Genomic DNA, 115,343 nt, shown 5'->3' on the forward strand with positions numbered 1-115,343 from the left:
GCCACCGCAAGTCAAACGCTTGCCTGATATCCTCACCCCAACCGAAGTGGCCATCGTCATCAGTCTCACCCGTCAGCTACGCTATCAGGTGTTTTTTCTCACCTTGTACAGTATGGGCTTGCGTCTTGGGGAAGCCATTTCACTGCGTGTAGGGGATGTCGATTCAGCCTTAATGCAAGTGCATATTCGTGACGCCAAAGGCGGCAAAGACAGACTGGTGCCGCTGCCTAATCGCACCTTGTTGGCATTGCGATATTACTGGCAAACCCATCGTCATCCCCAGAGCCTGTTTCCGGGGAAGGACGGTAAACCAGACTCACTCATGGATAAAGGCGGCATTCAGCGGGCGTTAAAGCGGGTGATTGCTGAGTGCAACATTCATAAAGCCATCAGCCCCCATAACCTGCGCCACAGCTATGCCACTCACCTACTGGAGCAAGGACTGGACTTGCGCTCGGTACAAAGCCTACTGGGCCATAACAGCCTCAATACGACTGCCCGCTATACCCGACTGACCCACATCACCCGCCAACACACGGCCAAGGCCATCAACCAGCTCACCGATTGTCTGGCGTTAACCTGGGAGTGTGGCGTATGACCTTCATCGATATCTTACGTGACCACCTTGAGGCGTTTAATCAAAGGTATGGACCAAGACTCACCCCCGAGATGCATGATGCCATTCACGCCATGCTCTGCTGCCGCGCCCAACCCGAACGAACCAGTCAGTGGGCGTGTCAACATTGCCCTCATACCGCAGACTTTCCCCTGTCCTGTGGTCATCGCAGTTGCCATCAGTGTCAACACAACACCACCATGGACTGGCTGGCAAAGCAACAGGCTAAATTATTGCCCGTTGATTATTTTATGGTGACATTCACCATACCTTATGAGCTGCGTGTTATTGCCAAAACATATACAGAGCCAGTCTATCAAGCCATGTTCACCGTGGCGGCCAGCGTATTAAAAGACTTTGCTAAGCACTGCAAGCAACTGGGAGGTGAGATTGGGTTCACCGGCGTACTACACACCCACAACCGACGCCGGGACTACCACCCACATATTCACTTCATCATCCCGGCCGGGAGTTTTCATCAGGGCAAACAACAGTGGCAAAAGCATAAAGGTCAGTACCTGTTCAATGCCTTTAATCTGGCGACCTTATGGCGCGCACGCTTGCTGGCATATTTAACACGCCAACCCAATATCACCCTGCCCGCCGTAGTGCCTAAAAAGTGGGTGGTAGATTGCCGCCATATTGGCAAAGGCCTGCCCGCGCTGAAGTATCTGTCACGTTATCTATACCGGGGTGTCTTGCCCGATAGCAGTATCGTCAATGTCACGGATGACCATGTCAGCTTCGCCTATCACAATAGCCAAACCGACCGCCGTGAAATACGGACCTTACCCACACTCAAATTCCTGTGGTTGATATTGCAGCATGTGTTACCCAAAGGACTGCGACGGGTGAGAGATTATGGACTGATGCGGGGATGCTGCTGCACACTCCGACGACAGATACAGCTGGTGTTGGCCGTTGCGGGCGCCGTATTCCCCATCATGCCTGAGCCTAAGCGAGCCGCTGCAATACGGGTTTGTCCCTGTTGCCAACAACCAATGCAGTTTATGAGCGTTCATCTTCGCAGGCGACCGACGAGCCAGGCCGTCACCCTCTGAGGTGACACAGATGGTTAGTGCCGAGAGTCACCGCAACACAAAGTGAAAAAAGGAGGCTGGCAATAGATTGATATAGCTTGATTTATTTAGCTGGCGGTTTGGCTAACGGCATTGCACGTCTTTTTAAAAGTGACAGAGTTGCCTGAACATCCACACCAGCATGAGTGCTCACACCGCTATTTACTATATAAAGGTATCACTTCTCAACCCCGGGCTTGTTCAACACCCGGGATAAGGACGCGGCTGCGCGCGGCCTATCCTTATTTGTTAGTTGCCGACTACTACAATGCTGCACTTATAACCGCCAACTTCGCTCTCTAAAATATCACTGTTGTATATAGTGTATTTGCCAGGAGCCGTAAATATTTTTTCATTGTAGCCATTAGCCTCCCAGCGGAAACCAGTTGTTTCGGGGGTTAAGTTGAATACATTTCTTGATTTAAGCTCAGCAGGTGACATTAAACTATTCATTGCTTTTGGGGCGCTACCGACAACCAAAAATAACCACGTACCATCTGACTCCCGAAATATAGCTAACTCCTCAAATGAATTTTCGCCAAGAGAAATGGAAACACTATCTTCCAGTGTTATTTCACTCGGAGCACAGTTAAATTGTTTAGGTGATTCTACCCAGACTGTTTCATGTGCCTCACTTTCTTCTGACGCTACTGAAGCAAGTGGAATCAATAAAAGTAGAAATATTCTTAACATTGTCCTAGGCAACTAACATTAATATATTGCGACCTTGCAAAGTACTACAACCTTGCAAGCTTGGTCTACCGTGGTTAATGTCCGGGTTCATTAAACGACTTCATATCTTATTCATGTCAGAGGCAACTTGGGGGCAAATATGAGTTAAGGAAATACACCTAAACTCAGGCTGCCGACATCAACCCTGCTTGCCCGCCATATGCACCAGAAACAGAATAAAGCCGCCAAACAACAGCATGCCTACGATCACCATAATGGTGAGAGTTTTTGAACGCTTCATCGATTTGGCCAGAGCAGGATCAGCCCCATCCACTGACCCCAACAGGGCCAATAAAAAATCCAACACGGTAACACTCCTTGTTATTGTTCCGGGCTCACTATCAACCATAGCCTTGGCTGATTGCGTCTTTGCGATAGAATACAGTCAATTAAGTTTGCATTGGAGTCAAAGTATGTGGAAACAAAAGGAAATTCGCCTGAAGGCCAGAAGTCGGGGATTTCATCTGGTAACAGACGAAGTACTGGCTCAATTGCCGGAGCTGAAAAGCTATAATGTGGGCCTGATGAATGTGCTGATAAAACACACTTCGGCGTCGCTGACAGTGAATGAAAATGCGGATCCCAGTGTCAGAGTAGACTTTGAGTCCCACTTTAACCGCATGGTGCCTGAGGATGCTCCTCACTATACCCACATCTACGAAGGCAGCGACGATATGCCGGCGCACCTGAAAGCCAGTTTATTGGGCCCTTCCCTGACCCTGCCCATTACTAATGGACGCTTGAATCTGGGCACCTGGCAAGGCATCTATCTGTGCGAACACAGGGATCATGGCGGCAGCCGCAGCCTGGTGATTACCTTGCAGGGAGAATAGCTCCTGTTTGAGCACAGACCAACGACAAAAAGGCCACACAGGTAAACTATGCGGCCTTTTGATATTTCAACAAGAAAATCTGGCTTATTCAGCAATACGCTCTATACGGGCCAGATAGAAACCGTCAAAACCTGAGTTTGCCGGCGTGATGGTTTCATCATCCAGCAGACGGAAGTTAGGGTGAGATGCCAGGAACTTGTCCACCTGCTCACGGTTTTCCTGCGGTATGATAGAGCATGTTGCGTATACCATCAGACCACCCACTTTTACCATACGGCTGTAGCTGTCGATAATATGGCTTTGCAGATCCATCAGCACCTGCAGACGCTCAGGTGTATCACGCCACTTGGTATCCGGGTTGCGCTTAAGAACACCTAAACCTGAGCAGGGTACATCCAGCAGCAAACGGTCAGCCGTCAGCTTCAGGCGCTTAATGGTCTTGCTGGAGGCGATAATTCTGGTTTCCACATTGTGGGCACCGGCGCGGCGGGCACGCTCTTTAAGGTTGTCCAGTTTCCACTGCTCAACGTCCATGGCCAGCAATCTGCCTTTACCCTGCATTTGTGCTGCCAGGTGCAATGTTTTACCACCTGCGCCTGCGCAGGCATCAATCACCCGCATACCCGGCTTGGCATCCAGTGCTGCAGCTACCAGCTGAGAGCCGGCATCCTGCTGCTCAAACCAACCATCTTTAAAGGCCTGGGTACGAAACAGAGCTGAATTTGATTCTACTTTCAGAGCTGTCGGCACGTTGTCGACTTCACTGGTCTGCACACCCTCTTTACTCAAACGTTTCGCCAGTGCATCGCGGTCACACTTAAGCTCATTCACCCTCAGGTAGCGAGCAGGAGCCTGCCACATGGCTTCACGCTCAGCGGCCCAACTGTCACCAAGCTGCTGCTCACCCAGATCATTGAGCCACTGCGGACAACCATCCCACAATGCCGGGTCAGATTTGGCCTGCTCGATACGACTCTCCAGCGTTTTATCTTCCAATACTTCGCAGTAACGGAATTTAGGGGCATCCAGCTTGTGGAATCTGTGCCATACATTCAACAGCAAGGTGCCCTTTTGCGCGACCTGCTCTGGGGTCATGTTGGCCAGGAAACAGTACAAATTCAGGCGACGCATAATGTCACCCGCCACCTGAGTGATCTCGGCCTGTGCCTGAGGTGCCATTTTCAGGCCGGAGAATGCCAGGGAATAAGCACGGTCCAGAGGACGGTTATCACACAGGGCACTGGTCAGTACCTGGATAACCAGGTCAGCCGCAGACGCGGACAGAGAGGATTTCAACATATCAAATACCAGTTGGTATGGTCCGGGAAGAGAAAACCGGGGGATCATAGGGGCTGAGGCGACGGTTAGCAACCAGCCAGCAATAAAAAAGCCGGGGTGCTGACCTGATTGGTTCAGGTTATGCCCCGGCCTTATCGACAGTTAAGCAGTATCAGTCCTGATCGTCGGCGTCGAAATACCAATAGCCTTGCGAGATCCAGCCGGTCATCAGCTCAATCACCTGATCGTTATCCAGCCATGGGCGCAGTTGCTCCCACTCTAGCTGTGGACAGTTACACAGCAGCGGAATCAAACCTGCACACTCACCAGGCACTTTGATTGCCTCGCCATTAAGGTAAAACGTGCCTTTGCGGTAATTATGCTCAAAGTAATGACAGCGCAATCCGCCCAAACGGCTCAACGGCTCGCTTTGGAGTTGGTCCAGCCACTCATCGGCAGACACGTCCCAGGCTTCTTCAAACAGATCCAGCGAGCATTTGGAGTTGGTCAGCATACGGCCGGCAAAATCACTGATGCAATCATCAGTCAGGGCACTCAGCAGTTGCTCGCGAATACGGGCCAGATCACTGTTGTCTATGCATCCTGGGGTATTTGTCACTGTGCGGTCAGGATCTTCAATCTGCGCCTTACCCATCTCATTATCAATCAGATAATCGGCAAATGCGCTGAACATATCCCTGGCGGATGCGGTTCTGAAGCCAACCGAAAAGCTCATGGACGCTTCCAGAGTCACGCCATCGTGAGGAAAACCCGGTGGCAGATACAGGATGTCGCCCGGCTCAAGCTCTACATCGATAATAGGCTCGAACGGATCTGTGTGCAGCAGGGCTTCGTGAGCTGCAAATTCGCGGTGTTCACCCTTATCACCGACTCGCCAACGACGACGACCCGAGCCCTGACAGATGAATACATCATACAGGTCGATATGTGGACCGACTCCGCCGCCCGGTACCGCGAAGCTCACCATCACATCGTCGAAACGCCAGCGCGGGATAAAATCAAATTGGCGGGCCAGTTTTTCCGCTTCAGGAACCCAATTATTCAGCGCCTGAACGACCAGTGTCCAGCCCTCTTCCCCCAAGTGATCGTAGGACTCAAATGGGCCAAAGGCGGCCTGCCACTTTTCGCCTTCACGCCAAATAAGACGTGACTCGACTTCCTCTTCCATCGCCATACCGGCCATTTCATCCGGCGTCAGCAGATCCTTGAAGTTTTTGAAACCCTGGCGGATAACCACTGGCTTCTTCTGCCAGTATTCAGCCAGAAATTGCTCTGGGGTCAGATTATTCAAATTCAGTTGCATCAAAGTCGCCCTGTTGCGTTAACGGCATTACGTGCGCCAACGGCATTGAAAGCACGCCAGTGGCAGGAAAAAAGGGCACGCATGCTAACAGGAAGTGCAACCAAACAATGTGAGCAAGATCACGGCGACTTTGATTACATTGTTTGCCGGGTATAAAAAATGCGCAGCCAAGCTGCGCATTTTCACTTAACTCATATATCCCCTAGGAACCATGCTTGGCCAGCAGAACATCAGGGTCATAATCTTCTTCCGGATCAGGTTCTTCCAAACGGACAAACTCACTCTTATCCATGGAGAACTCCATGTAAAACGTGTGATTGTCTTCTGTCATAAAGGCCATGCGACTCATCACAGGGTTATCCAGATTGGCATCAATAGAGATGTTAAGCGCCTTATTGATGGTCAACATCTTGGGCTGGCTTTGATTAATGGAGGTTTGCAGCTCGCGGGACACTTTAAAGATAAAGTCGCCGATAATCTGATTGGTCAGTTCCCCCATGACATTACTGACGTCATCTGAGGTGTGGGTGAACGACAACTCGCTTTCCTTGAAGTTCATGTTCAGCATGTACTTTCGATATATCTCCACCGCGGCTTCGCCACTGAAGTTCAGCAACACCAGTCCCGAAAAACCACCATCGAATACTGAAAAACAACCAATATCCGGCTTGAGCTTGGTCTGACTGATACGTCGCACCATACCCGAGTGTCTGATTGTTGAATCTGTCGTATTGGACAGCACTTCAGACACGCTGCGACAAAGGGTCAGTAATATATCATCTGAAGTCACCACTTCCGGTGAGGCTATTGCATTCATGATTCCATCCATCTGCTGTAAAAGGAGTTACCTATCAATAAAGCGTAGTCGCAAAAAAATGAATTCAGCAGCTAATTTTTCATAATATGCAAATTAAAGTGCCACAGGGTTAACATTTTTAACCCATTAAGATTAACAACTTGAGTCAATTCATTAAGATGGGTTTTCTTATGTCATGAAGGGAACTCATATCCATGTTGCTACTGAGACAGCTCACGATTCTGCAACGCCTTATTCTGATGTTGGTACTCGCCGCCATAGGTACCTTTGTGTTCGCCTCTTTCTCTATTCTTGAGCAGCGTAGCAATCTGCAGCATCAACAAAACAAACAGATCCGCGAGCAGTTGGATACCGGGGTGAGCCTGCTCACTGCGCTGGCATCAAGCGGGATCGCACCAAAGACCTTAATTGATGGTTTGAAATATGGGCAGAGTGGCAGCTTTGTTCTGCTCGCTCCAAATGGCAATCGCCTTGGCGGAACCGATGCTCTGAGCAGCACGGTAAGCCCATCCCAGTGGCAAAAACTGGCAGCCTCAGCACAGTCAAACGGCTATGCAGAAACTCAGGTTGAGGTCAGCTTTCAAGGCAAAACCGACACTCTGATTATTGGTGCCAAACCTGCCGCCAATCATGTATTGGCCACCTGGGGGCTGGAAAGTGAAATTAATGAGACCATGATTTCTCTGGCAGTAAACTATCTCATCATTATGTTGATTATCTCCCTCCCTATCTTTGGGTTCTTTCTGGTCCTGAATCGCTCCATCAGCCAGCCATTGGGACAAGCCATTGCTGCAATGGAGAATATCGCAAGGGGCGATGCAGACTTAACTCAACGTCTGGATACCTCAGGCCGGGATGAGGTAGCCCAGCTCAGTCAGGCTTTCAATGAGTTCGTCTCCAACCTTGGTCAAACCATAAGTCAGCTACAGCCCCTGGGGAGTAACCTGGACCAGGAGTCCGGCCGCCTGCAGCAGGCCGTTCAGGATGCCAACCACAGTGCAGAACATGTTCACCGGGAAACCTCTGCTGTGGCGGTTGCCGTCAAGCAGATGCTGGCCACTACACAGGAGATGGCAGCCAATACCCAGCATGCAGCAGACTCAGCAGCCAGTGTCAGAGTACAGGCGGATACCAGCCTGGAGATGATGAGTCACACCACTCAAAAGATCAGGGTGCTTGGGCAGGAACTCAGCCAAAGCCGCACAGTAACAGAGTCACTGGAGCACGCCAGTAATCGTATCGGGGATATTCTGAACGTTATTCAGGGCATCTCTGAGCAAACCAACCTGCTGGCTTTAAATGCAGCCATTGAGGCGGCCAGAGCCGGCGCTCAGGGACGGGGCTTTGCTGTAGTCGCAGACGAAGTTCGGGCTCTGGCCAACCGGACTCAATCCTCCACCGAACAGATCCAACTTATTATTAAGGAGATCCAGCAGGGTGTGACTGCGGTGCTGACCAGCAACCAAACGACACAGGAGCAATCAAAACAGCTGCAGCAGCAGGCCGACAATGTCGCCGAGGCAATGGAAGCAATCCTTGCCTTGGTTAACCAGATAAGTGATATGAACACTCAGCTTGCCAGTGCCACTGAAGAACAGTCACTGGTCACCGCAGAAATCAGCCGTAACGTCAGTAATATCAGTGAACTGACCGAGGTGTCGCTGCAGGCCAATCAAAGTAACGCCAAGGCATCGAGCGCGCTGCAAATCATGAGTGAGCAGATAACCAAAGGCCTGGGCCACTTTAAAGCCTGAATACGGGCCCGGCATTGCCGGGCCTTCTCTTCCCCTTCCCTTCAAGGATTCTTTTTTGCCCTGCCTATGCCGCTATACGCAAATTGATATTGTGTTAAGCTTGAGGTGACTTTCATTTCACCGAGAGAGGGAGCCCAGGTGAGACTGACACTAGCTGTTCACGCGCAACTTTATACCATTCACAGCTTCAGTCCGGATACGGAGATTCCGGCGTCGATTTTTTCTCAACCTATGTTCTTTATTGGCAAAACCCGGGAAGAGCTTTCTGTGGTCGTGCCATCAGATCTTGCTCTGGAGAGTCTTGAGCAGGAGGACGACTGGCGCTGCCTTGAAATTCTTGGGCCACTGGGATTCTCCATGACAGGTATTCTTTCGCGTATCTCCTCCACGCTGGCAGAAGCCAACATCAGTATTTTTGCCATCTCTACCTTTGATACTGACTACATCCTGGTAAAAAAAGACACACTTGAAGCCGCCAAGGCTGCGCTTAAACAAAAGCAGTATCAGGTTATTGATTATTAGTAGGCACCTCCATGACCGCAGTCCATCGCCAATCTTTGATCATTAAAGCCAGGCACGGCATCCATACCCGCCCCGGCGCCCTTTTTGTTAAAGCGGCGAAAGGGTTTGAAGCCGATATCCGGCTGGCGTGCGACGGCAAAGAAGCCAATGGTAAAAGCCTGTTTAAACTGCAAACCCTGCCCCTGAGCTGCGGCGCGCAGGTAGAGATTATTGCGTCGGGTCAGGATGCACATCAGGCAGTAGAAGCTCTGGCAACACTGCTAAGTGAGTTGGAATAACAATATGGGCCGCATTGCTCAGGGAACCGGAGTATCTGCAGGTATCGCCTTTGGCACCGCTCTGGTGTTACCGCCACCATCCGATATTGATGCCAATCAGCGAATCAAACCAGCCGACGTTGCCAATCAGCAATCGGCCTTTGATTCAGCTTGCCAATCCCTTATTTCTCAATTAACGCCACTGCTGGAGCAGTTTGAAGAAAGCTCCCCACAGGGGCAGCTGATTGAAGCAGAGCTCATGCTGCTTGAAGATGAAGAGTTCACTGAGGCGGTTCATCAGGCTATTTCCACCCTCAGGCTGCCCGCTCACCTGGCGGTAGACAGCATTGTGCAGCAGCATGCCGATGAGCTGGAAGCACTGGAAGATGAATACCTTGCCGCCAGAGCCAAAGATATTTTGAGCCTGGGGCAACGCCTTGTGAGGCAACTGTGTGGTGAGCAACTTCCGGATCTCAATACATTAGAGCGCGACACCATATTGATCGCCAGGGATATGACTCCGGCAGAGTTTGCCGCACTGCCGATGAAGTCCATTAAAGGGCTGGTGCTGATTGAAGGCGGACTGACAAGCCACACAGCCATTCTGGCCAGAGCCGCTGGCATACCAGCCCTGCTTAGCTGCCGCATTGAACCGGGAGAAGTGAGTTCCGGGGACAGTGTTATCCTCAATGCCAACGAGCAAACCCTGCATATTTCCCCATCAGCCAATACCATTTCAAAACTGAAAAAGTCTCTGGCTCAGTTTCAGGCGAGGCAGGATGCGCTGGCGGAGCTGATAGACCGAGAGTGTGTGACCCGGGATGGTACTCCTGTGCCTCTGTTGGCCAATGTCGGTTGTAAAGCCGATATCGATCAGCTGTTGGCTCTTAACGGCGCAGGCGTTGGTTTGTTGCGGACCGAGCTGATGCTGCTGAATGCCGAGCAGTTACCTGATGAAGAGGAGCAGTACAAAGCCTACCTGGATTGTTTACGGCAGTTGGACGGCAAACCGTTTACCATCAGAACCATGGATATTGGCGCAGACAAAGTACTGGCAGCTCTTAAGTTACCTAAAGAGCCCAATCCGGCGCTGGGCCTCAGGGGAATAAGGTACAGCTATACCCACCCGGATCTGTTCCGCAGTCAGCTCAGAGCACTGCTCAGAGTCGCCAACCATGGTCCAGTCAGGCTGATGTTCCCCATGATAAACCAGGTAGAAGAGTTGGACTGGGTGCTGACCGAGCTGGAATCGTGTCGGCAATTACTATTGCAAAATGAACAAGGCTATGGAGAGATCGCCTTGGGGATTGTCGTCGAAACTCCGGCGGCGGCCCTGAATCTGGAAAGCATGTTACCTGAGCTTGATTTTATCAGCATAGGGACCAACGACCTGACCCAATACACCATGGCTGCAGACCGTATGCAGCCAGAAATTACCCGCGCCTTCCCGACCCTGTCACCTCCCCTGCTAAGGTTAATCAAGCACTGTATCGATGCTGCACATCAATACGGACTGCCTGTATCTATGTGCGGAGAACTGGCAGGAAAGCCTCAAGCCACGGCGTTACTGCTGGGATTGGGACTGGATGAGTTCAGCCTGAGCCCCAGCGGACTGCTGGAAGTCAAAGCAAAGGTTCTTGAAACCGATATGGAAGCCGCTGGCCTCATTGCTGAAAAAGCGCTCAAATGTCGACGTTTGGATGAACTGAAGGCCTGCATTGCCCCTGTCAATTCCCCCTCTGATTGAGTATCCTGTCGTTTGGTTAAATTAAGGATAGCAGGCAAGAGGTTATGGGATTCTTAAGCCGAATCAGACGTATGGTTTCAGGCCAGCCCCCGGTTGAAGGCGGGGTAGATATTCTGGCGCCCGTCAGTGGTCAGTTGGTGTCACTGGAGAATGTACCGGACAAGGTATTCGCTGAAAAAATTGTCGGCGACGGTATAGCCATTGAACCCAGCGGAAAGCAACTGTGCGCCCCTATCTCAGGCACTCTGGCCAAAATTTTTGAAAACAATCACGCCTTCAGCATTGAAAGCCCCCATGGCATCGAACTCTTTGTTCACTTTGGTGTGGGAACAGTAGAGCTGGGCGGAAAAGGCTTTACCCGCCTGAAAGAGGAAGGCTCCCAGGTTGAAGCCGGTGAGCCGGTTATCGAGCTTGACCTGAAATCAATCAAACAGGAAATTCCCTGCGTGCTGACCCCTGTAGTGGTTGCCAATATGGAAGATATTGCCTCCATGACCCAGAAAACAGGCAGCGTCACCGCAGGTAAAGACACCATTTTCACCGTCACCATGCAATAAACACTGCATCGTGTGCGCCCCAAGACGAGAATAACAGGAGTAAACAGTGACCCTTTACGGCATTAAAAACTGCGATACCGTCAAGAAAGCCCGCAAATGGCTGGAAACCAACGAGCACAATGTTCCATTTCATGATTTCCGGGAACAGGGTCTGGACGAAATCGATCTGACCGCATGGGTAAAAAGCTTGGGCTGGGAAGCGGTCCTGAACAAACGCTCCACCAGTTTTCGCGCTCTGGATGATGCCGACAAGCAAAACATTGATGAAGCCAAGGCGATACAACTGATGATGGCCAACCCTACTCTGATCAAACGTCCTGTGCTGGCAGCCAACGGCAAAGTCATGGTGGGTTTCAAAGACGCTGATTATCAAGCCTGGTTTGCCTGATGAGCAGAGAAGTTACCGATATCGCGATAGATTTAATCGCCCGCCCTTCAGTCACACCCGAGGATGCCGGCTGCCAGAAAATGATGGCTGACTACCTGGCACCTTTGGGGTTTGATATTGAGTCTATGGTGTTTGAAGACACCACCAATATGTGGGCCCGAAAAGGCAGCGAAAGCCCGCTGTTCTGCTTTGCCGGCCATACTGATGTTGTTCCGGCAGGTGACCTGAATCAGTGGCATACCCCTCCGTTCGAGCCAAGAGAGATAGATGGCTATCTGCACGGCCGGGGCGCAGCAGATATGAAAGGCTCACTGGCAGCCATGATGGTGGCCACCAAGCGCTTTGTTGAAAAACATCCTGACCACAATGGCTCCATCGCGTTTCTGATCACCAGTGATGAAGAAGGCCCTTTTATCAACGGCACGACAAGAGTTATCGATACCCTTGAAGCCCGTAATGAGAAGATCACCTGGTCCCTGGTAGGCGAACCATCATCAACCCACCTGCTGGGTGATATTGTCAAAAATGGCCGTCGTGGCAGCCTCACCGGTAACCTCACCGTTAAAGGGGTTCAGGGGCATGTTGCCTACCCGCATCTCGCCGATAACCCTGTGCATAGAGCGGCCCCGGCGCTGGCAGAACTGGCTCGTATCAAATGGGATAATGGCAATGAGTTCTTCCCTCCTACCAGCTTTCAGATAGCCAATATTAACGCGGGAACAGGTGCCTCCAATGTGATCCCAGGAGCGATGGAGGTGATGTTTAACTTCCGCTACTCCACCGAAGTGACAGCCGAAATATTGATAGAAAGAGTTCTGGGCATTCTCGATGCCCATGGTCTGGACTATGATATCAGTTGGGTATTCAACGGACTTCCTTTCCTCACAGGTGAAGGACCTTTGTTGGATGCAACCCGGGAAGCGATCTATGAGGTGACAGGTACACAGACGGATCCTCAGACCAGCGGCGGTACATCCGATGGTCGCTTTATCGCCCCTACCGGCGCACAGGTTATTGAACTGGGCCCGGTGAATGCCACCATTCACAAAGTGAATGAATGTGTTCGTACTGCAGATCTGGAGCTACTGGCATGCTGCTACGAAAAGATTCTGGAAAAACTGCTGTGCCGCTGATCCCCAACGGCCGCCTTTATGGTTTGACCGATGAGGGGCTGGACGCAGTTGGCAACACCATGCTCACCACGGCGGCAAAAGCCGCCTTTCTGGCAATGCAACAAGCCTGCGGTAAAGAAGGAATAGCACTCACTATTTGTTCTGGCCATCGCAGCTTCGAGCGCCAACTTGCGATCTGGAACGGGAAAGCCAGTGGCCGCAGGCAATTGCTGGATAAATACTGCCAACTGGTGAACCCGACAGACTATACAGAAGATGAGCTGGTGCAGTTAATCCTTATCTGGTCTGCCTTGCCGGGATGTTCCCGCCATCATTGGGGAACCGATATCGACGTGTTTGATGCAGCCATGATTAACCAGTCTGAGCTGAATCTTGTCCCGGCAGAATACCTGGATGCGGGTCCCTGCCACCAGCTTTACCAGTGGCTGCTGGCAAATGCCGCAGACTATGGTTTCTACTTCCCTTTTCAGGCAGGTCTCAGCGGCGTCAGCCCAGAGCCCTGGCATTTGAGTTATTTTCCCGAGTCCAGTGAGTATCTGGACTCATTCAATATCGATACCCTGTCGTCGATATTGCAACACAGTGAGTTGGGATTGAAAGGATCCGTAATTTCCCAGCTTGAGAAACTCGTTAATGAGTTTGTCTACAAAGTGGCCCCAATTCCAGAGATGAGTTCCAAAGGATAGACCAGTCTCAGCAAAAACTGCTGCTAGACTCATCTCTGTGGAAAAAACCACTTTACCTAAGTGAATTTCAATGAAAATTTTGAAGCCTCTATTTGATAACAACAGGCTGTGGGCCGAGCGGATCCGTACCGAAAAACCAGACTTTTTCGAGCAATTGGCCCAACAACAAACCCCCGAGTATCTCTGGATCGGTTGTTCCGACAGCCGGGTTCCGTCCAATCAAATTATTGACCTGATGCCCGGCGAAGTCTTTGTGCACCGTAATATCGCCAATATGGTGATACATACGGATCTCAATTGCCTGTCTGTGATTCAGTACGCGGTCGAAGTACTGAAGGTCAAACATATCATGGTGGTAGGTCACTATGGATGTGGCGGAGTCAAAGCCGCTCTCAGTGATGGGCGTCTTGGTCTTATCGATAACTGGCTTGGGCACTTGCGTGATGTCTACCGGACATATCGAGACGAGATAGACCAATTGGATGGCCAGACAAAGATTGACCGTATGTGCGAGCTCAATGTAATTGAGCAGGTACAGAATGTTATCAGCACCTCCATCGTTCAGGATGCCTGGCAAAGGGGACAGTCACTCTCGGTACATGGCTGGATCTACAGCATCGACAACGGGCTACTTACTGATCTTGATGTCACCCGGGATGAAAACAGCGGGTCAGCCTCTAACGGCTGACAAGGCTGGTTTGCTGAATCTTAGCTGACGCTCCTCAAAAAACCTCACTATCTTGCTGCATATACAGGGCAAATATGAAAAAATTGCCCTGTCATCCCGCTTGCTCTACTTGCATGCCCTGAAGTTCAGGTTTAGGCTCTGGCACCAGTCTGACGCCGAGGTGGCGTCTCTTTTGACAAGAAGGTAACACCATGAATGTAACCCTGTTAATTCCGGCGCGTTATGGCTCCAGCCGTTTTCCCGGAAAGCCACTGGCACCGATTAACGGTAAGCCAATGATCCAGCGCGTATACGAGCGCGCATCTCTGGCCGAAGGGTTGGACAATATTTATGTCGCCACTGATGATGAGCGTATCCGCCAGACCGTAGAAGGCTTCGGTGGCAAAGTGGTGATGACAGGCAGTGACGCGGCTTCAGGTACCGACCGTCTGGAAGAAGCCGCCACAAATCTTGGCCTGCCGGATGATGAATTGATCATCAACCTGCAGGGTGATCAGCCACTGATTGACCCTATCTGCATCGAGCAGTTGATCAACCTGTTCAAGCAACAGCCGGGACAGTTTGAGATGGCAACTTTAGGCGTTGAGATCCTGCGGGACAACGAGCGCACCGACCCAAACAACGTCAAGCTGGTTTACGATAACGACCAGTTTGCTATCTATTTCTCCCGTGCTTCTATTCCACACGGTCGTGACGTTGATGATTACCCAATGCACAAGCATTTGGGGATCTATGCTTACACCCGTCGCTTCCTGCACACATTTGCCAATCTACCGGTTGGCCGCCTGGAGTCTCTGGAGAAACTCGAGCAGCTGCGAGCTTTGGAAAATGGCTATAAAATCAAAGTAGCCATCGGCGCTTTTGACTCTCCTGAAGTCGACACGCCAGCCGATATCCGTAAGTGTGAGCAGAGACTTGCCGCCGACTAAGCTGCGTTTTGAGGATTGATTATGTCCGATTGGGAAACCGTACTGCTGATCGTGCTTGTGGTTGGTATTATTGCCAGCAATCTGGTTGTGCTTAAACACACGGCCAAGTTCAAAATGCATCAGTTTGGTAACCACAAAGACAAGTCAGTTAAAACCAAAGACAAAAGGTCTGAGGACAAAGCAGAGCAGGATAAGCCAGAATCTGAAACCCGTTCTTCCAAGTATCCCAAATACAAAGAGTGGGATGACGATAAAGACGAATAATACAATACCAATCCGCATAGGAGTTTACTCACTCAGCGAGAATTTAAAGGTGTGAAGACAATCAGAGCAATTGAAGGTCTATCGGGATAAATCGAGAGTGCTCTGGGCAGTATGCGCGCCTTTAAAACTCGCCCTTCGGGAGGCTGGCAGCCACACGATTACTGCACAAAATTGTCTAGCCATAGAACCACTATGTCGTCACCAATTTCGCTTGTACTCGAATGGCTGACATGGCTCTGATGAGATCAATCTTCTATGTGGATTGGTATACAAACGCCAGTCAATATGACTGGCGTGTTTGTTTTCAGGTTTGGCAATTCGCCAGTATTTAGTCGGCCAGTTCCCGCTCAAGGCGCTTACTGACCTCATCCGGCGTTGTGGTGTATTTCGCCAGTACACTATAGGCTACAGGTACAACCAACAGGGTAAAGAGAGTCGCGACCACAATACCGCTCAGCACCACGACACCTATCACAAAGCGGGTTTCAGAACCTGCCCCGAACGACAGTACCAGGGGAATGGCTCCGGCCGCAGTGGTGATGCCCGTCATCAAAATTGGGCGCAGCCGCTGCACAGAAGCGTCAATCAGCGCCTTTTGAAACTCCAGCCCTTCATCTCTCAACTGGTTGGCAAACTCCACAATCAAAATGCCGTTTTTGGCGGCAAGACCTACCAGCATAATGATGCCAATCTGACTGTAGATATTCAGACTCTGGCCGGTGAAAAACAGCCCCAACAAAGCGCCAAGGGTAGCCAAAGGCACGGTCAGCATAATCACCAACGGATGGATATAACTTTCAAACTGTGCCGCTAACACCAGGAACACAATCCCCAACGCCAACATAAACACAAAGTACATGCTGTTTCCCGACTCCTGATAATCCAGCGACTGGCCTTTGTAACTCACCACCGCCTCAGCAGGCAGATGCTCGGCCACCAGGTCATTAAGGTAATCCAGCGCTTCACCCAGGCTGTAACCTTCCGCCAGACTGGCCTCTATGGTAATCGCCCGCATCCTGTTATAGCGATTGAGATTAGAGGCATCGGCAAACTCCTCCACTGTCACCAGATTGGACAACGGAATCAATTCGCCACCCCGGTCGGAGCGTACATAAATATTGCTGAGATCGTTGGCGGTATTCTGATATTCGCGGTTACCTTCGATTATCACATCATACTCTTCGCCATCCCGCATAAAGGTGGTGACCAGACGAGACCCCAGCATTGACTCCAGCGTTCGACCAATATGGGCAATGGACACCCCCATATCTGAGGCTCTGTCGCGATCGATAACCACTCTCAGCTGAGGTTTGGTCTCTTTGTAGTCGTGATCAAGCCCAAGCAGATTAGGGTTCTCCTTGGCTTTCTCCAGCAGGATATCCCGCCATGCAGACAGTTCGTCATAGGTCGGGCCGCCCAACACAAATTGCACCGGCTTACCCACACCCCGGCCAAAAGCCTGACGCATGATAGGGAAAGCACGGATACCGGCAAGATCGGACAACCTCGCCCGGATATCTGCAGCTATCGCTCCGGCCGGACGGCGCTCAGACCAATCCTCCAGCACGATAATCGCCATACCACCGGAGAAGTCCGCCACAGTACCCCAGCCTCTGGGAGCACGAACCAGCAATCGCTTAATTTCACCACTTTCCACCAAGGGCATAAGGCGGGTTTCCACCTCATTCATGTACTCCTTGATGTACTCATAGCTGGCGCCCTGAGGCCCATTGACCATCAGAAAGATACCGCCCCTGTCCTCCCGGGGGGCAAACTCCTGAGGCAACTCTTTTACCAGGAATACACTGGATGCCAGTGCTGCGACAGCAATCAGAGCAACTATCACAGGAGTTTTAACCGCCTGACTTAACAGACGCGCATAGGCACGGGATAACGCATTCATCGCCCGATCCACCTGACGCACCAACCAGGGATCATGCTCTGCACTCTTCAGTACCTTGGAGCACATCATAGGACTCAGCGTTAACGCCACGATACTGGAGAAGATAACCGCTGCACTCATGGCTACAGCAAACTCTTTAAACAACTTACCCAGATCGCCCTCAAGGAAGGTGATTGGCATAAACACAGAAACCAGCACCAGTGTTGTCGCCACCACCGCAAAGGCTACCTGACGCGCCCCCAGGAAGGCCGCCTTCAGGGGCGTCTCACCCTGCTCTATACGTCTGTGAATATTCTCAAGCATGACGATGGCATCATCCACCACCATGCCGATGGCTAGGATCATCGCCAGCAAGGTAAGCAGGTTAATGGTATAGCCAAGCGCAAACAGTACGATAAAGGTAGAGATAAGCGAGACAGGTACCGCCAGAGCCGGGATCAACATTGCCCGAACACTGCCCAGGAACAGGTAGATCACCACGATGACCAATATCATCGCGATAAACAGTGTTTGATAAACCTCTTTAATGGAAGCCTCAATAAACACAGAACTGTCGTAGGAGCGTTTAATCTCCATGCCAACGGGCAGGGTTTTATTCAGCTCATCCGCCAATGCATTGGCCTGACGGGCTACGTCCAGTGTGTTGGCAGTGGACTGCTTGGCCACGCCCAGTCCAATCATGGACTCGCCGTTGCCACGGAACATAATCCGCTCTTCTTCGGAGCCAATCTCGACCCGCGCCACATCTTCCAACCTGACCAAATGGCCATCGTTACCTTCGGCCAGCACCAGATCGGCAAAGTCATCACGGGTTTGGAACGAACGCTCAACCCGCACAGAGAAATGACGTTCAGCAGACTCGATGGAACCTGCCGGCAGCTCAACGTTTTGAGACCTCAGCGCACTTTCCACATCAGCGACTGTCAAGCCATGAGCTGCAAGGCGTTGCCTGTCCAGCCACACCCGCATGGCATAAACCTTACCGCCGCCCACACGTATGGTGGACACACCATCCAATGCAGAGAACCGGTCGACCAGATAGCGGCGGGCATAATCAGTCAACTCAAGTGTGTTAAGGCGATCCGACACCAGGTTGAGCCACATAATCACTTCATCGCTGGAGTTGGCTTTTTCAACCTCTGGTGGGTCAGCTTCTTCAGGGAGGTTATCCAGCAGGCCCGAGATACGGTCGCGCACATCATTGGCGGCGGACTCAATATCCCTGCCTACATCAAACTCCAGAGTGACACTGGAGCGCCCATCCCGACTGGTAGAGCTGATGTGGCGAATACCTTCAACACCACTGACCCTGTCTTCCACCAACTGGGTAATACGGCTCTCGACCACTGAAGCACTGGCGCCCCGGTAGTTGGTGTCAATGGACACCACAGGTGGATCGATATCCGGGTACTCCCGCAAAGGCAATTTGCCAAAAGAGACCAGACCAAGAATGACCAGCAGCAAGCTGATCACAGACGCCAGAACCGGGCGTTTGACCGATATATCTGTCAGTATCATCAGCCTCGCTCCGTGTCCGTCTTATCCTTAAAGGTAAAACGCTCGCCCTGTTCAGTGGTTACTTCACTGCCGGGGCGAACTTTCATAATGCCGCGGATAACCACAGACTCACCGGGAGTCAGGCCTTCTGTGATTTCCACCCAACCGCGCTCACGGGAGCCAATAGTCACCTGGCGGCGTTCAATTTTACCGTCCACTACCAGATACAAATAATGCCGGTCACTGATTGGGATAATGGCAGACTCAGGTACCATCAGCGCTTCCCGGGTGTCACGGATAAGCTTTACCTGCATCAGCATACCCGGCAGCAGCTTTAGTTCAGGATTGGCGATCTGAGCCCGCACTGTGACTGCCCGTGTGGCAGGATCTACCCGACTATCGATGCTGCTGACGGTGCCGACAAACACTTCATCCGGATAAGCGGTGCTGAGAGCCTCCACTGACTTGCCCGGTTTCATCTGAGCGATAAAGCGCTCAGGCACGGTAAAATCCAACTTAACGACAGAGATATCATCAAGAGTCGTGATCAAAGTACCCGGGGTAACTAGGCCGCCAATGCTGACCTGACGTAAACCCAGACGACCTGCAAAAGGCGCGGCAATACGACGGTCAGTCAATGACGATTGTGCCGCTTCCAGCTCGGCCCTGGCGGTATCCAACTGTGACTGAAGTCGGTCCCGTTCCAATTCGGCAACGGTTTTATTGCTGACCAGAGAACGAATACGGGCAAGCTCTCGCATTTGCTCTTCAAGCTTCACCTTTGCGGCCTTAACTCTGGCCTGCTGCTCAACATCCTGAAGTTGCACCAGCAGACTGCCCTGCTCTACCAGGTTACCGTCATCAAAATGAATTTCAGTGACCACATCGGTCACCTTGGGAGTAATAGATACAGATTCATTAGCCTTAAGCGTGCCCAGCGCTTCAACTTCATCGCGAACCTGAGCCATCGCCGCTTCTGTCACGACCACTTTAACTGGGCCCCGGGGTCCACTGCGTCCTTTTGACTCTTGTTTTGGCCAATAGAAATAGCCTGCCGCACCGATCCCCAGAACCAGCACACCAATTATAATTTTTTTCATTACTTCATCTATCCTGCTGAAATCTTTGGCCAGTTTACATTTAGGCAAAGTCACATCAAGTAACTTTACCTTTGGTTACATAATTACTCATTTAACCCGCTGTAAGTTCAATAAAAATCGATGCTGCAAGGAAGGATTTGTAACTACAGGTTTCTGGAAAATTGTGTGGAGAGGCGGATACAAATATGCCCTCTGAAAAGAGGGCATTTTGCTTATGCTTGACGCTGAATTAACTGTTACTTGGTAAATGTCCCATTAAGTCGACCTTCTACGCCTTCCCGCCAACCTCCAAGCCATTGCGACCTGGAGTCCAGATTGGAATATGGACAATTGTCCTTGGAGCGACCACCCACTCCAGCCTGGAAACCTTTGGAAAAAGCCCTGTCTAGCCGATCTCGTTTTTGTCTTTTCATGTAAGCATCCTCTGTTCTACACAAAAGGGAAGCGGAAAAAATATCCAACTCCACTGTTAGGAATAGAACGTTTTGGAACCAAGATCAATGATCAAAACCGGGTATTTTAGCGTTCAAATATTAAGCTATTGAGAACATGGTGAAAAAAAATCGGAGCCTGGGCTCCGATTTTCGTTTAAATATCATTTCAGCCTTAAAATACTGAAAATGTTAATATTTTGTTAACCAATAATTTTGCGTCGTACCCAAAGCAGCGGCAGTAGCATCAGCCAACCCAGGCCAGCAGCGCCCTTACGCTCATATGGTGCGTCATCGTCGTCTGGGTCCACGTAGGTACAGATAGCACCATTGGATGGCTTCAGAACCACTGCACGCGGCAGGAAAGATGTCAGAGGCTGACCATTGGCATTCAACTCAAATACCGGCTGCCCATTCTCCAAAACCAAATCGCCGTTCAAATCCACTTGATACATAGGCTTTCTAACAAATGCGGTACCGACAATAGTGCCATCTTCGGCGATAGAATCAGCATCCACTACCCGGATTTCCGCTCGGTAACTCAGCTCCAGACCCGTTCCGTCAGTAACCTGTACCTCATGACGTTTCCAGCTGCCATTACCATCAGCCTCAAGTCCTTTGGATTCACAGGTTAATACCTTATTCAGATCCACCAATTCAGCGGCTGCAGAATCATACAGGAAACCAGAGCGAGGTCGTGGCGTTTCCTTATCATGGGTAATATCAATCGATCCGACAACTTTACCCTGATTGTTGATATCTCGGGGAGTGCTGCTCAAATCAGAAATATTGCCGTAGAAATCCAGAGGAGTAGTGATTTGCCCACCGTTCACAGTATCAAAGGTAAAGAACTTGGTTCTTAAGTAACCTTCAATATATCTGTCATAGGTACCGATCAACAGGCCATCATCATTTACATCGTAGGCGATGGTGTTGTAATACTCACGATCTGGAAAAGGCACAGGTTTGAATACATAGGCCTCAGTTCCCGAGTCGTTGGCTTCCTGCAACCAGTAACCGGCATCCAGTCTTCTATCGTCGGTATCACCGTCACGATAAGTATCGGAACGTCCGGCGACAACACCGGATGAGTTAATGCCCAAACCCTGTGCGGTGAAGATGAGTTCAGAATCAGCGGCAGGAGTCAGCCCCAATGGCAGCTCAGTCGCAGTGACACCACCGGCGTTATCCAGATCCCAAACGAAAGCTCGAGTCTGATATTGGATATTGCGGCTACCGGTAGCTGATGGAAATTGATTGGCCTGAACACAGATATCCAATGGCAGGGTAACGTCATCACCGAAACAGGCTTTGATTCGGTCTGCACCAAAATCGCTGATATCCGTACTGGCATAGCCTACAACCTGCTGATTATTGTTGATATTGGCCGCAACAGACCAACCACCAACAAGCACATCAACCGGCGCTTCGTTTTCGGCTTCATATACATAGGTGGTGAATGGCGGAGCTATCTCTACTTCGCTGCCATCAGCTTTTTTGGCTATAGCGCGGAGCTCGAAGTCTCGATAGTACCAAAACTCCTGATCCTCATTATCGCCCTCATAAGTGAGCTTCTTTTCTGGAGCAGAAACGGAGCCCACCTTAATACCAGCATCATTGATGCCATAATAGATGGCATCTACTGAATTAGGGGGAGTAGTATTCGGAGCGGTCGAACCACCCAGGCTGTCGAATGTAGGAACCCATTCGCCAGCAGGCTGATTAGCTGATGAAATGAAAGTGAAGTTGTTGGCAATAATAGGCTCATCTACGGAGAAAGTTATCTGCTCTTCCGGTGCGATACCATCTTCAACATCAATGATGCCATCATCAACATCCTCATCACGCAGTTTTTTACGACCTCTGGAAACGCCAACCATCTCGCCATCAGCGTTAATACCCATGCCGTAACCACGCTGGGTATCAGGCAAAGTACCTTTTAGGTCAAAATCTTCAATATTAACAACTTCATAGGCCTGATCTTCAAGCGCTGCATAAGCCGGCAGGGTACCGAGGGCCCCGACAACACTGAGTGCAACCAGTGACAGGGTCTTGTCCAAAGATAACTTCATTCAGATTTCCTATTTATTATTCTGTGCTTACTTCATTGACTCGAGCTCTTCCCATCGCTCGAAGTACTGCTCCAGTAACGCTTCCTTGTCTGCCAACGCCTTCAACCCGGCGTTCACTTCGTCACTGGGGCGGGAATAAAATTCCGGATCATTCACAGTCTCCTGCAAACCTTCAATTTCAAGCTCCAGCGCTTCCATTTGAGCTGGCAAAGCATCCAATTCACGCTGCAACTTATAAGAGAGTTTCTTACCGGTTTTAGCCTGTGCCTGCTTGGCATCACCCTGTGTTTGCTTGCCAGCCTGAGTTTCGACCTCAGATTTCGGCGCAGGTTCCCCAGTTGATTGATCTGCAGCAGGTTCACGATAAAAACGCGCCCCCTGCTCAACAGCATCCTGGTAACCACCAACGAACTCATTCCAACGACCATTACCGGCAAACCACCAACTGCTGGTCACTGTATTGTCGATAAAAGCACGGTCATGACTGACGATAACCAAGGTGCCCTCATATTCGGCCAACATGGACTCTAGCAATTCAAGGGTCTCAATATCAAGGTCATTCGTCGGCTCATCGAGAATAATCAAATTCGCAGGGCGTAACAGTAACCTTGCGAGCAATAAGCGGTTTTTCTCACCACCTGAAAGAGCTTTGACGGGAGTACGAGCCCGCGCAGGCGAAAACAGGAAGTCCTGCAGGTAACTCAGGATATGGCGATCACGGCCATTCACCGTGACAGTTTGCTTGCCTTCACCCACGTTCTCTTCAACGGTTTTGTCTTGATCCAGCGCCTCACGGTACTGGTCGAAGTACGCCACTTCCAGCTTGGTACCACAACGGACGTTACCGGATTGAGGCTCCAATTGAGAAAGCAACAGCTTAATCAGCGTCGACTTACCACAACCATTGGGGCCGATAATGGCGATACGGTCACCGCGCATTACTGTGGTGTTGAAGTTCTTCACCAGGTGCAGTTCAGGCAGGTTGTAGTTAAGGTCAGTGACCTCGAATACCAGCTTACCGCTGCGCTCTGACTCAGATACCGCCATAGCCACATTGCCCTGGCGGTTGATACGTTCTTTACGCTCAACCCGCAACGCTTTAAGGGCACGCACGCGACCTTCATTTCTGGTACGACGGGCCTTAATCCCCTGACGGATCCAGGCTTCCTCTTCCGCCAGCTTCTTATCGAAAGCAGCGTTGTGCTCCGCTTCTACGCGCAGCCATTCAGCCTTGCCTTCCAAATAGGTTTGATAGTTACCCGGCCAGGAGGTTACAACACCTCGGTCGAGGTCGACAATACGGGTTGCCATGCGGCTGATAAAGCCACGGTCGTGACTGATAAAGACAATGGCGCCTTTATAGGCCAGCAGGTATTGCTCAAGCCACTCGATGGTATCGATATCCAGGTGGTTGGTCGGTTCGTCAAGCAGCAGCAAATCCGGCTCGCTCACCAGCGCGCGCGCCAGTGCCACTTTACGCTGCCAGCCACCGGACAATTCTGACAGCGGTGTATCAGGGTCCAACGCCAGGCGTTTACAGTGACCATTAATACGGGTATCCAACTGCCAGCCACCCAGATGATCCAACTCACCCTGCAGACGTTCCATCTGCTTGAGCATTCGCTCCATCTCGTCAGGGCTGGCGTTGGCCATGGAAGCTGACAGCTTATGATACTGCTCCAGCGCCTCACCCACTTTCTGCAGGCCACCGGCAATATAAGCGTAAACAGTGCCCTGCTCCTGCTTGGGTGGATCCTGTTGCAAACGACTGACCTTCACATCGTTGGCGATATTGAATTCACCATCATCCAGCAAAGTGTCACCGGACAGTACTTTCAACAGGCTGGATTTACCGGCACCATTGCGACCCACGATACACACTCGCTCACCGGCCTCAATGGTAAAATCAGCTTCCTGCAGCAAAGGAATATAGCCATAGGCCAGTGATCCTTTGTTAATTCGAACCAGACTCAATCTAGACTCCCAAAAATTGTTTCACTGCCGCTTCATCGAAGGGCCAGTTCAGTTCCTGACCACTTGCGGTGGCCAGGACCGGTATGCGAATACCATAGCGTTCAGCCAGTTGCTCATCATCACAAATGTCCTGGTGAACAAAGTTCAGCTGCATTGCACTGAGCAACTCTGCTGCCATCTCACACAGATGGCAGCCGTCGGTATGATAGAGGGTAAGCGCTGATACACTTGTCTCAGGCATGAGTCACCAGCCACACATTGTGGATCTGAGCGTTACGCTTAAAGTCTTCCGGCAGCAGTTTGGCATCAATATTCACCGCCTGCAGACCAACCTTAGCCAGCGCATCCATATCCATTTTGAACTTACGCTTGTTGTTGGAGAAGATTATCTCACCGCCCGGACGCAGCAGTTTTTTCAAGTCGGCCAGCACATTGGCGTGATCACGCTGCACATCCCAGGAATCTTCCATCCGCTTGGAGTTTGAGAAAGTCGGCGGATCGATAAACACCAGGTCAAATTGCTGCTCACAGTCTTTAACCCACTGCAAACAGTCAGCCTGGATAAACTGATACTGACGGCCCATCAGACCATTCAATACAAAGTTATCTTTAGCCCAGTTCAGATAGGTGTTTGACATATCCACTGTGGTCACAGATTTGGCACCGCCCTTACCTGCGTGTACAGAGGCAGAGCCTGTGTAAGAGAACAGGTTCAGTACGTCGCGGTCTTTGGACTTTTCACCGACCAACTTACGGGTCAGACGATGGTCAAGGAACAAGCCTGTATCCAGATAATCCGTCAGGTTCACTTTGAACTGACAACCATACTCGTGAGCAGTCAGCTCCAGCTTCTCTTTATCCAGCTTCTGATATTGGCTGGTACCCTTTTGCTTCTCACGGGTTTTGACCACTATTTTTTCCGGGTCAACACCACTGGCAACCGGCAGCGCCAGCAACATATCTGTCATACGACGCTTGGTCACATTCTCCGGGATCTTGGCGGGCGCAGCGTACTCCTGCATCACCAGGTAGTCCTGGTAACGGTCAATAGCCACGTTATATTCCGGAATGTCAGCATCATAAATACGGTAACAATCGATACCTTCGCGCTTGGCCCACTTATCCAGCTGCTTCATGTTCTTTTTCAAGCGGTTGGCAAATGGTTCAGCAACTTTGCTGATATCGACACCCTCTGCCGATGGCATTTCGCGGCGGGTAGACTTGGCGTGCAAGGTGTACAGGTTAAAACCACACTCCAGCGCACCGTTGAACATCTTCATCTGCTTGTCAGCTTTTAGCTTGATGGCAGACATGAGTTCGATATCGGAGCACAACATCGCCACCTTCCAACCACCAAACTCACGCTTGAACTTATCACCCAGCTGATAGTACAGCTGCAACAGTTCAGACATGTTACCTAAACGCTCGCCATATGGAGGGTTGGTGACCATAAAGCCAGTTTCAGCCGCAGGTTCCACAGTCAGCGCATTAGCCACTTTAAAGTCAATCAGGTGGGCCACACCGGCGTTCTGAGCGTTACGCTTTGCCAACGCCACCACGCGGGAGTCGATATCAGATGCATACAACTTAAGTTCGCATGACTGCAAGCCACGGTTGGCACGTACATCGGCCTCTGCCTTAACCTCACGCCATACATCCTCTTTATGACGGCGCCAGTACTCAAAGCCAAAGCGGCTACGCTTCAGGGCTGGAGCAACATCTGCAGCGATCAACGCAGCTTCAATCACAACGGTACCGCTGCCACAGAATGGATCCATCAAGGTTTGAGGCGCTTTGGTCCAGCCGCTGCGCACCAACATGTTACAGGCCAGATTCTCTTTCAGCGGCGCTTCACCAGTACGATCGCGATAACCACGCTGATGCAAAGCGCCACCTGAGAAGTTAAGTCCAATAGTCACCTGGTTGTTACGGAAGTGAGCGTCGATACGGAAGTCCGCATCAGTTCGGCTGACGTCAGGACGACGGTCGAAATCATCACGGAAACGGTCAACGACCGCGTCCTTAATCTTCAGCGCGCCAAATTGGGTGTTATTGATAAAACCGCCGGTACCATGAAAATCAATGGCAAAGCTGTTGCGGTAATCAAAGTGGCTTGGCCAGTCAATACAGTAAGCAGCGTCATACAGCTGCTGAGCAGACTCGCAAGGGCCTTTATAGATGATGTGTACAATCCGGCTGGCCAAACGAGTCCACAAAGTGATTCGGTAGGCTTGCTCCAGAGTTGCAGAAAAATAGACGCCGGCCACACTCTCTTTGATCTCAGAGGCGCCAAGCTCGGCCAGTTCGCCCGCCAGGGCATATTCAAAGCCCTTGGGGGCTGCGGCAAAAAATGAAAACATGTGTGTTGATGCTTTGGCTTGCTCGTAATTTAGTGGCGCATTATACCTTCGAACCTCATCTATGTATAAACAGTTCTCAAATTTAGTAGCTCCGACTCTTTGCGCCACTCATCTTATGAAACCTTAAGGGAGCCAACCGCCAACACCCTGAATACAAAGCAGCAAACATCGATGATTATTCAGGCAAACAAACGCATATTCCCGAAATCGGCTTGCAATGAAAAAGTTCGGTCGTTATAGTTCGCCCCGCTTTCGACGCAGTAGCTGAGCAAAGCAGAAATATCGGACGCGGGGTGGAGCAGCATGGTAGCTCGTCGGGCTCATAACCCGAAGGTCGTCAGTTCAAATCTGGCCCCCGCAACCACTTCCTTATTAAGAAGTAAAACTGATAACTACAATTCGGACGCGGGATAGAACAGCATGGTAGCTCGTCGGGCTCAACTCTTTTCATAAAGAATCGAAGGTCGTCGGCTTCACATCAAATCTGGCTCTCGCAACCAACTTTCTGGCTGACAGAAAGGTTCAAAACAAACAGCAAACAATTCGGACGCGGGGTGGAGCAGCATGGTAGCTCGTCGGGCTCATAACCCGAAGGTCGTCAGTTCAAATCTGGCCCCCGCAACCACTTCCTTATTAAGAAGTAAAACTGATAACTACAATTCGGACGCGGGATGGAGCAGTATGGTAGCTCGTCGGGCTCATAACCCGAAGGTCGTCGGTTCAAATCCGGCTCCCGCAACCAACTCTTTTTAAGAGAGAAAACAAGCCTGCACATGCAGGTTTTTTGTATCTTAAATTCCCAGCTATTCCGTTAAACACATCATAACTCTCAGGCCGTCGGCTTCATATCAAGTCCACTCTCGCAACCAACCTCTTCTCTGAGGAACTTAAGTCTGCTCGCGGATTTTTGCAACTTACACTGCCGACACCACTATCGATCGAAATAGAGCAGTATGATGGTCAGTAGAACATAGCTATCTTTACAAAAATTCGTGGTATGCCCCGCACAGCTCTTACTGCTAGAGAGCTTTACGGTTTTGCAGATACCTCCTAATCGAGACAAAACCCATGATTCTATTTTTCCCAAGGAAATACCGTCAGTAGTAGGAAGTGCAATAACCCTAGACTCCCGCACTGCTTAACTGGCGCCCAACTCCGATAACTTTTACTGAATTAACCTTCAACGAGGTAAACCACCGTACAAGAGCACAAAAAAAGGCCCCATAGGAGCCTTAATAAAAACTAATTAAATATATTAGCAACCAGTTTCAACAACTTCTACTACTGGAGCTACACCCTCACCTGCCTGAGTATATGTAACGTAACATCCATTAGGTGCATCTTTCTGTTTGATGTTTATAGACAACTCATCAGCTTTTGTTTCCGGAGCTGATTTTGCAACGCCTGCATCTGCAGCGATATCCCACTCTTTAACGTCCAGCTCAAGCGCAGTACGCAGAGCTTCTTGAGTAGCTGGAATATAGCCATAAACAACACCGAATGTCTCCGGGGTCACTGCTTTACCAGCTGCTGCAACAAATGCGGTTCCATTCAAATTCACGTTGGCAGTAGGTTCCTCAGCAACGCCTGCAACCTGTGCCTTGGCATGAACCATGGCGTTAGCACCTTTAATAGAACCAGCTACACCTTGCAAAGCAGCTTCGCGAGCATCTGAGGAAAGATTAATAAACTTAGGGGCAGCAACTACAGCCAGAATGCCCAGGATAATAATTACAACTACGAGCTCAATCAGGGTAAAACCATTTTGCTTTTTCAAAACAACACCTCTAACAACTGGGTAAATAAATAAGCACAGTGATTATACTTAAGGATTGAGATATCACGCCTAATTGGAATGCGAATTGTGACTTAGCTCTCTATTTTATTTGTCACCCGCCAAATAATTGACTAACAGATTGGTGTTCACGCTGATTGAACAAGGTTGTAAAGCATTCAATTCTTCAGCTTAATCAAATATAGGCGAGCAATAAATGTGCAGCGCAAAGAATAACCAAAACGCATTTGCCTTCGACTTATAAACACTCCCTAAATTAATTACTGTCTAATATTGAAAACTGATTGAGGTCTCTATTAATCCAATACTGTGTAATAACTGCCCTCTGATCTTCTAGGTAGTCGTGATATCAACTCTATAAACGAATATAATCTGACTTTAATAAACAATAAAAACATGTACATACACCTAGTGAAGGACTGACAGGTCCCTACCCTCCTCACAGACCACACCCATACGCCCCACTCCTTTGTTCTGGGATCGCTGATGTCTCTGGCTGATACTTAGAACGACAAAGCGGTGCCAACAGCATTCTCAATCCCCCCGCCCTACTTTTATAAGCGAATATAAGTCACTTACTTTGATTGAGCTCCCTATCATCCGCACTCTCTTTTCTGTGTCCTGGGCTCTACCTACATACGACGTTTGCATAGGTGACCATATGGTGGTCATGGCTCGAAGCTTGACAGCAGAAAACAGCGAATGAATTTCACTCAGTTTGTGAAGTACAGATTGCAGGATAAATAAACTGTTTAGTGCGGAAGTAAGATTGAGATATGGCTGCTTAGGAATATCCATTTCACCACGTGTGAGATATCTCCTACACCACACCTATCATTTGTCTCTCTTCTTGCAGAAATATTAAGCCAGACAACATGTAACGGCTAATTTTTAGTTGCGCACCGTCGTGACGTAGATCACAAAAAGCGTGGAAATCCGTTTATGTGAGCTGTGCAGAGCAAATTTATTACCAAACAGCGTTTAGAAACAATACCGCAACACGAAATAGGTTGTTATTAAAGAAAAGCGCACGCTGACAGTGTATAGAAGGTAAGTGATTACAAAGCATATAGATTACCGAATTTGAATATACGTTTCTTATTCAACAATCCAATTCACAGAAACCGCATAAATAAATAACAGCGCGCAACATTAATAACAGTTGCAAACATCTGAAACTGACATCGATGCAATCGATACAGACTGACACAGTCAAGATATTGTCATCTGTCAATCAGAACTAAATAATTTGCCACCCTAAACTTTATTTTAAGTTCAAGAGTTTAAGGCTAAACAAACATCACTGTTGATTGTAGTGATAACCAGATAAGGGTTATCCGCAGCTAATAGTTAGTGATTTAACAATTGAAAGTATCGACGGTTTTTTAACCGCACAGCGAGTGGGAAGCTGACAAACCCGTGCGGTAGCCATGTCTTTTGATTCCTAAACGTTCAGTCTCACACCAATGAACGACTACGTATCGCTTGGCTCCCTGGTGATAAGCAACTCAACAGTCCTAGGCAGTCTCTCTATAAAACGACCCAAACGGCCAGAACTGGAATCTGAGTTAAGTTTTTCTAAACGCTCATCAGCACTGTCTTCAGCAATCAATGGTAACGGACGCCTTTAAGTCCCCGCTGCCGCTCAACAGCGGAGCATTATTTAGTGTCTATGAAAATGAATAAAACGCGTTTATTCATTTCAATAGGTATTAGCAGTGAATAAAAAGATTATTATTTTAGCAATGGCTGCCCTGTTAGGCGGTTGTGCAACCGGTTCCCATATGGAACTGTCAAACGATGGCTTAACTGTTCATCAGCTTACATTTCAGAATGCTCAGTCGTTTAACCGGATCGAAAAGCAAGCCGCTCACGATGTCGCCAGCATTACGCTTTATCAGCAATACGAGTACCAAGTAGGCATTGGTGATGTACTGAACATCATCGTATATGACCACCCGGAACTGACTACACCAGCCGGCTCATACCGATCTGCGGCAGACTCTGGCAATGTGGTCCACTCTGACGGAAACATCTTTTATCCTTATATAGGTAAGGTAAAAGTAGAAGGTCTTACAGTAAGTCAGATCCGCGAAGACATTAGCACCAGATTAGCCAAATACATTGAGCAACCTCAGGTAGATGTTAGCGTTGCGGCGTACCGAAGCCAGAAGGTCTACATCACCGGCGAAGTTGCTAAACCAAACCAACTGCCAATAACGAACGTCCCACTAACCCTACTGGATGCCATTAACCAGACTGGTGGCATTACAGAAGATGCCAATTGGAACCGTGTAACTATCACACGCGGTGACAAGGTCATTCCATTGTCGTTGCGGGATCTGATGCAAAACGGTGTCACATCCAACAATTACTTACTGCAGGCCAAAGATATTGTCCACGTGCCGCTAAACGACAATCAAAAAGTGTACGTATTGGGCGAAGTTATCAAACCTTCAGTGGTCACCCTGGGACGAGACGAGATGTCCTTGACTCAGGCTATCGGTACCGTGGGTGGTGTCAATGAGCTGAGTTCAGATGCGACGGGCATTTTTGTTATTCGTCACAGTGACAATCCTGAAATCATTGCCGATGTCTATCAACTTGACATCACCAACGCCACTAACCTGATTGTGGGCAATCAGTTCAAACTGCAGCCTCAGGACATTGTATATGTAACTGCCGCTCCGATTGCCCGTTGGAACCGAGTAATGAGTAATCTGCTTCCTTCTATTGCCGGCTTTAATCAACTGACTGAAGGCGCTCACAGGGTGAAGAACTGGTAATGTTTAACAAAATTTTAGTGGTGTGCGTCGGCAATATCTGTCGCTCACCAACCGGGGAAGCATTGCTTAAAAGCTTGCTGCCCGCCAAACACATAAGTTCAGCAGGGATTGCTGTAGAAAAAAGCCGTCTCACAGGCAAGCCAGCTGACAAAATGGCAAGCCAGGTCGCTGAAAAACACAATATCAACCTTGATGGACATGCTGCCAGGCAACTGACCCAACCATTGGCCGCTGAATATGACCTTATTCTGGTGATGGAAAAAGGTCATATCGATGCGGTATGTGAAATTGCGCCAACCGCAAGAGGCAAAACCATGTTGTTTGGACAATGGATTGCCCAAAAAGATATTCCAGACCCCTATCGGCAAAGCCTAGAAGCGTTTGATTTCGCATGGTCACTATTAGACCAAGCGGCCAACGCATGGGCCAAAAGACTATAAACAATTCGCGAGATATGCAAAAGCAGACAAGAGAAAAGCCGGAAGCTCAATATTCAGGTTCACCTCTCGACTCTAGGTTCTAGGTTCTAGGTTTCTAAATTGACTGGCATTTATGACAACAACAAATATTTCCCAATCCGGGTCGAACGATTCTGAAGTAATCGATCTGGGCAAACTGTTTGGCATTCTGATTGATGCTCGGTGGCTGATAGCTTCAACAACGATAGCATTTGCAATGCTGGGCATTAGCTACGCTTTGCTCGCTACTCCTGTGTACAAGGCTGATGCACTCGTTCAGGTGGAAGAAAAAAGCAGCGGCATGCCTGCTTTAGGTGACATGGGTGAACTGTTTGCCAGTGAGTCATCGGCGACCACAGAAATCGAAATCATCAAATCTCGTATGGTATTGGGCAAGACCGTCGATAAGTTTAACTTAACAACTCTTGTTAACCCCCAGTACTTTCCTATAGTGGGTAAAGGTATTGCTCGGCTTACTGGCAGCCTGATTAGTGCTGATGTTGCTCGCTTCGAGGTGCCAGAACATGCCCAATTAGATACCTTTACTTTAGTAATCACCGATACCGAACTTGGCGAGGTTATGCTTGAGACCAGTGAAGGTCGTGAAGTACTGCGAGCTCAGGTAGGCGAATCCAAACAAATTAACGGCTACAGCCTGATGGTGCGTGCGATTGAAGGTGAAAATAGTGACAGTTTTACCCTGGCAAAACGCAGTCGCCTTGATGCCATTCAATGGCTGCAACAAAACCTGGCAGTGAGTGAGCGAGGTAAGCAAAGCGGCGTGTTGCAATTATCCTTTGAAGGAACAAATCAGGAGCAGATCGAAGCACTGCTGGATGACATTGCCACAAACTACTTCCTGCAGAATGTGGAACGCAATGCAGCAGAAGCACAGCAAAGCCTGGAATTTTTGGGTAAAAATCTGCCTGATATAAAACTAAAGCTGACCGCAGCGGAAGACAAACTTAATATATTCCGCCAACAGAATGAATCCGTAGATTTAACGCTGGAAGCCAAAGCAACATTAGATGTTATGGTGAAATTAGAAGAGCAACTAAATGAGCTGACCTTCAAAGAAAGTGAAATCAGTCAGCGCTTTACCCATGAACATCCTGTGTACTCAGCCCTACTGGACAAACGAAAAACTCTGTTGGCTGAACGCGATAGAATCACCGCTCAGACCCAAAAGCTGCCAAAGACCCAAAGGGAAGTATTACGCTTAACCCGTGACGTCGAAGTCAATCAGCAAATCTATGTGCAACTGTTAAACAAAGTGCAGGAACTGCGCATTGTAAAAGCCAGCACAGTAGGCAATGTGCGCATTTTGGATGAAGCAGCCGCATACACTCGCGCAGTAAAGCCGAAAAAGCCGTTGATTGCAGTAGTAGCTACATTGTTGGGTGCCATGTTAGCGGTTGGGATTGCTTTGCTGAAAGCAGCATTTAATCGTGGTGTAGAAAACCCCGATGAAATCGAAGCCATCGGCTTGCCAGTCTATGCATGCTTACCTGCGTCAGAATTACAGGCACAAATTGCAAAAAAGGCGAAAAACAAGCGGGACATATCGCTAAAAGAAGCATTGCTTGCCGAAGCAAACCCTGCTGATTTATCTATCGAAGCACTGCGCAGCCTGCGTACCAGTTTGCACTTTGCCATGATGGAAGCCAAAAACAACATATTGATGATCTCCGGCCCTTCACCAAATGTTGGTAAATCTTTCGTTGCAGTAAACCTTGCAGCTGTCATTGCCAAAACCGGTCAGCGCGTTTTGGTTATAGATGCAGATATGCGTAAAGGCTACTTACAGCGTCATTTTGGTTTACAGTGGGACAATGGCCTTTCCGACGTACTATCAGGCCAAAAGGAAATTAACGAAGTTGTAAAGAAAACGGCAGTAGAAAACCTGGACCTGGTCACCAGAGGTAAAGTCCCACCGAATCCCTCCGAACTATTAATGCACCCAAGATTTGCACAATTTACGCTGTGGGCTTCGCAACATTATGACATAGTGCTGATTGATACCCCACCGGTATTGGCAGTAACGGACCCCTCTATCATTGGTGCACATGCAGGCACCACTTTTATGGTGGGACGCTTCGGTATGAACCCAGTCAAAGAAATTGAAGTAGCGAACGCTCGCTTTGCTAAGGCTGGGATTGAGGTTAAGGGTTTTATTCTTAACGCAGTAGAGCGTAAAGCGGCCAATGCTTATGGTGGCGGGGCTTACGGGTATTACAATTACTCATATAAATAGGTTTATAGAGGCGCGAGAAGGCGCCTCCAATTTCGCCAACAGCATTGCCTACTTACATTGGCAATATAAAGCATAAAGTAAAACTATATACCAAGCTTTTCATCGATAATTTGGTTTTGTCTCGTATCTTTAGGCTTCTATCTCACGTCCTTCTCCAACACTTATTTTAAAAAGCTAAGTGTTTAATTTTTTGGCTTCAGTTAAAAGAGAATCATAGTGAAAATTCTAGTTACCGGTGGCGCAGGTTTTATCGGTTCTGCCGTTGTGCGCCATATTATTCAAAACACCCAAGACAGTGTAATCAACGTTGATAAACTCACCTATGCCGGTAATTTGGAATCCCTCACTGACATTGTCCAAAATAAACGCTACGCCTTTGTCGAAGCCGACATTTGTAACCGTGGTGCAATGAATGACATTTTTGCTACCTACCAACCGGATGCGGTAATGCACCTGGCGGCAGAATCGCATGTTGACCGCTCTATTGATGGCCCAGCTGCCTTTATCGAAACTAACATCATCGGTACCTATACCCTTTTAGAAGCTGTGCGCCAATATTGGAACGCGCTTGACGGTAATAAGAAAGCCGCTTTCCGCTTTCACCATATTTCTACTGACGAAGTTTATGGTGACCTTGAAGACACGACCGACCTGTTCACTGAAGAAAGCGCTTATGAGCCTTCGAGCCCCTATTCCGCTTCAAAAGCATCGAGTGATCATCTGGTTCGTGCATGGCTGCGTACTTACGGTTTGCCTACCATTGTCACTAACTGCTCTAACAACTACGGCCCATTCCATTTCCCGGAAAAACTGATCCCACTGATGATCCTCAATGCTTTGGATGGTAAAGCCCTGCCGGTCTATGGCGACGGCATGCAAGTTCGTGATTGGCTGTTTGTAGAAGACCACGCACGTGCACTTTACAAAGTAGTTACTCAAGGTGTGATTGGTGAAACCTATAACATCGGCGGTCACAACGAGAAAGCCAATATTGAAGTGGTCAAAACCATTTGCCTGCTGCTGGAAGAACTGCGACCTAACAAACCTGAAGGTGTAGCGCAGTATCAGGATCTCATCACCTATGTAAAAGACCGCCCCGGCCACGATGTCCGCTACGCAATTGATGCAGCAAAAATTGAGCGTGAGCTGGGTTGGAAACCAGAAGAAACCTTTGAGTCCGGCATTCGCAAAACTGTGCGGTGGTATTTGGATAACCAGGAATGGTGGTCACGTGTGCAGGATGGCTCCTACTCCTGTGAACGCCTCGGCACAAACTAATCGGCTTGTGACCTTTAGGGCTATTTCTCGTATCTCAAATTCTCGGTACTAAAAATTATGAAAGGCATCATCCTCGCTGGCGGCTCCGGCACGCGACTTTATCCAATAACCCGTGGTGTATCAAAGCAGCTTCTACCTGTGTATGACAAACCGATGATTTACTATCCACTATCGACGCTGATGCTCGCGGGTATTCGTGAAATCCTTATCATCACTACACCGGAAGACAACGAGAGTTTTAAGCGCCTGCTAGGTGATGGCGGGGACTTTGGTATCTCATTGGAGTATGCCGTTCAACCCAGTCCTGATGGCCTTGCCCAGGCTTTTATTATTGGCGAAGACTTCATTGGCAGTGACAGTGTGTGTCTGGTATTGGGGGATAACATTTTCTATGGCCAGTCTTTCGGCAAACAGCTCAAAAATGCACGAGACCTTGCTGAAAATGGAAAAGCTACTGTATTTGGCTACCAAGTTAAAGATCCAGAGCGTTTTGGTGTCGTCGAATTTGATAAGCATATGCGCGCTATTTCTATTGAAGAAAAGCCAGCAAAACCGAAATCAAACTATGCAGTAACAGGCCTTTATTTCTATGACAACCGCGTCGTCGATTTAGCGAAAGAAGTGCGACCATCAGACCGAGGTGAGCTCGAAATTACCTCGCTAAACGAAATGTATTTAAACAACGGATCTTTGAACGTTGAGCTATTGGGACGCGGATTTGCTTGGTTAGATACAGGTACGCACGAAAGCCTGCATGAAGCTTCTTCATTCGTTCAAACCATTGAAAACGTGCAAGCCCTGAAAGTGGCATGTTTAGAGGAAATCGCCTGGCATAACGGATGGCTGTCGAATGAAGAAATCAAGACTATCGCTAAGCCGATGTTGAAAAATGAGTATGGACAATACCTGACTCGTCTTATTGCGGAGGAACGTGCCAAGTCATGAAAATATTGGTAACGGGCTGCTTTGGCCAAGTAGGACGTTGCTTGGTTGAGCAACTAAGTAGCGTAGACGGAGTAAAGTTCATTGCACTGGAACGAGACGAGCTTGATATCACAGATTCAAATGCCGTAACTGACGTTGTGCAATCTTTTCAACCTGATGTGATTATTAATGCTGCTGCACACACCGCAGTTGATCGCGCCGAAGAAGAAGTAGAACTTTCATATGCCATAAATCGGGATGGACCTGAGAACTTGGCCAAAGCCGCTGAAGAAAGTGGTGCAGCCATACTTCATATCTCAACGGATTATGTCTTTGCCGGCGACAAAGAAGGCGAATACATAGAAAATGATGAAACGGGTCCTCAGGGCGTTTATGGCAAAAGTAAACTGGCGGGTGAAATTGCTGTAGCTAATGCCTGTAAGCGTCATGTAATCGTGAGAACTGCTTGGGTCTTCAGTGAATATGGAATTAACTTTGTTAAATCCATGCTGCGTCTCGCAGAGACAAGAGATACATTAGGTATTGTGTCAGACCAGATTGGTGGCCCTACCTATGCAGGAGACATTGCAAAGGTGTTGATTGAGATTTCATTCGCTATCAAACAAAACAATCATAAAGGGTTTGGTGTCTACCATTATTCAGGACTGCCCCATGTTTCCTGGTATCAGTTTGCGAAAACCATTTTCAACGAGGCTAATAAACAGGGGTTGCTGAACAAAAAAATGTCAGTAACCTCTATTTCAACAAATGATTACCCAACACCTGCTAAGCGACCCGCGAAATCCACACTAAACAATAAGAAAATCCATACCGAGTTTGGAATTGAACCGAGCGACTGGCAGCTAGCACTCAAGAACCTAAGACGGTATACGAGTTAATAATGAAAGTTATTGATACAAAAATTCCAGATGTAAAAATTATTGAGCCAACAGTGTAGGGAGATGAGCGTGGCTTCTTCATGGAAACCTGGAACCAAAAGAGGTTTGAAGAATTAGTAACCGGTAAGCAAACGACGTTTGTACAAGATAATCACTCGAAGTCCAAAAAAGGCATCTTACGCGGCCTCCACTACCAGACTGAAAATACCCAAGGAAAGATAGTACGTGTTGTATCTGGTGAAGTATTCGATGTCGCGGTTGATATTCGAAAAGGCTCACCCACATTTGGGAGGTGGATTGGTGTTTACCTTTCGGCAGAGAATAAGCGGCAACTTTGGATTCCAGAAGGCTTTGCTCATGGATTTTATGTTACATCTATAGAAGCGGAGTTCGTATACAAGTGCACAGCCTATTATAATCCGGAAGCAGAGAAGTCAATCACATGGAATGATCCTAAAATGAATATTACATGGCCTTTGGATGGATGGCCAATACTATCGGCTAAAGATCAGGAACGAAACTTACTTTTAACTTCCGTTTGTTTATAATGATTTTCGATTGTTCTGCCAACACAAATTTAGCCGAGTCGCTATTCCATTTAATTACAAAAAATCAAATGCATTAGTTAAAGTTTGTAGGCATCACAAATAATGCACTGAAAAATTAACCAGACCACTACGCCCAAATTCAAATCTAACTGCCATGATAAAATATTTCATTTTTACACTATCCTATATCTCGTACCTGTGTTTAAGACGATACCCTTCAGTTAGTTTGGTATATGTAACCGCTATATGGACAATAGCGTTTGGGTTAAAATCTGAAAATTATGGTGTTGACATCATTTACTACTTTAAAATATTCAGCGACCCATATTTATATCAAATAGACGAACCAGCGCTAAAAGTCTTAAATGCTGGGATCTCGTCAATATCAGAGCAATACATATTCTTTTCGTTAGTTTATGCGCTAATCGTAAACGGATTATTGGGATTGCTAATGTATAGCATTGATAAGAAAAACGCAGCGTTATACTTTATATTTTTTACAACGACATTTGTTTTTTATCAAATAAACTTGAATATTTTCCGGCAGGGAGTGTCAGTCATTTTGCTTCTGCTTGGTTTGCAAGTATTCAGTAGGAACAAACTAATATCATTAGGCGTTGTACTATTAAGTATACTATTTCATAAAGCAGCTATTTTTGGGTTGTTACTATTTTCAGGGTATTTCCTGAGGATAAATAAAGCAATGATATTGGTTGCAGTCATTTTAATGATTTTTCCAGTTGGAGGGCTCGTAGAGCAAATAACAAACGCAGCTATTGGAGTATTTGGTATATTCGAACGAACGTTATCTGCATATACCGACATGGCAAACTCGGGATTAATAAAAGAGTCTTCAATGAACCACCGGAATCTCCCGCTACTGTTGTCAGCATCGCTACTTTTATTTTGTGATAAAGACAAGTTAGAAAAAAATAACGTTTTGCTCATCGCATTTTTTATACCGATAGTGGCCTCTTCTTTCTTTGCCACCAATGTATTAATTTATGACCGAATTATAATTTATAGTCAGATATTGCAGCCATTTGTTTTGTATTTAGCGTTAAATGCCAAATACAGTAAGGTTGGCGCGATTGTTTACATCATGATTATAATATTACAATTACTGTTCACTGTATCTTTTTGGGGACCCAGAAATGATATGGGTGATTTTGTGTTTTATCCATTTGTATGACCTAGGTAGATAGCTAAGTTGTTTTTTCTTATAGAGCAATCTCTGAATAGTTTGATAACCTTTATCGTTGGTGTAGTAATAGTAAGGTGCTTAGGGTTAGAAATTTATGGTGAGTATGCAATATTTATATTGTCATCGCTGTTTGTATTGAATCTGTTTTATAATTTGGTTACGGCTCCATGCTTAATGGAATCTGAACTTGTAAAAGAGAGGGCTCATCTAACAACTTCAATCGTTTTGATTTTGTTTGGTTGTGCAGCTATTACTTTAATTTTACTAACGATAAACAATACGATTGAGCTTGGCATTGATAACTATATACTAGTTCCAATATACTGTTGCATTTTTTCAATAGATGACTGCGTCAGAAAGTTACTCATTAAGGAAAGAAAACTTAAGTTGCTAGTTTTACGTGTGATATTAGTCCTTATCTCGCTTGTTCCAATTGCAATATTTTCTAACCATAATATAGATTTACACTGGTTTTTATTACCGTACATGCTCGCCATGGTACTCATACAATTAGTATATCTATCAAATATTTTTAGTATGGATACTATTAGGATTAATAGTGCTAGGAACATATATATAGCCAATTTTGGATTCTATTTCGCGTCTAAAATTCAATGGATTTCTACGAATGGCGTAAGCCTAGTCGCATATAGCTTAATGTCTATATCAACAATAGGTTCAATAAAGAGTGCTCAAAATCTAGCTTCCATATTCAACTTTGCAATTATTTCCGTTGAGTCTTATCTGTTGAATAAGTTTGGTTCTGAAAATAGCAACCTCGCATTAAATGGAGTTTTGAGGTTTGCGCTCATAGGCGGTTTTATCTTAGCTCTAATGTTAACCTCAGTCACCTGCTTCAACAGTATCATAGTTGATCTGATATATCCGACGAATAATGAGGACATAAAAAAGGTATTAACGATATTAATTTGGTTACCTCTTGGTTCTTTCGCAAACTCAATTATTAAAGTTATATCCAGGCTAAAATATGAATCAAAAAATATTTTAATTAGCTCGTTGGCCTCAATGATTACTTCATTAATGGTGTTCTATCTGCTTTATGAAACGAACGAATTATTGAGCTTGCCAGTGTCTATGATAACGGGCTCTATTGGTACGGTATTGGTTTGGATGTTATTATTCAGGAAAATAGTATAAAATGAGAATAGTATTCTTAGGGCCTGACGGCGCAGGCAAATCAACAATAATCGGCGCTGTTGAGAGAGCGTTAAGTGACATGGATTTACCGTATTCGTATCACTACCTTGTACCTGGATTTTTACCAAGATACAGGAATGTCAATAACGGTTCTCCAGTGACAAACCCTCATGAAAAGGTAAGACATGGATTGCTAAAGTCGCTATTGAAATTAGTTTTCTGGTTTGTGGAATACAATTTAGGATGCGGTGAATTAAACAGAGATAACAAAATCAGACTATTCGATCGTTATTATTATGATATATTGGTTGATCCCGCAAGGTATTGCTATGGTGCTAGTGACATATTCACAAAATTTGTAGCTAGGTTTATACCTAAACCTACACTGTTAGTGATAGTCGATGCTCCTACGAGTACTATTCAGGATAGAAAACAAGAGGTTTCATGGTGTGAAACAGAACGACAGCGCGCAGCATACAAGAAACTAGAGAATAAATATTGTAGAACGATAATCCTTGATACTACAAAAGATATTGAGTCGAATGCAAGAAAGGTTGTAAGCGAATTACTATGACTCATTATTCTATATGCAGCCTTTTTTCCTCAGACCAAGATTCTGAAGAAATAGCAAAATATTTTTTTATAGTCAAAAAAAATGGAAGAGATTTTTGGCTTATAGAAGACAAATTCAATAGTGCTGTTTTTCTCAAAAGCTATCCCCAAATTACATTAAAAGCAAAATTGTACTCAATTTTACTTAAAACAATATGGTATTTTCGATTACAATCAATCTTTTTTGAGAAAAGGGCTTATATGGTATCCGGTGACTCCGATTATGAAAAAATTTGCAGAAGATATACGAAGGTTGGAGTTTTTTTTGGGACTCCCGGAGTAAATAGGAAGTTCGTGGTAGTCGCTCAAAAAAAAGACGGAAGAACTGTTTATTTTAAAATACCAACCAGTGATGAATCGAGAGATTTGGTTAAAAACGAAGTTGTTTCGCTGCAGTCTATTGATCCAGCGGACCTTGCTCCCCATTTGACACCGCAGGTCTTAAATATAGAAGGTGCCAATGGGTTTACTGAAGTTTCCGCGAGGACCGCAAGGATTAGCAAGAAAAAGAAGTTCTCATTACTTTGGGACTTCTATCAAAAACTTAGTAGCAAAACAATAAGACGCAGGGATTTAAACGAAGTCATCAATGAATTGTATGACTATTTGGGTGACCTGAAATCGGAGTTTCCAAACAATAACTATAAGTTCTCAGACCTAACAACTAAATGCAAACAGCAAATAGAACATCTTAGCACTATGAGTAACTATGATATAGAGATGTATAAAGCTCATGGTGACTTTACTTATTGGAACATGTTTATTGGTAGGAATGAAATCTCTGTATTAGACTGGGAATTAAGTTCATTCAAACCTAAGTATTTCGATTTAATTCATCTAATTGTCTCAAATTCCATTTTGGTAGAGCGCAAAGAAAAAAAAGCAGTCTATCGAGAGCTATCGTCAATTTTTAACGAATATTTTTTAGTAAACAATAAAGAGTTTCAAAAATATTTTAGACTTTACTTGCTTTATCAGTCTACTTACTACCTGAATAAATACCGAAGTCAATTAGAACCCCTACACGTTCAAATTTTTTGGCAAATTGAAACTTGGGCAGCACTTTTAGATTCTATAGGTTTGGATGATGATTAGAATAATTGAGTTCACCGTATCACAGATTAAAAATAGAGATTTTAGGTTTGATAAAAAAGTTTCCACTAGTTATGTTGTAGGAATCGCACTGTCTAAGATAGCTTGCTTAATAAGGGGGCTCGCGTACGCTAATAAAATTATTTTTATTGGTAAGGGGACTAAAGTACTTGCTAGGAAACAACTAAATCTTAAATCAAAAAATGTCGAATTAGGAAAATATTGCACGTTAGACAATCTATCTAAAGAAGGAATCACGATAGGTGATAACTTTAAGCTTGGCGACTTTTCCAAAGTGATAGCATCCGGTACTATTCGGGATATTGGGAAAGGAATTTTGATAGGAAATAACGTGGCAATAGGAGAGTATTCCTATATTGGAGGTGCGGGGGGAGTAGTCATAGGAAACGATTGTATTATTGGTCAGTATTTTAGCTTGCATCCTGAAAACCACAAATATTCTAACAAAGAATATTTGATAAGAGAGCAAGGAGTTAGTCGAAAAGGTATTAGGATTGGTAACAACTGTTGGATTGGAGCAAAAGTAACTATATGTGATGGTGTGTGTATCGGAGATAATTGTGTAATCGCAGCTGGCTCGGTATTAACCAAATCATTTGGTGAGAATAGTTTGATAGGGGGAGTGCCCGCAAAGCACATAAAGCAAACATATGAATAACACGTATTTCGTTCACCTTCTTGATGACTTTAGTGGTAGTCCAAAAGTACTTTCGTTAGTTCTAAGAAATTTTCCATGTTCCAAAGTTTTCATAGGAAGCTCTTCACAAGGCTTTATTAGTGGAACAGGAAATGTGTTATACGAGTATTTTTATAAACGAGGAAATAATAAGTTTGCGACTTTGTTATACTACATACTGAGTCAGCTTCACCTTTTCTTCATTATGTGTCAGCAACTGAAAAAGGAGTCCGATACAAAAAATGTAACTGTTGTTATTAACACAATATTACCCTTTGGCGCAGCATTCGCAGCGAAACTATATAAAGCAAAGGTAGTTTACTATATACATGAAACTTCCATTGCACCTAAGTTGCTTAAGGTGTTTTTGTTAAAAATAATAAATAATTTGTCTGACAAAAATATTTATGTTAGTCAATATTTGCTTAATGATTTACAGTTAAGAACTCTTCACCAAACCGTTGTTTATAATTCCATTTCTAAAGAGTTTGAATGCATACGGCTGGATCAGTCAGAATTAAAGCGGAAGTGGGAGTCAAAGAGAGTATTTATGGCTTGCTCTTTGAAGGATTACAAGGGGATCCCTGAGTTTCTATCCTTGGCAAAAGAGTTAAAGGTTTTTAATTTCAAACTTGCGATCAATGATGAACCTCATAACGCTGAATCTTACTTTTCCAAACTTAGAGTTCCGAAAAACGTATCTATAGAGTGTAGACCACAAAATATATTATCTGAATATAAAGAATCCTTCTTGGTGTTGAATTTATCTGATCAGCACGCTTGGATTGAAACTTTTGGTCTCACGATTTTAGAGGCGATGAGTGCTTATACGCCTGTCATTGGGCCAATCGTTGGTGGGCCAGTAGAAGTAATTAGAAATGGTATAGATGGTTTTAATATAGACTCCAAGGACGTAAGTCAAATCTATAAAATTATTAAAGAGTATAGTATGGATTATTCTCTTTGGTGTGAAATGGCAATTAGTGCAAAAGGACGTTCAAATGTGTTTTCCCTAAGCAAATTTGATGAAAATATTGTCCGGGAAATTTTAGGTGCTTGATAAAAGATGAAACTTGATACTTTGCTTCTTGATAGATTTTTTAATTTTTTGAATACAGGTGGGCATAGATACTGTGTTATGAATAATTACACTGAGATGCCTGAAATTATTCCTTCCGACGTCGACTTTGCAGTAGAGATCTCATTATTCAATAAATTGGACAGCGTAATTTCACAATTTGCCCAAAGCAATGGTGTAGTAATCACACAAAAAATTTGGCACGGATACAATAAATGTGCTTATATTCTTTCTCCCCGTTCAATAGACAAATTTTTTAGACTGCAACTTGATTTCTTTGTTGATTTCTGTGCTAAGGGCTTTCCGAATTTAATGCCTGTTGAGTACATGCTTAAGGACCGAGTTGCTTACAAAAATTTCTTCGTACCATGCCCATCTGTCGAAGGGCCTTTCGTGATGCAACGGCGGATTTTCAAGGGTGACATTCAAGAAAGACATTTAGATATTTTACATAGTTTATATTTATCAGATCAAGTTGGTCTTGAACTAGGTTTTAATAGAGTTTTTGGTACTGAGTTTGGAAGCGAGTTAGTTGAAATAATAAAAGAGAAGAATATAGCGAAATTTATAATAGATAGAGATAAGTACTATAGATTGCTAAAGAAGCTGTCTAGTGCAAATACAAATATAGGATACAGAGTCAAGTATGCATCTATGCAAATGGTTAGGGCTTACTACCGATTGTTGCAACCTGTAGGAATGAATATTCTTGTGGACAAATCAGTGTCACAATATATAGATGTTGATACTTTTTTGAATACTTTAGCCGGTAGTTTTCATGGCACTAGTTATGATAGTTATTGTGAGAAAGGAAGAAATCCTTTTAATATTTTAAAATTTTTATTAATTAAGAGGTGGCATAAAACAACAAAAAGGCTCTCTTTAATATCAACAGTTGAGAGTACTGTGCTCGATCGGCAATATGGCAAGAAAATTTCATCTATCGACATTGCTTTTACTGAGCAGCACGATTGCAATGGAAATGACTTTAATCTAATGCTTAATTCCGTAATCGACAAGCAGGCAGATAAAACTAGCAAACAACTCGGATTACTACTGGCGCCGACTAGCAAAGGCTATTCCCGTGACAAATAGAAAAGTGTTATTAGTGGCTTATTCTTGTGAGCCTGGATTTAGTTCGGAAAAAGAGGTTGGCTGGAAATGGTCACAATTACTTAGTTCTCATTGTGACCTATATGTTTTAACTCGCTCTAATAATAAGGAAGTGATTGAGAGTTATTTATATGAAAATGGAATATCTACAAATGTCCGATTCATTTACTACGATCTTCCTTATTGGGCTAAATTTTGGAAAAAAGGGGAGAGAGGGCTTTATCTATATTATGCACTATGGCAATTCTTTGGTATTTTAAAGTGTAGGGCGCTACATAAATCTATTGGTTTTGACATAACACACTATTTAACATTTGGTAGCCTGCTACTACCTCAGTTTGCGTTTCTGATGCCTACCAAATACGTATTAGGACCAGTAGGAGGTGGAGAGAATGTACCTCTTCCATATCTTAAAGATTTTTCAATAAAGGGGAAGGCCCAGATTTATTTTAGATATGCTTATCAAAAGTTACAAAAGATTAATCCCATTTTTATTGCGAATTGTCACTTTGCCGACTCGATTTTAGCCCGGACTCCAGAAAGTCGCAACTTAATACCTAGTTGCTATCATAGTAAGACTGAACTTTGTTTAGAAACAGGAACTCCTGAGGAGTTACTTAGCAGATCTGATAATAGATTGTCTAAGTTTGATGTTTTGACCATTGTTACTGTTGGCAGGCTAATTCCAACTAAGGTCAATATATTAACATTACGTGCAATTAGACGTTTTAAGCAGTTATATGGAAGGCCTTTCAAGTTCATTATCGTTGGCGAAGGCCCAGAAAGAAATCTTTTAGAAAGTTATTGTTCAAAATACGATTTAGATGAGGTTGAGTTTCTGGGATGGCAAAAGAGAGAAAAGGTGTTCGAATTGGTATCCAAGAGTGACATTTACTTTTCGACTACTTTTAAGGAAGGTGGAACATGGGCATTTTTTGAGGCTGTTGCATTAGAGATCCCAATTGTTTGCTTAAAATTGTGTGGACCAGACATTATAGTACCAGATGATGGTGGTGTAAAAATACCCCCCCAGGAAGTGGATATTACAGCACAGCTTTTAGCTGAAGGCCTTTTAGATTTAGCATATGATCCATCAAAACGAAAAGCGCTATCGGCTAATGCGCTTTCACACATAAAGAATACGCTGTCTTGGAATTCTATCGTCGATAAGACAATTATAAAATATGAAGAGGTCATGAAGTAATATGAATGCTGTAGCCGTAGTCGGAACCGTCGGTATACCAGCTCGTTATGGAGGTTTTGAGTCATTGGTTGAAAACTTGGTGTCGAATAGAGTAAATTCAGTAAATTATACTGTGTACTGTTCTGGCAAGGAATGTAATAATAAGCAAGCTCAGTATAAAGGTACAGAACTCAAATACATCAATTTAAAAGCAAATGGTGTACAAAGTATTCCATACGATATCGCATCTCTGATTAGTTGTATTTTTTCAAGACCTGATACAACTCTTATCCTCGGTGTATCAGGCTGTATATTCCTCCCTATCTATCGTTTACTTACAAAATCTAAAGTCATCACTAATATTGACGGTTTAGAGTGGAAGCGTGATAAATGGGGTAAATTTGCCAAGTGGTTTTTGAAGTTCTCTGAAAAACTTGCAGTTAGAAATTCGGATGTTGTTATTGCTGACAATGAAGCAATAGCGAACTATGTACAAGATGAATACGGAATAAAAGCAGAGGTTATTGCCTACGGTGGTGATCATGCAGTAGTTGATGTTGATGAAACTGCTGAACAAGGAGATTTCTACTTGGGCCTTTGCAGAATAGAACCTGAGAATAATGTTCACGTTATATTAGATTCATTCTCGAAGTCTGGATATAAACTTGTCTTTATTGGGAATTGGAATAATTCAGCCTTTGGTAAAGAACTTAAAGAATATTATTCTAAATTTGACAATATAATATTGCTGAATCCCATTTATGATACTCTAGAACTTTATAAATATCGTTCGGGGTGTAAGGGGTATGTGCATGGTCATTCAGCTGGTGGCACAAATCCGTCCCTTGTCGAAGCAATGCACATTGGTAAACCAATATTTTCTTTCGATTGTAACTTCAACCGGTATTCAACCAACAATGAAGCAATTTACTTTTCAAATTCTGATGATTTGTCCATGAAAATATCGCGGACAACTGATCGAGACATGGTTATCACCTCTGGAGCGATGACAAGAATCGCAAACGAGAAGTATACTTGGGAAATCATCGCAAGACAGTACGAATCACTATACAAGTAATTTAATTCCTTTAAACACTAAGAGATATCACAAGAACATCAATTTTTAAGCTTTGGCTTATCTCTGTAGCCCTTTGTGTTCTCTGTGGTGGTCAGCTTTACGTTTTAAAACATCACCCACAGAGACTCACTGCGCGAGCAACACAAGGGCACTGAGATAAAGAGTAGGAAAAACTCCTTACCTCAGTTGCTTTTCTCTGTGGTTCTCGGTGTTCTTAGTTGTTTAGGCTTTTTCTTTTTAAAAGCGATCCCCCCATAAAGCGCTGCGTTTCACTAATAGCACGAAGAAACAGCATAAGAAGAGCAAGTTTTAATCTTTAGCTCGCCTTCGTGACCTTTATGTTTTGCGTGGTCAGAGTACAAGTATTTAAAGCTATCTCACACGGTTCGCCCACTGAATTTTTAAAACGTTGACTCCGCTTAGCTATCCGCTTGTTGGCGTATCGATGTAGCCAAATTCGCTATGGTTACAGCTTTATATATTTATTTAAAGATAATACCTTAATGTTAACGCCATTACTCATTAAGAGTTTAATTTAATCAAGGACGCAGTATGATTAACTTGGCAATTGCATCTACCACTACACTGTCAGCTCTTATCGCATTAAGAAAATTGGCTCCAATAGTTGGACTGATTGATAAACCAAATGAGCGAAAACTCCATGCAGGAAACATCCCGCTGATTGGTGGTCTATCAATTTCTTTTGCGCTTCTTATTCATCAATTATTGAACCCTACTATTCCTAATGTAGAAGTTTTTTCCCTATGTTTGCTATCGCTGGCAATATTGGGTGGTTTTGATGACAGATTTGATTTGTGCTTCAAGGTCAGGTTAGCCGTTCAGGCTATTTTGGCCGTGGTTATGATTCATCAGACTGGATTGTCACTTTCTTATTTGGGAAATATGTTTGGTTTTGGAGTAATCAACTCTGAAATTCTTGGTTACGTCCTTACTGGTATTGGGGTTATTGGTGCTATTAACGCATTTAATATGTTGGATGGTTCTGACGGTTTAGTTGGAACGGTTGCGATAGTCACCTTCTCATCACTAGCAATAGTATTTGGATGGTCTGGTGACGCTGGCTATCAATTGTTTTGTCTTGTGATTATTTTCGCGATTATTCCCTTCTTACTGTTTAACACCGGAGTATTAGGAGAAAAACGTAAGGTGTTTATGGGTGATGCGGGCAGTATGGTCATTGGTTTTGTAGTGATTTGGCTATTGTTGCTTGCCAGTCAACCCACTGGTATCTCCGCCATGCGACCAGTCACTGCTCTTTGGCTTATCGCTATCCCCTTGATGGATATGACAAGGGTGATGTGTACCAGGGTATCAGCAGGATTGTCGCCCTTCCACCCAGATAGAACTCACATTCACCACGTGTTTCAAAACCAGGGGCTTTCCAAATTTAAGGTGGTACTGCTGATTCTGGCTTTGGCTAATGGAATGTCTGCGTTTGGGCTATATGGCGAGGTTAAGCAAATACCCGAGCCGGTAATGTTTTACAGCTTCATTGGTGCATTCTTGCTGTATCTTGTCGTAATAAGAAAACTGCAGAATTAAGTAGGTTAATAAAACGATCTGCTAGTAAACGTTGCAAGTGCCCTTAAAAAACTACTGACTATGGAGAGTGCAGTGGATGTAAGCGGCTAAAAATACTGAACCACCAAGAAAAGCGGAAAAAACCATTGCTTATTTTTTGCAGTCAACCGTCGTGGTCTCAGAGTAGGGAGTGCAACGACCGCTTCGTGGTGGACGTCTTTGAAATGAGCATTTGACTACGAAGAGCAGCAGTTCGTTCTTTCGTATTATCCACACGCCAATGTCAAGCAGATCTTAAAACTCTTGTCTAAGCTTTTGGAATGGAGCTGACAATAAATTGAGCCGAAAATATGCTCAAGGTATCAGCCATACGCGAGCTTATTGGGGATCTTAAGGGGATAGTATGGAAGGATTCTTTGACTCTGGAGCAAACGAGTTTCGGCTTGCCGACATAACCAAGACCGCAAATAATTTCTTGCTGTATGTGGCTTTATCCTTTTCTATCTTGGGCTGTGGTGGTGAAGATACCGATATCGATCTCAAAGCCGCTGATAACCCTGCCCCAAATATCTCTCCAAATGTCACCATCTCACCTGTTACCCGCTCATTAAGGCAAGGAGTCAGCCAAAATATTATTGCCAGCGGAAGTGATGCAGATGGCCAAATATCACAAGTCAAATGGGAATTGGTTAACGGGCCAGAACTCCCCATGCAGGGCGAAGACAGTTTTATACTTTCAGTCACACCTCCCCTCTCGCAAGACGCATCTGCAGTCGAATATACCTTCCGCGTTATCGTCACAGACAACAACAGTGCCACCGCCAACGCAGAAATTACTATCACTACCCACTGGGGTATGGATGAGTTCGATGCATCCCGGCTGCTGCATCAGGCCACAATGGGGCCAACAAGCGATGATATTCAAGCCGCCAAAGGCATGAGTGAAAGGCAATGGATCGAAGAGCAGATGCTACTTGAGCCAGGTTTTCATTCGCCGCTGCTGGTGCTTGAACCAGATCGTGACAGATTCAGTTATAGCTCACGCATTAATGCCTGGTGGAATGCCAGTTTATATTCCACTGATCAACTCAGGCAAAGAGTCGCATTTGCGCTAAGTGAAATATTGGTCTTATCTGATGTGGATTCTGATTTGTTGTCTACTCATCAAGATGGGATAACAGCCTATTATGATCTCTTACTAAAACACAGCTTTGGAAATTATCGAGAGCTACTTGAAGCAGTGACTCTCTCTCCTGCCATGGGTGTTTATCTGAGCCACTTGGGCAATAAAAAGCCAGATGAAGTGCTTAATATCAGGCCAGATGAAAACTATGCTCGAGAGGTGATGCAGCTTTTTACCATAGGTTTGGTGCAGCTTAACCAAGACGGTACCCCGATATTGGATGACGATGGCAAAACTATCCCCACCTACACTCAAGTGGAGATTGAGGGCTTTGCCCATGTATTTACCGGCTGGAACTATGCCGGTGCGGAGTATTGGAAATGGCCAAGAAACTTTCTGGAACCTATGGAGCCCTGGGAGCAGTTTCATGACCAAGGTGCAAAAACATTGCTTGGTGGCACTGTGCTACCGGCAGGACAATCTGCCAGACAAGATTTAGAGCAGGCACTGGATAATTTGTTCTATCACCCCAATGTTGCCCCATTTATCAGTAAGCAGCTTATTCAACGCCTGATTACCTCAAACCCCACTCCCCAATATGTCGAGCGTGTTGCCAATGTTTTTAGCGATAATGGCGAGGGTGTTAGTGGTGATTTAGCCGCAGTGGTGACTGCAATATTACTTGATGACGAAGCGCGTCAACCTAAAGGTGTACTGGAGTATTCAGGAAAAATACGCGAACCGCTGCTTCGTTCTGTCCATTTTTGGCGTGAACTGAGCGCTGGCAGTCATAGTGGCTGGTTTCGTGTTTGGTCTCAAAATACACACGGCCAAGTGCCTTTGGGGTCGCCTTCAGTGTTCAATTTTTTCCGCCCCGACTATATGCCCAGTGAGCTTGCCACAGGCTCAGACATGCAACTGGTTGCGCCAGAGTTGCAGATTGCCAGTGATACAATTCTGATTGGCCAGTTTAATGAACAATTTGCCAGAAACCACTGGCATATTGATGAGTTGGTAGAAAATCCTTCATACAACCGGATTCTTATGAAGCTTCAGCCCCATGTAGGCATTCTCGAACAACAGGGGTTAGAGGCACTGCTCGATTATTACGACGTGGTTTTTTTCGCTGGCACTATGAGTGATGCTATGAGGCAGTCATTAAGGGAAATCCAGAGTCAGTTTTCTGCTTCGCCCTCCTATTATCAGGTTGGCTATCTACTCTTTAGCATAGCGGTATCCCCTGAATATGTGATTCAACACTAACCTTCTATCATTGGACGAGCGGGAGATTGGTATGACTGTGAAAAAACGGCGTGAATTCCTAGAGCTGTGCTTGAAAGGTGGTGTGTCTTTGGCCGCGTTAACCAGCACTCAGTTGATGGCACTTGAAGGGCTGGTGAGTCAATCGCAGTTTGACGATAACAAGGCCCTGGTGTGTGTTTTCCTGATGGGAGGGAACGACTCATCCAACATGTTGCTCCCCCTGGTAGACGAGCCATTGCAGCACTACCTGGATAGCCGGCAAAGTTTAGCGGTAACAGATTCTATTACGCTGAATCCATTAAGCCAGATTTATGGTGGGGTTGGATTACATCCATCTTTGGAACCCCTACACTCATTGTTTTTACAACAACGGCTGGCAGCTGTCGGTGGGATTGGCAGTATCATTGCTCCAACGAGCAAAGCGGCGTACAAATCCAAGTCTGTTCCGCTACCTAAACATCTTTTCTCTCATAACGATCAACAAGCCACCTGGATGCAGGGCCGGGAAAAAGCCTCTTTGAATTATGGTTGGGGTGGGCGCTTACTTGAAATGCTACAAAGCTCCTCTAACTTCGCCAGCAATATTTCATTGGCTGGCAGCAATTTGTGGCAAACCGCTACTGGTTCGAATCCTTTTGCCTTGAGCCAACAAGGCATTACCAAGATTTATGCCTATGATAGTGACAGCACAGCCCGGCTCGCTTTAAGAGCGGAACTGGAGAAGATGTTTGCCAACGCGACTCATCCACTTGGCAATGCTTATGCTCAAAAGATGACACGAGCTATCAGCAATACCGAGCATTTGAATAGCCTACTAGAATCTGCAACTGATTTCAGCGATCAATTCAGCGATACATCATTATCCAAAAAGCTTGCTGCGGTGGCTCGAACATTGTCTGTTCGCAGCCAACTTGGGGTTAACAGACAACTGTTCTTTGTCACTATGGGCGGTTTTGACACCCATGACGACCAAAATACCAGGCACCCTGCTCTGCTATCGGAACTTGCGACGGGGTTAGCAGAATTCGATAGCGCTTTGAGTGAGCTTGGCTTGCAGAATAACGTCACTACTTTCACCATGTCAGAGTTCGGGCGAACGCTGAGCTCAAATGGCGATGGTACAGATCACGGCTGGGCCGGTAATCAGCTTGTGATGGGCGGCGCAGTGAAAGGCGGCGATATATACGGCACCTTGATGGAACAAAGACTCGGCAACGAATTTGATGTCGGAGCAGGCAGGCTTATCCCACAAGTCGCCAACGAGCAATACTTTGCGACCCTGGCAAAATGGTTTGGAGCTTCAGATTCAGACCTGCTTGACCTGTTTCCTAATCTAGGGAATTTCAATCAACACACCCTGGATATTTTTGGCTAAGAAACGTCAATCAGAGTCTTTACTATTCTCTGCAACCAGTAAGTGATGTGAGTCAACCAGGACAAGAGCATTCATACCCGAATGCTCTTATCCTTCATAAATTGAGCATTCTCCCCTCTCGTCCAGAGTCAGTGGCAATTGCTTTCGCAACATTTTCAAGTCAACAGCCCAAAACCCGCAACAAGCGTTTCAAGCTCACATTTATCACGGTATGGCCTTGTCCACCTTCTTCCACTGTGTATAATCCGCTCCCCTTTTCTCATTAGCTCAACAACGTTTTATGTCACGGCAAATCTTCACTCTTGGTCAGCGATACTGGGATGCTCAGACGGGCTCACTGTATTCAGGATTGGTTGAAGGGATCCCCGATGAAAACACCAGGGTCAAACTCACTAATAAACAACAGCTCCTGTTAAAAGCCCTAATGGAAGCTCATCCCAATATACTGAGTTACGAGGAATTAACCCGGGAAGTGTGGTTTGGAAGGGTAATGTCGCCGGAAAGTTTGCCGCAACTTATAAACCGCACGAGGACTGCGCTGGGTGACAGTGACAAAGGCATCATAGTGAATCACCCCGGCAGTGGCTATTCACTTAATTTATCTCTGTACGAGCCACCAACAAAAGTAGCGGATGAAACACCTGCTCAGTGGCGCAAATCTCATATTGCAATAAAATTTGCTGTTGTCTGCCTGCTGATCGGTATAACCGGATTCAATACCACTGAACTATTCAGGGCTTATCGCGAAAAGCAAAAGTTCACGGATGCTGCGCAACGAACGCCTTATCCAAGAACCATTAAAGATGAAACTGGCCAGGTTAAGGCCCTGATGATTGGAGACACATACTGTGAATATGACAAAGCTAAAAGATTGCTCAACTGCAATTTTTAAGTACTTTGTGATAACTGCGATCACCATTAATTTAGTGCTTATAGTCGCTAAGCAGCAAACAAAGTCCTACTGGTTTGGCTCCGTAGAATCACCAACATCCAACTGGAGCACATATACAGAACAAAGTGGTGATCAAATAAAAATCGACGCGTCATACAGCCTTTTCAACGACCACAAGCTTGAAGAGAATAGTGAGTTTTTTCACTATACGTTCAGTGTGGGGGCAGACAATACGGTATTGATGCACAATTCAGACATGAAAATAAAGGTAAGAAGAAATAGATACTTCTACATTGATGATCAATGCAGCCTTTCAGTCAGAGCTGGCGAGCAAATCACCATGTTCAATTTTCATATGTTCTGCAAGTTCAATCCCCAGACACTGCAGTAATACAGCAGCAGTGTCATGGTTCAATGCATATTCTCACAAATAGGGATGCAACACAGAGACAGCTTCTGTACGGGTAGCCACTTTCAGCTTGCTGAACAGATTCTTCAGATGAAACTTCACGGTATTGTCTGAGATGCCCAGATGCTGGCTTATCTGTTTATTACTCAATCCGCGGGCCAGCAGAGGGGCGATTTGGCTCTCTCTGTGTGACAGGCCAAGTTCGCTGAGGCCAAATCCAGGAGTAACCTGAGTGCCCTGCTCCACCGTCTCCAGCAGATCTACAAACTGCGGATATTCACGAACTGCAGCGCTGTTTTGCTTCAGCAGAGATATCATCCCATTGGGTCCATCAATAAAAACTCTGATATAACCTTCTAATGCGCATATCTCAAACATTCGGTTCAAAGGCTCACAGGCCTTCTCCGCCTCCCCTCTTTGTTCAAGCACAATGGCTTCAATTGCCAGGGCTTTGGCCAGATCTGATTGCCGCTCAATTTTCGCTCCATGGGCATGAAGTTTTGTCGCCAGCCGTTGAGCATCAGCACCGGCATTTCGGGCCAATGCATCTTTGGCTTTCAGCTCCAGATAGTCCGACAATGCCAGCCAGTTGCTGTCCTGCTTGAGTTCATTAAGGTCTATCGCCAGACCAGGTATCGGCTTATCTGTCGTTAATTTGCTACCAAAATGTTGATTGGTTTTGGCCTCAAGCACGCCACACAGCAGAGATAGTCTATTCAGGTGCCTGTTACTGGCCACTTCAGCAATACGGGTCAGGAGCGCTTCAGCAGCGACTTTATCATTGGATGCCAATGCCAGATTCAGCGCCAGCCGGAAGCTGACAGCATAGATATCATGCCAGCAGTCCCGGCTTTCAAGCACACCAAGGCCTTTGTTCAGCATTTGCTGCGCCTTATCAAGCTCATTGCGCTGATAGTGAATGTCTGCAGCTAAACACCAGGACATCGCCTGCAGCCCGTTATCCTTGCCATAGTGCTCTTCAGCCAGCGAAGCAGCCCGTTCAAACTGCTCAAGCGCCTGCAGCAGTTGTCCCCGGTAGGCCAGGCTTTGACCATGGTGCAAGAGCGCATAATTGAGCCCAACCCAGCAGTTGGCCAGTTGCATCTCCTGCTCACAGGCAATGGCCATCGCCTCGGCCTGGCGGAATCTGGCTATCTGATTCAGGATCAAGGACTGGCACGCAAGCAACACGCCCTTTCCCAAATGATCCCCTTCGTCCAGCCTATTCAGTCTTGAGTCGATCAAGTCCAGTACATCCGCGGATACATGTTTGTCGAGATAGATATCCACCAGCAGCCCGATAATAATAAAGTCTCTTTCTGTCACCTGTGTGACGTCCTGAGCCGCGGTTATCTCATTAAATCTGACTGTTGCCAGGTTGAAGTACTCTTCCGCTTTGACGACTCTGCCAAGCTTCATGCATAAATAGGCCTGCATCAGCCCCAAACAGGGATATTTAACCAATGAGGTCTCATCAAACTGTGCCAGCAGAGACTCCACCAGCCCTATGCCCCGGGTCATGATCATTTCCCAGCCGCCGGCATCAGAAATCAGTTCAACCGCCAAATCCATCTCTCCGGCCCGAATACACTGACTCACAGCCTCAGCCAGATAGTCATGTTCAGCATAGAACCGCGCCGCCTTGCATCTGAGCTGGTTACAGATCTGCTCGCCGACTTTGGCCAGCAATTTTTGCTGCAAAAAGTCACCAAACAGATGGTGATACCGATAGGTAGACGACTCAAAATCAATGGGGATCACCAGCGCGCGAAATGGCTCCAGCTGCTTGATAAACTCCTCTCCTCCCCCTGCCTCGCAGACATGGTTGGCCAGGGTTGGATTGAAACGATCCAGCAAGGAGGTGTGAATAACAAACTCCTGCAACTCAGGAGAAAACCGCTCGAAAATCTGCTCTGAAAAATAGCGGTTCAGTATCTCAACATTCTGAGTACCAAGGGTCTGCATTGAATGCTGTGGGCTTTGCTGCAACCACATCTGCATCAGTTGCATGGCAACAATCCAGCCCTCGGTTTTACTGTACAGGCCTTCAAGCGTCTCCTTTGGGATCACATCTCCAAACAGGGCTCTGGCTTCTACCAAATCAAACTTGAGTTGGGCTGAGTCTATGGACAACATCTGTCCCTGTGCCATCAACAGCCCCACTTCCAAGGGGGGCTGAATGCGGCTGGCCAATACCAGACTGAAGTTGTCGGGACAGTAGCGCATCAACTGGTCGAAAAAGCTGATAACTGCCGGATCTGAAATGTAATGAAAGTCATCCACAAACCAGTAGATATGGGTATCACAGCTTGAGATAACTTTGATGACCTCGGCAAGAAACCTGTCTGTGTCCTCGGTTGCTGAAAAGTGTTGGGCGCGGTTAATAAAGGAAGATTGCGCCAGGTTTGAATCAACCAGGGCGTGACAGAGCAGATGAAAAAAACGATTTGCTTCGTTGTCCGATGGGTCCAATGCCAGCCAAACACAAGCACAGCTGCGTAGTGTCATCGCATTGAAAAACTGGCCCATTAACGTGGACTTACCAAACCCCGCCGGGGCAACTACGCTGGTCAGCTGATAATGCTGTTTATCATTAAATGCCTTCAGCAGATTTTGCCTTTGGGTCAGCCTCACTCTTGGCTGTGGCGGTTTGAATTTTTGCTGCAGGAATACCTGTGTTTGTCGTCCGCTCAAATCAGTCCCCTCTAAGGGCTTCTCTTCATTCACCGGCAGCCAGCACCAGCGCTGATAATCTTATAACTAATCCTAGCACTATCTTTTGCTGTTCAATACTTACCCACCTCTGCCTACCCACCTGGGTAGGTTGTCACTACCCAACTCAGTCCACTTACCCGGTGGAGTCGTTGCCGCCAACCTTTACAACTCAATAACATTCAGCCTGACATCAATCAGACAAAAAGAGAGTAAATCCATGGCAATCAAGTACTCCCAAGTCGCGCTTTCCCTGGCGGCTATTTTATCGGGCCTCATACCAAACACCGGACAGTCGGCGGACGACATGGAGGTGATTGAAGTCACCTCACGTCAGCGCAGCGAAAATATTCAGAATGTTCCCATCGCCATTACTGCATTTGGTGAGCAGGACATTGAAGATATGGGTTTGGAGCGCGCGGCTGACTTTATCTCACTCACCCCCAACATGACGATGGTCGAGGCCCAGAATGCCGGGACCAGCTTTATTACCATCCGGGGCTTGTCTCAGGTGCGTAACGGCGAATCCCCTGTCGCAGTATCGGTTGACGGTGTATTGCAGATCAGCCCCAATCAGTTTAATCAGGACCTTTACGATATAGCGCAAATTGAGGTGCTAAAAGGTCCTCAGGGTGCGCTTTATGGTCGTAACGCCATTGGTGGCGCCATCAATATCACCACCAAAAAGCCCACTGATGAGCTGACCGGCTATGCTGAGCTCGATTTGGGTAATGGCGGACTGAAAGCCATATCAGGTGCAGTGTCCGGGCCAGTTACCGATGAGCTTAGCTATCGGTTCACGGCTCAATACCGGGACTTTGATGGCCTTATCGATAATGTGTATCTGGGGCAAAAGGTCGACTTTCAAACTGATAAGAATATCCGTGGCCGTGCTTTGTGGTACCTCACTGACGATCTGACCGCCGACTTTCGTCTGTCTCATGGTCAAACCCGGGGCGGCGCAGTTAACTATATATTCCAGCCACTGTTTGGTGTGAATGACGCCAATGTTGCCGATCTGGACATTGAAGCCAACAACATAGGCGAAAATGAGCGAGACACCACCTCAGCTGCGATCAAGCTGGACTGGGCGTTGGACGACGTCACCGCCAGCTTTATTGTGGCTGCCGACAAGCTGGAAGAGTATCTATCAGGGGACCAGTTCCCATACTCCCGTGCCATCTCGGCCAACTCCCCTTTCGGCCCCAATGTTTTTGACGGCACCCAGGCACAGTATCTGGATGTGTCGGCTCAAAGCTATGAGTTGAGATTTACTTCTGCCAGCGATCAGGACCTGCGCTGGATTGGGGGTCTGTATTACCTGAACACAGACAGATTTATTTCCAGCTTCACCGGCCTGGATTTGGGTAAAGGTATTCCACGTATCACCAAAAATCCGGATATCGCCCCGGATATCAGCCCGGCAACCACTTATCTGTCAGATGACAACCACAACACCGCCTGGGCGGTATTTGGTCAGCTGAACTATAGCCTGACGGATACTCAGGAGTTGAGTGTTTCGGGCCGCTTTGACTCAGATAAGCGGGAACAAACCAATACCACGCCGCTCAAGTATTCCGCCACATCCGGAGAGGTACGTTCTGAAACCTTTGATAAGTTTCAACCCAAGATCTCTTATGTGTACACCGGCATCGACAATATCAGCCTTTATGCCAACTATGCACAGGGATTCCGCAGCGGTGGCTTCAACCAAAGTGGCGTCGGCAAGCTGGCCGAACAAGCTGGGCTAAAGGGAGTCAACGACCTCTATAAAGCGGAAGAAACCAGTAACTATGAACTGGGCTTTAAAGGCCTGTTCCCCGGCGCCTCAACCCGCATCAACGCCTCATTGTTCAACACCCGAATAGACAATCAACACTACTTTGTTTTTGTTGGCGCTCTGGGTGCCCAGGTGCTGACCAACATAGATGAAGTATCACTCATAGGGGGTGAACTCGACTTCAAAACCGGTATTACCGAATTTATGGATATCTATGGTGCCTTCGGTATCACAGACAGCGAAATCAAGGCCTATTCCCTCACACCTGCCGACGTCGGTAACAAAGCCCCTTATGTCCCCGAGTACACCATCAACCTGGGTGCTCAGGTCACGGCTGAACTGCTCAGCGGCTGGGATACCAAGTTCACTCTGGAGTGGGAACAAAGGGGAAAGCAATACTGGGATCCGGCCAATACCAGTGCCCGCGACGCCATCGATCTGGTGAATGCTCGAATTGGGTTACTGCGTCATCAGGCTGATTGGTCGGTTAATCTGTGGGCCAAAAATCTCACCAATGAGAAGTATCTGGCCGAATGGGTTTTGGGCGGGTTTGCCCACCCTGCACAGGAGCGCACCTTTGGTTTGGAAGTTCGCTGGAATATGGAGTAACCCATGCAGTCACAGCATCAAGATATCCTGATGGAGGCATTGCAACTGGGAGATCATCGCCGATTTCTCAGCCTGCTTGAGCAGTGTCTGCATCAAGCTTTTGACATCAGTCTGTTTACCCTGACGGCAGTGGATAAAGACGGACTCAGGGTCAAACGCCTGTACAGCTCGGCTCCCGATAAATATGCAGAGGGCGGATACAAACCTATACCCACCAATCATTGGACAGAACAAGTGATGCACAGAGCCACACCTTTTATCGCCAATACCCAAAGAGCGCTGGCAGAGGTGTTCTTCGATCATGGTCTTATCGCTTCAATGGGGCTGGGTGCCGTTATCAACTACCCGGTTGTATACGGCAACTCAGTAATTGGAACGGTCAACCTGCTGGCTCCCGAGGGAGCCTACCTCGACGCTGATTTAAGCCCCTTGTCAGCATTCTATCCGTGGCTGGTTCTGGCTTTTATCAACAACAGGGAGGAAGCCCACTATGAAAAATAATGTCTTTGTTACCACAGATGTGGGCGGTACTTTCACTGATCTCGTCTACCTGAGTGAAGATCCTGCTACCGGCAGACAGCAACTGAAAACGGCCAAAACAGATACCACGCCTCCCAACTTCGAGCAGGGTGTACTCAAAGTGATGGAGAAAGCCGGTGTCAGTGGCGAAGAGATCCAGGTCATGGCCCATGGCACCACTGTGGTGATCAATGCACTGACAGAGCGCAAAGGTGCAACCACCGCGCTGATCACCACACAGGGCTTCAGGGATGTGGTTGAGATTGGTCGTGGAAATCGCCCTGATTTCTTTAACCTCAACTATCAAAAACCCGAGCCCTATATTCCAAGGTACCTGAGGTTTGAAGTAGACGAACGCATTGACTGCCACGGTCAGATTGAACGTCCTCTCGATATAACCCACCTGCCACAGATTCTCGACACCATGCGTAATGAGGGTGTGAAAGCCATTGCCATCTGTTTGCTCAGCAGTTATCGCAACCCAGAGCATGAAATTTCGCTGGCCAGCGCCATTGAAACTCTGTCTGAGCCCGGAGAGTTCGAGCTGATTTGCTCCCATCAGGTTAGCCGGGAGTGGCGAGAGTATGAAAGAACCAGTACCACGGCGTTGTCAGCTTATGTGCAGCCTGTAGCCGCCAGATACCTGTCTGAGCTGGATGCTGGTCTGAAGCAGAAAAACTTCGACGGCAGGCTTTATATCATGCAGTCCAACTGTGGCGTGGATACCCTGGCCTCAGCGAAACAGGTTCCCATCACCATGGTGGAGTCGGGTCCTGCCAGCGGAATATGGGGGGCGGCCGAACTCGGGAAAATCATCGACGAGCCCAATATCATTGCCCTGGATATCGGCGGCACTACCGCTAAGTGTTCTCTGATCCACAATGGCGAAGTCACTGTCACCTCAGATTACTACATTGAACGCAGCCCCAGGAGCGCAGGTTATCCCATTATGGTGCCTGTGGTGGATTTGGTTGAAATAGGTAATGGCGGCGGCTCCATCGCCTGGCTGGATGAGTTTAACAAGCTGCATGTCGGTCCCCAAAGTGCCGGCGCCCTGCCCGGCCCGGTTGCCTATGGTCGTGGTGGCAGCGAACCTACCACGACAGACGCCAATTTGATGCTGGGCAGAATCAATCCCGATTATTTCTGTGGCGGTGAACTCACGGCAGATATGACGGCGGTTGAAAGGTCGATGAATCGACTGGGACAGCAGATGGGAATGACGCCTGCGGATATCGCCCGCGGCATAGTGCGTATCGCCAACAACAATATGGTCAATGCGCTGAAGCTGGTATCGGTCAACCGGGGCCATGACCCCCGGGATTTCACCATGGTGGCCTTTGGTGGTGGTGGCGCCATGCACGCCTGTGCACTGGCTGCGGAACTTGGCATTAAGAAAGTGGTTATCCCGGCCACCGCATCCGTCTTCTCCGCCTGGGGCATGATGATGTCGGATATCCGCAGGGACCGACTGCAAACCTTCCTGTGCTCATGGGATTTGAATGCCATCGATGCGATCTCACATGAGATGGATCATTTGTACCGCTCTCTGGAGCAGGAGTTTATCGATGATGAACTTCCCCGGGATAAAACTGAGTTCCAGTTTTATGGGCGTTTCAGATACGTCAATCAGGAGCACTCTATTGAGATCCCGCTGAGTTACCCCTTGAGCCAGTCTCACCTTGAGCCTGTGATTGCCAAGTTCAACGAGGCTTATGAGCAGGAGTACAGCTATCGTCTCGACAATGACATAGAGCTGGTTGGTCTTCACCTTGTGGGTAAAGCCGACGTTGGCAAGGTCAAACTGGCCAGGCAGGCACAAACCGGTCGACTGCTGTCAGAAGCCATTAAAGGCGAGCGTATGGTGGACTTTGCCGAGGATGGCAGCCATCAGGCGGTGATTTATGAAGGTGAGTTACTGGAGCCGGGAATGGCCTTCCCCGGGCCCGCTATTATCGAGCAAACCGGCACAACCATAGTGGTACATCCCCAACAAGCGGTGCAGGTGGATGAATACGCCAATATCGTCATTAACCTGACTCCGGGAGGTGAGCAGCAATGAAGACTCAGGACCCCTTTACACTGGAAATTATCCAAAACTCATTGCGGGCTATCAGTGATGAGATGTTTTCAACCATAGGTAAAACGGCGATGAGCCCCATTATCTATGAGGTACTGGATATGGCCACCGCCATTACCGATGCCGACGGCGAACTGGCCAGTGCCGGTTCCGGGATCCCGGCATTTGTCGGGGCTCTGGACAAGTCGGTACGCGCCATCCTGGACAAGTACCCTGAAGATGCAATCCGCGAAGGCGATATTTATATCACCAACGACCCCTTCTATGGTGGGGTGACCCACCTGAATGATGTGGTGCTGATAAAGCCGGTGTTTGCCGATGGGGAGCGCATCGCCTGGGTGGTGAACATTGCTCACTGGAACGATGTTGGCGGTAAGTCTCCCGGCTCAATGTCTGTTGATGCCAATGAGATCTATCAGGAAGGCATACGCATCCCTGCCGTCAAGCTGTTCAGCAATGATGAACTTATCACCTCGGTGATGGATATGCTGTTGGCCAACTCCCGTATGCCGGATTTCCTTGAGGGTGACCTTTGGGCACAGATCTCGGCGCTGCGAGTGGGTAACAAGCGCATTAAGGCACTTGCAGGTAAATACGGAACAGCAACCTTCAGAGATGCCATTCAGGGGTATCTGGACTTTGGCGAACTTATGGCGGCCCGTACTCTGAAAGCTCTGCCTGAAGGCGAATATACCCTGAGCGAACCCCAGGATGATGGCAGCGAACTGTCGGTCACCATTCAGGTAAAAGCCGGTCAACTCATCATAGATTTAACCCAGGCTCCTGATCAGTCAGACAGTCCAATCAATATCTCCCGTGATGGTACCCTGCTGGCATGTCAGATGGCCTTGATGGGGCTAATTGGTGACAGAGAGATGGCCAATGGTGGCTGCTTCAGAGTCATGCAGGTAAAAACCCGCCCCGGCTCACTGTACGATGTTAAAGCGCCCGGTGCCTGCGGCATCTACTTTGAAACCATGATCCGCCTGAATGACCTTATCTGGAGGGCGCTGGCGGAAAATATGAGTGAACACCTGCCCGCGGGTAACTTCTCTTCCATTTGCGCCACCATCATGGGTGGAACTCACCCGGATACGGGGAAGCACTACTCCATCATTGAACCTGAAATCGGTGGTTGGGGTGGTGGTCCCGGAGGCGATGGCGCCAATGCTATGTTCTGCGCCATGCACGGCGACACCTTTAACTGCCCTGCTGAAGTGGCCGAAACCCGTTACGGCGTGACCGTTGGTCAGATGGCCCTGAATCCTGAGGATGGCGGTGCCGGAGAGTTCAGAGGCGGTAAAGGCATAGTGATTGATTATAAAATCCGCAGCGACAACAGCTTTGTGACCTGCGCCTACACCCGCTCAGTGGTTCCTCCCTGGGGACTCAAAGAGGGCCACAACGGTACAGCCAACCGTATTGAAGTGATCCGTGATGATGGCAGCAGCGAGAGATATGCCATGGCGACCGGTATCAATGTCAACACAGGGGATACGGTGCGGGTAATCACCGCCAATGGCGCAGGTTACGGTAAGCCGGAGAACAGAAGCCTGGCCGCAATTGAGCAGGATTTGAAAAACGGATATGTCACTGTCGAGTACGCGCGCAGTGTGTATGGTTTCAATCAAAGTGGGAGTCGTTGATATGCAGGTTCATACAAACAGCAAAAACAGGGTTCGTTGGTTAAATCCCATCAACCTGCCCCACTATGACGAACCCATGGGACAGGCGCTGGCTTCTATCAAGCAGCCTTCTACTGAATTACAGGTAATCTCTTTGGGAAACCCGGATGCGCCGATGGATAATCTGGAGTATCGGTTTTATGAAGCCCTGGTCACAGGCGATATCGTCAGAGCAGCCAAAGATTCAGATGAGCAGGATGTCGATGCACTGGTCATTGGCTGCTTTTACGACCTCGCATTGGAGGACTGTCGGGAGATCTGCAACAACACCATAGTGGTTGCGCCCTGTCAGGCCAGTGTGCAACTGGCTGCGAATCTGGCTAACCGCTTCTCTGTGATTGTGGGTCAGGATAAGTGGATTGAGCAGATGACCCAAAGGGTGCACAGCTACGGGTATCGTGATTATCTGGCATCGATGCGAGCCATCAATATCTCAGCCAATGCACTGCAATGCGACCCGGAGCATACTGTCTCCCGCATCATAGAGCAGGGACGACTGGCTATCGAAGAGGATAAAGCTGAAGCACTCATACTTGGCTGCACCTGCAACTTTGGCCTGTATGAGAAAGTGCAGGAGATACTGGGGGTGCCTGTTATCGACCCCTTGATTGCTGCATTCAAGCAAGCTGAAAACCTGGCGGCAATGAAGTCCAGCCTGGGCCTCAAACCCAGTAATCTGTGGAGCAGCGAGCCACCACCAACAAGTGAGCTGAGCCGTTTTGGGCTGGACGCGCCATCGTCAGCCATAGGCAACTGCATCACGTTTAATTAGTAATCTATGGTGGTGTAATCTGCAGTGGGGTCATCTCTTTGGCCCCACCGCTCATCATTTGATTTCGGTTACGATAGAGTTATAGGGATCGCAAACCGCAGACTCATGGGTTGTTTTGAGCACCTGGAACGCTTGCTTTACCGCGTCAGAGGCACTGGAGGCAGACAACTCATCAAACTCCCGGGTACTGAGTCCGCAACCGGAAATACCCGGCTCTTCGATATAGGCCAGAGTCACTCGGTACTTTTGCTCCATATTCGTCCCCTTTTCAGTCTTGCTGGCAATCTCGGTCCACAGGCCTAAACCAAATTACTCCAATCCCCTTGCCTTGCATAGCGTGAACAATCTGCCAGCGACCAACACCTGAGTTACCTTATGCCAGCCATACCAGAGCTGCGCCGCTAAGCAGCGTCGCCATCCCCAACAGCTCACGGTTTCGTTGTTTATGGGTAATATCCAGCGCATTGGCAAGCATCACACCTGCAGCTATCGATAAAGCACTGGCCAGAGTGATACCGCCAATATAGGCAATAAAACCCTGGGGATTGGTATATTCGAGACCATGGCCGTAGCCATGAAACAAAGAGAGTACAGAGACCAAAGAGAGGGAAATCAACACAGGCCACCGTACATTACCGGCGATAAGCGCTCCCAGCATCAGCACTGACAGCACCATACCCGCCTGACAAAGCGTATGAGCCATGGCGCTGCGCCCCAGTAAAGAACCGATCACCAAGGCGGAAAGTACTCCAAGGGGTAGCCACAGCCAGGCCTTATGACCCAGCATGACAGCCCAGATACCGATTCCCAGCATCACCAGCAGATGGGCTATACCTGATAGATGATGCAGCAAACCCGCCTGCATTCCCTGACTGACTTCAGGGCTGACCATGGTCTGCTCCAGCCCCGCCATCAACAAAACGCAGAAAACAATTATCAAGCTCACCAAGCAGTTACGTACATTCAACATGGTACACCTCCGGCTGATAACCTGGCTGATTTCAACATACGCCCGGTATCGGAGGAAAAAGCTGATCCCGCTCAAAAATTCTTGTTAATCATCAGGGTCTGTTGACCTTTGACTCTCCTGCCGGGGTTAACGGCTTCTTGCTATTGTTCCCAGAGCGGCAATATCCGCATGCAGGCTCTCAACGGCACAGGCGTATTGATACAAAAGCCAAGTGTATCCTGTCAGCGCAAACTGATGTTGTTCATGCTCATCCAATGATGCCAGCAGCTCCTGATGCAGAGTCATTCCCATCTGCTCAGGCAAGGGTGCCAGAGACTGACTGGTACCCGCCACGTATTGACTCAGTGACTCAAGAACAGGCAGCAGGCGAACAGTCAATTGATTGATTTTGGCGTAGGAGCAGTATTCATCATCGCGCCAGCGGGTTTGACTGAGAATTTCCATCAGGGTGACCAGACGTATCTGCTCCTGAGTGAGTTGCTCCAGCCTTTGCTTATGGTGTCTTAAGGTGCGACTTTCCCACTCCAGTGAGAAGAAGAGTTTCTTCTGAGCAAGAACCGACTTCATGGTTGACTCAAGTTCGGCCCGGCAATCTTCTGCACCGTTGATCCCGGCGCTGAGGTGCTTTTTCAGCATTGAGCCCTGTTTGGCAAACACTGTAGACAGTTGCTGCCGCCAGTCCTGCTTGGCCTTTATCGGCAAAATAAACAGCGAAACGCATACTGCAATCAAACACCCCAGCAGAATATTGGCTGTCCGCCACACAGCCTCAGTCGTATCGTGGTTGGCATCCCCCACCACAATGATCATAGTAAAGCCAGTGACCAGGTAAGCATAACTGTACCTGCCTTTACCGATATAACAGACCAGTCCTACTGCCATGGCCAGCAATCCCATCAGGGCCCAGTAATTCTGAAAACCAACGATTAGCAACACGCCACATAGTGAACCTACACAGGTTCCGATGGCTCGTTGCAAAGACTTTTCCAGCGCGCTGCCCACCTGAGGTAGACCCAGCATAATGATCACTATGGTGACCATGCTCCAGATAAAATGAGGTAAGGGCCAGATGCCATTAATCACAATGGCTATCAGCAAAGCGAGGAACAACTTAAATGCGTGCACTACCCTGGCGTGCTGATAAATAAAACGGGTGAATTTGCCATCAGGCGAAAATACAGACATGGGGGCTTTGTCTATTGAAGTGCTTTACCCCATTTTATAAAACATTGAGGCGTAAAAGCTCAACCGGGCCGACAAAAATTCAATGGGTGAGAAAGTGGAGTATTGCCGCGTAAGGACAATTTTTAAGCGGCAATAACCTGACGACTGACTTTAATTGGCTGAAGACGGTTATGCATAACCTTAATGGTTTCAAATTTAACCATACTCTTCACTTCAGAAAGTTCGCACTCCTGACTCAGCAACATAACCTGAGCGGCTTGCAAGCCGTTCTCTACGACCAAAACCAATACTCTTTGTTTCTTGGTTGTCGTCAGTTCAAATAATTTTCCAACATCGCAATATACACACTCATCGCAGGCATCAAAAAACCATGACTTTGGCATTTGAGGCTTGAGCATAAAATGAGCAGCCGTTGCGTTGAGTGAAATCTGAACTATTTCAGCATCAGGTACAGATAAATGCTTTTGCAGACATTCAAGCATAGCAATATAGAACTTAGCCTGTTCCATGCTAAATTCCATTGGCGACATTGCGTCGGGTATCAGTAATTTCTTTTGGTAGGGAGTCAGAAATTCCATTTCTGCGCCTAACGAAACGCTCAGCGAATTGTACGCATCGTTATAACTCCACTGCCAATCCTGCTGTGGCATTAATAGCATAACGTCTACCTATTATCCGATATCAGCTCGATAATAGTTGAAAAAATGGTCAAACTCAAAGGGAATTTACAAGTTAGTTGCTGTTTTATATAAAAATATCGCGATCCCCTTTAGATCGTTTTCAGATCTAATAAGGATCGCGATCGGCGTTTTTGGATCCTAAATAAAATACTGAATGATTTTATTTGGTTCTGAACGCATCAGAGATCTCTTTAATCAACTGAGGTCCCTGATAGATAAAGCCTGAATAGATCTGAACCATTTCAGCGCCAGCATCAATTTTCGCCAATGCATCTTCAGCGCTGTTAATTCCGCCCACTCCAATAATTGGCATTTTACCTTTTAAGGCATCTGCCAATTGCTTAATAATCTTGGTGGACAGCTCATTCAACGGTTTGCCACTCAGGCCACCGGTTTCATTACTGTTCTTTAAACCATTTACACCATCGCGGGTCAAAGTCGTATTGGTAGCGATCGCACCATCAAATTCATTCTTGATTAACGACTCAGCGATCTTTTCAATTTCATCCGGAGTCAAATCCGGTGCAATTTTCAGTGCAATTGGTACATATTTTCCATGCTTCTCAGCCAGCTCTTTTTGCTTGGCTTTTAACGCACTCAGCAGCTCATCCAACAACTCACCGTATTGCAGGGTACGCAGGCCAGGAGTATTTGGTGAAGAGATGTTAACCGCAATGTAAGCTGCATATTCATACACCTTTTCCATGCAGACCAGGTAATCATCTTTACCCTGCTCTACCGGCGTATCACGGTTTTTACCAATATTAACGCCCACCAGCGCCCCGGACTTGGCAGCTTTCAAATTGGCCACCAGATGGTCGACACCTTTGTTGTTAAAGCCCATACGGTTGATGATCGCCTTGGCAGGCTTAATGCGGAACAAACGTGGCAGGTCGTTACCAGGCTGAGGACGTGGGGTCACTGTACCGACTTCAATATGACCAAAACCCATGGCTGCAAACGCATCAATGGCTTCACCATCTTTGTCCATCCCCGCAGCCAGACCTACCGGGTTAGGGAAAGTGATTCCCATCACTGTCACAGGCGCCGGAATGATGTCCTGTCGATAAAAACAGTTCAGAGGTGAGTTACCGGTCGCACGGAGGCCTGTCATTGCCACGTTATGAGCCTGCTCCGGATTCATCTGGAACATCACTTTCTGCGCTATTTTATAAAACATGTTTTCTCCTAGACCTAAAAAAGCCCCGGCATTCGCCAGGGCTCTTAATTTCATATTGTTATTAGCTTACTTTTGTCCTTCGCAGTGAAGGATAAGCAAATTCAGCTCACGCAAGGCAACCGAGAACTTGGCGAATTCGTGGCTTTGCGATGTCTTGAAGTCAGCCAGCATATGGAGCCAACGCTCCAGCAGCGACTGATTTTCCTCAATCCATTGAGCAATAATGGACTCTGCACTGCAGGTATCGGTACAGGTTCCCAGAACCACAGAGGTCAGGGAGCGCTGCTGCCAGTCCAGTTCCTCACGGAATGCTGCCCGGGCCAGTGCCTGCCAGTGATTGGTAACAGGCTGTGCACTGATCTGATCCAGGAACCAGTGAAGATCCACCTTCGCGCCTAGCTTGAAGTAGGTTTCTGCCACCAGCGGAACAGATTTGTTCTCTGCCTGCGCAATCTGAGCAATGTCCAGGGTAGAGAACAGAGTGCTCATATTGGCAATAACAGCGGCTACAGGCTCGGGGACCCCTTCGCGCATCAGAGATTTGGCCTCGGTATCCAGGGCCGCCACTTCGTCCTCAATCATAAAGTTTTGAACGTTGGCGTGCAGCTCTTCAAACACTGGCTTGAAGAAGGCTACTGTCTGCTCGATGCTCATACTGCGGTTGCGGTGACGCAGGAACCAGCGACAGGAACGACGCAGGTTTCGACGCAGTTGATGTAGCATCTCACCCTGTACAACAGCAGGAATGATACCATTCAAATCGGTAATCGACTTGGTTAATTCAGCCAAACCAAAGACTTCGCGGGCGATAGTGTAACATATCGCAGCCTCTGCGACTGTGGCACCTGTCTCATCTTGCATTCGCTGCACGAAATTCAGGCCCATGTCGTTGACCAGTTCATTGGCCAGCGAGGTCGCAATAATTTCACCACGCAGCGGGTGGTTAACCATGCGGTCGGCATACTTCTTCTGCAATTTCTGCGGGAAGTAGGCAATCAGCAATTGGCTGAGGAAAGCATCATCGGTGATTTCTGGTGTGACCAACTGCTCCTTCAGCACCATCTTGGCGTACGCCACCAGTACAGACAGCTCAGGACGTGTCAGTGGACGGCCACTTGCCAGACGCTCAGCCAGCTCCTCTTCGGTCGGCAGGAACTCCAGCGCTCTGTCCAGCTTGCCCTCTTTCTCCAGGTAGTGGATAAAGCGGATCTGCTCTTTGAGCTGCTCAGCACCGCGAACCTGAGTCACAGAGATAGAACGGGTTTGATCGTTACAGTCCTGCAGCACGATGTCAGACACTTCATCTGTCATCTCAACCAGCAGACGGTTACGCTGCTTAACGGTCAGTTCACCGTCATCCACCAGGCTGTTAAGCAGAATCTTGATGTTAACTTCGTTATCCGAGCAGTCTACACCACCTACGTTATCCACGAAGTCAGTATTCATACGGCCACCTGTGGCAGCGTATTCAATACGACCCAGCTGAGTACAACCCAGGTTACCACCCTCGCCGATGATCTTGGCGCGAACCTCTTTACCATCAATACGCAGGGCATCGTTGGCGCGGTCACCCACCTCGGAGTTGGACTCGCTGCTCGCCTTCACATAGGTACCGATACCACCGTTCCAGATCAGGTCCACTTTAGACTTGAGCAACTCTTTGATCAGCTCAGTCGGCGTCATGGACGACTTCTTGGTATCCAGCAGCTTTTTCATTTCCGGCGTCAGGGAAATAGACTTGGCACTGCGCAGGAAGATACCACCGCCCTTGGAGATCAAGTCGCGGTTGTAATCATCCCAACTGGAACGTGGCAAATCGAACAGACGCTGACGCTCGGCGTAACTGGTTTTATGATCCGGAGTCGGGTCGATAAAGATGTGCATATGGTTGAATGCACCCACCAGGCAGGTGTACTCAGACAGCAGCATACCGTTACCAAATACGTCACCCGCCATATCGCCCACCGCCACACAGGTAAACTCTGTGGTCTGGCAATCGATACCGATTTCACGGAAGTGGCGCTTCACAGACTCCCAGGCACCCTTGGCGGTAATCCCCATCTTCTTGTGGTCATAACCGTTGGAGCCACCGGATGCGAACGCATCCCCCAGCCAGAAGCCATATTCAATGGCGATGGAGTTGGCGATATCAGAGAAGGTTGCAGTGCCCTTATCAGCGGCAACAACCAGATATGGGTCGTCTTCGTCGTGACGAACCACATCGGCCGGTGCGACAACTTCACCATTGCTGATGTTATCGGAGATATCCAGCAAACCGCGGATAAACAGCTTGTAACACTCCTGACCTTCAGTGAAGAAGGCTTCGCGACCACCTTCAGTTGGCAGCTGCTTACAAACAAAACCACCTTTTGCGCCCACAGGCACAATTACCGTGTTCTTAACCTGCTGGGCTTTTACCAGACCCAGTACTTCGGTACGGAAATCCTCTCGACGATCTGACCAGCGCAGACCACCACGGGCCACCTTACCGCCACGCAGGTGAACACCTTCGACTCTTGGTGAGTAAACAAAGATCTCAAATTTAGGCAACGGCTTGGGCATCTCAGGGATCATCTCAGGAGAGAATTTGAATGAGATGTAAGGCTTGTTGGTGCCACCTTCCAGCGTCTGATAGAAGTTGGTTCGCAGCGTAGCGTGGATAAGATCCAGGTAGCGGCGAATAATACGGTCGTCATCCAGGCTGGAGACATCATCCAGACGGCGCTCAATCTGCTCCTGCAGTTTATCCAGCGTGCGAGTACGCAGCTTTGGATTAAACTTGCGGATAAACATCTTCACCAACAGCTCGGCAAGCTGAGGATAGCGGCTGAAGGTTTCTTCAATGTATGCCTGAGAGAAAGTCGCATCAATCTGACGCATATATTTGGCATATGCACGAATAATGGAGACTTCGCGGCCGGTCAGACTGGTAGACAGCACCATGCGGTTAAAGCCGTCATCTTCCAGCTGCTTATTCCAGACATCGGACAAGGCGCTTTGGAATCTGTCCTGACAATCTGCCAGGCTCTCGGTGTTGGCATCCTTGACTGTCATCAGGAAGTCGAGGATCCAATAAGTCTCTTCGTCGTTGGTAATAATCTCGTATGGACGCTCGTTGATCACACGCAGACCGAAGTTCTCCAGCATTGGCAACACATCGGACAGGTGGATTGGCTCGTCCTTGTGGAACAGCTTGAGGCGTACCTTGTTATCAGTCAGCGAGGTTTCCTGCGGCTGATAGAAGAGCATGCCCAGATCATGACTGTCATCCAGCGCTTCCAGCTGCTGCAAATCCACAACCGCAGAGCTAGGGAATACATCCTCTTTGTAGCTGCGCGGGAACGCATTGGAGAAGGTTTTGGCAAGGCGGTTACCAACATCATCGCCAAGTGCGGTATTCAATGCGCTGTAGAGTTTGTCTTCCCAGGAGCGCGCCGCTTCAATCAGGTCTGTTTCAATCGCTGCCACATCCACATCCATATTATTGTTATCGACATTCACTATGTAGTGGGTCCGGGCCAGAGTTGACTCGGAGAAGTAAGTGGTAAATTCCACCTCTTTGTCGCTGTTAAAATGCTTGGCCAGAATACGTTGGGTATCTTCACGCAGCTTGGTGTTATATCTGTCTTTGGACACATAAACCATACAGGAGAAGAAGCGACCGAAACCGTCTTTACGTACAAACAGTTTCAGCTTGTCTCTGTCCTGCATCTGGAGCACGCCACGGGCGATAGACCACAGCTCTTCAACATTGGCCTGGATCAGCTCATCGCGGGGCAGATTCTCCAGAATGTTCACCAGCGCCTTGTAATCGTGAGAGCGTGGCGCCAACGCCGACAACTCAAGCACACGATTAATCTTCTGGGACAGCAGTGGGATTTCCCTTGGACTGCGGTTATACAGGTTGGAAGCGTACAGACCGAGGAATCTGTCTTCGCCGATGACATTGCCTTTCTTGTCAAAACGCTTAATGCCGATGTAGTCCACATAGGCTGGACGATGAACCCGGCTCTTGGCACTGCTCTTGGTCAAAATAAGCAGGCTCTTGTCCAGCGCTTCCTTACGGGCGTTTTCTGACAGGGTCGACAGCAACAGGCCATGATCCGGCTGGGTCTTTCCTGGTTTATTCATCAAACCCAGGCTGCTCGCCATATCAGGCACCAGCTCAACATCACCCTCTACCCGGTTGAGGTCATAACGGCGATAGCCGAGCAGAGTGAAATGATGGTTGTTCAGGTAGGTCAGAAAATCGATGGCTTCCTGGCGCTCTTCTTTTTCGCCGGGGAAAGGCAGCTTTGGCAACTCGTCAATTGTTTCTTTTAGTTTGTTTGACATTGCCTGCCAGTCATTAACGGACGCTGCGACATCAGCAAGGACTGACTGGATCTCCCCTTCGAGCGCCTTGATATCTTTGCTTCCGCTTTGACGGTCAATTTCGATGGCAAATACTGCAACTTTTTCTGCTTTTGCATCTGCACCTGAGACCGTCCCCAATTTGGTCACCAGGCCATCTTTGCGCTCAATGGCAAAGGGCGAATGCAATAACATATGAGCAGTAATGCCCAAACGGTTAAGTGCCATACCCACTGAATCCACCAGGAAAGGCATATCAGGGTGGATAATCTCAATAATAGAGTGGGTTGACTGCCAGCCATGCTTGGACTGACTTGGGTTAAATACCCTCAGGTGACTCTGGCCAACAGGCGTGGAGTTAACAGAATTCCACAGGCTCAATGCTGCACCGTACAGGTCGCTGTCGTTGCGTTGATGCAGATCTTCTTTTGACATTTGGGAATAAAGACCAATGGCAAACTGCTCAACTTGCTTTGCTTGTGTTTGAGGGACTTTGGAGTGAATAAGGCTGACTACATTTTCCAGTAGTACTGAGGGCATTGCATCTTTCAAGGCCATGTTGCTGTTTCCTTAAGCGTCTATGGCAGCGCTTTATCGTTATATACAAACTCCTACTCATGGTCCGGCCCACCAATTCTGTGACCCAGATCATCGTTGGAAGTGTATTACTAAATTCATCCTAGTTCGAGGGAAATTTTAGAGTGACATTCTCTATTTATCCAGTATTGGCGGGGATTTAGTTGAACGAATGAAAAAAGAACCAGCAAAATAGATTAACTATTCAATAACAGAAAGGGAGCAAATGCTCCCTTTCTATTTTCATACTTTAGGCTTTCGCCAGAATACTGCGGCCAGTGCCGGCAGAATAATAATGGCCCCAAGCATATTTACCAAAAACATAAAGGTGAGCAAAATCCCCATATCCATTTGGAACTTAAGCGCTGAGAAAAACCAGGTACTGACACCGATTGCCAGCGTCAATCCGGTGAAAATAACCGCACTGCCCCGCTCCATCAAAGCTTCAAGATATGCCTGCTGCACCGCCATGCCATCTTTCAACTTGGCAGACATGGTAGACAGAATGTAGATGCCATAGTCCACACCAATACCGACACCCAAAGCGATAACCGGCAAGGTGCTGACGGCCAGACCGATTTGCAATTGAGTCATCAGCGCCTGCGCCAGGGTAGACACCACGTACAGTGGCACAATCACAGCGATTGTGGCCCGCAGCGAGCGGAAGCTGATTAAGCAAAGTACAAATACTGCACCATAGACATAGATCATCATAGGCAGCTGGGCTTCTGCCACGGCTTCATTGGTTGCAGCCATCACGCCGACAGGACCGGACGCCAACTTAAACTTCAGCTGGTCGTTATCCATTTTGGCAGACAGTTCCTTCACCTTATCGACCACCACTTCAATGGTCTCAGCCTTGTGGTCCTCCAAAAACAGATACACAGGCATTACAGAGCAGTCAGAGTTCAACAAACCTGAACTTGTTGGTACCCGTCCAATCGCCTGAACCAGACTGGCTGTGGTGCGAGGCAGCAACTGCCACTTTGGGTTGCCCTCGTTAAAACCGGCATTCACTTTCTTGGCCACGGAAGCCAGACTGGCCGAGGACTCTACCCCAGGGGTATTGGCAGCCAACCACTCAAACTCATCGATTTGCGTGAGCACTTCATGGTAGGTACAAGCCTCGGGGAAGGCCTCGACTATCACTGTCATCACATCAGTGGTGATAGAGAAGTGATCGGTAATAAAGAAGGTATCCTGATTGTAACGGCTATCCTGGTGCAGGGCTGGCGCGCCTGCATGCAGATCACCAATCTTCATCTTGTTGGCCTGCTGCAAACCTGCGGCATACAGCACAGCTGTCACACCCAAAACCACAACTGCATACTTAGGCGTGGCGAATTTAGACAGTGATTGCCAGATTTTCTGTACCTTGGCATCGCGGTTTACATCAACCCCGAGCTTATCCTGCTTAAGATTGGTGTAAGAGATCAGCAGAGGCAGCAGAACCAGGTTGGTCAGAATGATAACCGCCACACCCAGAGAGGCTGAAATCGCCAGCTCACGGATAATGCCGATATCGATCGCCAGCAGGGTCAGGAAGCCGACGGTATCTGACAACAAGGCGACCCCGCCAGGAACCAGCAGAGCGCGGAAAGCCGATGCCGCAGCCGCTTTGGTTTGTTGACCATCCAGGACCCGACGACGCACAGAGTTAATCATCTGTACCCCGTGGCTCACCCCAATCGCGAACACCAGGAAAGGTACCAGAATCGACATAGGATCCAGACCAAAGCCGACAACAGTCAGCAGACCAAGCTGCCAGATAACCGCTATCAGGCTGCACACCAGAGGCAGCAGCGTCAGCACCACAGAATGAGAGAAGAAATACACCATCACAGCTGTGATTAAGATGGCTATCAGGAAGAAGAGCAGAACGCCCTTGGCACCATCAGCGACATCTCCCGCCATCTTGGCAAAGCCGATGATATGGATCTTAATCTCGTCGGTCTCATATTGAGCCCTGAGCTCTTTCTCCAGCTGCTCAGCGAACGCAATGGTATCCAGAGGTTCACCGGTTTGCGGATCGAAATCCATCAACTGGGCGGTAACCATAGCGGCCGAGTAATCTTCCGCTATCTGGCGACCAACAATCCCGGCTTTCTCAATGTTATTACGAACAATTTCCAAACCTGCAGTGGTATTGGCGAAGTCGGCGGGAATGACCGGCCCTCCGGCAAAGCCATCTTCAACCACTTCAGTAAATCGGGTAGAGGGTGAGTAAAGGGATTTAACCAGAGATCTGTCTACACCCGGGATAAAGAACAGCTGATCGTGTACTTTTCTTAAGGTATCGAAGAATTCGGGATTAAAAATATTACCGCTGGTGTCCTGCACGGCAACCATAATATTGTTGGCGCCCCCAAACTCCTGCTGGTGCTTGAGGTAGGTCTGCATATATTCATGCTTGAGCGGAATATTTTTGACAAAAGCTGCATCCATGCGCAGTTGGCTTGCCTGATAACCGAGAAATACGGTGATCAGTGCGAACAGTACAATGACAGCTGCACGGCGCCGGAACAGAAAGGATTCAAATCCGTTGACCAATTTTTCTAACATCTTTCAGGCCCTGTTGTTATTCTTGTTGGCTTGAGAGTTTCAGCACAGGGAATTACTCCCCCTGTAACTGCACCACTCCCGCAGTACCGGACAGCCATACGCGGCCATCTTTATCCTGGATAATGGACACCAGACTTTCACCCTGACGCTTTTCCAGTTCGCTGATCTCTCCATCAGGTGACATTTTAAGCACCATTCCGGCATTACCGACAAACCACACATTACCATCACGCGTTTGGGTTGCGCCATTGACAGTGGCACTGACCGGCAGCTCAATCTGGGTAAATTCACTCAGCTCGCTGTCGGTGGCGAACAGGTGTCCTCTGAGTCCCATCAAGTAGATCCTGTCGCTCAGTTCAATGGCGTTGAACATAGAACCATCGTAAACAAAATCCAGCGCCTCAAAGGTTTTCCCTTTGTCACTGGATACCGCCACCATTCCCAGCTCACCCAGCAGCAATAAACGGCCATCAGAGAGTGGCAGAATACGATTGAAATGGGGTAGCAGAAAGGCGCGCTCGTCCAGGTACAATTGTTCATCCTGGGACTTTAGGTCATTCAGGTAATCAACATCTTCCTCAAACAAAAGTTCACTATGGAATTCTTCTGTCCAGGTCTGACCACTGTCGAGCGAGCGATAAAAAAGGCCGTAAGCGCCAATAGCTACGCCCTCCTTATCATTAAAAAACAGTACATCCAGAAACGGTTTTTCCAACTCTTTGGACTGCATCTGCTTTTGCCAGGACTGACCGCCGTCCTGAGTGTGCAATATGGTGGCATCGTGCCCTACCGCCCATCCCAACTTATCGTCGAGAAAAAACAGCTTGGTCAGTAATGAGTTAACTGGCGTTTCCACCTGCTGCCACTCATCACCATCGAGTACCAGCACATGCCCCCGCTCACCCACACTCACCAAGGTGTCTCCGGCAGGTGCGATATCAAGCAGCAGAGAGGATTGTGCCAAAGGTTGGATTTGAGATTCGATTGAAGCAGCCTGAACCGGTGTAGACAAGAATGCAATAACTCCCAATGCACAGGCGCTACGAAGCATGCAAGACAACATACAAACTTCCTTTAAAGTATCAGGGCACCGGGAAGGTGCCCTGTAGACTGCTGGTGTTAGCGGATACCGCTGCGGCGCAGCGCTGCGGGAGTGAACTCAGAAGAGCTGAGGTTAGCGTCAAAGTCGTACATGCGGCCTTCGTTATCCAGACCAATCGCCAGGTAACGGCGTGATTGCAGGTCGTGGAATACCTCGAGCGTACTCCATGGCGTTGGCACTTCGTAGTAGTTCAGGTTATGAGCGAAAGCTACGCGATACAACTCATCACGGTTGTCGTACATATCCGTTGCAGACACCTGCCAGGAGTCTTCATCAATGTAGAACACACGAGTCTTGTAGATGTGACGCATACCATCTTTCAGAGTTGCCTTAACTTCCCAGACTCTGTGCTTTTCCCAACGGACAAGATCAGGGTTGATATGTCCAGGTGTCAGGATCTGGTCATAGTCGACCTCGTCTGAATGCAGGCGGTACTCGTTATAAGGAATGATGATCTCTTTCTTGCCAACCAGCTCCCAGTCATAACGGGATGGAGAGCCATTGAACATGTCATAGTCATCCGTGGTACGCAGACCATCAGATACAGTTCCCGGAGTATCGAAAGCTACGTTTGGAGCCTTACGTACACGGCGCTGACCTGTGTTGTAGGTCCAGGCCTGACGTGGCAGCGCTTCCTGGTCCATGGTCTCTTTAACCAGCAGTGCGGTACCCGCCAGACGTGCTGGCTGAGACACGACCTGCTTGAAGTAGAACAGAGTGTTATCGTCGGCCAGTTGCTCCGGAGTGGCCTCCGGACGGGAGTACTCGAATCTCAGCTTCTCAGACAGTTCAACCAGAGTGTAGTCGCCACCCTTGGTTGGAGACGCCTGGTTACGCTCAGTCTCAGCATCAACACCACGGAAACGGAGGATGTGGTTCCAGATCACCTCAAGACCGTTGGCAGGAATCGGAAACGGCACACCAATGGCGGCGCCTTTCAATCCATTACCGTCAGCTACCAACTCGGCGCGGGTTGCATTTGCCTTGGTTGCATCATAAACGAACTGAGGCAAAGACGCGCTACGGCGGGTTGGATACACATTCATTTTATAAGTGTCAGGATACAGCTCAAACAGCTTCATCTGACCGGGAGTCAGAAACTCCTTGTACTTATCCTTGTTGGCGTTGGTAATGGTATACAGCACCTTGTCATTGGGATAAGGGTCAGGGTGATGATCACCAGCTTTATAGCCGTCAACTGGCTTGGTAATTCCGCCATCCCATGCAGGGATAGAACCGTCAGCATTACCGGCTTTCTCTGCGCCAATTGGCGTAAGAGTAGTACCCAGTTTGGCCGCCTCTTCAGGAGATACCTTGGCATCAACAGCAGTGGACACCAATCCAACCATTACTGCTGCAGACAATATCGTTAGCTTATTCATATTATTGTCCTTATTAGATTGAATACTTGATATTGAACGACACATAGTCGCGGTCTGACATCAGGTTGGTGGTCCCTACCCCACCAAAGAAGGAGTTGTAGGAAACATCCAGCCCCCACTTGCTCTGATAATCAAAGTTCAGACCTGCTGCCACCGACTTCTTACCTTCAGTGAACAGGAACATAGGATCTGGTGTAATACCATTAACATCGTGGGAGAAAATCAGACGCGCAGACATGTTCACACCGGCAAACACGTTGAAGTAGTCCGCTTTACCCACCAGTCGGTAACCCCAGGCAAAATCAGTTGGGAATGGATTGGTTTCAGGGCCATTGTGCAGCGCCTGAATAATACCTGGCATGTCAGGATTACCACCTGAACGTCCGGTACCCGGTCCGTTCAATCGCAGCTCGTCATGGGACGGCATATCATGGATCCATACGCCACCCACTTCAGCCAGGGCTGTCAGGTTGTCAGTGCCCAGAACAGGGCCGAACAGATGGGTAAATGTCATCTGAGCCTGAGTGGTATCACGCAGAATATAACCCTGAGCATAATCGCCCGGGGCAACCGGACCGATAAATTCACCGTACTGAGACAGTCCATCCAAATCAGGACGGTTTACCGGCGGCGGTAAATCAGAATTAGCCAGCTGCTGAGGCATAGCTTCAAACAGCAGTTCAACATCATCAATCTGCAGCGGCTCATCCTGACGGTGAGCTATTTCACCGGCAACCGAGGTATCGCCAATTAGGGTATTAAAGCTGAAGCCATAAAGCTTGATATCTTCAGGATAAACAATCTGAGCCTTAGAGAAAGTATCAAGTTGTAGCATTAACTCTCTGTCGATCGGTCCTTCATTCATTCCAATTTTAGCCAAGTCTCTGAGCACCGCGTCTTGATTAAAATCAGCGGTAGTCCCAGAGATCAGCGGACGACGACTATGGTAATTAATAAAGTACAGGCCAAACTCGGTTTCACCCAGCTCAGGCGCATAGTAACCCAGTTTCACACCATACTGCCCACCATCTTCCGGCTCCATTTCATCCTGCACCAAAGTGGCCTTGGTAGGATAAGCCAAGGCCATGGAAATTAGCTGTTCAGTGGGAATCGACTGACCGGAACGCAGCATTGCTGCCAACTTATCATATTCACCGGTCAGGAAATCCAGGTTCATGTCCGGGTTGGCGTTGAAGCCAAGTTGAGCATTCTGGGAATAACCGCCGAAGCCAGCAAAGTCATTGGTTGAGAAGAAAGACCCTGGGGGCGGAACCCAGATAGGCTTCCATTCATACTGATAAAAGGCTTCCATAGACAGGCTGTCGGTAATACCTAGTGACGCCCACACCATGCCCTGAGGGCGGAAGGCTTCTTTCAGCTCAGCACCCGGAGCATTCAGAATATTCAGGTCAACCGGGTTAATCACACTGATACCATGGGCAATCAGAGTACTTTCACCCCAGGAGATCACCTGGTTACCAACACGCACCGACAGCGGGTTGAGGCCGTCATTGAAATCGAAGTCTGCATACACAAAGGCATCCAGCAGGCGGATATCCTTACAGATCACCTCTTCGGCACGCTTATCTTCACAGGGATCGAATTCGGCACCGGTCAAAGGATCACTGTAGCCAAAGTCGCCATTAAGTTTCTTGTTGTCATAGAAATACATGCCCCGGGCAAACAGACCGAAGTTTTCATAGCTCAGCGAAAGCTCATGCAGACCTTTTACGATTTCGGATGTGGTATCGCCCTGCGCATACAGGAGGTTACTCAGGTCATTGTTACTGGAGTATGAACCGGGCTGAGCCCAGATTTCCTGAGGGGTGTAGAGGATATTTCCGAAGGCTGAATAACCAGTCCAATCAAATCGGGGATGGTTAACCTTACCAATATAGTCCCAGTCTCTGTCTTCCGTGCGCCAGCTTGCGCCGGCAGTCCAAGTCGAGTCAAAAGAACCGTCTACATCTCCCCAATTAAAGGAAAATGCATTGGCCTCGGGCAAAATGCCCATACTGATGGCCGACGCTACCCCCAATGCTATTGCCGACTTGTTAAATCCGCCTTTAACAATTTTCATTTTAGCTTCTCTCCGTAACCTGCCTGGATTCGTTGTTATAGGAATTTCAACCAACATCTTGTTAGCCTACAGGTAACACCATTGTTACAGGATTTGCGGGGGATGAGCAAGGCGGATTTTAAGAAAATTTTAATAAGAATTGGGCACTTACCCTTTACATCATGGGCAGGAAAAGCGCTGTTATTTGAAAAAAATTACCCCCGGTACATGTTAACCATGATTACCGAGGGTAATTGAATGTGTATCAATAAGATAGCGAACAGCAAAGGCTAATAAATCATTCGCTTGAATCAAGCATTCGTTTGAAGTAATTACTCTAAATCAATTCAAGTGATACAACGTCACCTTTTTCGTTTAACACCAAACGGAACCATCCATGGATACCTGAGGGGGTTAAAAAACGCCTGAAGTGCCGGCAATTAATCCACAAACGTGTGCCCCGGCGGTCCTGAACTTCTACCTTATCAACATCACCGCGGTAGTAAGGCATAAACTCACGGTAAGTCAGATTTAAGCTGAAAATAAACTCCATCTTCAATCAGTTGGGGCCATTACTGACCCCACTCCAATGCTTAATCCTGCAACGCTCTTTCTACTTTTTCGTAAAGATCACGGGCCAGATCAGGCATGGCCTGGAGTTGCTTCAGGCAATCCTTCATCATTTGCTGTCGACTGTCATCGAACTTGGCAAACTGGATAAGAGGCGTCATGATGCGCGCCGCTACCTGAGGATTCAGCTTATTCAGCTCCTTCAGGCAATCGGTCATAAACTGATAGCCTTTACCGTCTGCTCTGTGGAACTGAGCGGTGTTGGCCGCAGCGAAACACCCTATCAATGAACGCACCCGGTTTGGGTTATTCATACTGAATGCCGCGTGACCACGCAAAGATTGAATACGGTCAATACAGTTGTCTGTATCCTGCATTGCCTGCAACATAAACCACTTGTCCATTACCAATGGCGTTTCTTTCCAGCGGCTTTCAAATTCAGCCATTAACTGGTCACGCAGTGGCAGGCTCGCACGATTGGCGGCAACCAAGGCCCCCAGTGCATCTGTCATATTGGAAGCCGCTTCAAATTGCGCAGAGACCAAGGCCTGATGATCTTCGTTCACCTGGCACAACCATACCAGGGCAGCATTTTTCAGCGCTCTTACCTGCACAGAATCTTCGAAAGAGTTGGCACGATAAACTGCCAGCAGTTCATCTTCACAGCTGGCAGCCATCTCTTCGATGACAAACTCTCGTGCTGCCAGCAGCAGATCCAAATCAACCTTATCGACCTGCTCAACCAGCGCCTGTGCAGACGGGATATTCAGGATTTCGGCCACCAAAGCGGCGTCAAGATTGCTATCCAGTAATACACCTCTGAATGCATCCACAACGCGCGGGTCCAGATGCATGGCTTCAGCCTGTTGCAGGCGCGCTACGTTCTGCCAAACAGCCTGGCTGATAAGCGCCACAGATGCCTCCCAGCGAGCCACCTCACTACCGGCATGACGCATCAGATGCACCATTTGCTCAACACTGTAGTCGTACTTCAACTTCACCGGCGCTGAGAAGTTTTGCAGCAAAGAAGGAACAACCTCTGAACCCAGTCCTTCGAATACAAAGGTTTCCTGCTTCTGTTTCACATCCAGCACTTTGGAAAATACCGACGTACCGTCAGCGCCCAGCAGTTCCAGGTCGAACGGGATATGCAGAGGTTTGGCATTTTCACCTGCAACCGGGTTTTCCTGGCTGATAGTCAACTCGTATCTGCCGGCAGCGGCGTCAAAGCTGTCTGTTACTTTCACCACCGGGGTGCCCGCTTGCTCATACCATTGACGGAATTGAGCCAGGTCGACGCTGCTGGCATCCTGCATTGCAGAGACAAAGTCGTCACAGGTTACCGCCTGGCCGTCATGGCGTTCGAAGTAGAGCTTCATCCCCTTCTGGAAGCCTGCTTCTCCGAGCAAGGTATGCATCATGCGAATGACTTCGGCACCCTTGTTGTAAACAGTGACTGTATAGAAGTTGTTCATTTCAATCACGGACTGGGGACGAATTGGATGGGCCATAGGGCCAGCGTCTTCAGCAAACTGCTGGTTTTGAATCACCTTAATCGCCTGAATCCGGTTCACTGCCGGAGATCCCATATCCGCACTGAACTCCTGATCACGGAATACCGTCAGCCCCTCTTTAAGGCTTAACTGAAACCAGTCTCGACAGGTAACACGGTTACCTGTCCAGTTATGGAAATATTCGTGCCCTACCACGGATTCGATTCCATGGAAGTCATCGTCAGTGGCACTGTCGCTGTCAGCCAACACATACTTGGTGTTGAAGATGTTCAGGCCCTTATTTTCCATGGCCCCCATATTGAAGAAGTCGACCGCCACGATCATATAGATATCCAGGTCGTACTCGAGATCAAAACGTGATTCGTCCCAGGCCATGGCTTTCTTCAAGGATTCCATAGCGTGGCCAGCCTTACCCAGATTGCCCTTATCAACAAACACCTGAAGTTTGACATCGCGGCCACTGCGGGTCACAAACTTGTCTTCCAACAGATCAAAGTCACCAGCTACCAGTGCAAACAGATAGGAAGGTTTTGGGAAGGGATCTTCCCAGCAGGCAAAATGACGGCCATTGTCCAGCTCACCCTGTTCAATCAGATTGCCGTTGCTGAGCAGGAAGGGAAAAGATTTATCGGCTTCAATCCGTACCGTGTATTTAGCCAGTACGTCCGGACGATCGAGGAAGTATGTAATACGACGGAATCCTTCCGCTTCACACTGGGTGCAGTAAGCACCGTCTGACATATAAAGGCCTTCCAGGCTGGTGTTGGCCTCGGGGTCAAGCAGAGTCACTATCTCTAAATCAAATTCCAAAGGTGCCGGTGCCAGACGCAAACCACCCTCAAACAGCTCATACTCTACCACTGTGCCGTCGACCTTAACCGACTCCACCTGCATGCCATCGCCATCAAGCAGCAGTGGCGTCCCTTCATCGGCCAGTCGACGCACACGGCTTGTTGCCACCACTTTGGTCGCTTTACCCGCCAGATTAACATCCAGTGCAATAGACTCTATGGTGAAATCCGGGGCACGATAATCTTTTAAATGTTTCGCCTCAGTCTGGGACATAACAAATTCATCCTTCTTTCTATAGCTACAAAAAACGCGCCTGAGAGCGCGTTTTTTAAAATCGAATTACAACTTATTTGGCCTGAGTTTTGGCAGTCTTCTCAACGTCCACCATATCCAGGGTGATCATTGCAGTTTCGTCCAGGAATGGATCAGGTGCATCCAGTTCCTCTTCGTCAGGAATATCTTCCAGCGACTTAACAGGCTTGAATCCAGCTGCTACTCGGCGGTCATTAGTGCGTTCCAGCGCTTTCTGATCATCATCTTCACGGGACTTAACACGCTCTGACTCGACCAGTGAGATGGACTTCTCATCTTCCTGCGTCTTGTATTCAGCAATATCATCAAAGATGTAGGCAAACTCAGGGTCATGCTTGATACGTTGATCGTGCTTCTGAGCAAGTGCCGAGATAAGGCCGTTGGAAACATCACCCAATGAGGTGTACTGAGCCACAGCAACCTGATCCCACGGCAGCGCATTCTTCTCTTCAGATTCGCCATACTCGCCGGGCTTCAGCGCGCTCGGGAATGGAATATCCGGAGTAACACCTTTCAGTTGAGTACTGCCACCGTTAATGCGGTAGAACTTGGCTATGGTGTACTGCACATGGCCCAACGGCTTGTCATACATGTCATACATGCGACCCAGCCCTTTATGTTGCTGTACTGTACCCTTACCGAAAGTTGACTCACCCACAATCAGAGCTCTGTCATAATCCTGCAATGCAGCAGCAAAAATCTCAGAGGCTGAAGCGCTGTATCTGTCTACCATCACAGTCAGTGGACCATTGTAGGCAACCTTACCGTCATTATCACGGTTCTGGGTCACACGACCACTGGCATCGCGGATTTGTACAACTGGACCCATATCGATAAACAGGCCGGTCAGCAATGTTGCTTCAGTCAGAGCACCACCACCATTGCCACGCAAATCGATAATGACACCTTCAACATTGTCGGCTTTCAGTTTTTCCAGCTCTTTTTCCACATCGCGGGACAGGTTCATGTAGAAGCCGGGGATCTGAATCACACCCACTTTACGCTTGGCGTACTGCCCCTCTTCCATTTCAACAACTTTAGAAGTGGCTGCACGGTCTTCCAGGCGAACCCGGTCGCGCACTATGGTGATATCGACAGGCTCAGCGTTAGACCCACCCTTCTTGGGGAGAACCTGAAGTACCACTTTGCTGCCTTTGGGGCCCTTGATCAGTTCGACTACGTCATCAAGACGCCAGCCAATCACATCAACAACCTCTTCACCCTCCTGTCCGACACCGATAATTCTGTCTTCAGGGGATAGCTTTTCACTCTTGGCCGCCGGACCACCGGCAACCAGAGATTTGATCACAGTGTAATCTTCATCCATCTGCAGGACGGCACCAATACCCTCCAGGCTGAGATTCATCTCCATCTGGAAACGCTCGGCATTGCGGGGAGACAGATAACTGGTGTGCGGCTCAACAGTAAGGGCAAAAGCGTTCATTACGCCCTGGAACACATCTTCACTCTTGGTTTGACCAATACGCTTGATGGCATTGTTGTAGCGCTTTGACAGCACATCAACAATCTCTTCCCAGTTCTTACCTGTCATCTTCAGGTTAAGAGCGTCATATTTAACGCGCTGACGCCACAGCTCATTCAGCTCGGCTTCGTCTTTTGCCCATGGCGCATCTTCACGGTCATACACATAGGCATCACCGGCTTTATTGAAGTCCATTGGGGTGTCAAGCAAAGACAGGGCGTATACGAAACGCTCATAACGGCGCTTTTGGGCCAGGTCGTACATTTGATACGCCTTGTCCAGATTGCCGCTTTTCAGCATATCGTCAAATTGGTTTTGGAAGCTGTTGAAACCGTCTACGTCCGCTTGAGTGAACACATTCCGCCGGAAATCCAGCTGCTGCAGATAGCGATCGAAGATCTGCTCAGAGAATGCATCATTCAGATCGAATCTGTGATAATGGGAGCGGGTCAGCAAACCTGTTACCCGCTTGCTGGCCACTTTATGTTGTGGCTCCTGCGAGAGAGTGGGTAACTCGTTGATTTGAATTGCCGGGGAAATGGCCCACGCCGACATCCCGACAAACATGGTGGCAATCGACGCGGCAATAGTCAGTTTTCGCATCAACAAGTTACTCCTTTACAATATTGATTACACCAAGATGTGCTCAACTCGTACCTTGACCGTCAAACCGGTATCCAACTGTACGTGAACATCCTCTTTGTTAATGTCTACGACCTGACCTTTTACAGGGGTCATACCTAGTTTGACATTAACACGCTGGTTTTGTTTCAACTCACTCAACTGAGCCGGTACCAAGTTTTCAGCAACTGCAGGGGCTTTCTTGGCCGCTGGCTTGTCCTGACGCTTGGCTTTGGCTGGGCGCTGTTTGTTGAACTCTTTGCGTGGCTTTTGGCCCTGCTTCTTATTGGCGTTGTCTTTTTTCGCCTGCTCTGCACGTTTGGCGCGAGCACGCTCCTGACTTTCTTTCAAAGTAGCCTGAGCGTGTTCGATATGTTCGGCTTCCAGTTCACCACATGGGTTGCCATCCAGATCAACGCGCTGAGCGCCTTCTTTGATGCACTTCAGATAACGCCAGCTACTAGTATAGCGTCTCAGTGCAACTCGCAACTGGGTCTTACTGACTTTGGAATCATCAGCCAACCTTTCAGCCAAATCCTGAAACAATCCAATTTTTAGCGGCTTAGTTTCACCTTCGGCGATAAAGCACAAAGGAAATGTTTCATACAAATACGCCAGAATAGCGTTGGTGTCGGTCAACTTTTCTGTTGATTCCATCATTACTTCCACAGTTATATTGCAAGCCGGTACGCGTCAGCACTGAGGCTATCGACATTACTGCTTGTTAAGTCAAGTTTGCCAAGTGCTGTCACTTAGCGTCAAAAATCATTCTGTTACGGACTGTTTCCGAAACTCCAAGATACCTGATGCAATGGCGCAAGCCAACTCGACACACGGGGCGTCGGAATTATTCAGGCACGGCCGCATATTATAAGCCGCGCACAGGTGATTGCGACCATGAATTACATTAAAGCGGTCAATGTTTAAGCAAACAACGCAGATTCAAGGGTTTTGACCAAAGCTTCAAGCCCCTGGCGATCAATGTCATCGAATCTGTTGAACTCGGGACTATCGATATCCAAAACGGCAACCACTTCACCTTTATGACGAACCGGCACCACGATTTCCGCATTGCTGGCACTGTCACAGGCAATATGGCCTTCAAAACTGTGCACGTCGTCAATCAGTTGAGTGGTATTGGTCGCGGCGGCTGTTCCACATACCCCTCTGCCCCAGGGAATACGTGCACAGGCAACCTTTCCCTGAAAAGGCCCAAGAACCAACTGCTCTCCTTCACGGATATAAAAGCCGACCCAGTTCAGTTCCGGCAGAGCCTCATTAACCAATGCAGAAAAGTTAGCCATGGCGGCAATCATGTTGGTCTCACCCGTCAGCAGTGCTTCAGCCTGACGATTGAGAGTTTGATAGCAAACCTGTGTCATCCCTGGTGTTACCTCTATGCTTTATCTTCCGCAGCAGCCGCTTTCCTGGCTGACTTTTTCGGTGCCGCAGCAGCCGGTTTCGTGGCTACTGAGCCACCTTTGAGCAAAGATAGTAACTCATCTTTATGATTTGCCATATAAAAAGCCAATTTTTCAGATTCGCTCTCGGCAATCTCTATTTCAGCCTGCTGCAGAAAAGGGATAAGGTTATCGGCGATATCCAGCATCTTGTCATATGCATCCGCCTCCTTTTTTGAAGTAAACGTCATCTTCTCAACCCCTTCTCTGACCACGACATACTGGACCACAACAGCCATGATTCACCCCACATTAGTAAGCACTGTTTTTATATACAGTGTATAGTTGCATACTATTGGTATACCTTTCAACCCAGACTGGCAAAATGTGAATTAAATACTGATATTTAAATAAGATATTCATAGAATACCCCTACCCTGTATATTCACGGATACTCACTGATGGCCAGCAAGATTTTGTAACACTCTTGTCATCAGTACAGGTGATGCGTTCGAAATGCTGATAACTTATAATCTCGCCTTCAAAAAGACAGGAAGCTCAGGTCTGTAGATCTCACTCTCTCATGGATTCTCACAACACCACAGCCAAAGACACTCAGGTGCCGGAAGACATAGTGTTATGCCGGGCCTGCGATTTGGTCGTCAGCAAACAGCAACTCCCCCAAGAAGTCAGAGCCCTGTGTCCAAGGTGCCACACAGCTTTGTATGACACCCCCTACTGTTCAATTAACGGTATGTTGGCAATTTGTCTGGCGGCGCTCTTCCTGTATTTCCCAGCCAACCTGCTGCCGGTAATGGAGTTGCATTTCTTCGGCTCTGTGCGCACCACGACAGTAATGGGCGGAGCAACTGCGGTACTCGAGCAAGGCTACCCAGTGGTGGCCATCGCCGTGATGGTCGCCGCCGTCATTGCCCCCGGATTATTGATCCTGTCTATCCTCAGTCAAATTCTGCTAATCAAATACGCTATTGATGGCAAATGGGGGCGCAGGTTGCTAAAACTGCTGTTGACCCAGCAATCTTTACTGACTCAACTGAGCATGCTCGAGATCTACCTGATTAGTTTTCTGGTGTCCGCTTTCCAGTTGTCTGATCACGCCGACATCTATTTCAGTATTGGTACCTTCTGTTTCACTATGTTGTTCCTCTCTGTATTGTTCCTGCTGAGAGAGTACGACCTGCAGCATATGTGGAGTTTCCTGGATGAAAAATAGCCTGCAGGGCCGGGATATAGGCATATGCCAGTGCCCGGTTTGCCAAATGACCAATGATGTCAGCCTGGGGGCCTGCCCCAGATGTGGGACCCAATTGAAGTGTCGCAACTATGCCAGCCTGCAACAAAGCTGGGCACTGCTTATCACAGCCGCCGTGCTGCTGATCCCTGCAAATGTTTTCCCCATTACCATAGTGACCAGCCAGGGGAAGATAGCTTATGACACGATTTTCACCGGGATCGCACACCTGATACATCTGGATATGTTACCTATTGCCATCATCGTATTTACTGCCAGTATTGCGGTGCCCTGGGCCAAGATTATCGGACTGGCAATATACCTGACCGCCATCAGTTTCCGTATCCCCATTCCAAAGCGGGTACTGATGACCGGATACCATATTATTGAGTGGATAGGTCGATGGTCCATGCTCGACCTTTTTGTTATTTCCATTACCGTTGCTCTGGTCAATATGGGGCAATTGATGGATGCCAAGCCTGGGCCGGCAGCCACAGCGTTTGCCCTGGTTATTCTCTTCACTCAACTGGCTGCCAAAGTGTTGGATACACGTTTACTCTGGGATCGACTGGAAGCTCAAGATGACGCAAGCAGAACCGCCGAAAATCGTTAAAAAGAAACTCTTCTCCCCTATCTGGCTGTTACCAATCGTAGCACTGATCCTCGGCGGCTGGCTGGGGGTTAAAAGCCTGCGGGAACAGGGTATTGAAATTGAAATCCACTTCCCCAGTGCCACCGGGATTGATGTGGGGAAAACTCTGGTTCGTTACCAGGGCCTCAATGTGGGCAAGGTGGTCGATATCGGTCTCGACAGCTCTCTGACCGGCGTGGATGTCAAAGTGCTGATGGATTATCGTGCTGAGCCATTCCTGAAGAAGAACACCAAGTTCTGGTTGGTTACCCCTAAAGCATCTATTACCGGGGTTGAAGGTCTGGATGCGCTGTTCTCCGGAAACTATATCGCGGTTCAACCCGGTGACGGCGACTCCCAGAGCAGCTTTGTCGCCTTGCAGGAAGCGCCAGCCATACAGCCAGGAGAAACCGGTGTTGTGGTTGAACTCAAGGCGATGCAGCTCGGCTCTGTTGATGTCGGCTCCAAAGTCTTTTTCAGTCAGATCCCAGTCGGTGATGTTGTCAGCTACAAGTTGGAAGCCGATCAAAGTATTACCATTTCAGCCTTTATTAAAGAGCAGTATGCCTATCTGGTAAAAACCAATTCCCGCTTCTGGAATGTCTCCGGGATCAGCGTGGATGCATCCCTTTCCGGAGTGAAATTCCACAGCGAAAGCTTGAGCGCCATTCTGGCAGGTGGTATCGCCTTCTCATCAGATCCTGCAGCGCCACAGGCTCAGCACAACACAGCCTTCAACCTGTATGACAATAAACAGCAGGCTCTGGGTGGCCGTGACTTCCTGCTCAGTGCACAGAATGCCGATGGCATAGGTAAAGGCACTAAAATCCAGCTTCGCGGCGTGCAGATAGGTGAGATCCTCGGCACCAGCCTGTCTAACACAGGTGTAGGGTTTAACGCCCGACTGTTTAATGATTACGAGGACCTGCTCGCGGGCAGCAGCCAATTTTACCTTCAGGGAGCCGACATCTCACTGGATGGCGTCAAGCATGCCTCCAGACTGGTTACCGGTGCAGTGATTGAATTTATACCAGGCTCAGGCCCGGCGTCCGGAACATACCAGTTGCTGGAGAGTCAGCCGGAGGATAAAGGTGAACACCTGACGCTCAGAGCCTTCAGTGAAAGTAACCCCGGGGTCAGCGTTGGCGCAGCAATAAAATACAAGGCCTTTGATATCGGCACTGTCACTTCGGTATCTCTGGCCAAAGATTTCTCCGGTGTCGAATACCAGCTGGAAATCCCCGCTCAATTCAGCGCACTGCTCTCCCATGGCAGCTATTTGTATGGTCAGTCAGCGCTGGAAGTTAACGCCTCTCTTGAGGGAGTTGCAGTAAAAACCTCGGATGCCGGCACACTGCTCAAGGGCAGTTTTAATCTGGTCAGAGGCAAAGGTCGAAACCTGATGACCAACAATGACCTGCTTAAGGTCTTTCCCTCCCGGGAAGCCGCAGAGCAGGAGTTCACCGCAGCCAGCCAGCAAAAAATTACGCTGACCAGTTTGGATGGCGCTGGAGTGTCGCGCGGCTCTCCTGTCTATTACAAGAAAATGCAGGTAGGTGAAGTTGCAGATGTTAGTTGGTCTGCCTCAGAAGGGAACTTTGCGGTCAGCCTGAATATCGACGCCACCTTTAAATCTTTGCTGAATGACAGTAGCGTATTCTGGCAAAACAGTGCTGTTGAGGTGAATGCAGGGCTATCGGGAGTTGATGTCAAAGTTGCCCCACTTGCAGGAGCACTGAAAGGCAGTATTAGCCTTGGACAACTCGAAGACACGCCTGTTGCCGGAACCAAAGGAATACTCTACGCCAGTGAGCAATTGGCTATGGCCCTGGCCAAAGTGATTGAACTGACCTTCCCTGCCGATGCCGACCTAACTGCTGGCGCAGCTATCCGCTACAAAGGCTTCCAGATAGGTGAAGTTGACCATGTTTCTTTGTCTGATGATCTTGGCAGCATCAAAGCAATAGCCTGGCTTTATGGGCAATATGCAGCTGAGTTCCAGCGGGCTGACACCCAGTACCATCTGGTTAATGCTCAGGTATCTTTAGCTGGTATCAAAGCCCCTGAGACTCTGTTGACCGGTCCCTATATTTCGGCATTGCCAGGTAACTCAGTCTCTAAGTCAGATCATTTCAATGGCAAACTCCAGGCCGGACTGTACGCTGATACACCAGCTAATGCACTGAAAGTCACCTTGGTTCGCCCTGTTCTTGGATCAATTAAAGCGGGTACGCCTGTGCTTTACCGGGGGATTCACATTGGTGAAGTCAAAGGCTATGACCTGAACGCCAGCGGCCAGCAGGTACAAATCTACCTGGCGATCGAGACCAGCTTCAGCCACCTGATAAACCGCACCAGTAAATTCTGGGATTATTCAGGCATCAAAGTGGACTTTGGTTTGTTCTCCGGCGCGCAGGTTGAAACCGGCAGCGTTGAGAATATTCTGGCCGGAGGCATTGCTGTCGCGACAGAAACAGCCAATAGCCCCGACAACCGCCTGATGGACTCCCCAGTCTTCACGCTTCATAACAAAGCTGATGAGGAGTGGCAGAACTGGTCTCCGGCGCTGAAGTGAGCCTGATAAAAGGTCAACAAGTTAAACTCAGAAAGGGATGCCATTGCGCATCCCTTTTCACGTTCGGTTAATACCAATCAATATCTGAGTTGATGCGAACCTAAAGGTGTGAAGACAATCAGTGCAGTTGAAAGTCTATCGAGATAAATTTTGAGGGTTCAGGCTGGTATGCCGCCCAAATTATCAAGCTCAAAATATTGAACAGGCATTCCAAGATAGCAGCCGCTCGGTTTGAATCATTCTGTTCTCCCTTAAGATGGGCACGATTTAAATTGAGATTGCCTGGGCTATCCATAAAACCAGTAACAAACACCTATGGCGGCAACAATACCGGCAAGATCTGCAGTTAACCCGCACGCCAAAGCATGGCGGCCATTACGTATTCCCACAGCGCCAAAATAGACCGCCAGTACATAAAAAGTGGTTTCAGTACTGCCCTGAAAGATGGCCGCCAAACGTCCCGCAAAAGAGTCGACACCGTGATGATTCATGGTTTCCAGCATCATGGCACGAGCACCGGACCCACTGAAGGGTTTCATCAAAGCGGTAGGCAAGGCATCCACAAAGCGGGTATCACCGCCGAGCCACTGCACAAAATGAGCGATAACCGACAACAGCAAGTCCAGCGCACCCGATGCTCTGAGCAAAGCAATAGCCAGCAACATCGCCAGCAAATAAGGGATCAGTTGAATTGCCTGAGAAAATCCATCTTTAGCGCCCTCAATGAACTCATCGTAAATGGCGACCTTTCTGAGCCCTGCAACCAATACAAAAGCAAATACCAAAGCGATGAGTACGCCGTTGCCCAACACGGTGGAGACTTCGCCAATCATCTGAGCCGACAGCGTACCAAGATAAAAGACTGTCGCCATCAGTGAACCTATGAGCAGCGCACCATACCCCATAATCACAGCATCAAACAGCTTGATCCGTTGCACCAGGGCGACCACAAGAAGTCCCGCCAGGCTCGAGGCTGAGGTGGCCAACAGGATAGGAAGAAACACATCAGCAGGATTTGCCGCCCCCTGCTGAGCCCGGTACAAAAAAACGGCGACCGGCACCAGAGTGACCGATGAGGTATTCAACACCAGAAACAGGATCTGGGCATTGGTGGCGGTCTGCTTATCTGAATTCAGGGACTGCAGATCATGCATTGCCTTGAGTCCCAAAGGCGTCGCGGCGTTATCCAATCCCAGCATATTGGCGGTCAGATTCATGGTAATACTGCCATAGGCGGGATGCCCCTTTGGCACCTCAGGCATCAGTCGCGACAACAGGGGTTCAGTGATTTTCGCGATAGCAGCCACCATACCGCCCTTTTCGCCCAGCCTCATCAGGCCCATCCACAGAGAGAGCACACCAACCAACCCCAGCGCAATCTGGGCGGCTAATTCTGCGCTGGAAAACAGTGCAGCACTGACATCGGTCAATACCTGGGTATTACCCATGCCCAACTGCACTGCCACGGCCAGAGCCGCAATAACAAAGAAAAACCACCAGATACGATTCAGCACATTGGGTCCTATAGATAAAGGCGCAAACCATCACATCATCAGGCTGTGGTATACTCGCGCCAGCAAAAATTCATAGAAAGTCTTTATGGTTCAACTAAATCCAGATTTTATCAATAGCATTCAGCAGGATATCCCTGCTCATTTGTCCATTGATGATTTTATTGAGTACTGCGGCAAGCCACTTCGCCCATCCATCCGGGTTAATACCCTGTCTATATCTTCTGCCGATTTCAAGGCTCTGATGGAACCCAGGGGCTGGGAATTTGAACCCATTCCATGGTGCAAAGATGGCTTTTGGCTCACCGGACACAATCCGGAAGAACTCGGTAACTGTGTTGAGCATATTCAGGGGCTTTTCTACATTCAGGAAGCCAGCTCAATGTTGCCGCCAACGGCACTGTTCGATACCGAGCCTCAATATGACAGAGTATTGGATACAGCATCTGCGCCCGGGTCAAAGACAACACAGATAGCCGCCTTGATGGAAAACCGCGGCCTGCTGGTCGCCAACGAATACTCCTCAAGCCGGGTGAAAGTGTTGCACGCCAATATAGCCCGCATGGGAGCAAGGAACACCGCCATTACTCATTTTGATGGCAGGGTTTTCGGTGAGTACCAATTTGAAACCTTTGATGCTGTGCTGCTCGACGCTCCCTGCAGTGGCGAAGGGACTGTGCGTAAAGACCCTGATGCACTCAAGTACTGGCGTCAGGAAGATATTGACGATATCGCAGAAACCCAGCGCGAATTGATGTTATCGGCGTTTCAGGCCCTTAAGCCCGGCGGCATGCTGGTGTATTCCACCTGTACCCTGAATACCCAGGAAAACCAACAGGTGTGTCACTTCCTTAAAGAAACCTACCCGGACGCGGTAGAGTTTATCTCGCTCGCCAATCTGTTTGCCGATGCAGATAAAGCCACCACAGTAGAAGGCTTTTTGCATGTATGGCCACAGATATTCGACAGTGAAGGTTTCTTTGTGGCCGCCATTCGTAAAACACAGGCGGTCGAGCGCGCCCTGCCCCAGCCGAAACCCCAAAAGAACTTCCCCTTCACACATCCTACCCGTAAGCAGACTGAAGCCATGAAGATCCATCTTAACAACCTTGGGTTTACGCTGCCGGAAACACAAAGCCTGATGATCCGCGATGCGGAATACTGGCTGTTCCCTGAAGGATTTGATGAACTGATTGGCTCAATGCGATTCCAGCGTATCGGGTTGAAACTGGCCGATGAAGCCAAGCATGGGTTTAAACTCAGGCACGAAGCAGTTATAGCTCTGCCCTGCCAACAGGCAAGAGTGATAGAGCTGGATGAGCAGCAGGCGGTTGAATACCTGATGGGACGGGACGTCGTATTTGATGGTGACAAGCCAGCCAAAGGCGAAGTGATTGTCGGCCGTCATGGCATCCCTCTGGGGCTGGCAAAATCCCTTCCGGGGAAGCTTAAAAACAGCCTGCCAAGAGAGCTGGTTCGGGATAAAGTCTGCACCGCTTGATGCAGTGAATTGTTCCGGTTAAACCACCTCAGAACAGAAGTGAACTTCACCCCAAAGACTTATTCCAGAAAAATATTTGGGGTTCCCTCAGATTGCTGTACTACAATAGGAGTACGAAGTCGCTGGCATGCAGTGCTTCGTACCCTAAGTTAGCGCACGGCTCACCCTAAGAGCCATTCCCCTAGGCCCGAAACAACTGGAATAGTTTTGGGCCTTTTTTTTATCTGCTTATCAACTAACGACCGGCCAATCTGGCGGCATCTTTAAACAGATTAAAGAAGTTCTCAGTTGTGAAAGCTGCCAAATCCTCATACTTCTCACCGCGAAGCTCAGCCACAAATTCGGCCACATCACGGACAAAAGCAGGCTGATTTTCTTTCCCTCGGTGAGGCACAGGCGCCAGATAGGGAGAATCTGTCTCTACCAGCAACCTGTCCTGAGGCACCTTACGGATAACACTGCGCAATTCACCGGCGTTTTTAAAGGTCACTATGCCTGAAACCGAAATATAGAAGCCCATATCAATGGCCGCTTTTGCCATTTCCCAGTTTTCGGTAAAGCAGTGCAGTACTCCACCCACTTTATCACCCTGGCCGTTACGCAGTATCGCCAGGGTATCCTCTCGGGCATCACGGGTATGAATAATAAGAGGTTTATTAACCTCTACAGCCAAAGCGACCTGCTGTTCAAAACATGCCTGCTGCATCGCTTTGGTTTCGTTGGCGTAGAAGTAATCCAGGCCGGTTTCACCTATGGCAACGACCTTCTTTTCATTGGCAAAAGCCTTAATCTGGTCAACATCCAGGCCTTCCTGTACATCCAGAGGGTGAACGCCGCTGGAGAGAAACACCTGATCATAAGCCGCCATTTTGTCACGCATCGCCTCAAAACCCTGTTGACGTACATTAACGCAAAGGAAATAGGCGATATCCCGGGCACTAGCTTGTTGGATGATTTGATCAAGGGAGTCAGCATCCGGCGCCGCCTTCAGGCGGTCCAGATGGCAATGGGAGTCGATTAGCACAGTAAAGGTCCGATAACGGGGGAATTTCAATGGTGGGCAAGGATACCCAGCTACATGGTGGAGGTCAAATTCCCGGACGCCAGCTCACTGGAAAGCACCTGTTCGATATCATGTCTGTGGTGTTCCTCTGCTGGCGCGAACTGAACACCTATGCCGGCAGGGCGTCCGCCGGACGCTCCCTGAGGGTTGATCCACACAACGCTGCCGCACGCCTCTCTGGCGGCAACATCACCGGGTAGTCGATAACTGAATGTCAGAGGTTCGCCAAGATAATGTGGTTCCGAGGTCGCCACGAACAATCCTGCACTGCGAACAAAGGGCATGTAGGCGCGATACAACTGCTGAATGGTGTCAAATCTGATTACCAAGTCGATCATGTCTTTCCGTTTACTGTGTGACCTCTTTATATTCTAGGACAAATTTCTGGCACAGCGCGAGGTAATTGACGCTGGCCATAGTCTCCAGATGATGACAGTGGCGCATCACGCTGTCTGCCAACTGTGCAATTCGCGATAGCGCAAAAGCATCCAGCTTTCCCGGTTGAATCATTCGCGACCTAAGTACCAGATAAAGTACTTTAAGTGATTCAATAATATGATCTTCTTTTATATCGAGCAAACTGCCGGTCAAATGCCCTGAAATCAGGCTTGCCCGCCAATCTTTACGATACTGTAACCAGCGTTCGTAATCGCCATTGCCCAGGCTATCAGCAAGCGTCAAAGGGCCACCAGCCAGGGGCAATACCCAGGTCATATCCTGAGTCACACCATGTTGTTGCTGTAACCAGCTCTGCACTGTGTCTTTATCCGGCGCGACAAAGGCCAGCTTCTGGCATCGGCTGGCGATGGTAGGCAGCAAACGCCCAGGAGTCTGGGATTGCAAAAGGAGTAAGGTATCCTTGCCCGGCTCCTCAAGGGTTTTCAGTAAAGCATTGGCAGAAGCCTGGTTCATACGCTCACAGGCATAGATGATGGCGACCCTGCGGCCGCCCTGCTGCGCCGTGGCTGTCAGCTTGATGCACAGCTCCCGGATCTGATCAATTTTAATCTGATTGCCATCGGCCCTGACCTCATAAAGATCCGGATGGTTACCGGCCTGCACCAAATGGCATGACTTACAATGACCACAGGCCCCTGCAGGGGTTGGATTCAGACACAAAGAGGTCGCTGCAATATCCTGTGCCAGCAACTCTCCCCCCTGAGCCACATCAACCCCAAGCAACAAAGCGTGCCCCAGAGTGTCTTTGCAAATCTGCATGGCGGTGCGGTCAAATGCCGGATTACACCAGGGAAGATGAGCTGAATGTCGCATCACAGCTTAAGCCTCATTCTTTATTGATCACAAAAGATTATTGATTACAGCAGAGACTGCAGCACAGACTGAATGTCCTTGTGCACTTCAGACATAGGCTGGCTGGCGTCAATCACATGAATAGTGTCATCTTCGGCTGCCAGCGCCAGGAAGGTTTCCCGGGTACGGTCAAAGAATTCCAGCGCCTGCTGCTCGATTCTGTCCAACTCGCCTCGGCTGGCTGCACGCTCAAGCCCCAACGCAGGAGGAACATCCAGATACAGGGTGATATCAGGCTTGAAGCCTTTCAATGTGGCGTCGCTGATCGCTTTGACCAATGGCATCAAGCCCCGGCCACCACCCTGATAGGCAAGGGAGGACAGGTTGTGACGGTCGCCCAGCACCCATTCACCACGAGCCAGGGCTGGCTTAATCACATTTTCAACCAGTTGCGCACGGGCCGCATAAAACAGCAGGCACTCCGCCTCATCACATAAAGGATCATCCGCTTCGGCGATCTTGACCAGGTCGCGGATTTTCTCGGCCAGAACAGTGCCACCCGGCTCGCGGGTACAAACCGGTGCCTTGCCGGTCTGCTTCTCCATCAAGTCCTTCACCAGAGCGATAGCACTGGATTTACCCGCCCCTTCCAGACCTTCAATTACGATAAACTTGGCTTGACTCATTATCTGTTTCTCTGAAATTTATTAACTGCGTTGTTGTGCTCTCTCAGGGTTCTGGAAAACACATGGCTGCCGTCATTGCGGGACACAAAATAGAGGTAATCTACATCCGCAGGGTTGGCCGCGGCCAGCAGTGAAGCTTTACTCGGCGCAGCGATAGGTGACGGCGGCAAGCCATTAATTCGATAGGTGTTATAAGGGGTCATTTCACGCAGGTCTTTCTTGGTGATATTACCCTGATAGCGCTCACCCATACCGTAAATCACGGTTGGGTCTGTTTGCAGGCGCATGCCTTTACGCAAACGGTTGGCAAATACAGCCGCCACCCAGCCACGCTCTTCCTGCTTGGCTGTCTCTTTTTCAATTATCGATGCCAGCGTTAGCAGCTCATAGGGAGTTTTAAGGGGTAAGGTCTTGTCCCGACCTTCCCAGGCGGCAGCCAGTTCCTGCTGCATCTTCAAATAGCTTTGGGTCAGCAGCTCTTCGGCGGTTTGTCCCGCTTCATAATGATAAGTGTCCGGATAGAAGCGCCCTTCCGCCAAGCCGGTATCCCCCTGCTTAGCCATGACTTTGGCAAACACATCCTGCTCGGGTTTCAGATACTCAGCATTGGCCAGTTCTTCACGCCACTGAGCGATAGTGCGCCCCTCAATCAGTGTCAGCGGGAACTGCATCACCTTGCCTTCGTTAAGCTGCGTCAGCAGGCCACTCAGGGTCTGGCCGGGCTCGATCTGATACAGACCAGTACGTATCCCCGCCAGCTCAGGATGCAGCTTAAGCAGCGCCTTCAGGCGCCAGTCGTTTTCAGTAATGCCCTCGGCGGCCAAATCTCTGACCAAAGAGCGCACATTGATGCCCGGCTCTATCTCAAGCTGTTGTGACTCAGAGATATTCAGCGGCGCAGCAGCATACTGCTCAACCTGCTTCAGGCCCCAATAAGCACCCAACGCAGCGATCAAAATCAGTGTCATCAGGGTCGCAACTGCGCCCCAAACCAGTTTCATTGTTTTCATACCGGATTTAATACCAGGCTTTTATATCAAGCATTTCGCTCAGATTAATTGTTGTAATTCGGACAATCGGGGCCAAATGGTTAAGTCCCTGTCTTCAAGACGGGTTACCGGCACGGCGCCCATTAAAGAGTTTGTCATCAGCACATGATCTGCCAGTAATAACTCACTCTCTGTTACTTGCCCCATGGTGACATTCAGTCCCATAGCAAGCAGCGAATGGATAACCTGCTCACGCATGACACCAGATACACCCGCAAAGCTGAGAGCAGGCGTCAACACCTGATTGCCGGATATCAGCAGCAGATTGCCCATGCTGCCCTCGACCAGAAGTCCATCGCTGTCGCAGACCCAGACATCATCAATTCCCTGAGGCAAACTCTGGGCTTTAATCAGTACCTGCTCCAAACGATTAAGATGTTTGACCCCGGCCAGCAGCGGTTGACGCCCAAGGGCGACTGAAGACTTACAAAGCCCAACCCCCTTTTGTTGCCATTGCAGGTAATGTGCGGGCAGAGGTGATACAGACAGGATAACCAAAGGGACAGGCGACCTGGGGGCCGTATAACCACGACCACCACTCCCCCGACTGAGCAGAAGTTTGATACAGGCATCAGGATTCAGCGTTGCCAGCTCATTGAGACGGAAAAGCAAAGCCTCGCCGGCAGAAAAGGCAAAGCCCAAACGCGCAGCGCCGTCACTGAGACGGCGCAGATGTTGCTCAAGAAACTGGATTTGGCCCTGTTTCACCTTCATGGTAGCAAACAGGCCATCACCATAGGCGAGAGCTCTGTCTGCCGGGTCAATGACGCTGTCCTTAACGTCGTTAATCCAGACTTCTTTCATCAAGACCTATTCCTTCAGGAGTCCTGGCTGATACGGCTGGCAACCGCTTCCTGCTGATCTTTGTACTTGGCGTTTTTGCGCTTGTTGTACGGACGAGCCACAGGACCGTTAAGACGCTCGAAGTTCAGCGCGCCAATGGTCATCATAGGACGCAGCGCCAGCGGTAACTTACCACTGTTGTAGAACTCAAGCACAATTCGGCCATGCCAACCCGGATCGATACGATGGGCAGTCACGTGTACCATCAGCCCCAGGCGGGCCAGGGATGAACGACCATCCAACCAACCCACGATATCTGCTGGCAGAGTGACACTTTCATAGGTCACGGCCAACGCCAGTTCTCCCGGGTGCAGGAAGAAAGCATCACCATCTTCAATAGTGATCTGCTCACTCATCACACGGTCAAGGGCAGCCTGAACTTCTGCACTCGGGCCACTCAAATCGATAAATGGTGCAGTGTGATCCTTGAATACCCGGAACTGGTTACCCAGACGTACATCCACACTCACGCCACTGATCGCTTCCACCGGTGGACGGGGATCAATCACTATCGTTTCGTTGTCCAGACATTGTTCAATTTCAATATCGGTTAAGCGCATTTTTCGTCTCTAACTCCCTTGACACTCGGGCTGCTTAAGCCCCAAAAACCTTACTTGGCCAGCAAATGCTGAATACGGGCCTTCAGGATATCGGTAGCGATACGGTTCTTGCCACCACGTGGCACGATGATATCAGCATACTGCTTGGAAGGTTCAATGAACTGCAGGAACATTGGACGCACTGTCTTTTGGTACTGAGAAATCACAGACTCCATGGTGCGACCACGCTCTTCCACATCACGGGTCAAACGACGCAGGAAACAGATATCCAGCGGTGTATCCATAAATACTGAAGCATCCATCAAACCACGCAACTTAGGATCGGTCAGCAGCAGAATACCTTCCAGAATAATCACCTTCTTTGGCGTCATCGTCTGGATTTCCTCGGTACGGGTATGCTCTTTATAGCTGTAAACCGGAATATCGACGGCGTTACCGTCTTTCAGTTGCTCCAGATGCTGACACAGGAGTTCATGATCCAACGCCATTGGATGGTCATAGTTGGTCAGTACACGCTGCTCCATGGACAGATGTCCCTGGTCGCGGTAATAAGCATCTTCATTAATTACGCCAATCTGGTTGGTACCCAGATCGCGGCAAAGCTCTTCGTATATAGTTTTCGCAATCAGGCTCTTGCCTGAAGCTGATGCGCCGGCGATACCGATAATGACACATTGCGGAGAATTCATATGGCTACCTTATTCGTCGTCTTCTACGCTGATTGATACCTGAGACTGGCTATGTTGTAAGGCCAGTTGTGCCCCAACTTTACGGGCAATTTCCCGGTAGATACCGGCAACTTCACTGTCAGGCTCGGCGACGGCCAAAGGCGCCCCCTTGTCCATAGATTCACGCAAATCCAGTTGCAGAGGCAAGGCCCCCAGCAAAGGTACATTGTAACGCTCGGCAATTTTGCTGCCGCCATGGGTACCGAATGGATGATCCTTGTGTCCACACTCACTACAGATGTGGAAACTCATATTCTCAACAATGCCCAGAACCGGAATGTTCACCTTGTTGAACATGGTGATCCCTTTCCTGGCATCGGCTAGAGCGATGTCCTGCGGAGTTGTCACAACCACGGCGCCACTGACTGGCACCTTTTGCGACAGGGTTAGCTGAATATCGCCAGTGCCGGGTGGCATATCGATAAACAGATAGTCGAGCTCCGGCCAGCTGGTTTCATTCAGCAGCTGCGCCAATGCACCGGCGGCCATAGGTCCACGCCAAACGGCGGCCTGATCGTCGGTGAGCATAAAGCCTATAGATTGAGCTGCCACACCATAAGCTTCAGCGGCAGTCATGGTCTTGCCATCATGGGATACAGGACGGAAGTCGGTCAATCCCAGCATTAAGGGAATAGATGGACCATAGATATCGGCATCCAAAATCCCTACACGGGCGCCTTCCTGGGCCATTGCCAAAGCCAGGTTTACAGCTGTGGTGGATTTACCCACACCACCTTTACCAGAGGCCACGGCCACAACCTGTTTAACGTTAGGAATAGGCGCCACATTGACGCTTGAAGTCTGGGCAGGTTGAAAATCGATTTCGCATTCCACCTCATCAATGGCATCGAGTTTGGCCAGTTGATTGGTCACCGCCATCACAGTATCGCGATACTGAGTCTGACAGGGGTAGGAATACACCAGGGTCATTTGCAGGCGTTTGCCATCAAGTGCCAGTTTACGAACACAATTGGCAGAGATAAGGCCTTTCCCCAGATAAGGGTCAATATAAGCATCCAGAATGCTCAATACAGAAGACAACAAGGCCGGTTCCAGTTGGAAATCCACGGCTTGTTCCTGCAGTGCTGACGACAATTTTCATCTCCCAGAAAACGAATTTGGCCAAGTGTATCAGATAATGGCAAAAACATTAGTGTAGAAATAGCTCAGTTAGACGGGGGCGTGATGAAAATTCCACATTAATCGGTTAGTATCTAGGCCAATATTTTCAGGACCAACACGATTTTGAGAAAAAATGGCAAATACACAACGTAAAATTTTGGTGACCAGCGCACTGCCGTACGCCAACGGCCCTATCCACCTGGGTCATATGCTGGAGTATATCCAGACAGATATCTGGTCACGTTATCAAAAACTGCGCGGCCATGAATGCTACTATATTTGCGCCGACGATGCCCATGGCACCCCTATCATGCTCAAGGCGCAGCAGTTGGGTATGGCTCCTGAAGAAATGATCGCCCAGGTAGCTGTTGAGCATCAGCAGGATTTTGCTGACTTCAACATCGCCTTCGATAACTATCACAGCACTCACAGTGATGAGAACCGCGAACTGGCCAGCCAGATCTATCTGGCACTGCGTGAAAAAGGTCATATCAAGACCCGCACCATCAGCCAGCTGTTCGACCCTGAAAAGTCCATGTTCCTGCCTGATCGCTTCGTAAAGGGCACCTGCCCTAAATGTAAGTCTGAAGATCAGTACGGCGACAACTGTGAAGTATGCGGCGCGACCTATAGCCCAACCGAGATGATCAACCCCAAGTCTGCGGTTTCCGGAGCCACTCCGGTAATGAAGGACACTGAGCACTTCTTCTTCGACCTGCCTGCGTTTGAAGGCATGCTCAAAGAGTGGACTCACTCAGGTGCCCTGCAGTCTGAAATGGCCAACAAGCTGAACGAATGGTTTGAGCAGGGTCTGCAGCAGTGGGATATCACCCGTGACGCGCCATACTTTGGTTTTGAAATCCCCGATGCCCCGGGCAAGTTCTTCTACGTATGGCTGGATGCACCGGTTGGCTACATGGGCTCGTTTAAAAACCTGTGTGACAAGCGTGGCGACCTGGACTTCAACGAGTTCTGGGCGAAAGACTCCACCGCCGAGGTTTACCACTTCATCGGAAAAGACATTGTTTACTTCCACAGCCTGTTCTGGCCAGCCATGCTGCACGGCGCTGATTTCCGTCAACCAACCAGCGTATACGCCCACGGCTATGTGACCGTAAACGGTGCCAAGATGTCCAAGTCCAAGGGTACCTTTATCAAGGCACGCACTTACCTGGATAACCTGGACCCTGAATACCTGCGTTACTACTACGCAGCCAAGCTGTCCAGCCGTATCGACGATCTGGACCTGAACCTGGAAGATTTCGCCCAGCGCGTAAACTCTGATCTGGTAGGTAAGCTGGTGAACCTGGCTTCCCGTACGGCAGGTTTTGTGACCAAGCGTTTTGACGCCAAACTGGCCAAACTGGAAGACACCACTCTGGTAGACAGCTTCCTGGCCAAGCAGGAGCAAATTGCCGAGTTCTACGAGACCCGTGAATACGGCAAAGCGATGCGTGAAATCATGGCGCTGGCCGATATCGCCAACGCCTATGTGGCGGATGCAGCGCCATGGCAGCTGGTTAAGCAGGAAGACAAACAGGAAGAAGCCCATCAGGTATGTACCGTGGCCCTGAACCTGTTCCGTATCCTGGTAACTTACCTGAAGCCGGTTCTGCCACGTCTGAGCTCAGATGTTGAAGCCTTTATGCAGCTGGAACTGACCTGGGACAACCTGGGTATGGACCTGACCGGTCATGAAATCGCGACCTTCAAAGCAATGATGCAGCGTGTTGATATGGACAAGGTTGCCGCTATGGTTGAAGCCTCCAAAGAGAACCTGCAGGCTGAGCAGAAGCCTACTGGTCCTTTGGCTGACGACCCAATCTCAGAAACCATCAACTTCGATGATTTCGCCAAGATTGACCTGCGTATTGCCCGTATTGCCAAAGCAGAACACGTACCAGAAGCCAACAAACTGCTGAAGCTGCAGCTGGATATCGGCGGTGAAACCCGTCAGGTATTTGCAGGTATCAAGTCCGCTTATGCACCGGAAGATCTGGAAGGTAAGCTGACCGTAATGGTGGCTAACCTGGCTCCACGTAAGATGCGCTTTGGACTGTCTGAAGGTATGGTGCTGGCAGCCGGCCCAGGTGGCAAAGATCTGTGGATCCTTGAGCCACATGAAGGTGCCCAGCCTGGTATGCGCGTAAAGTAAGCCTTAAGCTCAAATATCAATCCCCTGCACTCATTCGGGTGCAGGGGATTTTTTATATCTGTTTTACAGGCAGTTTTCTCCACTCCATTAACGACCCGGTTCAGTGGCGTCATTGAACTTAATTAAGCTTCATCTAAATATCCGTCCATCGCCCTTGCCAAGCTACGCAGTCAGCCGTCAGACTCAGTGTTTTCCTGTCACAAGCCTGATGAAGGAAACGTGATGAAAGAGCACAAGATGACCTTACTCAAAGACAGCCGCCTGTTGACGGCGACCATATCCGCTGTGGGTGCTGCCCTCTGTATCTGGACACTGGCAGCTGTAGACCACTCCTTTAATGGTGATTGGCTACTGATGGCCCCGTTCGGTGCAACCATGGTGCTGATATTTGGTGTACACCAAAGTCCTTTGGCCCAACCCAAAAATGTCATTTTCGGCCATCTGATTACCGCCACTGTGGGGCTGATCTTTATCAATACCCTGAGCGTTACGCCGCTGACTCTGGGGCTGGCAGTCGGTTGTGGCCTGTTTATTATGCTGCTCACCGACACCACTCATCCACCTGCCGGCGGTAACCCGCTGCTGATTATGATGGGGGCGCACCACGACTGGATGTTTCTGCTGCACCCAGTCCTTTTGGGAACACTCGCCATTGTGGCACTGGCGACCTTCTATCACAGACTGATCCCGGGACATGTTTACCCTTACAAAGTTAAGCGGTGATTTTTAGCGCCAAAATGAATCGGCCCCGCAGTTTGCACTGCGGGGCCGTTCAATTTTTTTATTATAGTTTGCGTACTCGCCCGGCGGCGCTCCAGCACGCTATGTTGCGACCAGGTTTACCTCAGGGTTGGTAAATTCTGCACCGGACAAGCACACAGTACCGCGTACACCTGTAAGTTCAAAGCAGTCAAAAGTTTGAATCGTTGCAAAACACAGATTTGCCAAAACAATCCATCATTTTTAACCTTGAGTTAAGCCCTTTGTGCTACTCAATAAGACTCTATCTCCATGGGAAGGTGGCGTTGATGTGACGGTAAAATGCAGTTCACCTGTACTCTCATTACACATTTGGTGATAGCGTCCCGGTTCAATCAATATTCCCTCTCCCGCCTTCAACAAAACAGATTCCTGCAGGAACCTCATGACAGCTTTTCCTTTAAGGATATAGAAGAACTGAGTCGCATATTGGTGGCGGTGCATCTGCTCATGACTGTTAGCAGGCATCCTCTCCTGAATCACACTCAGACTGTCAGTTTTAACCAGATGCCATCCATCGGCTCCCTCACCCCAGTGATAATGTTCAGCAACCGCTGGTGAGACCTTGTCCATGTTCAACTCCTATCCGTAAACATTCGGCTGCCACAGTTGCATAAAGGTATCCGGCGCCACCAAGGGCGTGAACCCATATTTGAGGTACAAGCCATGGGCATCCCGTGTTGCCAGCATCATTCGTCTTAGCCCTTGCAGTTCAGGATGGGAAATTATTTTATCCATCATCAGTTTGGACAGGCCTTTACCTCTATGCTCCTCAAGAACAAACACATCGGCAAGGTAAGCGAAGGTGGCTCCGTCTGTAATCAATCTGGCAAATGCCACCTGCTCATCTGCTTTAAACACACCAAAGCAAAGCGCATTATCGATAGCTTTATCCATCACTGCACGGGGGATACCTTCTGCCCAATAGCTGCGACTTACATAATCGTGAATCACTGACTTATCCATCAGCTGAGAACCACACACCAGCTTATACTCCGCAGGTTGCTCCATTATCCCTCCAATGTTCTTGTTGTTTACGCCACCTCAAGCCGAACCGCAGCAAATTTAAACTCGGGGATCTTGCCGTAGGGATCCAGCGCAGAGTTGGTCAACAGGTTGGCAGCCGCTTCCACATAAGCGAATGGCACAAACACCATATTCTCTGCCACACCTGTGTCAGCTCTGGCCTGCATAACAATTTCACCGCGGCGGCTGACCAACTTAATGTTCTCACCGGCATTAATCCCCAATCTCTTAAGCGTCACAGGATTCAGGGAGCAGTTGGCCGTGGGCTCTATCGCATCCAGCACCCGCGATCGGCGCGTCATACTGCCGGTATGCCAGTGCTCCAACTGTCGACCTGTGGTCATGATATAGGGGAACTCGTTATCGGGGACTTCGTCCGGGGGAACCAGATCTGCCGGCGAAAACCTGGCTCTTCCTCCGCTGCGCGGGAAACTGTCTGCAAACACCACACTCTCACCGGGTAGCTCCTCCCCATGGCAGGGATAAGTGACTGCGTCTTCAGACTCCAACCGCTGCCAACTGATATTATCCAGTGACGGCATCAAGCGCTTCATCTCTGTGAACACGGTTTCCACCGAACCGTATTGCCAGTTGAGCCCAAGATGATCGGCAAGTTCAGTCAGAATAAGCCAGTCCTCTTTGGCCTCTCCGGGAGACTCAACCGCTTTACGCCCCATCTGTACCTGGCGGTTGGTATTGGTCACTGTGCCTGTTTTTTCCGGGAAGGCCGCAGCCGGAAATATCACATCGGCAAAACAGGCAGTTTCAGTCAGGAAAATATCCTGTACCACCAGGTGATCCAACCTGGCCAGCGCCGCTCTGGCATGCGCCACATCGGGATCTGACATGGCCGGGTTTTCCCCCATAATCACCATACCGCGAATGTCATCACTGTGGATGGCGTCCATCATCTCCACTACAGTCAAGCCTTTGTCTGCACTCAGTTTGACGCCATCCCCCCATAAAGACTCAGCAGCCTCACGGGCGTGTTCCTCCGCCACGCTTTGATAGTCGGGCAGGAACATAGGGATTAGCCCTGCATCTGAGGCACCCTGAACATTATTTTGCCCCCGCAGCGGATGAAGCCCGGTTCCGGGTCTGCCGACATGTCCACACATCAGCGCCAGCGAGATTAAGCATCTGGCATTATCTGTCCCATGAACATGCTGACTGACCCCCATGCCCCAAAAAATCATGCCCGCTTTTCCCCGGGCGAAGGTTCTGGCCGCGTCGCGGATCTGTGCGGGTGCTATCCCACACAAGGGAGCCATTGCTTCAGGAGAGAAACGTTGCAGGTGCTGCTTCTGAGCCATCCAGTTCTCTGTGTGTTTATCTATGTAATGCTGATCCTGAAGATTCTCCTCGACAATCACATGCATCATGGCATTAAGCAAAGCCACATCCGCCCCGGGACTGAACTGCAGCATGTGGGAAGCAAAGCGCTTCATTGCCGTTCCTCTGGGGTCCATCACAATCAGCTTGCCTCCCCGGCGCGCAAACTGTTTAAAGAAGGTGGCAGCCACAGGATGGTTCTCTGTGGGATTACAACCAATCAAAATAGCGACATCGGCGTTTTCAATCTCATTAAATGTGGCTGTGACCGCGCCTGAACCAATATTTTCCATCAAAGCTGCCACAGAGGAGGCATGGCAAAGGCGGGTGCAGTGATCCACATTATTATGGCCAAATCCCTGGCGTATCAGCTTTTGAAACAGATACGCCTCTTCATTACTGCACTTGGCCGATCCCAGCCCGGAAACACTCTCCCCGCCATATAAACTTTTGAGCCTGTTAAGTCCCTGAGCCGCTACTTCCAAAGCCTCCTGCCAACTGGCTTCTCTGAAGTGAGTCAAAGGATTTGCAGGGTCGACGTTAAGCCCCTTGGGTAAATTTGGAAGGCGGATAAGCGGTTTGGTCAGCCTGTGAGGGTGATGGATATAGTCGAAACCAAATCTGCCCTTTACACAAAGCCTGCCTTCGTTGGCAGGACCTTGACGCCCCTCGACATACAGGATCTGCTCATCTTTAACTCTGTACTCCAATTGGCAACCCACACCGCAGAAGGGGCATACCGAATTCACTGACTTTTCCGTCTCTGTGTTGGGGCCTACAACATCAGACTCCAGCAGTCGAGATGGCATTAATGCACCGGTTGGACAGGCCTGCACGCACTCACCACAACCAACACAGGTTGAGCTTCCCATTTCATCAAACTGGTCAAAGATGATTTGACTCACTTCACCGCGATTGCCCATGGCAATTACGCCATTCACCTGCACTTCATCACAGGCTCTGACACACAAATTGCAATGAATACAGGCATCATGATGAACGCCTATCGCTGCATGGCTGGAATCGGCATTGCGGGACTCACCGCCGCCCCTGGGAAAACGACTGGCTGTGACAGAGAGTTGTTCTGCCAGGACTTTGAATTCTGAATCTGTGTTGTGATGGGAGTTGGTATCTGTCAGCAGGAGTTCAACCACCAGCTTTCGCGCGCGGTCTGCTCTCTGACTCTGGCTGGACACCTTCATGCCTTCAACAGGCTTTCTCAGGCAGGAGGCCGCCAACACGCGCTCGCCCTCAACTTCAACCATACAGGCCCTGCAGTTGCCATCTGCGCGATAGCCTGGCTTATCGGAATGACAGAGGTGGGGAATACTTGTGCCCAGGCGTTTGGCGACCTGCCAGATGGTCTCATCCGGCGCTGCAGTCACCAGGGCACCATCCAAAGTAAAACGTACCGGACCACTTTGTTTAGTCTGCATCCTTTGATACCTCATCCGGGAAATACCTGATTACCGTTCTGAAGGGATTGGGGGCAGCCTGCCCGAGCCCACATATAGATGCATCTGTCATTACACTGCCCAGTTCCTCCAGCAACGCTTTGTCCCAGTGCTCCATCTTCATCAGGCTGACTGCCTTGCCGCAGCCAACACGGCAGGGCGTACATTGACCACAGCTTTCATGGTGAAAAAATTCCAGCATATTAATGGCCGCAGCTTTCACAGAGTCTTTATCTGAGAGTATGACGACGGCAGCAGAGCCAATCAGAGAGCCCAATGGCTGAAGGGTATCGAAGTCCAGCGGCACATTATTTTGCGATGCGGGTAATATGCCGGACGCAGGCCCTCCGGGCTGATACGCCGTAAAAGTATGGCCCGACAACATGCCTCCGGCTGCGGCTATGATGTCAGTAATGGTGCTGCCGCTTGGCAACATGTAAATACCCGGATTGTTCACTCTGCCGGATACCGAATAGGTTCTGAGTCCGTTTCTGCCATTGTGCTCCACATCCGCCAGCACCGAGGGCCCCTCCCGACAAATCCGGGCAGTCCAGTAAAGAGTCTCGACATTGTGAACCAGTGTTGGCAGTCCAAAGAGTCCCTGCTGTGCCACATAAGGGGGTCTGTGTCTTGGCAGGCCCCTTTTGCCCTCGATTGACTCAATCATGGCACTCTCTTCACCACAGATATATGCCCCTGCTCCCCTTCTGAGCTCAACCCAATCACAGGGTATTAATCCCTGCTGCTGCAGCGAGTGAAGCTCAATTTCCAGAATTTTCAGTGCGACCGGATATTCGTCTCTGACATAGATGTAGATCTTCTCAGCCTCAACCGCCAACGCGGCGAGCAGCATGCCTTCCAATACCAGGTGAGGCCTGGACTCTAAATAATATCTGTCTTTAAAGGTACCCGGCTCCCCCTCATCAGCGTTTACCGCCATATATCTTGGACCGGGCTCTGAGCGCACCGCGCTCCATTTACGGCCACTGGGGAAGCCTGCGCCTCCCATTCCCCGCAAGCCTGAGTCAAGCACCTGTTGCTCCAGAGACTGTGCTGAAACATCTCCTTGCTGAAGAGATTTGAACACCTGGTAGCCGCCATCCAACAGATATTGTTCAAGACACTCATAGTCAGGAAGTCTGGGCTCGAATTGTTTTCCAGTAATAGCCTGTATAACTTTATCCGGCGTTGCATTATCGATATGAGTGCGCCCCACTGACACTGTTGGCGCCAGATTGCAGCGCCCCATACAGGGAGCCCGCAGAACTCTTACAGTATTCGGGTCACAGGCTTGCTGCAGCTCACCGGCCAGCCGATCACTGCCTGCAAGGCAACAGGAAAGGGAATTACACACTCTCAGGGTGATTTCGGGCAGATGCTGATCATCATCGAGCAGGTCAAAGTGACTGTAAAAGCTGGCCACGCCAGCAACCTCTGACTCAGGGAGATTAAGCCATTCGCCAAGGGCTTTAAGGTGCTTTTTTTGCAGGCCGTTAAAGGCGTCTTGAATGCGGTGAAGATACTCAATCAACAGGTCTCGCCTTTTTGGCATATCACCAAGCAATGCGACCACCTGGTTATAAGCAGCCGCATCCAACTGACGGCCTTTAGGACCTTTACGTCCCTTGCCGGAAGCGGATTTCCAAATGCCTGCGTCTCCATTGTTACTATGCTTCATTACCACCCTGCCGGATTTGCCTGTCAGCGTTCGTTAATACATTGTTATCAGGCATTTGGTGCAGGAACAAGACTATAAGTGTCAGGTAAACCCGGGCTGATGGTGCAGATCCGCAGAGGAACGGGGATTGGGTAATTATTGATACAAACACAAAACTGTTTTTACGGGATCAAAAAAGGCGCCGCAGCGCCTGATTTGAGATGGTCAGTGTTGGGAGAATACTTTCCTCAGCCCATCCGGGTTTCCAGCCTGTAATCTTCGCCATCTTTATCGGTAAACACCTTATTACCTACCTTCTGGGTAGATTTGGCGCCATGGAGCAGGCTGAGCCAGATGCGACATGAGATAGTCTTGGTCAGGCTGGTTTCAATTTGGATATCTTCAATATGGGCTGCATTTTCACGGCCACGACCTGCGGTGCGGTCAAAGCTGACTTCTATGTGAATATCACCCACCTTAAATACCAGCGCGCTTGGGTCATCTTTGTGACCCGACATGGCCACAAACTGGCCCGGGGTCTGCAGCCCTGTCTGGCTACCGTCGGCGAAAAAGGCCAACAGGTGCTGGTAGTACACTACGTAGCTGATAACATCCTGATGAGAACCATGTTCCAGTGGGCAATGTTCGTCCAGAAAACGACGGGCACTGTCCAGCAGTTCGGTATTCTGGCTGTTTTGAGTTACCGGCTGCATTATTTGTGTTCTGTGTTCTTCCTGTTGCATCATGGTCATATTCATCTTTCTGTCCTCGCTACACTGTCATCATCTTGCCGTCTGGCATTTCCCAATCTCAGCAATGAAAGGTCGGATACTTTCCGTCATTGCTTAATTTGTAGCCTAGCGAACTTTTCGATACAATTTCACAATAAAAATTTTACAATGTGAATTTTACAAATATGCGCAGTGAACAAACCCTGGGTCGAAAGTCACATTTCCTTGGCACAAAAATACGTAACCTTCGGAAACGTAACCATTTAACCATGGAGGACCTGTCTGCCAGGTGCATCCGGGTAAACCCGGAATCTGCACCTTCGGTTTCCTACCTGTCTATGATTGAAAGGGGCAAAAGAGTTCCCAGTCAGCAGATGCTTGAGGTGATCGCCGAAGTTTTTCAAAAAGATATCGGCTGGTTTCTGGATGAAATGCCCGAGCAGGATGCCATTACCCCGGAGAAAGGAAAACGTGGCGGGATCAGCGGTATGGCACTGGAACCCGGCTTTCTGTTTTCACAGGACATTCTTCAAATCGCGATTCCCGAGATGCTGTCTCAGACGGGGATCAGCGGCAGACAGTTTGCTCATCTGCTTATCCGTGCCCACCAGGAACACCACCAAAATCACTTCCCTGATCTCGAGCGCGCCGCGGAAGAGGTGGGCCACAAGCAACTTGGGCTTACCGTGGAAGAGCTGACAGGCATGCTTAAACGTCAGGGTGTCCGCATCAAGTGGTTTGATGAATCGGCAACCAGAACTGCCGATGATGCCGGTGTACTGTCCGGCAGGTTGACCACATCTTATTTTGAGTCTCCGGGAGTCGTCTATCTGAATAAGGCACTGAAAAAGCACCCGACCCGCCTTAAATACGATCTGGCTGTGCATCTGGGCCACAGTGTCTTGCATAATGTCGATGCCAGTCGCAGCCCTCTAAGCGCGGGGCGTTCAAGAGTAGAAGACAGCGGCAATGACTTCAGCACCACCCCGAATCCTCAGGATATATTGCACGCATGGCGGGACTTTGAGGCCAGTTTCTTTGCCGGGGCTATTCTGTGTCCCAGAGTGCCTTACAGACAATTGCTGGACCAGCACGGCTATGAAATCGACGTCCAAAAAAAGATAGAGGTATCGCCTTCAGTAGCCATGCGCAGGATGACCGTCGCGTCACCCTACCCTCATTGGCACTATTTTGATGCTTATGCGCCGGGAAAACTCAAAGCAGTATATCGGGGCAACGGTATTCCTCTGCCCTGGGGAAATATGCGTCAGGTCGAGGACCCCTGTCAGCACTGGGCCGTATTCAGAATGATCAGTGAAGCCGGAAAATCTGGCTCGTCGGCACAGATTTCCATTTTAAATGTGAACGGTGAGCCCAGAATATATTGCTGTGAATCCCTGAGAGTGAGCGATCTTGCCGATAACCCCCATGTGCTGTGTGCCGGCATCGACCTTAACCCAGCCATCGATGCTCAGGATGGTAATGCGCTGGAGCTGGCGGAAGATCTGAAAAAGGCCTGTGTAAGCAAGGGAGGCTCAGTGGCTATTCCTGCAAGTATCCGCCAGCGTCTGATCAGTGTTGCCCGCATTTTAAATATCAATTGGATAGAGCGAGGCATAGACAACGAAGCCAGGCTGATTTGCTCCCGGGGTGCGGTATGTCCAAGGGACCCGAGCTGCTATAAAACTGGCAAACATCACGACAAATAAAAAGCCACCCAAATATGTGGTGGCTTAGTAAGAACTACAACGGATGATTAGACCGGGTTGCTGATATCCACAAACTCGTGCTCCAGCCCGAACTCACGGGCGAGGTGTTCACCCAATGCCTGAATACCATAGCTTTCAGTAGCATGATGACCGGCGCTGTAGTACTCAATGCCCTGCTCCATGGCAGAGTGGAAAGTGCGCTCGGAGACTTCACCGGAAATAAAGGCATCCAGACCATATTGAGCGGCAATATCCAGATAATCCTGTGCGCCACCTGTGCACCAGGCCACAGACTGCACTTTTCTGTCGTCGGTACCGATATGCAGAGGCTCCCGCCCCAATGCAGCAGCAATATCGGCTTTAAATTGAGATGCAGTTACAGCTGATTCAAGTTTGCCGCGCCAAATCAGTCCCTGTGCCACACCTTCTATGGGTTCTGCGTCAAGAATACCCAGCTTCCTGGCAAGGGTAGCATTATTGCCAACAACCGGGTGAGCATCCAGCGGCAAGTGATACCCCAGCAGGTTAATATCATTCAACAGCAGCGCCTTAATGCGCCTTTGTTTCATCCCCACAATTTGCTCAGGTTCACTCTTCCAGAAAAAACCATGGTGAACCAACAAAGCGTCTGCTCCACGCTCGGCGGCAATCTCGATCAGAGGCTGACAGGCCGTCACTCCGGTCACGATTTTATGGATCTCTTCCGAGCCCTCAACCTGAAGCCCGTTGGGTGCATAATCCCTGAATTTGTCTACCTGAAGAAACTCTGCCAAATAGGCGATCAGCTCTGCTCTTTTCATTGATTTTCAAGCCTGTTGTGTTTTTTTGTGAGTGTAACCGAATTCCCCGCGTTTCCCCATACGGGACCGGCATGAATCATCACCTTGCTTTAAGTTCATCTGTATTGAGTTCATACCAAAATATGTGTTGAGCGGTCGCTTTTGAGGGGAAAATTGGACTTTTCAGGCCTTTAGCCTTTAAAATTAGCGCAAACCTCCAAGTAAACTTTAAAAAAATAGGTTCCAATTATGTCAAAACTGACCAAAGAAGAGGTAATCAGCAAGCTGGAAGCAGCACTGTCTGCAAAAGAAGGCAAGGCAGTCACCATTGAACAAAAAGGTAGCTGGTTCAAAATCGATGGCGGTAAGTCCATGCGCTTCAGCGAGTTGGAAGCCATGTTGGAAGAGCAAGGTGAAGTTGTAGCCCCTGCGGCGGAAAAACCTGCAGCGGCCAAGCCAAAAGCGAAAGCAGCACCAGCCAAGAAAAAAACACCAGCGAAAAAAGCTGCCAGCGGTAACGGTGGTTTGACTCCAAAGGAGCTGTGGCGTCAAAAGTTGGCTGGCCAGAACGCCAAGTTGCCACGCGGTTTTTAAAGTCTATTCAAATTAAAGGGCAGGCGATTCAGGGATCGCCTGCCCTTTTTTATGTCTGTTGCAAATGCGCTCTGACTACATTGCCGGGTCGACCCGTACATAGCCGGGGAAATAAACCACCCGAACTTCATCGCCGGTCTGGAATGACACTCTGGGGTCAGGATCCTGCAGCACCATCACCTGTTGTCCGTCATCCTGTTTAATCAGAAGTTCAACCAACCGATACTGAACTATGCGATCCCCCCCCTGTTCAGAGGCTATAGCAGCCCCCAGTAAACTCCCCAGCACAGTGGCAACGTCCTGACCCGAGCCTCCACCAAACTGGTGCCCTACAACACCACCAATCAAGGCTCCACCGAACGTACGCCAGCCATGATACTGATCCGCCACCAACTCCTCTTTGGTGACCAGATTCACCGACTGCACCTGGCCATAAACCACCTTCTCAACCGGCACAGCCTGATTGCGCTCATAGCCTTGAACAAGCGGTGACAATATAAGCATGAACAGCATCAAAAACACTGGCTTGGGTTTCAACATAGCTGATTATCCGCTAATTTATATATAGGCCGTAACAAGAGCATACCCAATAGTGAACTCCCTGTCTTTTCTGGATCCCAGTCAAGGTCAATTCCCGCATCCTGAGCAAGCATTAAGTGAGCCCAATGGTCTGTTGGCCATTGGCGGCGATCTGAGTACAGAGCGACTGTGTCAGGCCTATTATCAGGGTATTTTCCCCTGGTTTAACGAAGATGACCCTATACTTTGGTGGTCACCAGATCCCCGGGCGATTTTCATTCCCGGTAAACTGCATTTGAGCCGAAGCTTGATAAAGCATTTAAAGAAGACTAACTGGCACTTTACTGTCAATCACGCTTTTCAGGAAGTGGTGGCTAACTGTGCTGCTCCCCGTGATGGTCAGGACGGCACCTGGATAAGCCCAGATATACAGCAAGCTTATTTTGCCATGCACGAGTCTGGAAAAGCTCACTCTCTGGAGGTCTGGCAGGATGGCGACTTGATTGGTGGACTCTATGGTATCGCCGTTGGTCAGGTGTTCTGTGGAGAATCCATGTTTCACAAGCAAACCAATGCATCCAAAGCAGCAATGGCTATGCTGGATCAACACCTCACCGCCTATGACTTCAGACTGATTGACGCCCAGATTATGAATCCTTATCTGGAGTCTCTGGGCGCTCAAGCCTTTAAACGCTCAGAATTTCTGACTCTGCTGCAGAAATTTCGTGATGGCACCATCTCACCGGCATGCTGGCAGCGCCAAGAGGTAACACTTGAACTCGACTAAGACTCAGGTGGCGATTGGCATCAGCCAGCCCTATCAATGTAATTATCTGCCGGATCAGCAGGAGCAACTGCTGATTATTCAGGAAGCTGTTGATGACACCATCTTTGAGCGCCTGTTGGCGCTGGGGTTTCGCCGCAGCGGCAATGCGATTTATAAACCAAGATGCCCCAGCTGCAGCGCCTGTCTGCCGGTGCGCGTTCCGGTTAATGAGCTGAAATTAAGTAAGAGTCAAAAAAGAACCCTGTCCCGCAATAAAGATCTGCACTGGCGGGTAACCGAACAGGTGGAAGAAAGTCATTATCCCCTGTATGAAAAATATATCCGTCTGAGACACTTCGATGGCCCCATGTTTCCCGCCAGCGAGGAGCAGTTTGCTCAATTCCTTACCTGTAATTGGATGCAGCCAAGATATATAGAGCTGTTTAACAAGGAGAAGTTGATAGCCGTTGCAGTGACTGACTATTTGCCC

Annotated in this window: 93 protein-coding genes, 3 tRNA genes and 2 pseudogenes (1 of these 98 running past the window's edge); 51 read left to right on the forward strand and 47 right to left on the reverse strand. The window is 48.7% G+C overall.

The features are described 5' to 3' along the window. Positions 1 to 598, forward strand: a 598-nt coding sequence (locus ACFOE0_RS08990; RefSeq protein ID WP_380711828.1) for a tyrosine-type recombinase/integrase, incomplete at its 5' end; no start/stop codon positions are given. Continuing rightward, positions 595 to 1,677: an IS91 family transposase gene (locus ACFOE0_RS08995; RefSeq protein ID WP_248935561.1), complete on the forward strand. Its 1,083-nt coding sequence runs from the start codon at positions 595 to 597 to the stop codon at positions 1,675 to 1,677. The genes ACFOE0_RS08990 and ACFOE0_RS08995, both read left to right, overlap by 4 nt. A gap of 267 nt (positions 1,678 to 1,944) precedes the next feature. Here the strand turns inward: ACFOE0_RS08995 and ACFOE0_RS09000 are convergent, their stop codons facing one another. Both ACFOE0_RS09000 and ACFOE0_RS09005 read right to left on the reverse strand, forming a co-directional pair. Then, positions 1,945 to 2,388, reverse strand: coding sequence for a hypothetical protein (locus ACFOE0_RS09000; RefSeq protein WP_248935562.1), 444 nt, complete (start codon positions 2,386 to 2,388; stop codon positions 1,945 to 1,947). Between the two features lie 178 nt (positions 2,389 to 2,566). Next, positions 2,567 to 2,734 carry a hypothetical protein gene (locus tag ACFOE0_RS09005; protein WP_248935563.1) on the reverse strand — a complete coding sequence of 56 codons (168 nt, stop codon included), beginning with the start codon at positions 2,732 to 2,734 and terminating at the stop codon, positions 2,567 to 2,569. Positions 2,735 to 2,840: 106 nt separating this feature from the next. Between ACFOE0_RS09005 and ACFOE0_RS09010 the strand changes: the two genes are divergently transcribed. Next, a complete protein-coding gene (locus ACFOE0_RS09010; protein ID WP_248935564.1) occupies positions 2,841 to 3,260 on the forward strand; it encodes a secondary thiamine-phosphate synthase enzyme YjbQ in 420 nt (139 codons plus the stop codon). Positions 3,261 to 3,344: 84 nt separating this feature from the next. On the opposite strand, the gene ACFOE0_RS09015 is transcribed toward ACFOE0_RS09010, so the two are convergent. From ACFOE0_RS09015 to ACFOE0_RS09025, 3 genes and pseudogenes are all read right to left on the reverse strand, one after another. Continuing rightward, on the reverse strand, positions 3,345 to 4,559 hold the full coding sequence (locus ACFOE0_RS09015; protein ID WP_248935565.1) for an RsmB/NOP family class I SAM-dependent RNA methyltransferase: 1,215 nt from the start codon (positions 4,557 to 4,559) through the stop codon (positions 3,345 to 3,347). Positions 4,560 to 4,710: 151 nt separating this feature from the next. Then, entirely contained in the window at positions 4,711 to 5,862 is a 1,152-nt protein-coding gene (locus ACFOE0_RS09020) for a cupin domain-containing protein (protein WP_248935566.1), read from the reverse strand. Positions 5,863 to 6,067: 205 nt separating this feature from the next. Next, a pseudogene (locus tag ACFOE0_RS09025) lies at positions 6,068 to 6,679 on the reverse strand (DUF3334 family protein); the annotation flags it as partial. Positions 6,680 to 6,873: 194 nt separating this feature from the next. Between ACFOE0_RS09025 and ACFOE0_RS09030 the strand changes: the two are divergent. The 11 genes from ACFOE0_RS09030 (at position 6,874) to ACFOE0_RS09080 (ending at position 15,604) form a co-directional block, all read left to right on the forward strand. Then, positions 6,874 to 8,433 (forward strand): methyl-accepting chemotaxis protein, encoded by a 1,560-nt coding sequence (locus tag ACFOE0_RS09030; protein WP_248935567.1) that lies wholly within the window; start codon positions 6,874 to 6,876, stop codon positions 8,431 to 8,433. A 138-nt stretch (positions 8,434 to 8,571) separates the two neighbouring features. After that, on the forward strand, positions 8,572 to 8,955 hold the full coding sequence (locus ACFOE0_RS09035) for an ACT domain-containing protein (protein ID WP_248935568.1): 384 nt from the start codon (positions 8,572 to 8,574) through the stop codon (positions 8,953 to 8,955). Positions 8,956 to 8,966: 11 nt separating this feature from the next. Further along, entirely contained in the window at positions 8,967 to 9,233 is a 267-nt protein-coding gene (locus ACFOE0_RS09040; protein WP_248935569.1) for an HPr family phosphocarrier protein, read from the forward strand. A 4-nt stretch (positions 9,234 to 9,237) separates the two neighbouring features. Next, the gene (gene ptsP, locus ACFOE0_RS09045; RefSeq protein WP_248935570.1) at positions 9,238 to 10,959 is read left to right on the forward strand and encodes a phosphoenolpyruvate--protein phosphotransferase; all 1,722 of its coding nucleotides are present in this window, start codon (positions 9,238 to 9,240) and stop codon (positions 10,957 to 10,959) included. Between the two features lie 44 nt (positions 10,960 to 11,003). Further along, positions 11,004 to 11,516, forward strand: a complete 513-nt coding sequence (crr, locus tag ACFOE0_RS09050) for a PTS glucose transporter subunit IIA (RefSeq protein WP_248935571.1) — start codon at positions 11,004 to 11,006, stop codon at positions 11,514 to 11,516. A 46-nt stretch (positions 11,517 to 11,562) separates the two neighbouring features. Then, complete coding sequence (locus ACFOE0_RS09055) at positions 11,563 to 11,904, forward strand: ArsC family reductase (protein WP_248935572.1); 342 nt, start codon at positions 11,563 to 11,565, stop codon at positions 11,902 to 11,904. Next, on the forward strand, positions 11,904 to 13,037 hold the full coding sequence (gene dapE, locus ACFOE0_RS09060) for a succinyl-diaminopimelate desuccinylase (RefSeq protein WP_248935573.1): 1,134 nt from the start codon (positions 11,904 to 11,906) through the stop codon (positions 13,035 to 13,037). Before ACFOE0_RS09055 ends, dapE begins: the two co-directional genes overlap by 1 nt. Next, positions 12,995 to 13,723 (forward strand): M15 family metallopeptidase, encoded by a 729-nt coding sequence (locus ACFOE0_RS09065; protein WP_248935574.1) that lies wholly within the window; start codon positions 12,995 to 12,997, stop codon positions 13,721 to 13,723. The genes dapE and ACFOE0_RS09065 overlap by 43 nt, the downstream gene beginning before the upstream one ends. A 70-nt stretch (positions 13,724 to 13,793) precedes the next feature. Next, positions 13,794 to 14,411 (forward strand): carbonate dehydratase, encoded by a 618-nt coding sequence (can, locus tag ACFOE0_RS09070; protein WP_115138444.1) that lies wholly within the window; start codon positions 13,794 to 13,796, stop codon positions 14,409 to 14,411. A gap of 191 nt (positions 14,412 to 14,602) precedes the next feature. Beyond that, the gene (gene kdsB / locus ACFOE0_RS09075; protein ID WP_248935575.1) at positions 14,603 to 15,340 is read left to right on the forward strand and encodes a 3-deoxy-manno-octulosonate cytidylyltransferase; all 738 of its coding nucleotides are present in this window, start codon (positions 14,603 to 14,605) and stop codon (positions 15,338 to 15,340) included. Positions 15,341 to 15,361: 21 nt separating this feature from the next. Next, positions 15,362 to 15,604, forward strand: a complete 243-nt coding sequence (locus tag ACFOE0_RS09080) for a DUF2897 family protein (RefSeq protein WP_248935576.1) — start codon at positions 15,362 to 15,364, stop codon at positions 15,602 to 15,604. A 328-nt stretch (positions 15,605 to 15,932) separates the two neighbouring features. On the opposite strand, the gene ACFOE0_RS09085 is transcribed toward ACFOE0_RS09080, so the two are convergent. From ACFOE0_RS09085 to rlmKL, 7 genes are all read right to left on the reverse strand, one after another. Further along, positions 15,933 to 19,025: an efflux RND transporter permease subunit gene (locus ACFOE0_RS09085; RefSeq protein WP_248935577.1), complete on the reverse strand. Its 3,093-nt coding sequence runs from the start codon at positions 19,023 to 19,025 to the stop codon at positions 15,933 to 15,935. Next, positions 19,025 to 20,104 (reverse strand): efflux RND transporter periplasmic adaptor subunit, encoded by a 1,080-nt coding sequence (locus ACFOE0_RS09090; RefSeq protein WP_248935578.1) that lies wholly within the window; start codon positions 20,102 to 20,104, stop codon positions 19,025 to 19,027. Before ACFOE0_RS09090 ends, ACFOE0_RS09085 begins: the two co-directional genes overlap by 1 nt. Before the next feature lie 236 nt (positions 20,105 to 20,340). Next, complete coding sequence (gene rmf, locus ACFOE0_RS09095; protein WP_248935579.1) at positions 20,341 to 20,517, reverse strand: ribosome modulation factor; 177 nt, start codon at positions 20,515 to 20,517, stop codon at positions 20,341 to 20,343. A 221-nt stretch (positions 20,518 to 20,738) separates the two neighbouring features. Next, positions 20,739 to 22,607 carry a DUF3466 family protein gene (locus ACFOE0_RS09100; protein WP_248935580.1) on the reverse strand — a complete coding sequence of 623 codons (1,869 nt, stop codon included), beginning with the start codon at positions 22,605 to 22,607 and terminating at the stop codon, positions 20,739 to 20,741. Between the two features lie 27 nt (positions 22,608 to 22,634). Continuing rightward, a complete protein-coding gene (locus ACFOE0_RS09105; protein WP_248935581.1) occupies positions 22,635 to 24,581 on the reverse strand; it encodes an ABC transporter ATP-binding protein in 1,947 nt (648 codons plus the stop codon). Position 24,582: 1 nt separating this feature from the next. After that, positions 24,583 to 24,822, reverse strand: a complete 240-nt coding sequence (locus ACFOE0_RS09110; RefSeq protein WP_248935582.1) for a glutaredoxin family protein — start codon at positions 24,820 to 24,822, stop codon at positions 24,583 to 24,585. Next, positions 24,815 to 26,941, reverse strand: coding sequence for a bifunctional 23S rRNA (guanine(2069)-N(7))-methyltransferase RlmK/23S rRNA (guanine(2445)-N(2))-methyltransferase RlmL (rlmKL, locus tag ACFOE0_RS09115; RefSeq protein WP_248935583.1), 2,127 nt, complete (start codon positions 26,939 to 26,941; stop codon positions 24,815 to 24,817). The genes ACFOE0_RS09110 and rlmKL overlap by 8 nt, the downstream gene beginning before the upstream one ends. A 287-nt stretch (positions 26,942 to 27,228) precedes the next feature. On the opposite strand from rlmKL, the gene ACFOE0_RS09120 reads away from it, so the two are divergent. The 3 genes from ACFOE0_RS09120 to ACFOE0_RS09130 all read left to right on the forward strand — a co-directional run bounded on the left by ACFOE0_RS09120 (position 27,229) and on the right by ACFOE0_RS09130 (position 27,683). Next, positions 27,229 to 27,305 (forward strand) — tRNA-Met (locus tag ACFOE0_RS09120). Between the two features lie 184 nt (positions 27,306 to 27,489). Then, a tRNA-Met gene (locus ACFOE0_RS09125) sits at positions 27,490 to 27,566 on the forward strand. A gap of 40 nt (positions 27,567 to 27,606) precedes the next feature. Then, positions 27,607 to 27,683, forward strand: a tRNA-Met gene (locus ACFOE0_RS09130). A gap of 513 nt (positions 27,684 to 28,196) precedes the next feature. On the opposite strand, the gene ACFOE0_RS09135 is transcribed toward ACFOE0_RS09130, so the two are convergent. Beyond that, the gene (locus ACFOE0_RS09135) at positions 28,197 to 28,718 is read right to left on the reverse strand and encodes a type II secretion system protein (protein ID WP_283106421.1); all 522 of its coding nucleotides are present in this window, start codon (positions 28,716 to 28,718) and stop codon (positions 28,197 to 28,199) included. Between the two features lie 1,736 nt (positions 28,719 to 30,454). On the opposite strand from ACFOE0_RS09135, the gene ACFOE0_RS09140 reads away from it, so the two are divergent. From ACFOE0_RS09140 to ACFOE0_RS09230, 19 genes and pseudogenes are all read left to right on the forward strand, one after another. Continuing rightward, positions 30,455 to 31,522, forward strand: a complete 1,068-nt coding sequence (locus ACFOE0_RS09140; protein ID WP_248935584.1) for a polysaccharide export protein — start codon at positions 30,455 to 30,457, stop codon at positions 31,520 to 31,522. Further along, complete coding sequence (locus ACFOE0_RS09145; RefSeq protein WP_248935585.1) at positions 31,522 to 31,962, forward strand: arsenate reductase/protein-tyrosine-phosphatase family protein; 441 nt, start codon at positions 31,522 to 31,524, stop codon at positions 31,960 to 31,962. Before ACFOE0_RS09140 ends, ACFOE0_RS09145 begins: the two co-directional genes overlap by 1 nt. Positions 31,963 to 32,074: 112 nt before the next feature. Continuing rightward, on the forward strand, positions 32,075 to 34,234 hold the full coding sequence (locus tag ACFOE0_RS09150) for a polysaccharide biosynthesis tyrosine autokinase (RefSeq protein ID WP_248935586.1): 2,160 nt from the start codon (positions 32,075 to 32,077) through the stop codon (positions 34,232 to 34,234). Positions 34,235 to 34,450: 216 nt separating this feature from the next. After that, positions 34,451 to 35,512, forward strand: a complete 1,062-nt coding sequence (rfbB, locus tag ACFOE0_RS09155) for a dTDP-glucose 4,6-dehydratase (protein ID WP_248935587.1) — start codon at positions 34,451 to 34,453, stop codon at positions 35,510 to 35,512. Between the two features lie 57 nt (positions 35,513 to 35,569). Then, a complete protein-coding gene (rfbA, locus tag ACFOE0_RS09160) occupies positions 35,570 to 36,457 on the forward strand; it encodes a glucose-1-phosphate thymidylyltransferase RfbA (protein ID WP_248935588.1) in 888 nt (295 codons plus the stop codon). Then, positions 36,454 to 37,335: a dTDP-4-dehydrorhamnose reductase gene (gene rfbD / locus ACFOE0_RS09165; RefSeq protein ID WP_248935589.1), complete on the forward strand. Its 882-nt coding sequence runs from the start codon at positions 36,454 to 36,456 to the stop codon at positions 37,333 to 37,335. The genes rfbA and rfbD overlap by 4 nt, the downstream gene beginning before the upstream one ends. A gap of 2 nt (positions 37,336 to 37,337) precedes the next feature. Beyond that, positions 37,338 to 37,883: pseudogene (gene rfbC / locus ACFOE0_RS09170) on the forward strand (dTDP-4-dehydrorhamnose 3,5-epimerase). A 154-nt stretch (positions 37,884 to 38,037) separates the two neighbouring features. After that, a complete protein-coding gene (locus tag ACFOE0_RS09175) occupies positions 38,038 to 39,075 on the forward strand; it encodes an EpsG family protein (protein ID WP_248935590.1) in 1,038 nt (345 codons plus the stop codon). Between the two features lie 1,171 nt (positions 39,076 to 40,246). Continuing rightward, complete coding sequence (locus tag ACFOE0_RS09180; RefSeq protein ID WP_248935591.1) at positions 40,247 to 40,819, forward strand: hypothetical protein; 573 nt, start codon at positions 40,247 to 40,249, stop codon at positions 40,817 to 40,819. Then, positions 40,816 to 41,952 carry a hypothetical protein gene (locus ACFOE0_RS09185; RefSeq protein WP_248935592.1) on the forward strand — a complete coding sequence of 379 codons (1,137 nt, stop codon included), beginning with the start codon at positions 40,816 to 40,818 and terminating at the stop codon, positions 41,950 to 41,952. The genes ACFOE0_RS09180 and ACFOE0_RS09185 overlap by 4 nt, the downstream gene beginning before the upstream one ends. Further along, complete coding sequence (locus ACFOE0_RS09190) at positions 41,942 to 42,628, forward strand: acyltransferase (RefSeq protein ID WP_380711841.1); 687 nt, start codon at positions 41,942 to 41,944, stop codon at positions 42,626 to 42,628. The genes ACFOE0_RS09185 and ACFOE0_RS09190 overlap by 11 nt, the downstream gene beginning before the upstream one ends. Beyond that, entirely contained in the window at positions 42,621 to 43,706 is a 1,086-nt protein-coding gene (locus ACFOE0_RS09195) for a glycosyltransferase family 4 protein (RefSeq protein ID WP_248935594.1), read from the forward strand. The genes ACFOE0_RS09190 and ACFOE0_RS09195 overlap by 8 nt, the downstream gene beginning before the upstream one ends. 6 nt (positions 43,707 to 43,712) lie before the next feature. After that, a complete protein-coding gene (locus ACFOE0_RS09200; RefSeq protein WP_248935595.1) occupies positions 43,713 to 44,819 on the forward strand; it encodes a hypothetical protein in 1,107 nt (368 codons plus the stop codon). Continuing rightward, positions 44,809 to 46,041 (forward strand): glycosyltransferase family 4 protein, encoded by a 1,233-nt coding sequence (locus ACFOE0_RS09205; protein ID WP_248935596.1) that lies wholly within the window; start codon positions 44,809 to 44,811, stop codon positions 46,039 to 46,041. Before ACFOE0_RS09200 ends, ACFOE0_RS09205 begins: the two co-directional genes overlap by 11 nt. Position 46,042: 1 nt before the next feature. Further along, positions 46,043 to 47,098: a DUF1972 domain-containing protein gene (locus ACFOE0_RS09210; RefSeq protein WP_248935597.1), complete on the forward strand. Its 1,056-nt coding sequence runs from the start codon at positions 46,043 to 46,045 to the stop codon at positions 47,096 to 47,098. Between the two features lie 552 nt (positions 47,099 to 47,650). Continuing rightward, positions 47,651 to 48,661: a UDP-N-acetylglucosamine--undecaprenyl-phosphate N-acetylglucosaminephosphotransferase gene (gene wecA / locus ACFOE0_RS09215; protein ID WP_248935598.1), complete on the forward strand. Its 1,011-nt coding sequence runs from the start codon at positions 47,651 to 47,653 to the stop codon at positions 48,659 to 48,661. 382 nt (positions 48,662 to 49,043) lie between these two features. Continuing rightward, complete coding sequence (locus ACFOE0_RS09220; protein ID WP_248935599.1) at positions 49,044 to 51,026, forward strand: DUF1800 domain-containing protein; 1,983 nt, start codon at positions 49,044 to 49,046, stop codon at positions 51,024 to 51,026. Between the two features lie 31 nt (positions 51,027 to 51,057). Then, positions 51,058 to 52,401 (forward strand): DUF1501 domain-containing protein, encoded by a 1,344-nt coding sequence (locus ACFOE0_RS09225; protein WP_248935600.1) that lies wholly within the window; start codon positions 51,058 to 51,060, stop codon positions 52,399 to 52,401. Between the two features lie 280 nt (positions 52,402 to 52,681). Then, complete coding sequence (locus ACFOE0_RS09230) at positions 52,682 to 53,293, forward strand: winged helix-turn-helix domain-containing protein (RefSeq protein WP_248935601.1); 612 nt, start codon at positions 52,682 to 52,684, stop codon at positions 53,291 to 53,293. 424 nt (positions 53,294 to 53,717) lie between these two features. On the opposite strand, the gene ACFOE0_RS09235 is transcribed toward ACFOE0_RS09230, so the two are convergent. Next, on the reverse strand, positions 53,718 to 56,396 hold the full coding sequence (locus tag ACFOE0_RS09235; RefSeq protein WP_248935602.1) for a LuxR C-terminal-related transcriptional regulator: 2,679 nt from the start codon (positions 56,394 to 56,396) through the stop codon (positions 53,718 to 53,720). A 325-nt stretch (positions 56,397 to 56,721) separates the two neighbouring features. Between ACFOE0_RS09235 and ACFOE0_RS09240 the strand changes: the two genes are divergently transcribed. Genes ACFOE0_RS09240 through ACFOE0_RS09260 form a run of 5 tightly spaced genes read left to right on the forward strand, consistent with a single transcriptional unit; the run spans position 56,722 to position 63,859 of the window. Further along, the gene (locus ACFOE0_RS09240; RefSeq protein WP_248935603.1) at positions 56,722 to 58,803 is read left to right on the forward strand and encodes a TonB-dependent receptor; all 2,082 of its coding nucleotides are present in this window, start codon (positions 56,722 to 56,724) and stop codon (positions 58,801 to 58,803) included. 3 nt (positions 58,804 to 58,806) lie between these two features. Continuing rightward, a complete protein-coding gene (locus tag ACFOE0_RS09245; protein WP_248935604.1) occupies positions 58,807 to 59,304 on the forward strand; it encodes a hypothetical protein in 498 nt (165 codons plus the stop codon). Continuing rightward, positions 59,294 to 61,384, forward strand: coding sequence for a hydantoinase/oxoprolinase family protein (locus ACFOE0_RS09250; protein ID WP_248935605.1), 2,091 nt, complete (start codon positions 59,294 to 59,296; stop codon positions 61,382 to 61,384). The genes ACFOE0_RS09245 and ACFOE0_RS09250 overlap by 11 nt, the downstream gene beginning before the upstream one ends. Beyond that, positions 61,381 to 63,048, forward strand: coding sequence for a hydantoinase B/oxoprolinase family protein (locus ACFOE0_RS09255; protein WP_248935606.1), 1,668 nt, complete (start codon positions 61,381 to 61,383; stop codon positions 63,046 to 63,048). The genes ACFOE0_RS09250 and ACFOE0_RS09255 overlap by 4 nt, the downstream gene beginning before the upstream one ends. 1 nt (position 63,049) lies before the next feature. Beyond that, a complete protein-coding gene (locus ACFOE0_RS09260; protein WP_248935607.1) occupies positions 63,050 to 63,859 on the forward strand; it encodes an aspartate/glutamate racemase family protein in 810 nt (269 codons plus the stop codon). Positions 63,860 to 63,913: 54 nt separating this feature from the next. Here the strand turns inward: ACFOE0_RS09260 and ACFOE0_RS09265 are convergent, their stop codons facing one another. The 16 genes from ACFOE0_RS09265 to ACFOE0_RS09340 form a co-directional block, all read right to left on the reverse strand. Beyond that, positions 63,914 to 64,114, reverse strand: coding sequence for a hypothetical protein (locus ACFOE0_RS09265; protein ID WP_248935608.1), 201 nt, complete (start codon positions 64,112 to 64,114; stop codon positions 63,914 to 63,916). Between the two features lie 118 nt (positions 64,115 to 64,232). Continuing rightward, positions 64,233 to 64,829 (reverse strand): HupE/UreJ family protein, encoded by a 597-nt coding sequence (locus ACFOE0_RS09270; RefSeq protein WP_248935609.1) that lies wholly within the window; start codon positions 64,827 to 64,829, stop codon positions 64,233 to 64,235. 126 nt (positions 64,830 to 64,955) lie between these two features. Further along, the gene (locus ACFOE0_RS09275) at positions 64,956 to 66,014 is read right to left on the reverse strand and encodes an FUSC family protein (RefSeq protein ID WP_248935610.1); all 1,059 of its coding nucleotides are present in this window, start codon (positions 66,012 to 66,014) and stop codon (positions 64,956 to 64,958) included. 122 nt (positions 66,015 to 66,136) lie between these two features. After that, a complete protein-coding gene (locus tag ACFOE0_RS09280; RefSeq protein WP_248935611.1) occupies positions 66,137 to 66,673 on the reverse strand; it encodes a cell division protein ZapC in 537 nt (178 codons plus the stop codon). Between the two features lie 181 nt (positions 66,674 to 66,854). Next, on the reverse strand, positions 66,855 to 67,874 hold the full coding sequence (pyrD, locus tag ACFOE0_RS09285) for a quinone-dependent dihydroorotate dehydrogenase (RefSeq protein WP_248935612.1): 1,020 nt from the start codon (positions 67,872 to 67,874) through the stop codon (positions 66,855 to 66,857). A 66-nt stretch (positions 67,875 to 67,940) separates the two neighbouring features. Next, the gene (locus ACFOE0_RS09290; protein WP_248935613.1) at positions 67,941 to 72,785 is read right to left on the reverse strand and encodes an NAD-glutamate dehydrogenase; all 4,845 of its coding nucleotides are present in this window, start codon (positions 72,783 to 72,785) and stop codon (positions 67,941 to 67,943) included. 261 nt (positions 72,786 to 73,046) lie between these two features. Beyond that, positions 73,047 to 75,365 (reverse strand): efflux RND transporter permease subunit, encoded by a 2,319-nt coding sequence (locus ACFOE0_RS09295; RefSeq protein WP_248935614.1) that lies wholly within the window; start codon positions 75,363 to 75,365, stop codon positions 73,047 to 73,049. 52 nt (positions 75,366 to 75,417) lie between these two features. Continuing rightward, complete coding sequence (locus ACFOE0_RS09300) at positions 75,418 to 76,428, reverse strand: YCF48-related protein (RefSeq protein WP_248935615.1); 1,011 nt, start codon at positions 76,426 to 76,428, stop codon at positions 75,418 to 75,420. Between the two features lie 56 nt (positions 76,429 to 76,484). Continuing rightward, the gene (locus tag ACFOE0_RS09305; RefSeq protein WP_248935616.1) at positions 76,485 to 77,849 is read right to left on the reverse strand and encodes a DUF1329 domain-containing protein; all 1,365 of its coding nucleotides are present in this window, start codon (positions 77,847 to 77,849) and stop codon (positions 76,485 to 76,487) included. 13 nt (positions 77,850 to 77,862) lie between these two features. Further along, positions 77,863 to 79,929, reverse strand: coding sequence for a DUF1302 domain-containing protein (locus ACFOE0_RS09310; RefSeq protein ID WP_248935617.1), 2,067 nt, complete (start codon positions 79,927 to 79,929; stop codon positions 77,863 to 77,865). Between the two features lie 316 nt (positions 79,930 to 80,245). After that, entirely contained in the window at positions 80,246 to 80,461 is a 216-nt protein-coding gene (locus tag ACFOE0_RS09315) for a DUF2835 domain-containing protein (RefSeq protein WP_115138415.1), read from the reverse strand. 40 nt (positions 80,462 to 80,501) lie between these two features. Beyond that, positions 80,502 to 83,057: an aminopeptidase N gene (gene pepN / locus ACFOE0_RS09320; RefSeq protein WP_248935618.1), complete on the reverse strand. Its 2,556-nt coding sequence runs from the start codon at positions 83,055 to 83,057 to the stop codon at positions 80,502 to 80,504. A 73-nt stretch (positions 83,058 to 83,130) separates the two neighbouring features. Beyond that, positions 83,131 to 85,182: a carboxy terminal-processing peptidase gene (gene prc / locus ACFOE0_RS09325; RefSeq protein ID WP_248935619.1), complete on the reverse strand. Its 2,052-nt coding sequence runs from the start codon at positions 85,180 to 85,182 to the stop codon at positions 83,131 to 83,133. A 27-nt stretch (positions 85,183 to 85,209) separates the two neighbouring features. After that, positions 85,210 to 85,857, reverse strand: a complete 648-nt coding sequence (proQ, locus tag ACFOE0_RS09330; RefSeq protein ID WP_248935620.1) for an RNA chaperone ProQ — start codon at positions 85,855 to 85,857, stop codon at positions 85,210 to 85,212. Between the two features lie 266 nt (positions 85,858 to 86,123). After that, positions 86,124 to 86,582 carry a GAF domain-containing protein gene (locus ACFOE0_RS09335; RefSeq protein ID WP_248935621.1) on the reverse strand — a complete coding sequence of 153 codons (459 nt, stop codon included), beginning with the start codon at positions 86,580 to 86,582 and terminating at the stop codon, positions 86,124 to 86,126. Between the two features lie 14 nt (positions 86,583 to 86,596). Beyond that, a complete protein-coding gene (locus ACFOE0_RS09340; RefSeq protein ID WP_248935622.1) occupies positions 86,597 to 86,899 on the reverse strand; it encodes a YebG family protein in 303 nt (100 codons plus the stop codon). A gap of 284 nt (positions 86,900 to 87,183) precedes the next feature. On the opposite strand from ACFOE0_RS09340, the gene ACFOE0_RS09345 reads away from it, so the two are divergent. The 3 genes from ACFOE0_RS09345 to ACFOE0_RS09355 are packed head-to-tail and all read left to right on the forward strand — an operon-like array spanning position 87,184 to position 91,058. After that, positions 87,184 to 87,834 (forward strand): paraquat-inducible protein A, encoded by a 651-nt coding sequence (locus ACFOE0_RS09345; protein WP_248935623.1) that lies wholly within the window; start codon positions 87,184 to 87,186, stop codon positions 87,832 to 87,834. Beyond that, a complete protein-coding gene (locus ACFOE0_RS09350) occupies positions 87,824 to 88,465 on the forward strand; it encodes a paraquat-inducible protein A (protein ID WP_248935624.1) in 642 nt (213 codons plus the stop codon). Before ACFOE0_RS09345 ends, ACFOE0_RS09350 begins: the two co-directional genes overlap by 11 nt. Continuing rightward, entirely contained in the window at positions 88,434 to 91,058 is a 2,625-nt protein-coding gene (locus ACFOE0_RS09355) for a PqiB family protein (protein WP_248935625.1), read from the forward strand. The genes ACFOE0_RS09350 and ACFOE0_RS09355 overlap by 32 nt, the downstream gene beginning before the upstream one ends. A 287-nt stretch (positions 91,059 to 91,345) precedes the next feature. Here ACFOE0_RS09355 and ACFOE0_RS09360 read toward each other — a convergent pair whose 3' ends face one another. Beyond that, a complete protein-coding gene (locus tag ACFOE0_RS09360) occupies positions 91,346 to 92,572 on the reverse strand; it encodes a nucleoside recognition domain-containing protein (RefSeq protein WP_248935626.1) in 1,227 nt (408 codons plus the stop codon). 85 nt (positions 92,573 to 92,657) lie between these two features. On the opposite strand from ACFOE0_RS09360, the gene rsmF reads away from it, so the two are divergent. Beyond that, positions 92,658 to 94,070, forward strand: coding sequence for a 16S rRNA (cytosine(1407)-C(5))-methyltransferase RsmF (rsmF, locus tag ACFOE0_RS09365; RefSeq protein ID WP_248935627.1), 1,413 nt, complete (start codon positions 92,658 to 92,660; stop codon positions 94,068 to 94,070). Between the two features lie 235 nt (positions 94,071 to 94,305). On the opposite strand, the gene ACFOE0_RS09370 is transcribed toward rsmF, so the two are convergent. From ACFOE0_RS09370 to apbC, 9 genes are read right to left on the reverse strand one after another with little or no spacing between them, the layout of a single operon-like run. Next, positions 94,306 to 95,094, reverse strand: coding sequence for a TatD family hydrolase (locus ACFOE0_RS09370; RefSeq protein ID WP_248935628.1), 789 nt, complete (start codon positions 95,092 to 95,094; stop codon positions 94,306 to 94,308). A 50-nt stretch (positions 95,095 to 95,144) separates the two neighbouring features. Continuing rightward, positions 95,145 to 95,471 carry a PilZ domain-containing protein gene (locus ACFOE0_RS09375; RefSeq protein ID WP_248935629.1) on the reverse strand — a complete coding sequence of 109 codons (327 nt, stop codon included), beginning with the start codon at positions 95,469 to 95,471 and terminating at the stop codon, positions 95,145 to 95,147. 10 nt (positions 95,472 to 95,481) lie between these two features. Beyond that, positions 95,482 to 96,405, reverse strand: a complete 924-nt coding sequence (holB, locus tag ACFOE0_RS09380) for a DNA polymerase III subunit delta' (RefSeq protein ID WP_248935630.1) — start codon at positions 96,403 to 96,405, stop codon at positions 95,482 to 95,484. 44 nt (positions 96,406 to 96,449) lie between these two features. After that, on the reverse strand, positions 96,450 to 97,070 hold the full coding sequence (tmk, locus tag ACFOE0_RS09385; RefSeq protein ID WP_248935631.1) for a dTMP kinase: 621 nt from the start codon (positions 97,068 to 97,070) through the stop codon (positions 96,450 to 96,452). Further along, positions 97,070 to 98,080 carry an endolytic transglycosylase MltG gene (mltG, locus tag ACFOE0_RS09390; protein ID WP_248935632.1) on the reverse strand — a complete coding sequence of 337 codons (1,011 nt, stop codon included), beginning with the start codon at positions 98,078 to 98,080 and terminating at the stop codon, positions 97,070 to 97,072. Before mltG ends, tmk begins: the two co-directional genes overlap by 1 nt. A gap of 39 nt (positions 98,081 to 98,119) precedes the next feature. After that, positions 98,120 to 98,923 (reverse strand): aminodeoxychorismate lyase, encoded by an 804-nt coding sequence (gene pabC / locus ACFOE0_RS09395; RefSeq protein ID WP_248935633.1) that lies wholly within the window; start codon positions 98,921 to 98,923, stop codon positions 98,120 to 98,122. A 14-nt stretch (positions 98,924 to 98,937) separates the two neighbouring features. Beyond that, positions 98,938 to 99,522 (reverse strand): dCTP deaminase, encoded by a 585-nt coding sequence (dcd, locus tag ACFOE0_RS09400; protein ID WP_248935634.1) that lies wholly within the window; start codon positions 99,520 to 99,522, stop codon positions 98,938 to 98,940. Positions 99,523 to 99,572: 50 nt separating this feature from the next. Further along, complete coding sequence (udk, locus tag ACFOE0_RS09405; protein ID WP_115138397.1) at positions 99,573 to 100,211, reverse strand: uridine kinase; 639 nt, start codon at positions 100,209 to 100,211, stop codon at positions 99,573 to 99,575. Between the two features lie 9 nt (positions 100,212 to 100,220). Continuing rightward, a complete protein-coding gene (apbC, locus tag ACFOE0_RS09410; RefSeq protein ID WP_248935635.1) occupies positions 100,221 to 101,345 on the reverse strand; it encodes an iron-sulfur cluster carrier protein ApbC in 1,125 nt (374 codons plus the stop codon). A 160-nt stretch (positions 101,346 to 101,505) separates the two neighbouring features. Between apbC and metG the strand changes: the two genes are divergently transcribed. Both metG and ACFOE0_RS09420 read left to right on the forward strand, forming a co-directional pair. Next, the gene (gene metG / locus ACFOE0_RS09415; protein WP_248935636.1) at positions 101,506 to 103,527 is read left to right on the forward strand and encodes a methionine--tRNA ligase; all 2,022 of its coding nucleotides are present in this window, start codon (positions 101,506 to 101,508) and stop codon (positions 103,525 to 103,527) included. A 222-nt stretch (positions 103,528 to 103,749) separates the two neighbouring features. Next, entirely contained in the window at positions 103,750 to 104,250 is a 501-nt protein-coding gene (locus ACFOE0_RS09420) for an HPP family protein (protein ID WP_248935637.1), read from the forward strand. A gap of 240 nt (positions 104,251 to 104,490) precedes the next feature. On the opposite strand, the gene ACFOE0_RS09425 is transcribed toward ACFOE0_RS09420, so the two are convergent. The 5 genes from ACFOE0_RS09425 to ACFOE0_RS09445 form a co-directional block, all read right to left on the reverse strand. Next, positions 104,491 to 104,859, reverse strand: coding sequence for a cupin domain-containing protein (locus ACFOE0_RS09425; protein ID WP_248935638.1), 369 nt, complete (start codon positions 104,857 to 104,859; stop codon positions 104,491 to 104,493). Positions 104,860 to 104,868: 9 nt separating this feature from the next. Continuing rightward, positions 104,869 to 105,297 (reverse strand): GNAT family N-acetyltransferase, encoded by a 429-nt coding sequence (locus ACFOE0_RS09430; RefSeq protein ID WP_248935639.1) that lies wholly within the window; start codon positions 105,295 to 105,297, stop codon positions 104,869 to 104,871. A 23-nt stretch (positions 105,298 to 105,320) separates the two neighbouring features. After that, positions 105,321 to 108,080 carry a formate dehydrogenase subunit alpha gene (gene fdhF / locus ACFOE0_RS09435; protein WP_248935640.1) on the reverse strand — a complete coding sequence of 920 codons (2,760 nt, stop codon included), beginning with the start codon at positions 108,078 to 108,080 and terminating at the stop codon, positions 105,321 to 105,323. Next, positions 108,070 to 109,776, reverse strand: coding sequence for an NAD(P)H-dependent oxidoreductase subunit E (locus ACFOE0_RS09440; RefSeq protein WP_248935641.1), 1,707 nt, complete (start codon positions 109,774 to 109,776; stop codon positions 108,070 to 108,072). Before ACFOE0_RS09440 ends, fdhF begins: the two co-directional genes overlap by 11 nt. Positions 109,777 to 110,003: 227 nt before the next feature. After that, complete coding sequence (locus ACFOE0_RS09445; RefSeq protein WP_248935642.1) at positions 110,004 to 110,513, reverse strand: malate synthase; 510 nt, start codon at positions 110,511 to 110,513, stop codon at positions 110,004 to 110,006. Positions 110,514 to 110,671: 158 nt separating this feature from the next. Here ACFOE0_RS09445 and ACFOE0_RS09450 point away from each other — a divergent pair, with 158 nt between their 5' ends. Further along, the gene (locus ACFOE0_RS09450; RefSeq protein ID WP_248935643.1) at positions 110,672 to 112,195 is read left to right on the forward strand and encodes a DUF3612 domain-containing protein; all 1,524 of its coding nucleotides are present in this window, start codon (positions 110,672 to 110,674) and stop codon (positions 112,193 to 112,195) included. A 47-nt stretch (positions 112,196 to 112,242) separates the two neighbouring features. On the opposite strand, the gene ACFOE0_RS09455 is transcribed toward ACFOE0_RS09450, so the two are convergent. Next, a complete protein-coding gene (locus ACFOE0_RS09455; RefSeq protein ID WP_248935644.1) occupies positions 112,243 to 112,995 on the reverse strand; it encodes a Nif3-like dinuclear metal center hexameric protein in 753 nt (250 codons plus the stop codon). Positions 112,996 to 113,223: 228 nt separating this feature from the next. Between ACFOE0_RS09455 and ACFOE0_RS09460 the strand changes: the two genes are divergently transcribed. Beyond that, a complete protein-coding gene (locus ACFOE0_RS09460) occupies positions 113,224 to 113,568 on the forward strand; it encodes a hypothetical protein (protein WP_248935645.1) in 345 nt (114 codons plus the stop codon). A 75-nt stretch (positions 113,569 to 113,643) separates the two neighbouring features. On the opposite strand, the gene ACFOE0_RS09465 is transcribed toward ACFOE0_RS09460, so the two are convergent. Beyond that, a complete protein-coding gene (locus tag ACFOE0_RS09465) occupies positions 113,644 to 114,108 on the reverse strand; it encodes an outer membrane lipoprotein (RefSeq protein WP_248935646.1) in 465 nt (154 codons plus the stop codon). Between the two features lie 52 nt (positions 114,109 to 114,160). Here ACFOE0_RS09465 and aat point away from each other — a divergent pair, with 52 nt between their 5' ends. Both aat and ACFOE0_RS09475 read left to right on the forward strand, forming a co-directional pair. Then, complete coding sequence (aat, locus tag ACFOE0_RS09470; RefSeq protein WP_248935647.1) at positions 114,161 to 114,874, forward strand: leucyl/phenylalanyl-tRNA--protein transferase; 714 nt, start codon at positions 114,161 to 114,163, stop codon at positions 114,872 to 114,874. Next, a protein-coding gene (locus ACFOE0_RS09475) for an arginyltransferase (RefSeq protein WP_248935648.1) crosses the window boundary here: on the forward strand, positions 114,861 to 115,343 show its 5' portion. It continues 219 nt past the right edge of the window; 483 of the gene's 702 nt are visible here — the first part of the coding sequence; the start codon lies at positions 114,861 to 114,863; the stop codon falls past the right edge of the window. The genes aat and ACFOE0_RS09475 overlap by 14 nt, the downstream gene beginning before the upstream one ends.

It is taken from the genome of Shewanella submarina, assembly GCF_042646185.1.
GTDB lineage: Bacteria > Pseudomonadota > Gammaproteobacteria > Enterobacterales > Shewanellaceae > Shewanella > Shewanella corallii.

What these genes read in the sequence shown, in the direction of transcription:
- ACFOE0_RS09275 (WP_248935610.1), bottom strand. Translation starts at nt 66,014, where the DNA reads ATGTCTGTATTTTCGCCTGATGGCAAATTCACCCGTTTTATTTATCAG.
- ACFOE0_RS09030 (WP_248935567.1), top strand. Translation starts at nt 6,874, where the DNA reads ATGTTGCTACTGAGACAGCTCACGATTCTGCAACGCCTTATTCTGATG.
- can (WP_115138444.1), top strand. Translation starts at nt 13,794, where the DNA reads ATGAAAATTTTGAAGCCTCTATTTGATAACAACAGGCTGTGGGCCGAG.
- ACFOE0_RS09445 (WP_248935642.1), bottom strand. Translation starts at nt 110,513, where the DNA reads ATGAATATGACCATGATGCAACAGGAAGAACACAGAACACAAATAATG.
- ACFOE0_RS09200 (WP_248935595.1), top strand. Translation starts at nt 43,713, where the DNA reads ATGAAACTTGATACTTTGCTTCTTGATAGATTTTTTAATTTTTTGAAT.
- ACFOE0_RS09265 (WP_248935608.1), bottom strand. Translation starts at nt 64,114, where the DNA reads ATGGAGCAAAAGTACCGAGTGACTCTGGCCTATATCGAAGAGCCGGGT.
- ACFOE0_RS09015 (WP_248935565.1), bottom strand. Translation starts at nt 4,559, where the DNA reads ATGTTGAAATCCTCTCTGTCCGCGTCTGCGGCTGACCTGGTTATCCAG.
- ACFOE0_RS09150 (WP_248935586.1), top strand. Translation starts at nt 32,075, where the DNA reads ATGACAACAACAAATATTTCCCAATCCGGGTCGAACGATTCTGAAGTA.
- ACFOE0_RS09315 (WP_115138415.1), bottom strand. Translation starts at nt 80,461, where the DNA reads ATGGAGTTTATTTTCAGCTTAAATCTGACTTACCGTGAGTTTATGCCT.
- holB (WP_248935630.1), bottom strand. Translation starts at nt 96,405, where the DNA reads ATGCGACATTCAGCTCATCTTCCCTGGTGTAATCCGGCATTTGACCGC.
- ACFOE0_RS08995 (WP_248935561.1), top strand. Translation starts at nt 595, where the DNA reads ATGACCTTCATCGATATCTTACGTGACCACCTTGAGGCGTTTAATCAA.
- ACFOE0_RS09430 (WP_248935639.1), bottom strand. Translation starts at nt 105,297, where the DNA reads ATGGAGCAACCTGCGGAGTATAAGCTGGTGTGTGGTTCTCAGCTGATG.
- ptsP (WP_248935570.1), top strand. Translation starts at nt 9,238, where the DNA reads ATGGGCCGCATTGCTCAGGGAACCGGAGTATCTGCAGGTATCGCCTTT.
- kdsB (WP_248935575.1), top strand. Translation starts at nt 14,603, where the DNA reads ATGAATGTAACCCTGTTAATTCCGGCGCGTTATGGCTCCAGCCGTTTT.
- ACFOE0_RS09295 (WP_248935614.1), bottom strand. Translation starts at nt 75,365, where the DNA reads ATGTTAGAAAAATTGGTCAACGGATTTGAATCCTTTCTGTTCCGGCGC.
- ACFOE0_RS09245 (WP_248935604.1), top strand. Translation starts at nt 58,807, where the DNA reads ATGCAGTCACAGCATCAAGATATCCTGATGGAGGCATTGCAACTGGGA.
- ACFOE0_RS09250 (WP_248935605.1), top strand. Translation starts at nt 59,294, where the DNA reads ATGAAAAATAATGTCTTTGTTACCACAGATGTGGGCGGTACTTTCACT.
- mltG (WP_248935632.1), bottom strand. Translation starts at nt 98,080, where the DNA reads ATGAAAACAATGAAACTGGTTTGGGGCGCAGTTGCGACCCTGATGACA.
- ACFOE0_RS09110 (WP_248935582.1), bottom strand. Translation starts at nt 24,822, where the DNA reads ATGCCTGAGACAAGTGTATCAGCGCTTACCCTCTATCATACCGACGGC.
- ACFOE0_RS09355 (WP_248935625.1), top strand. Translation starts at nt 88,434, where the DNA reads ATGACGCAAGCAGAACCGCCGAAAATCGTTAAAAAGAAACTCTTCTCC.
- ACFOE0_RS09085 (WP_248935577.1), bottom strand. Translation starts at nt 19,025, where the DNA reads ATGATACTGACAGATATATCGGTCAAACGCCCGGTTCTGGCGTCTGTG.
- ACFOE0_RS09460 (WP_248935645.1), top strand. Translation starts at nt 113,224, where the DNA reads ATGTCAAAACTGACCAAAGAAGAGGTAATCAGCAAGCTGGAAGCAGCA.
- pepN (WP_248935618.1), bottom strand. Translation starts at nt 83,057, where the DNA reads ATGTCCCAGACTGAGGCGAAACATTTAAAAGATTATCGTGCCCCGGAT.
- ACFOE0_RS09345 (WP_248935623.1), top strand. Translation starts at nt 87,184, where the DNA reads ATGGATTCTCACAACACCACAGCCAAAGACACTCAGGTGCCGGAAGAC.
- ACFOE0_RS09040 (WP_248935569.1), top strand. Translation starts at nt 8,967, where the DNA reads ATGACCGCAGTCCATCGCCAATCTTTGATCATTAAAGCCAGGCACGGC.
- ACFOE0_RS09180 (WP_248935591.1), top strand. Translation starts at nt 40,247, where the DNA reads ATGAGAATAGTATTCTTAGGGCCTGACGGCGCAGGCAAATCAACAATA.
- ACFOE0_RS09310 (WP_248935617.1), bottom strand. Translation starts at nt 79,929, where the DNA reads ATGAAAATTGTTAAAGGCGGATTTAACAAGTCGGCAATAGCATTGGGG.
- ACFOE0_RS09240 (WP_248935603.1), top strand. Translation starts at nt 56,722, where the DNA reads ATGGAGGTGATTGAAGTCACCTCACGTCAGCGCAGCGAAAATATTCAG.
- fdhF (WP_248935640.1), bottom strand. Translation starts at nt 108,080, where the DNA reads ATGCAGACTAAACAAAGTGGTCCGGTACGTTTTACTTTGGATGGTGCC.
- pyrD (WP_248935612.1), bottom strand. Translation starts at nt 67,874, where the DNA reads ATGTTTTATAAAATAGCGCAGAAAGTGATGTTCCAGATGAATCCGGAG.
- rmf (WP_248935579.1), bottom strand. Translation starts at nt 20,517, where the DNA reads ATGAAAAGACAAAAACGAGATCGGCTAGACAGGGCTTTTTCCAAAGGT.
- ACFOE0_RS09375 (WP_248935629.1), bottom strand. Translation starts at nt 95,471, where the DNA reads ATGATCGACTTGGTAATCAGATTTGACACCATTCAGCAGTTGTATCGC.
- ACFOE0_RS09290 (WP_248935613.1), bottom strand. Translation starts at nt 72,785, where the DNA reads ATGGCCTTGAAAGATGCAATGCCCTCAGTACTACTGGAAAATGTAGTC.
- ACFOE0_RS09425 (WP_248935638.1), bottom strand. Translation starts at nt 104,859, where the DNA reads ATGGACAAGGTCTCACCAGCGGTTGCTGAACATTATCACTGGGGTGAG.
- ACFOE0_RS09190 (WP_380711841.1), top strand. Translation starts at nt 41,942, where the DNA reads ATGATGATTAGAATAATTGAGTTCACCGTATCACAGATTAAAAATAGA.
- ACFOE0_RS09000 (WP_248935562.1), bottom strand. Translation starts at nt 2,388, where the DNA reads ATGTTAAGAATATTTCTACTTTTATTGATTCCACTTGCTTCAGTAGCG.
- ACFOE0_RS09465 (WP_248935646.1), bottom strand. Translation starts at nt 114,108, where the DNA reads ATGTTGAAACCCAAGCCAGTGTTTTTGATGCTGTTCATGCTTATATTG.
- ACFOE0_RS09020 (WP_248935566.1), bottom strand. Translation starts at nt 5,862, where the DNA reads ATGCAACTGAATTTGAATAATCTGACCCCAGAGCAATTTCTGGCTGAA.
- ACFOE0_RS09455 (WP_248935644.1), bottom strand. Translation starts at nt 112,995, where the DNA reads ATGAAAAGAGCAGAGCTGATCGCCTATTTGGCAGAGTTTCTTCAGGTA.
- ACFOE0_RS09220 (WP_248935599.1), top strand. Translation starts at nt 49,044, where the DNA reads ATGGAAGGATTCTTTGACTCTGGAGCAAACGAGTTTCGGCTTGCCGAC.
- ACFOE0_RS09340 (WP_248935622.1), bottom strand. Translation starts at nt 86,899, where the DNA reads ATGGCTGTTGTGGTCCAGTATGTCGTGGTCAGAGAAGGGGTTGAGAAG.
- ACFOE0_RS09300 (WP_248935615.1), bottom strand. Translation starts at nt 76,428, where the DNA reads ATGTTGTCTTGCATGCTTCGTAGCGCCTGTGCATTGGGAGTTATTGCA.
- proQ (WP_248935620.1), bottom strand. Translation starts at nt 85,857, where the DNA reads ATGGAATCAACAGAAAAGTTGACCGACACCAACGCTATTCTGGCGTAT.
- ACFOE0_RS09350 (WP_248935624.1), top strand. Translation starts at nt 87,824, where the DNA reads ATGAAAAATAGCCTGCAGGGCCGGGATATAGGCATATGCCAGTGCCCG.
- rsmF (WP_248935627.1), top strand. Translation starts at nt 92,658, where the DNA reads ATGGTTCAACTAAATCCAGATTTTATCAATAGCATTCAGCAGGATATC.
- rfbA (WP_248935588.1), top strand. Translation starts at nt 35,570, where the DNA reads ATGAAAGGCATCATCCTCGCTGGCGGCTCCGGCACGCGACTTTATCCA.
- ACFOE0_RS09420 (WP_248935637.1), top strand. Translation starts at nt 103,750, where the DNA reads ATGAAAGAGCACAAGATGACCTTACTCAAAGACAGCCGCCTGTTGACG.
- ACFOE0_RS09440 (WP_248935641.1), bottom strand. Translation starts at nt 109,776, where the DNA reads ATGAAGCATAGTAACAATGGAGACGCAGGCATTTGGAAATCCGCTTCC.
- rlmKL (WP_248935583.1), bottom strand. Translation starts at nt 26,941, where the DNA reads ATGTTTTCATTTTTTGCCGCAGCCCCCAAGGGCTTTGAATATGCCCTG.
- ACFOE0_RS09145 (WP_248935585.1), top strand. Translation starts at nt 31,522, where the DNA reads ATGTTTAACAAAATTTTAGTGGTGTGCGTCGGCAATATCTGTCGCTCA.
- ACFOE0_RS09090 (WP_248935578.1), bottom strand. Translation starts at nt 20,104, where the DNA reads ATGAAAAAAATTATAATTGGTGTGCTGGTTCTGGGGATCGGTGCGGCA.
- ACFOE0_RS09065 (WP_248935574.1), top strand. Translation starts at nt 12,995, where the DNA reads ATGCTGCTACGAAAAGATTCTGGAAAAACTGCTGTGCCGCTGATCCCC.
- dcd (WP_248935634.1), bottom strand. Translation starts at nt 99,522, where the DNA reads ATGCGCTTAACCGATATTGAAATTGAACAATGTCTGGACAACGAAACG.
- udk (WP_115138397.1), bottom strand. Translation starts at nt 100,211, where the DNA reads ATGAATTCTCCGCAATGTGTCATTATCGGTATCGCCGGCGCATCAGCT.
- ACFOE0_RS09450 (WP_248935643.1), top strand. Translation starts at nt 110,672, where the DNA reads ATGCGCAGTGAACAAACCCTGGGTCGAAAGTCACATTTCCTTGGCACA.
- ACFOE0_RS09185 (WP_248935592.1), top strand. Translation starts at nt 40,816, where the DNA reads ATGACTCATTATTCTATATGCAGCCTTTTTTCCTCAGACCAAGATTCT.
- pabC (WP_248935633.1), bottom strand. Translation starts at nt 98,923, where the DNA reads ATGAAAGAAGTCTGGATTAACGACGTTAAGGACAGCGTCATTGACCCG.
- ACFOE0_RS09255 (WP_248935606.1), top strand. Translation starts at nt 61,381, where the DNA reads ATGAAGACTCAGGACCCCTTTACACTGGAAATTATCCAAAACTCATTG.
- ACFOE0_RS09225 (WP_248935600.1), top strand. Translation starts at nt 51,058, where the DNA reads ATGACTGTGAAAAAACGGCGTGAATTCCTAGAGCTGTGCTTGAAAGGT.
- ACFOE0_RS09230 (WP_248935601.1), top strand. Translation starts at nt 52,682, where the DNA reads ATGTCACGGCAAATCTTCACTCTTGGTCAGCGATACTGGGATGCTCAG.
- rfbD (WP_248935589.1), top strand. Translation starts at nt 36,454, where the DNA reads ATGAAAATATTGGTAACGGGCTGCTTTGGCCAAGTAGGACGTTGCTTG.
- ACFOE0_RS09260 (WP_248935607.1), top strand. Translation starts at nt 63,050, where the DNA reads ATGCAGGTTCATACAAACAGCAAAAACAGGGTTCGTTGGTTAAATCCC.
- ACFOE0_RS09280 (WP_248935611.1), bottom strand. Translation starts at nt 66,673, where the DNA reads ATGCTATTAATGCCACAGCAGGATTGGCAGTGGAGTTATAACGATGCG.
- ACFOE0_RS09210 (WP_248935597.1), top strand. Translation starts at nt 46,043, where the DNA reads ATGAATGCTGTAGCCGTAGTCGGAACCGTCGGTATACCAGCTCGTTAT.
- ACFOE0_RS09100 (WP_248935580.1), bottom strand. Translation starts at nt 22,607, where the DNA reads ATGAAGTTATCTTTGGACAAGACCCTGTCACTGGTTGCACTCAGTGTT.
- dapE (WP_248935573.1), top strand. Translation starts at nt 11,904, where the DNA reads ATGAGCAGAGAAGTTACCGATATCGCGATAGATTTAATCGCCCGCCCT.
- prc (WP_248935619.1), bottom strand. Translation starts at nt 85,182, where the DNA reads ATGCGAAAACTGACTATTGCCGCGTCGATTGCCACCATGTTTGTCGGG.
- wecA (WP_248935598.1), top strand. Translation starts at nt 47,651, where the DNA reads ATGATTAACTTGGCAATTGCATCTACCACTACACTGTCAGCTCTTATC.
- metG (WP_248935636.1), top strand. Translation starts at nt 101,506, where the DNA reads ATGGCAAATACACAACGTAAAATTTTGGTGACCAGCGCACTGCCGTAC.
- ACFOE0_RS09175 (WP_248935590.1), top strand. Translation starts at nt 38,038, where the DNA reads ATGATAAAATATTTCATTTTTACACTATCCTATATCTCGTACCTGTGT.
- tmk (WP_248935631.1), bottom strand. Translation starts at nt 97,070, where the DNA reads ATGAGTCAAGCCAAGTTTATCGTAATTGAAGGTCTGGAAGGGGCGGGT.
- ACFOE0_RS09010 (WP_248935564.1), top strand. Translation starts at nt 2,841, where the DNA reads ATGTGGAAACAAAAGGAAATTCGCCTGAAGGCCAGAAGTCGGGGATTT.
- ACFOE0_RS09080 (WP_248935576.1), top strand. Translation starts at nt 15,362, where the DNA reads ATGTCCGATTGGGAAACCGTACTGCTGATCGTGCTTGTGGTTGGTATT.
- crr (WP_248935571.1), top strand. Translation starts at nt 11,004, where the DNA reads ATGGGATTCTTAAGCCGAATCAGACGTATGGTTTCAGGCCAGCCCCCG.
- ACFOE0_RS09270 (WP_248935609.1), bottom strand. Translation starts at nt 64,829, where the DNA reads ATGTTGAATGTACGTAACTGCTTGGTGAGCTTGATAATTGTTTTCTGC.
- ACFOE0_RS09195 (WP_248935594.1), top strand. Translation starts at nt 42,621, where the DNA reads ATGAATAACACGTATTTCGTTCACCTTCTTGATGACTTTAGTGGTAGT.
- ACFOE0_RS09305 (WP_248935616.1), bottom strand. Translation starts at nt 77,849, where the DNA reads ATGAATAAGCTAACGATATTGTCTGCAGCAGTAATGGTTGGATTGGTG.
- ACFOE0_RS09335 (WP_248935621.1), bottom strand. Translation starts at nt 86,582, where the DNA reads ATGACACAGGTTTGCTATCAAACTCTCAATCGTCAGGCTGAAGCACTG.